The organism is Corynebacterium lujinxingii (assembly GCF_014490555.1).
GTDB classification, from domain to species: domain Bacteria; phylum Actinomycetota; class Actinomycetes; order Mycobacteriales; family Mycobacteriaceae; genus Corynebacterium; species Corynebacterium lujinxingii.
In genome coordinates this window covers 1,641,418-1,756,760 of sequence record NZ_CP061032.1, presented here as the reverse complement: position 1 = coordinate 1,756,760, position 115,343 = coordinate 1,641,418, and the positions used below count along the sequence as shown (strand labels likewise).

General features: G+C 61.4%; 102 protein-coding genes, 3 tRNA genes, 1 other RNA gene and 2 pseudogenes (1 of these 108 running past the window's edge). 66 read left to right on the top strand and 42 right to left on the bottom strand.

Annotated features, from left to right (window positions below; genetic code table 11):
- On the bottom strand, positions 1-181 hold the 5' portion of the coding sequence (locus tag IAU68_RS08675) for an ArsR/SmtB family transcription factor (protein WP_171192896.1). 275 nt of this gene lie to the left of the window's left edge; the window shows 181 of its 456 coding nt (coding positions 1-181); its start codon is at positions 179-181; the stop codon falls past the left edge of the window.
- A 167-nt stretch (positions 182-348) separates the two neighbouring features.
- On the opposite strand from IAU68_RS08675, the gene IAU68_RS08670 reads away from it, so the two are divergent.
- The 3 genes from IAU68_RS08670 to IAU68_RS08660 are packed head-to-tail and all read left to right on the top strand — an operon-like array spanning position 349 to position 2,638.
- The gene (locus IAU68_RS08670; RefSeq protein WP_171192895.1) at positions 349-1,731 is read left to right on the top strand and encodes a glycine--tRNA ligase; all 1,383 of its coding nucleotides are present in this window, start codon (positions 349-351) and stop codon (positions 1,729-1,731) included.
- On the top strand, positions 1,731-2,237 hold the full coding sequence (locus IAU68_RS08665; RefSeq protein WP_171192894.1) for a hypothetical protein: 507 nt from the start codon (positions 1,731-1,733) through the stop codon (positions 2,235-2,237). Before IAU68_RS08670 ends, IAU68_RS08665 begins: the two co-directional genes overlap by 1 nt.
- Complete coding sequence (locus IAU68_RS08660) at positions 2,234-2,638, top strand: hypothetical protein (protein ID WP_171192893.1); 405 nt, start codon at positions 2,234-2,236, stop codon at positions 2,636-2,638. Before IAU68_RS08665 ends, IAU68_RS08660 begins: the two co-directional genes overlap by 4 nt.
- On the opposite strand, the gene IAU68_RS08655 is transcribed toward IAU68_RS08660, so the two are convergent.
- Entirely contained in the window at positions 2,635-4,617 is a 1,983-nt protein-coding gene (locus tag IAU68_RS08655; RefSeq protein WP_171192892.1) for a TPM domain-containing protein, read from the bottom strand. The genes IAU68_RS08660 and IAU68_RS08655 overlap by 4 nt on opposite strands.
- Before the next feature lie 19 nt (positions 4,618-4,636).
- Between IAU68_RS08655 and IAU68_RS08650 the strand changes: the two genes are divergently transcribed.
- Entirely contained in the window at positions 4,637-5,923 is a 1,287-nt protein-coding gene (locus IAU68_RS08650) for a deoxyguanosinetriphosphate triphosphohydrolase (RefSeq protein WP_171192891.1), read from the top strand.
- Positions 5,924-6,074: 151 nt separating this feature from the next.
- Positions 6,075-7,121, top strand: a complete 1,047-nt coding sequence (locus IAU68_RS08645) for an endonuclease domain-containing protein (protein ID WP_171192890.1) — start codon at positions 6,075-6,077, stop codon at positions 7,119-7,121.
- A 21-nt stretch (positions 7,122-7,142) separates the two neighbouring features.
- On the opposite strand, the gene IAU68_RS08640 is transcribed toward IAU68_RS08645, so the two are convergent.
- Both IAU68_RS08640 and IAU68_RS08635 read right to left on the bottom strand, forming a co-directional pair.
- Entirely contained in the window at positions 7,143-7,385 is a 243-nt protein-coding gene (locus IAU68_RS08640; RefSeq protein ID WP_171192889.1) for a hypothetical protein, read from the bottom strand.
- Entirely contained in the window at positions 7,385-7,741 is a 357-nt protein-coding gene (locus tag IAU68_RS08635; protein WP_171192888.1) for a ribonuclease domain-containing protein, read from the bottom strand. The genes IAU68_RS08640 and IAU68_RS08635 overlap by 1 nt, the downstream gene beginning before the upstream one ends.
- 35 nt (positions 7,742-7,776) lie before the next feature.
- Between IAU68_RS08635 and dnaG the strand changes: the two genes are divergently transcribed.
- The 3 genes from dnaG (at position 7,777) to IAU68_RS08620 (ending at position 11,550) form a co-directional block, all read left to right on the top strand.
- On the top strand, positions 7,777-9,687 hold the full coding sequence (dnaG, locus tag IAU68_RS08630; protein WP_171192887.1) for a DNA primase: 1,911 nt from the start codon (positions 7,777-7,779) through the stop codon (positions 9,685-9,687).
- A 225-nt stretch (positions 9,688-9,912) separates the two neighbouring features.
- Positions 9,913-11,061 (top strand): ImmA/IrrE family metallo-endopeptidase, encoded by a 1,149-nt coding sequence (locus IAU68_RS08625; protein ID WP_171192886.1) that lies wholly within the window; start codon positions 9,913-9,915, stop codon positions 11,059-11,061.
- A gap of 3 nt (positions 11,062-11,064) precedes the next feature.
- Positions 11,065-11,550, top strand: coding sequence for a DUF4411 family protein (locus IAU68_RS08620; protein ID WP_171192885.1), 486 nt, complete (start codon positions 11,065-11,067; stop codon positions 11,548-11,550).
- Positions 11,551-11,839: 289 nt separating this feature from the next.
- Here the strand turns inward: IAU68_RS08620 and IAU68_RS08615 are convergent, their stop codons facing one another.
- From IAU68_RS08615 to IAU68_RS08605, 3 genes are all read right to left on the bottom strand, one after another.
- A complete protein-coding gene (locus IAU68_RS08615) occupies positions 11,840-12,229 on the bottom strand; it encodes a hypothetical protein (protein WP_171192884.1) in 390 nt (129 codons plus the stop codon).
- Positions 12,230-12,231: 2 nt separating this feature from the next.
- Complete coding sequence (locus IAU68_RS08610; protein WP_171192883.1) at positions 12,232-12,423, bottom strand: toxin HicA; 192 nt, start codon at positions 12,421-12,423, stop codon at positions 12,232-12,234.
- Between the two features lie 129 nt (positions 12,424-12,552).
- Positions 12,553-13,197, bottom strand: a complete 645-nt coding sequence (locus IAU68_RS08605; RefSeq protein WP_171192882.1) for an 8-oxoguanine DNA glycosylase OGG fold protein — start codon at positions 13,195-13,197, stop codon at positions 12,553-12,555.
- A gap of 34 nt (positions 13,198-13,231) precedes the next feature.
- Here IAU68_RS08605 and IAU68_RS08600 point away from each other — a divergent pair, with 34 nt between their 5' ends.
- The gene (locus IAU68_RS08600; protein WP_231699009.1) at positions 13,232-13,825 is read left to right on the top strand and encodes a MazG nucleotide pyrophosphohydrolase domain-containing protein; all 594 of its coding nucleotides are present in this window, start codon (positions 13,232-13,234) and stop codon (positions 13,823-13,825) included.
- On the opposite strand, the gene IAU68_RS08595 is transcribed toward IAU68_RS08600, so the two are convergent.
- Positions 13,815-14,237 (bottom strand): hypothetical protein, encoded by a 423-nt coding sequence (locus IAU68_RS08595; RefSeq protein ID WP_171192881.1) that lies wholly within the window; start codon positions 14,235-14,237, stop codon positions 13,815-13,817. The genes IAU68_RS08600 and IAU68_RS08595 overlap by 11 nt on opposite strands.
- Before the next feature lie 132 nt (positions 14,238-14,369).
- Between IAU68_RS08595 and IAU68_RS08590 the strand changes: the two genes are divergently transcribed.
- From IAU68_RS08590 to IAU68_RS08530, 14 genes and pseudogenes are all read left to right on the top strand, one after another.
- Positions 14,370-15,173, top strand: a complete 804-nt coding sequence (locus tag IAU68_RS08590; protein WP_171192880.1) for a lytic transglycosylase domain-containing protein — start codon at positions 14,370-14,372, stop codon at positions 15,171-15,173.
- A 51-nt stretch (positions 15,174-15,224) separates the two neighbouring features.
- On the top strand, positions 15,225-16,502 hold the full coding sequence (gene eno / locus IAU68_RS08585; protein ID WP_171192879.1) for a phosphopyruvate hydratase: 1,278 nt from the start codon (positions 15,225-15,227) through the stop codon (positions 16,500-16,502).
- Positions 16,503-16,662: 160 nt separating this feature from the next.
- On the top strand, positions 16,663-17,415 hold the full coding sequence (locus IAU68_RS08580) for a type IV toxin-antitoxin system AbiEi family antitoxin domain-containing protein (protein WP_171192878.1): 753 nt from the start codon (positions 16,663-16,665) through the stop codon (positions 17,413-17,415).
- An 18-nt stretch (positions 17,416-17,433) separates the two neighbouring features.
- Positions 17,434-19,134, top strand: a complete 1,701-nt coding sequence (locus IAU68_RS08575; RefSeq protein ID WP_171192877.1) for an SWIM zinc finger family protein — start codon at positions 17,434-17,436, stop codon at positions 19,132-19,134.
- An 11-nt stretch (positions 19,135-19,145) separates the two neighbouring features.
- On the top strand, positions 19,146-19,670 hold the full coding sequence (locus IAU68_RS08570; protein ID WP_171192876.1) for a septum formation initiator family protein: 525 nt from the start codon (positions 19,146-19,148) through the stop codon (positions 19,668-19,670).
- A 5-nt stretch (positions 19,671-19,675) separates the two neighbouring features.
- The gene (locus tag IAU68_RS08565; RefSeq protein ID WP_171192875.1) at positions 19,676-20,239 is read left to right on the top strand and encodes a DUF501 domain-containing protein; all 564 of its coding nucleotides are present in this window, start codon (positions 19,676-19,678) and stop codon (positions 20,237-20,239) included.
- Complete coding sequence (locus tag IAU68_RS08560) at positions 20,236-21,171, top strand: Ppx/GppA phosphatase family protein (RefSeq protein ID WP_171192874.1); 936 nt, start codon at positions 20,236-20,238, stop codon at positions 21,169-21,171. The genes IAU68_RS08565 and IAU68_RS08560 overlap by 4 nt, the downstream gene beginning before the upstream one ends.
- A gap of 118 nt (positions 21,172-21,289) precedes the next feature.
- Positions 21,290-22,453, top strand: coding sequence for a non-hydrolyzing UDP-N-acetylglucosamine 2-epimerase (wecB, locus tag IAU68_RS08555; RefSeq protein WP_171192873.1), 1,164 nt, complete (start codon positions 21,290-21,292; stop codon positions 22,451-22,453).
- A gap of 106 nt (positions 22,454-22,559) precedes the next feature.
- The gene (wecC, locus tag IAU68_RS08550; RefSeq protein WP_231699008.1) at positions 22,560-23,825 is read left to right on the top strand and encodes a UDP-N-acetyl-D-mannosamine dehydrogenase; all 1,266 of its coding nucleotides are present in this window, start codon (positions 22,560-22,562) and stop codon (positions 23,823-23,825) included.
- Positions 23,826-23,887: 62 nt separating this feature from the next.
- Positions 23,888-23,961, top strand: a tRNA-Ile gene (locus IAU68_RS08545).
- Positions 23,962-24,000: 39 nt separating this feature from the next.
- Positions 24,001-24,603, top strand: a pseudogene (locus tag IAU68_RS11615) (glycosyltransferase); the annotation flags it as partial.
- Entirely contained in the window at positions 24,604-25,302 is a 699-nt protein-coding gene (locus IAU68_RS11610; protein ID WP_231699155.1) for a glycosyltransferase, read from the top strand.
- Between the two features lie 283 nt (positions 25,303-25,585).
- Complete coding sequence (locus IAU68_RS08535; protein WP_171192870.1) at positions 25,586-26,716, top strand: glycosyltransferase family 4 protein; 1,131 nt, start codon at positions 25,586-25,588, stop codon at positions 26,714-26,716.
- 45 nt (positions 26,717-26,761) lie between these two features.
- Complete coding sequence (locus IAU68_RS08530; RefSeq protein ID WP_202880076.1) at positions 26,762-28,660, top strand: glycosyltransferase family protein; 1,899 nt, start codon at positions 26,762-26,764, stop codon at positions 28,658-28,660.
- Here IAU68_RS08530 and IAU68_RS08525 read toward each other — a convergent pair.
- Both IAU68_RS08525 and IAU68_RS08520 read right to left on the bottom strand, forming a co-directional pair.
- The gene (locus IAU68_RS08525) at positions 28,657-29,364 is read right to left on the bottom strand and encodes an ABC transporter ATP-binding protein (RefSeq protein WP_171192869.1); all 708 of its coding nucleotides are present in this window, start codon (positions 29,362-29,364) and stop codon (positions 28,657-28,659) included. The genes IAU68_RS08530 and IAU68_RS08525 overlap by 4 nt on opposite strands.
- Positions 29,365-29,461: 97 nt before the next feature.
- Positions 29,462-30,325 carry an ABC transporter permease gene (locus IAU68_RS08520; protein WP_231699007.1) on the bottom strand — a complete coding sequence of 288 codons (864 nt, stop codon included), beginning with the start codon at positions 30,323-30,325 and terminating at the stop codon, positions 29,462-29,464.
- 163 nt (positions 30,326-30,488) lie between these two features.
- Between IAU68_RS08520 and IAU68_RS08515 the strand changes: the two genes are divergently transcribed.
- From IAU68_RS08515 to IAU68_RS08465, 11 genes are all read left to right on the top strand, one after another.
- Positions 30,489-31,217, top strand: coding sequence for a DUF6270 domain-containing protein (locus IAU68_RS08515; RefSeq protein WP_171192868.1), 729 nt, complete (start codon positions 30,489-30,491; stop codon positions 31,215-31,217).
- Positions 31,218-31,435: 218 nt separating this feature from the next.
- The gene (locus tag IAU68_RS08510) at positions 31,436-32,794 is read left to right on the top strand and encodes a hypothetical protein (protein WP_171192867.1); all 1,359 of its coding nucleotides are present in this window, start codon (positions 31,436-31,438) and stop codon (positions 32,792-32,794) included.
- 47 nt (positions 32,795-32,841) lie between these two features.
- Positions 32,842-33,189: a hypothetical protein gene (locus IAU68_RS08505; protein ID WP_171192866.1), complete on the top strand. Its 348-nt coding sequence runs from the start codon at positions 32,842-32,844 to the stop codon at positions 33,187-33,189.
- Positions 33,186-35,861 (top strand): glycosyltransferase family 2 protein, encoded by a 2,676-nt coding sequence (locus IAU68_RS08500; protein WP_171192865.1) that lies wholly within the window; start codon positions 33,186-33,188, stop codon positions 35,859-35,861. Before IAU68_RS08505 ends, IAU68_RS08500 begins: the two co-directional genes overlap by 4 nt.
- Positions 35,858-37,822, top strand: coding sequence for a hypothetical protein (locus IAU68_RS08495; RefSeq protein WP_171192864.1), 1,965 nt, complete (start codon positions 35,858-35,860; stop codon positions 37,820-37,822). Before IAU68_RS08500 ends, IAU68_RS08495 begins: the two co-directional genes overlap by 4 nt.
- Positions 37,823-37,860: 38 nt before the next feature.
- Positions 37,861-39,048: a glycosyltransferase gene (locus IAU68_RS08490; protein ID WP_171192863.1), complete on the top strand. Its 1,188-nt coding sequence runs from the start codon at positions 37,861-37,863 to the stop codon at positions 39,046-39,048.
- Between the two features lie 375 nt (positions 39,049-39,423).
- Positions 39,424-43,779: a glycosyltransferase gene (locus IAU68_RS08485; protein WP_171192862.1), complete on the top strand. Its 4,356-nt coding sequence runs from the start codon at positions 39,424-39,426 to the stop codon at positions 43,777-43,779.
- Positions 43,780-43,968: 189 nt separating this feature from the next.
- The gene (locus tag IAU68_RS08480; RefSeq protein WP_171192861.1) at positions 43,969-45,684 is read left to right on the top strand and encodes an asparagine synthetase B family protein; all 1,716 of its coding nucleotides are present in this window, start codon (positions 43,969-43,971) and stop codon (positions 45,682-45,684) included.
- Positions 45,685-45,815: 131 nt separating this feature from the next.
- Complete coding sequence (locus IAU68_RS08475) at positions 45,816-47,408, top strand: heparinase II/III domain-containing protein (RefSeq protein ID WP_328700688.1); 1,593 nt, start codon at positions 45,816-45,818, stop codon at positions 47,406-47,408.
- A gap of 799 nt (positions 47,409-48,207) precedes the next feature.
- Complete coding sequence (gene istA, locus IAU68_RS08470; RefSeq protein WP_231699006.1) at positions 48,208-49,758, top strand: IS21 family transposase; 1,551 nt, start codon at positions 48,208-48,210, stop codon at positions 49,756-49,758.
- Positions 49,759-49,761: 3 nt separating this feature from the next.
- Positions 49,762-50,529 (top strand): ATP-binding protein, encoded by a 768-nt coding sequence (locus IAU68_RS08465; protein WP_202880075.1) that lies wholly within the window; start codon positions 49,762-49,764, stop codon positions 50,527-50,529.
- 573 nt (positions 50,530-51,102) lie between these two features.
- Here the strand turns inward: IAU68_RS08465 and IAU68_RS08460 are convergent.
- From IAU68_RS08460 to IAU68_RS08450, 3 genes are all read right to left on the bottom strand, one after another.
- Entirely contained in the window at positions 51,103-51,801 is a 699-nt protein-coding gene (locus IAU68_RS08460; protein ID WP_171192859.1) for a type 1 glutamine amidotransferase domain-containing protein, read from the bottom strand.
- A 9-nt stretch (positions 51,802-51,810) separates the two neighbouring features.
- The gene (locus IAU68_RS08455; protein WP_171192858.1) at positions 51,811-52,809 is read right to left on the bottom strand and encodes an NADP-dependent oxidoreductase; all 999 of its coding nucleotides are present in this window, start codon (positions 52,807-52,809) and stop codon (positions 51,811-51,813) included.
- Positions 52,810-52,985: 176 nt separating this feature from the next.
- Positions 52,986-53,058: transfer RNA gene (locus IAU68_RS08450), tRNA-Asn, on the bottom strand.
- A 110-nt stretch (positions 53,059-53,168) separates the two neighbouring features.
- On the opposite strand from IAU68_RS08450, the gene IAU68_RS08445 reads away from it, so the two are divergent.
- Together IAU68_RS08445 and IAU68_RS08440 are read left to right on the top strand one after the other, a co-directional pair.
- Positions 53,169-53,432 carry a hypothetical protein gene (locus IAU68_RS08445; RefSeq protein ID WP_171192857.1) on the top strand — a complete coding sequence of 88 codons (264 nt, stop codon included), beginning with the start codon at positions 53,169-53,171 and terminating at the stop codon, positions 53,430-53,432.
- 27 nt (positions 53,433-53,459) lie between these two features.
- Positions 53,460-54,125, top strand: coding sequence for a hypothetical protein (locus IAU68_RS08440; RefSeq protein WP_171192856.1), 666 nt, complete (start codon positions 53,460-53,462; stop codon positions 54,123-54,125).
- A gap of 81 nt (positions 54,126-54,206) precedes the next feature.
- Here IAU68_RS08440 and IAU68_RS08435 read toward each other — a convergent pair whose 3' ends face one another.
- Entirely contained in the window at positions 54,207-54,857 is a 651-nt protein-coding gene (locus IAU68_RS08435; RefSeq protein WP_171192855.1) for a hypothetical protein, read from the bottom strand.
- 167 nt (positions 54,858-55,024) lie between these two features.
- Positions 55,025-55,372 (bottom strand): annotated as a pseudogene (locus IAU68_RS08430) (AbgT family transporter); the annotation flags it as partial.
- Between the two features lie 442 nt (positions 55,373-55,814).
- On the opposite strand from IAU68_RS08430, the gene IAU68_RS08425 reads away from it, so the two are divergent.
- Together IAU68_RS08425 and IAU68_RS08420 are read left to right on the top strand one after the other, a co-directional pair.
- A complete protein-coding gene (locus IAU68_RS08425; protein WP_171192854.1) occupies positions 55,815-57,161 on the top strand; it encodes an AAA family ATPase in 1,347 nt (448 codons plus the stop codon).
- Positions 57,151-57,810, top strand: coding sequence for an RloB family protein (locus tag IAU68_RS08420; protein ID WP_171192853.1), 660 nt, complete (start codon positions 57,151-57,153; stop codon positions 57,808-57,810). Before IAU68_RS08425 ends, IAU68_RS08420 begins: the two co-directional genes overlap by 11 nt.
- Positions 57,811-57,854: 44 nt before the next feature.
- Here IAU68_RS08420 and IAU68_RS08415 read toward each other — a convergent pair whose 3' ends face one another.
- Entirely contained in the window at positions 57,855-59,495 is a 1,641-nt protein-coding gene (locus IAU68_RS08415; RefSeq protein ID WP_171192852.1) for an AbgT family transporter, read from the bottom strand.
- Between the two features lie 112 nt (positions 59,496-59,607).
- Here IAU68_RS08415 and IAU68_RS08410 point away from each other — a divergent pair, with 112 nt between their 5' ends.
- From IAU68_RS08410 to IAU68_RS08385, 6 genes are all read left to right on the top strand, one after another.
- On the top strand, positions 59,608-60,276 hold the full coding sequence (locus IAU68_RS08410; protein ID WP_231699005.1) for a DUF4230 domain-containing protein: 669 nt from the start codon (positions 59,608-59,610) through the stop codon (positions 60,274-60,276).
- A 139-nt stretch (positions 60,277-60,415) separates the two neighbouring features.
- A complete protein-coding gene (locus IAU68_RS08405) occupies positions 60,416-61,213 on the top strand; it encodes a serine hydrolase domain-containing protein (RefSeq protein WP_171192851.1) in 798 nt (265 codons plus the stop codon).
- 460 nt (positions 61,214-61,673) lie between these two features.
- Positions 61,674-63,116 carry a uridine transporter UriT gene (gene uriT / locus IAU68_RS08400; RefSeq protein ID WP_171192850.1) on the top strand — a complete coding sequence of 481 codons (1,443 nt, stop codon included), beginning with the start codon at positions 61,674-61,676 and terminating at the stop codon, positions 63,114-63,116.
- Positions 63,109-64,044: a uridine-preferring nucleoside hydrolase UriH gene (gene uriH / locus IAU68_RS08395; protein ID WP_171192849.1), complete on the top strand. Its 936-nt coding sequence runs from the start codon at positions 63,109-63,111 to the stop codon at positions 64,042-64,044. The genes uriT and uriH overlap by 8 nt, the downstream gene beginning before the upstream one ends.
- A 42-nt stretch (positions 64,045-64,086) precedes the next feature.
- Positions 64,087-64,902: a trimeric intracellular cation channel family protein gene (locus IAU68_RS08390; protein ID WP_171192848.1), complete on the top strand. Its 816-nt coding sequence runs from the start codon at positions 64,087-64,089 to the stop codon at positions 64,900-64,902.
- Positions 64,903-64,921: 19 nt separating this feature from the next.
- Positions 64,922-65,797, top strand: a complete 876-nt coding sequence (locus tag IAU68_RS08385; RefSeq protein ID WP_171192847.1) for a trimeric intracellular cation channel family protein — start codon at positions 64,922-64,924, stop codon at positions 65,795-65,797.
- Between the two features lie 170 nt (positions 65,798-65,967).
- On the opposite strand, the gene IAU68_RS08380 is transcribed toward IAU68_RS08385, so the two are convergent.
- A complete protein-coding gene (locus IAU68_RS08380) occupies positions 65,968-66,906 on the bottom strand; it encodes a DUF4352 domain-containing protein (protein ID WP_202880074.1) in 939 nt (312 codons plus the stop codon).
- Between the two features lie 139 nt (positions 66,907-67,045).
- On the opposite strand from IAU68_RS08380, the gene IAU68_RS08375 reads away from it, so the two are divergent.
- The gene (locus IAU68_RS08375) at positions 67,046-67,963 is read left to right on the top strand and encodes a DMT family transporter (protein WP_231699004.1); all 918 of its coding nucleotides are present in this window, start codon (positions 67,046-67,048) and stop codon (positions 67,961-67,963) included.
- Positions 67,964-68,276: 313 nt separating this feature from the next.
- Here IAU68_RS08375 and IAU68_RS08370 read toward each other — a convergent pair whose 3' ends face one another.
- The gene (locus IAU68_RS08370; protein ID WP_171192845.1) at positions 68,277-69,506 is read right to left on the bottom strand and encodes a hypothetical protein; all 1,230 of its coding nucleotides are present in this window, start codon (positions 69,504-69,506) and stop codon (positions 68,277-68,279) included.
- 317 nt (positions 69,507-69,823) lie between these two features.
- Here IAU68_RS08370 and IAU68_RS08365 point away from each other — a divergent pair, with 317 nt between their 5' ends.
- On the top strand, positions 69,824-70,144 hold the full coding sequence (locus IAU68_RS08365; protein ID WP_231699003.1) for a hypothetical protein: 321 nt from the start codon (positions 69,824-69,826) through the stop codon (positions 70,142-70,144).
- The gene (locus IAU68_RS08360) at positions 70,137-71,525 is read left to right on the top strand and encodes an NAD-dependent succinate-semialdehyde dehydrogenase (protein WP_171192844.1); all 1,389 of its coding nucleotides are present in this window, start codon (positions 70,137-70,139) and stop codon (positions 71,523-71,525) included. The genes IAU68_RS08365 and IAU68_RS08360 overlap by 8 nt, the downstream gene beginning before the upstream one ends.
- A gap of 21 nt (positions 71,526-71,546) precedes the next feature.
- Here the strand turns inward: IAU68_RS08360 and IAU68_RS08355 are convergent, their stop codons facing one another.
- Both IAU68_RS08355 and IAU68_RS08350 read right to left on the bottom strand, forming a co-directional pair.
- Positions 71,547-72,341 (bottom strand): HAD-IIA family hydrolase, encoded by a 795-nt coding sequence (locus tag IAU68_RS08355; RefSeq protein WP_171192843.1) that lies wholly within the window; start codon positions 72,339-72,341, stop codon positions 71,547-71,549.
- The gene (locus IAU68_RS08350; protein ID WP_171192842.1) at positions 72,338-72,613 is read right to left on the bottom strand and encodes an acyl carrier protein; all 276 of its coding nucleotides are present in this window, start codon (positions 72,611-72,613) and stop codon (positions 72,338-72,340) included. Before IAU68_RS08350 ends, IAU68_RS08355 begins: the two co-directional genes overlap by 4 nt.
- Positions 72,614-72,631: 18 nt before the next feature.
- Here IAU68_RS08350 and IAU68_RS08345 point away from each other — a divergent pair, with 18 nt between their 5' ends.
- Positions 72,632-73,468 carry a Rib/alpha-like domain-containing protein gene (locus tag IAU68_RS08345; protein WP_171192841.1) on the top strand — a complete coding sequence of 279 codons (837 nt, stop codon included), beginning with the start codon at positions 72,632-72,634 and terminating at the stop codon, positions 73,466-73,468.
- Positions 73,468-74,361 carry an alpha/beta fold hydrolase gene (locus IAU68_RS08340; protein ID WP_171192840.1) on the top strand — a complete coding sequence of 298 codons (894 nt, stop codon included), beginning with the start codon at positions 73,468-73,470 and terminating at the stop codon, positions 74,359-74,361. Before IAU68_RS08345 ends, IAU68_RS08340 begins: the two co-directional genes overlap by 1 nt.
- Positions 74,362-74,650: 289 nt before the next feature.
- Here the strand turns inward: IAU68_RS08340 and aceE are convergent, their stop codons facing one another.
- Positions 74,651-77,446 (bottom strand): pyruvate dehydrogenase (acetyl-transferring), homodimeric type, encoded by a 2,796-nt coding sequence (aceE, locus tag IAU68_RS08335; protein WP_171193010.1) that lies wholly within the window; start codon positions 77,444-77,446, stop codon positions 74,651-74,653.
- Between the two features lie 193 nt (positions 77,447-77,639).
- Between aceE and IAU68_RS08330 the strand changes: the two genes are divergently transcribed.
- On the top strand, positions 77,640-78,032 hold the full coding sequence (locus IAU68_RS08330; protein WP_202880073.1) for a DUF3052 domain-containing protein: 393 nt from the start codon (positions 77,640-77,642) through the stop codon (positions 78,030-78,032).
- Between the two features lie 44 nt (positions 78,033-78,076).
- Positions 78,077-78,149, top strand: a tRNA-Val gene (locus tag IAU68_RS08325).
- A gap of 328 nt (positions 78,150-78,477) precedes the next feature.
- Here IAU68_RS08325 and IAU68_RS08320 read toward each other — a convergent pair.
- From IAU68_RS08320 to IAU68_RS08305, 4 genes are read right to left on the bottom strand one after another with little or no spacing between them, the layout of a single operon-like run.
- Positions 78,478-78,873, bottom strand: a complete 396-nt coding sequence (locus IAU68_RS08320; RefSeq protein WP_171192839.1) for a hypothetical protein — start codon at positions 78,871-78,873, stop codon at positions 78,478-78,480.
- A gap of 24 nt (positions 78,874-78,897) precedes the next feature.
- A complete protein-coding gene (locus IAU68_RS08315) occupies positions 78,898-79,854 on the bottom strand; it encodes an SURF1 family cytochrome oxidase biogenesis protein (RefSeq protein WP_231699002.1) in 957 nt (318 codons plus the stop codon).
- A 6-nt stretch (positions 79,855-79,860) separates the two neighbouring features.
- On the bottom strand, positions 79,861-80,328 hold the full coding sequence (locus IAU68_RS08310) for a low molecular weight protein-tyrosine-phosphatase (RefSeq protein WP_171192838.1): 468 nt from the start codon (positions 80,326-80,328) through the stop codon (positions 79,861-79,863).
- Positions 80,315-80,950 (bottom strand): HAD hydrolase-like protein, encoded by a 636-nt coding sequence (locus IAU68_RS08305; protein ID WP_171192837.1) that lies wholly within the window; start codon positions 80,948-80,950, stop codon positions 80,315-80,317. Before IAU68_RS08305 ends, IAU68_RS08310 begins: the two co-directional genes overlap by 14 nt.
- A 36-nt stretch (positions 80,951-80,986) precedes the next feature.
- On the opposite strand from IAU68_RS08305, the gene IAU68_RS08300 reads away from it, so the two are divergent.
- The 5 genes from IAU68_RS08300 to IAU68_RS08280 all read left to right on the top strand — a co-directional run bounded on the left by IAU68_RS08300 (position 80,987) and on the right by IAU68_RS08280 (position 86,038).
- A complete protein-coding gene (locus IAU68_RS08300; protein WP_171192836.1) occupies positions 80,987-82,123 on the top strand; it encodes a Nif3-like dinuclear metal center hexameric protein in 1,137 nt (378 codons plus the stop codon).
- A 10-nt stretch (positions 82,124-82,133) separates the two neighbouring features.
- Positions 82,134-82,820, top strand: coding sequence for a zinc ribbon domain-containing protein (locus tag IAU68_RS08295; protein ID WP_171192835.1), 687 nt, complete (start codon positions 82,134-82,136; stop codon positions 82,818-82,820).
- Complete coding sequence (locus IAU68_RS08290) at positions 82,821-84,002, top strand: bifunctional RNase H/acid phosphatase (RefSeq protein WP_171192834.1); 1,182 nt, start codon at positions 82,821-82,823, stop codon at positions 84,000-84,002. It abuts the gene before it with no gap.
- Positions 84,003-84,225: 223 nt separating this feature from the next.
- Positions 84,226-84,626: RNase P RNA component class A (gene rnpB, locus IAU68_RS08285), an RNA gene on the top strand.
- A gap of 26 nt (positions 84,627-84,652) precedes the next feature.
- Positions 84,653-86,038, top strand: coding sequence for an RNB domain-containing ribonuclease (locus IAU68_RS08280; RefSeq protein WP_171192833.1), 1,386 nt, complete (start codon positions 84,653-84,655; stop codon positions 86,036-86,038).
- 45 nt (positions 86,039-86,083) lie between these two features.
- On the opposite strand, the gene IAU68_RS08275 is transcribed toward IAU68_RS08280, so the two are convergent.
- Positions 86,084-87,265 carry a galactokinase family protein gene (locus IAU68_RS08275; RefSeq protein WP_171192832.1) on the bottom strand — a complete coding sequence of 394 codons (1,182 nt, stop codon included), beginning with the start codon at positions 87,263-87,265 and terminating at the stop codon, positions 86,084-86,086.
- Positions 87,266-87,352: 87 nt separating this feature from the next.
- Here IAU68_RS08275 and IAU68_RS08270 point away from each other — a divergent pair, with 87 nt between their 5' ends.
- Positions 87,353-87,559, top strand: a complete 207-nt coding sequence (locus tag IAU68_RS08270; RefSeq protein ID WP_171192831.1) for a hypothetical protein — start codon at positions 87,353-87,355, stop codon at positions 87,557-87,559.
- Between the two features lie 31 nt (positions 87,560-87,590).
- On the opposite strand, the gene IAU68_RS08265 is transcribed toward IAU68_RS08270, so the two are convergent.
- Positions 87,591-89,168 (bottom strand): CYTH and CHAD domain-containing protein, encoded by a 1,578-nt coding sequence (locus IAU68_RS08265; RefSeq protein ID WP_171192830.1) that lies wholly within the window; start codon positions 89,166-89,168, stop codon positions 87,591-87,593.
- A 103-nt stretch (positions 89,169-89,271) separates the two neighbouring features.
- Between IAU68_RS08265 and IAU68_RS08260 the strand changes: the two genes are divergently transcribed.
- Entirely contained in the window at positions 89,272-90,606 is a 1,335-nt protein-coding gene (locus tag IAU68_RS08260; RefSeq protein WP_171192829.1) for a glutamine synthetase family protein, read from the top strand.
- Entirely contained in the window at positions 90,606-93,614 is a 3,009-nt protein-coding gene (locus IAU68_RS08255; protein WP_171192828.1) for a bifunctional [glutamine synthetase] adenylyltransferase/[glutamine synthetase]-adenylyl-L-tyrosine phosphorylase, read from the top strand. Before IAU68_RS08260 ends, IAU68_RS08255 begins: the two co-directional genes overlap by 1 nt.
- Here IAU68_RS08255 and IAU68_RS08250 read toward each other — a convergent pair.
- Positions 93,611-94,348 (bottom strand): hypothetical protein, encoded by a 738-nt coding sequence (locus tag IAU68_RS08250; RefSeq protein WP_171192827.1) that lies wholly within the window; start codon positions 94,346-94,348, stop codon positions 93,611-93,613. The two genes, IAU68_RS08255 and IAU68_RS08250, sit on opposite strands and share 4 nt — an antisense overlap.
- 110 nt (positions 94,349-94,458) lie before the next feature.
- On the opposite strand from IAU68_RS08250, the gene IAU68_RS08245 reads away from it, so the two are divergent.
- The 4 genes from IAU68_RS08245 to IAU68_RS08235 all read left to right on the top strand — a co-directional run bounded on the left by IAU68_RS08245 (position 94,459) and on the right by IAU68_RS08235 (position 97,441).
- Positions 94,459-94,728, top strand: a complete 270-nt coding sequence (locus IAU68_RS08245; protein WP_231699001.1) for a hypothetical protein — start codon at positions 94,459-94,461, stop codon at positions 94,726-94,728.
- An 82-nt stretch (positions 94,729-94,810) separates the two neighbouring features.
- Entirely contained in the window at positions 94,811-96,250 is a 1,440-nt protein-coding gene (gene thrC / locus IAU68_RS08240) for a threonine synthase (protein ID WP_171192826.1), read from the top strand.
- A 15-nt stretch (positions 96,251-96,265) separates the two neighbouring features.
- Entirely contained in the window at positions 96,266-96,394 is a 129-nt protein-coding gene (locus IAU68_RS11545) for a hypothetical protein (RefSeq protein ID WP_268908679.1), read from the top strand.
- Positions 96,395-96,403: 9 nt separating this feature from the next.
- Positions 96,404-97,441 carry a S1 family peptidase gene (locus IAU68_RS08235; protein WP_231699000.1) on the top strand — a complete coding sequence of 346 codons (1,038 nt, stop codon included), beginning with the start codon at positions 96,404-96,406 and terminating at the stop codon, positions 97,439-97,441.
- On the opposite strand, the gene IAU68_RS08230 is transcribed toward IAU68_RS08235, so the two are convergent.
- Positions 97,442-98,128, bottom strand: coding sequence for a hypothetical protein (locus tag IAU68_RS08230; RefSeq protein ID WP_171192825.1), 687 nt, complete (start codon positions 98,126-98,128; stop codon positions 97,442-97,444).
- Between the two features lie 105 nt (positions 98,129-98,233).
- Between IAU68_RS08230 and IAU68_RS08225 the strand changes: the two genes are divergently transcribed.
- Positions 98,234-98,755: an NUDIX hydrolase gene (locus IAU68_RS08225; RefSeq protein WP_171192824.1), complete on the top strand. Its 522-nt coding sequence runs from the start codon at positions 98,234-98,236 to the stop codon at positions 98,753-98,755.
- Positions 98,752-99,315 carry a glycoside hydrolase family 25 protein gene (locus IAU68_RS08220; protein ID WP_171192823.1) on the top strand — a complete coding sequence of 188 codons (564 nt, stop codon included), beginning with the start codon at positions 98,752-98,754 and terminating at the stop codon, positions 99,313-99,315. The genes IAU68_RS08225 and IAU68_RS08220 overlap by 4 nt, the downstream gene beginning before the upstream one ends.
- A 15-nt stretch (positions 99,316-99,330) precedes the next feature.
- Here IAU68_RS08220 and IAU68_RS08215 read toward each other — a convergent pair whose 3' ends face one another.
- From IAU68_RS08215 to glnA, 5 genes are all read right to left on the bottom strand, one after another.
- Complete coding sequence (locus IAU68_RS08215) at positions 99,331-100,275, bottom strand: TDT family transporter (protein ID WP_171192822.1); 945 nt, start codon at positions 100,273-100,275, stop codon at positions 99,331-99,333.
- Positions 100,268-101,479 carry an AAA family ATPase gene (locus IAU68_RS08210; protein ID WP_171192821.1) on the bottom strand — a complete coding sequence of 404 codons (1,212 nt, stop codon included), beginning with the start codon at positions 101,477-101,479 and terminating at the stop codon, positions 100,268-100,270. The genes IAU68_RS08215 and IAU68_RS08210 overlap by 8 nt, the downstream gene beginning before the upstream one ends.
- A gap of 82 nt (positions 101,480-101,561) precedes the next feature.
- A complete protein-coding gene (locus IAU68_RS08205; RefSeq protein ID WP_171192820.1) occupies positions 101,562-102,146 on the bottom strand; it encodes a VIT1/CCC1 transporter family protein in 585 nt (194 codons plus the stop codon).
- A gap of 111 nt (positions 102,147-102,257) precedes the next feature.
- Positions 102,258-103,133, bottom strand: coding sequence for a hypothetical protein (locus IAU68_RS08200; protein WP_171192573.1), 876 nt, complete (start codon positions 103,131-103,133; stop codon positions 102,258-102,260).
- 81 nt (positions 103,134-103,214) lie between these two features.
- Positions 103,215-104,681, bottom strand: coding sequence for a type I glutamate--ammonia ligase (gene glnA, locus IAU68_RS08195; protein ID WP_187767823.1), 1,467 nt, complete (start codon positions 104,679-104,681; stop codon positions 103,215-103,217).
- Between the two features lie 45 nt (positions 104,682-104,726).
- Here glnA and IAU68_RS08190 point away from each other — a divergent pair, with 45 nt between their 5' ends.
- Positions 104,727-105,203, top strand: a complete 477-nt coding sequence (locus IAU68_RS08190) for an RDD family protein (RefSeq protein ID WP_171192818.1) — start codon at positions 104,727-104,729, stop codon at positions 105,201-105,203.
- Here the strand turns inward: IAU68_RS08190 and IAU68_RS08185 are convergent.
- The 8 genes from IAU68_RS08185 to IAU68_RS08150 all read right to left on the bottom strand — a co-directional run bounded on the left by IAU68_RS08185 (position 105,200) and on the right by IAU68_RS08150 (position 115,314).
- Complete coding sequence (locus tag IAU68_RS08185) at positions 105,200-106,498, bottom strand: threonine/serine exporter family protein (RefSeq protein WP_171192817.1); 1,299 nt, start codon at positions 106,496-106,498, stop codon at positions 105,200-105,202. The genes IAU68_RS08190 and IAU68_RS08185 overlap by 4 nt on opposite strands.
- A 21-nt stretch (positions 106,499-106,519) precedes the next feature.
- Entirely contained in the window at positions 106,520-107,311 is a 792-nt protein-coding gene (locus tag IAU68_RS08180; protein WP_171192816.1) for a DUF4191 domain-containing protein, read from the bottom strand.
- Positions 107,312-107,354: 43 nt separating this feature from the next.
- Positions 107,355-108,398 (bottom strand): lipoyl synthase, encoded by a 1,044-nt coding sequence (lipA, locus tag IAU68_RS08175; protein WP_171192815.1) that lies wholly within the window; start codon positions 108,396-108,398, stop codon positions 107,355-107,357.
- Positions 108,399-108,403: 5 nt separating this feature from the next.
- Positions 108,404-109,189 (bottom strand): lipoyl(octanoyl) transferase LipB, encoded by a 786-nt coding sequence (gene lipB / locus IAU68_RS08170; RefSeq protein ID WP_171192814.1) that lies wholly within the window; start codon positions 109,187-109,189, stop codon positions 108,404-108,406.
- A 33-nt stretch (positions 109,190-109,222) separates the two neighbouring features.
- A complete protein-coding gene (gene gcvH, locus IAU68_RS08165) occupies positions 109,223-109,609 on the bottom strand; it encodes a glycine cleavage system protein GcvH (RefSeq protein WP_171192813.1) in 387 nt (128 codons plus the stop codon).
- Positions 109,610-109,611: 2 nt separating this feature from the next.
- Positions 109,612-110,697: a glycine cleavage system aminomethyltransferase GcvT gene (gene gcvT, locus IAU68_RS08160; RefSeq protein WP_171192812.1), complete on the bottom strand. Its 1,086-nt coding sequence runs from the start codon at positions 110,695-110,697 to the stop codon at positions 109,612-109,614.
- Between the two features lie 12 nt (positions 110,698-110,709).
- Positions 110,710-113,541 carry an aminomethyl-transferring glycine dehydrogenase gene (gcvP, locus tag IAU68_RS08155; RefSeq protein ID WP_171192811.1) on the bottom strand — a complete coding sequence of 944 codons (2,832 nt, stop codon included), beginning with the start codon at positions 113,539-113,541 and terminating at the stop codon, positions 110,710-110,712.
- 75 nt (positions 113,542-113,616) lie between these two features.
- Positions 113,617-115,314, bottom strand: a complete 1,698-nt coding sequence (locus IAU68_RS08150) for a dihydroxyacetone kinase family protein (protein WP_171192810.1) — start codon at positions 115,312-115,314, stop codon at positions 113,617-113,619.
- Positions 115,315-115,343: the final 29 nt, after the last annotated feature.

Sequence of the window (115,343 nt, the reverse complement as noted above, 5' to 3'; positions counted from 1 at the left end):
CCCGCAAATGCTGCGAGATGAGCGGCTGCGATTTTTCCAGTTCGGTGACGAGTTCGTGGACGACGCGCTCGGCGTCGTCGAGAAGCAACAGTATTTGCAGCCTGGTCTTCGAGTCGAGCACTTTGACCAGCGCAGCAGTGCGGTCCAACTCCTCCGGCGAATACTGAAGGTTGTCGCGCATTGGCGTCCCCTTTCCTCGCCGTGGCGTTCACAGTGTTTCCCCACAGAGTACTAAAGTTTCCGAAATTGTGGGACTTACGTCCAAACGGGTCCTCGTGTCTCGCGCGTCGAGTCAGCGACTACACTGAGCCGGGTATTTGGCAACCGTTTAACACGCAGGAGATTGTGATGCCCGCATCCAAGATCGAAACCGTCGTCAACCTCTGCAAACGCCGTGGTCTGGTGTATCCGGCAGGTGAGATCTACGGCGGTACGCGCTCCGCGTGGGACTACGGCCCGCTCGGCGTTGAGCTGAAAGAAAACCTGAAGCGCCAGTGGTGGAAGCACATGGTGCAATCCCGCCGCGACACCGTCGGCGTGGACACGTCCGTGATCTTGCCGACGAAGGTGTGGGAGGCCTCCGGCCACGTCGACGTGTTCACCGATCCGCTCGTGGAATCCCTTTACACCCACAAGCGCTACCGCGCCGACCACCTGCTCGAAGCCTACGAGGAAAAGCACGGCCACCCGCCGGCAAACGGCCTGGCCGACATCAACGACCCGGAGACCGGCCAGCCGGGCAACTGGACCGAGCCGAAGGCGTTCTCCGGCCTGATGAAGACCTACCTCGGTCCCGTCGACGACAAGGAAGGCCTGCACTACCTGCGCCCGGAGACCGCGCAGGGCATCTTTGTGAACTTCAAAAACGTGATGACGTCCGCGCGTCTCAAGCCGCCGTTCGGCATCGCGAATACCGGCAAGTCGTTCCGCAACGAGATCACCCCGGGCAACTTCATCTTCCGCACCCGCGAGTTCGAGCAGATGGAGATGGAGTTCTTCGTCAAGCCCGGCGAGGACGAGAAGTGGCACGAGTACTGGATTGAAAACCGCTTCAACTGGTACGTCGACCTAGGCATCAACCCGGACAACCTGCGCCTGTACGAGCACCCGCAGGAGAAGCTCTCCCACTACTCCAAGCGCACCGTGGACATCGAATACGCCTTCGGTTTCACCGGCTCCAAGTGGGGCGAGCTTGAGGGTGTGGCCAACCGCACCGACTACGACCTGAAGACCCACGCCGAGGCCTCCGGCGAGGACCTGTCGTACTTCGACCAGGAGGCCGGCGAGCGCTGGATCCCGTACTGCATCGAGCCGGCCGCAGGTCTCGGACGCGCCATGATGGCCTTCCTTATCGACGCCTACGACGAGGAAGAAGCCCCCAACGCCAAGGGCGGCACCGACACCCGCGTTGTGCTGCGCCTGGACCGCCGCCTCGCCCCGGTGAAGGTTGCGGTGCTGCCGCTGTCGAAGAAGCCGGAACTGTCCGGCCCGGCCGAGGAGCTCGCAGCGAAGCTGCGCCAGCACTGGAACGTCGACTTCGACACCTCCGGCGCGATCGGCCGCCGCTACCGCCGCCAGGACGAGACCGGCACCCCCTTCTGCGTCACCTACGACTTTGACACCCTCGAGGACAACGCCGTGACCGTGCGCGAGCGCGACACGATGGAGCAGGAGCGCGTTCCGCTTGACGAGCTCGAGGCGTACCTGGCCGCCCGCCTGATCGGCTGCTAATGCACTTCGTCAGCTGGGATCGCACCGACCGCGACGCGCCGAAGCTGCTCGCCGAGGCAGGCCCTGAGGTCCTCGGCGTGTTCTCTCACGACAGCGCGATTGTCGACGGCGAAAAGTGGCAGTTAGTTGCCCACCCCGAGTCGGGCGCGGTAGCCACCCGCGGCGGCGAGGAGATCGTGCGCACCCGCGACAGCCTGAAACGGGCCAAGCGCATCGACCTCACCATCGAGGGCAGCGCCTACGCGTTCATCCCGGAGACGTCGAAAAACTGGGTGGTGGAAAACGCGCGCGGCGAGAAGGTCGCGCAGTTCACCCAGGACCACAACGGTGTGCGTAAGGCGATTCTCGAGTTCGAGGGCGAGACCGACCTGCCGGCGACCCACATCGCGGGCCTGGCGTGGCTTTCGCGCGCGGTGCTCGAGTCGCGCAAGATGGTCAATTCGACCGCGCTGATCGGCACGCTGGTGTTCCTGTCGGTGTTTATCGTGCTGGTGGCGTTGCTGTGATCTGGCAAGGGGCTTTGCTTTACGACGACACCACCTCCCTCGCCGAAGCCACCCCCACCACCATCACCATCGGGGAGCGCACCCTGCGCATCACCTCCGACAACCCGGCGCGGTTCATCGCGCTTGACTGCGAGACCCGCGAGCAGTTCACCCTCCGCAAAGCCGGTCTCACGGTGTCGCGGTACGTCGCCGAGTGCGCGGGGCGCCACTACACGCTGCGCCGCCGTGGGCTGACCCGCGAGATCCGCGACGGCGCCGGCGCGCTCGTGGCCACCACCCGCGGTCGCGCGAACGGCGACCTCCAGGTGGACAAGTTTGCCGAGGCGCCGCTGGTCGATGTGGTGTTTATGACGTGGGCGCTGACGTTTATCGATACGCCAGCGCGCCGCACGTTGTACTAGAACGTTCCCCCGCGGTTGGAGGGGCGGCCGCCGGAGAAGCCTCCGCCGCCGCCACCGCCGAAACCGCCCCCGCCGCCGCCGAAGCCGCCGCCTCCGGACAGCAGCGTGCCCCACAGCACGGCGCGCGCCATGGAGTCGGCGGTTTGCCGGTTGCGGGCGGCCTGGTAGCGGCGGATGTCGTCGTTGGCGGCCTGTTCGGCGCGGCGCGCGGTGTCGGTGGCGGCGCGTGCGTTGTCGATCGCCGCGCGCGTGTCGCGCACCCGCAACTGGTGCGCCTGGGCATAGAGGCGCTTCGCCTCCGCGAGCAGGGAACGCGCATGTGAGCCGATGATGCGCCCGCGCGAGCGGATGACGTCCTCGGCGCGCTGGATCTGCGCGGTGGCGACCTGCATCTGCTGGTCGAACAGTTGCAGCGCACGTGCCTGGTTGCCGGCGGCGCCCTTCGCGCGGTCGAGTGCTTCGTCGATCTCGGTGTCCATGCTGGTCAGGTCGGCGTAGAGCGCCAGCGGGTCGGTCTCGGCGCGGTTGCCCATGGAATCCAGCATGCGCTGCGCCTTCGCGGCGACCGCATCCAACGCGTCGACGTCGATGCGCGCGCCTTGAGAGCGCGCCGCCTTGACTTGGTCGATTTCGCGCAGTTCGGAGCGGATTTCGTCGATAAGCGAGGGCAAGTTGGTTTGCGCCGCGCGGATGTTGTCTTCGGCGTGTTCGATGGCGTTGAGGTTGGTGTCGGAGACCTCGACGGCGTGGTTGGCGGCGGCGAGCATGTCCAACAGTGCGCCTTGGCGGCCGGCGGGTTGGGAGGCGATCTCGCGGGCGTCGTTAAGCGCTTTCTCCGCCTCGTCGAGGGAGGCGGCGGCCAAGTCGACGTTGTCCACGATGGATTCGAGCATCTCCGCCGGGTATTCGGCGCGCAGGCGCTCGAGTTGCTCACGCGCAGGCTCGAGGCGCGCGCGGATGTCCACGGTGCGGGCAAGCACCTTGTCCACCTCGTCGGGCGCGCGCATGAGCACGCCGCGCATGTCGTTGAACTCGGCCGTTTTGTCGCGCAGCGCCTGCTCCGCCTGGCCTGACGACGAGATGATGTCGACCAGCATGGCGCGTTTTTCGGGTTCGGTTTCGGGGATGGCGTCGTAAAGCTTCTGGTGCGTGGAAAACGCGCGCTGCAAGGTGGTGGTCGCCTCGTTCATCGCGGAGGTGAATGGGCGCACGCGCTCCGCGCCGAACTCGGAGGTGGCCAGCTGCAGTTCTTCCTTGCCCTGGGTGATGGACTCGTCGGCCGACACCAGCGCGTCGCGGGCGACCTCCTCCAACGTGGGCGTGGGCAAGCGTCCCAGCGAGTCGGTGTCGGCCGGGTCGAGCGCCTTGGCCGATTCGATCTGCTTCGCCCTGGTCTTCTTCGAGTTCTTGCGCGTCGCCGCGTACACACCGCCGCCCGCCAGGGCCACGGCGCCGAGCCCGCCTGCGAGCCAGCCTGCGCCATCGCTTGACGACGACCCACTCACCGATTCAACCGCATTCAACGCCGCCTGAGACCAGTTCAGTTCCGTTAACTGCGCGTAGGCCGCGTTGTTCATCCGGTCGATCTGATCCTGGGACCACTCCTCCCCGCCGCCGACGTTGTAGGCGCGCTCGTCCGGTGAGATGGCCAACACGGCGGTGTTCGAGCCGTTGGCTGCCACAGCCTGGTCAATCCAATCCGACGGGGTCATATCGCCGAACGAGCGCAGAAACACCACGCGCACTGACTTGCCCTGCGACTGGCTGACCTGCTTGATCGCATCTTCGATCTCGCTGCGCTCGGCGGGGGACAGCACGTTGGCGTCGTCGGTGACGGGTTGGGTGAGCAACCCCGGTTCGACGGTGGGTGCGGTTGCGACGCCTTGCGCAACAGCTGGTGTGTCGGCAAGGCCGAAGGCGGGGCCGGCGGCGAAAAGCAGACCGCTGACGGCGAGGACGCGGAGGTAACGGCTAGTCATGCGACTAGGGTAGCGCTTCGTGTACGCCTACAACGCCGACGATACGAAACGCCGCGCCCCGGAAGGGGCGAAGGGCGCGCAACTCGCGCCGGATTCCCGCGATGCGTTCGGGCGCGACCGGGCGCGTGTGCTGCACTCGGCGGCGCTTCGTCGATTAGCGGACAAGACCCAGGTGGTTGGCCCGCGCGACGGCGACACCCCGCGCACGCGCCTGACGCACTCGCTCGAGGTCGCGCAGATCTCGCGCGGCATCGGCGAGGGACTGGGCCTCAACCCCGACCTATGCGAGATGGCGGGACTGACCCACGACATCGGCCACCCGCCCTACGGCCACAACGGCGAAGTCGCCCTCAACGAGGTCGCGCCCCACGGCTTCGAGGGCAACGCTCAAACCCTGCGGATCCTGTCGCGCCTCGAGCCCAAAGTGCTTATCGACGACCACTCCTTCGGCCTCAACCTCACCCGCGCCTCACTAGACGCCGCGGTGAAATACCCGGTCACGCGCACCAACACCGACGGGTCGTTGAATCGCAAGTACTCGGCCTACGACGAGGACGCCGCGATCTTGCAGTGGGCGCGCGAAGGCCATGCCGACGACACCCCGCCGATGGAGGCGCAGGTGATGGATTTCTCCGACGACATCGCCTACTCCGTCCACGACGTCGAAGACGGCATCGTTTCAGGGCGCGTGTCCCTGCAGGTGCTGTGGGACTTCGTCGAGTTGGCCGCCCTCGCCGACAAGGGCGCGGCGGCATTCGGCGGCTCTGCGGACTCGCTTATCGACGCCGCCGACCGCCTCCGCGCCATCCCCGCCCTCGCCGCCGCGGCCGACTTCGACTTCACCTTGTCCGCTTGGGCCGGCCTGAAGGGACTGACGTCGCAGTTGGTGGGCCGCTACGTCGGCGCCGTCACCCAGGCCACCCGTGACGGCAACGCCGCGCTGCTCGCGCCGGGCGCGCCAGGGTTGGCTGCGCCGGGTTTGGGCCGCCAGCACGGCCGGTTGGTGGTCCCGCCCGACGTCGAGGCCGAGGTCCGCCTGCTCAAAACCGTCGCGGTGCTCTACGTCATGGACCAGCCGGCGCACCAGGCGCGCCAGGACCGCCAGCGCGACCGCATCTACCGCGTCCACGAGTACCTGCGCGCGGGTGCCCCAGGCACACTGGACACGATCTTCCGCGCCTGGTTCAACGCTGCGGAGACCGACGCCGAGCGCGAGCGCGTGATCGTCGACCAGATCGCCTCCATGACGGAGTCGCGCCTCGAGCGCACAGCGAAGAAGGCCGCCGCGTTCGAGGGGTACTACTAGCGGCTAGTTGCGCCTCCACAGAACAAAACCTCGACGAGCAGACCCCAACTAAGCCTCATTTTTGCTCATAGTAGGGGTCTGCCCCTCGAGGTTTGCCACGCCGCGTGCTCTGCACGAGATTGCGGTACTTTGAATCGGGGAGGGGGACCACATGAATGACGCACGCAGAACGCAGCTGCGGGAAACAATCGTCGATGTCAGACGAATTTCGTCCACCGACACTGCGACGCACGACCGGATCAACAACGGCGAACTCGTGCAGCTGACCAAGTCGATCTACTACGACAAAGCCGCATGGCAGCAGCTTAAGGAGCACGAGCAGGCATTCCTGAGGTGTTACGCGGCGGGGTGCCAGAGCAGGAAGGCGGTCCTCATCGGGTGCTCGGCTGCACGCTTAAACGGCGTGTGGACCTTTGCGCGGGATGAGCCGGTCACGCTTGCGGTGCCGAACGGTCGCCCGCGTTCGATCAACAAGGAATGGACTGGGTACGAGTACCGCCACCGGCGTCTCGCGGAACGCGACATCGTCCACGACGGGGCCGTGCGATATACCGATGCGATCTGCACGGCGGTCGACATTGCGCGCGAGCGCGGCGTCCGGGAGGGCGTTGTCGCTATCGACAGCGTCCTGTCCGGCCACGGTGACCATCTCTACCAGGAGATACTCAACCGGTTCGAGGCCACCATCACGCGCATGGCTGGCACGAAGGGCATCGCGCAAGCGCGGGAGGCGGTGCCCTTGACCACTCGGCTTTCGGAGTCGCCGTACGAGTCCCTGTTGCGGCTCATCTTCGACGCCCACAACGTCCCGTACCGCCCGCAGGTGGTCATCGGGCGGTATCGGGTGGATTTTCTTGTCGGCGAGAACATTGTCGTTGAGGTCGACGGCTGGCTCAAGTACGAGGAAGTCCCGCACGAGGTGCTCCGCAGGCAGCGCGAGCGCGAGGATTGGCTCACCGAGAACGGGTATAAGGTCTTGCGTTTCTACACCAAGCATTTCTGGGGCGACGAGGGCGAGTTGATTCGCCGGGTTGGCAACGCTTGGCCTGCCGCGGAGCGTTTGCTTCCGGTGCGTGTACAACCGCGGCTCTGGGCGCCGAAGGGTCCGGGTCGCAGCGTGGCATTGCCGGCGGATCTGCAGGACGTCGTCAAATTTCTCTACGAGCAAACCCCTACTATGCCCAATAACTGGCCATAGTAGGGGTTTGCTGGTGGGGGTCTAGCGGACCAGCTCTACACCTTCCCCCTCAAACACCGCGCGCAGCTTGCTTGACGACGACCCCTCCACCCGCCAGTCCACAACCACCACGCGAGACACGCGCGCCTCGCGAAGCAAATCTGCCAGGGCGTCCAGGTTCGTCGGCACGGGGCGGTCGTCGGAAGGCCCGTATGCGGCGGCCAACACGGCGCGGCCGAGGTCCTCAACCGAGCGCACGGTGCGGGTGACAAAGATCGGGTTCATCAGTTGACCTCCATTTCGCAGAAGGATTCGTAGTGGTCGTCGGTGTAGAACCAGGCCTCGACACCGGAAGCGTCGCCGCCGGTGACGATGCGCCTCGCCCCGCGGTGGTTCAGCCCCGGGGTGTCCACGGTGTACTCCCGGTAGTAGTCGCGCGGCTTATCGGGAAGCACCTGTTCGTAGTTGCCGAAGCGCGTGTCGTCGTTAGCGGGGTAGGGGTACGGCCCGCCGGCTTCGATGCGTTCGACGGTGTCCCAGGCCTCGTCGGGAAGCGAGCCGCACGCGGGGAGGCCGGAGGGGGTCGTCGATACGCAACTGCTTAAAAGCAAGCAGGTCAGCGGGACAATGAGGCGCTTCATAGGTCTATATCTTCGCACGCGCTACGATGAGCGCCATGGCAAGGGGCAGAATTCCGGATAGCGATATTGAGGCTATCCGTCAGCGCGCGCCGCTCGACGAGATCGTTGGCGAGTACGTGCAGTTGAAACCTGCCGGCCACGATTCGCTGAAGGGTCTAAGTCCGTTCAAGGACGAGAAGACGCCGAGTTTCCACGTCCGTCCCGCGCACGGCTACTACCACTGCTTTTCCACGGGCAAGGGCGGCGACGTGTTCTCCTTCATGATGGAGATGGAGCAGCTCACCTTCCCGGAGGCGGTGGAGGCGGTCGCGGATCAGATCGGCTACCGCATCAACTACCAGGGCGGTTCCACGGGCGCGCGCGATGTGAAGCCAGGCACGCGTCAGCGGCTGCTCGCGGCGAATAAGGCGGCGCACGAGTTCTACATCGAGCAGCTCGAGAAACCCGAGGCGCAGGCGGGCCGCGAATTTCTGCTCAACCGCGGGTTTTCGCGCGAGTTGATCCACGATTTCGAGTGCGGCTACGCCCCCGACGGCTGGGACACGCTGACGAAGCACCTGCTGCGCAAGGGGTTTGAGGTGCAGGAACTTATCGACGCCGGCCTGTCGTCGCAGGGCAAACGCGGCCCCATCGACAAGTTTCGCCGCCGCCTGATCTGGCCGATTAAGGACGCCGCCTCGAACACGATCGGTTTCGGCGCGCGCAAGCTTTTCGACGACGACCCCATGGGCAAGTACATGAACACCTCCGACACGCTGCTGTATCACAAGTCGAAGGTGCTCTTTGGCATCGATAAGGCGAAGAAGAATATCGCCACGCAGCACCAGACGGTGGTGGTGGAGGGCTACACCGACGTGATGGCCATGCACGCCGCCGGCGTGACCACGGCCGTGGCCACCTGCGGCACCGCGTTCGGCTCCGAACACATGAGCCTGATCCGTCGCCTCATGTTGGACGACAATTTCTTCCGCGGCGAGCTCATCTACACCTTCGACGGCGACGAGGCCGGACAAAAGGCTGCGATGCGCGCCTACAACACTGACGCGGAGTTCGGCGGTCAGTCGTTTGTCGCCGTCGCACCGGACGGCATGGACCCTTGCGACCTGCGCCTGGAGAAGGGGGACTCCGCCCTTCGCGACCTCGTCGCTTCCCGCGTTCCCGTCTACGAGTTCGTCATCGAGTCCCTGCTGAAAAATTTCTCCCTCGATTCGGCCGAGGGGCGCGTCCAAGCTTTACGACGAACCGTTCCCGTCGTCGCCTCCATCGACGACAAAGTTCTCCAGCAGGAATACGCCCGCCGCCTTGCCGGCTGGGTCGGCTGGCCGAACCCCGACGAGGTGTTGGAGCAGGTCCGCGCCGAGGCGAAGAAGCCGAAGAAGGAAAACCGCAAACGCGTATCGCTCGCCACCCGGCAGGCCGCCGCCGGCCCCGACTCCTCCGGACGCCAGGTGGAACTACTCATCCCGCCGCGTGCCGACGACCCGATGCTGTGGCCGCAGCGCGAAGCCCTAAAGATTGCGCTGCAGCACCCGTTGAAGGCCGGCAACTACTTCGACGGCATCAACCCGGATGCCTTCACCAACGACGCCTACCGCCAGGTCCGCGAGGCCGTCACCGCCGCCGGTGGCTGCTCCCGCGTGACCGACGGGGGCGCCGGCTGGCTCGCTGCCGTCGCCGGTGAGATGCGCGATTTGTCCGGCCGCAACTTCGTCTCCGAACTCGCCGTGGAGCCCATCCACGCCGACGACCTCGACGAATATGCCGACTCCGTCCTCTCCCGCCTGCAGGAGACCCGCGTCGGCGACCAGATCGCGCAGTTGAAATCCCAACTCCAGCGCATGCGCCCCTCCGACGACGAAGAGGCCTACAACGCCCTGTTTTCTGACCTGGTCGCCCTCGAGCAGGCGCGCCGAGATCTCAACGACCGCGCCTTCCGTGGCCGGTAGGTGTTCGGCGGTTCCTTGGCCGCTTAACGCGCCAGAGTAGGAGCGCCATTCTGCTCTCCGAACAAATGTCGCGTGCGGCAACGTAGGGGAAAACCTGAATTCGCCGCGCCAGTCGCATTAACTTCGGTTCACGTGTCAACCCTGGGTGACATACTGAGCCCTTACGCATTATCGTCTTGGACATAGTTTGGGTTCCGGCTTATGGAGGACATGGAGGTGAGGCCGATGAGCACTCCGCGAGTTTCGGTCACGCCTTCTGTTTTGCAGTGGGCTGCTCGTCGCACGGGATTAGACGACGATGAGTTGCTCAAGCGCTTTCCCAAGTTCGATTCCTGGTTAGCAGGGGACGAAAAACCCACGCTGCGTCAGGCGCAAGACCTTGCGCAACGCGCCAAAATTCCGTTCGGGAGGCTGCTGCTTAAGGAGCCTTCTGGGGAAGACACCGGTGTTCCGGATTTCCGAACCGTGAGAAGCTCAGCGTTGGAGTCGATGAGTCCAGACCTTCAGGAGGTTGTTCTCAAATCGCAGCAACGCCTGGCTTGGTACTCCGCGTATGCAAACGATGAGGGGATAGAACCGCCGGCCTTTTTCGCGTCCGCTATGAGTTCCCAGAATCCCCGAGACGTTGCGTCGTCTATGCGCGAATTTCTCGGATTCGGAGACGAAGCGCCAATTCACGGTCCGGACAAAGTACGCACACTGGTGCTTTCGATGGAAGAAGCTGGAGTGTTGGTAGCGCGAAATTCGGTCGTTGAAAGTTCGACCAAGCGTCGTTTGGATGTCGAAGAGTTTCGCGGTTTCACCATTGAAGACGATGGCTTCTGCCTTGTGTTCGTCAACACTCGCGATGCGAAGACTGCGCAGTTGTTCAGCCTTGCGCACGAGCTCGGACACGTTGTGCTTGGAAAACCTGGTGTTTCCGATCATGCGCACGGCGTCCAATTGGAACGGTGGTGCAACCAATTCGCCTCCGAGTTCATCGCACCAGCATCTTTGGTGCAAAAGCTTTTCGACGACACCGTGCCTATCAGAGACGAAGTCGAAGGACTTGCTCGGCGCTTCGGCCTGAGCAGGGAAGCCATGCTCTGGCGGCTTCGTGAACTGGAGCTTATTGATCAGGAAGAAGCACTTCGTATGTTGCCTCTGGTCAAACACAACAGTGAGCCAACAGAAAAGGCCGGTGAGGGGGCACCGCCGCATCACGTGCTCGTTCGTTCTCGTGTGGGCGGCAGGTTTTTTGACACGATTACGCAAGCCGCGGTGAACGGCCAGATTTCGCAACGAGAGGCTGCCCAGTACCTGGGGGCCAATTCAAACGAGTCGTTTGTGAAGCTAGTCAATGCACGTCAGATGCGGGGCAGGGAAGCGGTGTAGTCGATGTATCTTGTGGACACCAACTTCCTGGGGACCTTAGCCAACGTCTATCCGCGGGATGTGTTCCCGTCGCTTTGGGGCGAGCTCGAAGTTGCGTTGTTCGCCGACGGCGTTTTCTTCCATGGTCAAGTTGATAAAGAGCTTGCTGCTTGGGGTGCTCCCGAATATGACTGGTACAAGCAGCATGTGCGCCAAGATCAGATAATTCCCCCTGATCAAGAGGAGCTTGATCTGTACCAGCAAGTCGTGGAATGGGTTGTGTTGGAGAGACAACCTAAATACCGCGAGGCAGCGGCCACGGAGTTTCTCAACGTGGCTGACTCTTGGCTAGTGGCGTCGGCACGTCGCTACGGCGCGACCATCGTGACTAACGAGGTACCTGCGCCTGACAGTGTCAAGAAGGTGAAGATCCCGGACGTGGCTGCGCAGTTCTCGGTGCCCTGTATTAATGCGCTTGAATTCCTTCGCCGCCTGAATATCCAGATCTAGGCCTCAAACCTGAATTCGCTGAGCCACGTTTCTGTGACAAATCATGCCTCCAGTCGAGGCAACATTTGTCATTTTCCCCAGGTCGCCGATTGCGCCGATAAGCGATCTGTCACAACCACGGCGGGACTCACCCTGGATCCTCGTCAAATGTGAGGTGCAGGCTGCGGCCCCACCCTGGATGTGAGGGGCTAGATGTGAGGGCTTCGCCATCAGCCGAAAACGGGTCAGGCTGGTTACTCGACCCCCTCACACCCTGCCCCTCACAACTAGGCAGTGCCAATCGCTGGCCTTACGCTGCGGAGTGCTGTTTGAGAATCTGCCCGACTCTGCCGTAGCTGATGCCCAGAAGGTAGGCGATGTCGCGGTAGTTGTAACCACGCTCAGAGAGTTCTTTAGCGTGCTGGGCGATTTTCCCCAGTTGATCGTGTTCTCGCCGACGCAACTCTTCGAGCTCGTCTCGCGCCGAAAGCGCCGCCTTTTCCGCTTCGCCACCGATGGCGAGTTCGATCTGGGCGGACTCCGCATCGTCGGTCAGCTCGGGGAAAAGACCAAGGGCATCTTTGAATTCGTCCTCAATCTGATCGAGGCGACGCGCTTGGACAATGACACCAGGGTCTTGATCGAGTTGGCCTACCCACCAGCCGGAGTCGCGTTCGACAGTCGCGGTAAAACAGTTCATCGCTACTTCAGTCCAATCTGCTTGTAAATCTTTTGGGCGGCGAGATCGGGAATTTCTCGATGCCTGGGAACAGTTGTGTAGCGGTCACCGACCCATATACGTGTGTGGTTTCCGCCTTCTTTGATGGTGAGTTCCTGGTCGGTTGACTTTGCGTAGTGGGAAATCGCTTTGAGGATGTCCTTGCGTTTTGTCACGATGCTAGTTTAGCGCGATTGACATTATCAAGTGTAGACCGCTAAACACGAAAGGCGCGTGGTGTGGTGCCCAAAAAGGCCCGGCCAGCTCGGGTTTACCCCTAGCTCGCCGGACCGCACACATACTCCCTACTCGGAACGGCGCGCGAACTCCCGCAGCGCCCACTCCACCGCGTCCAACGGCAGCGAGGAATCGTAAGCGTCGCGCGCCGACGAAAGCGCAGCAAGGTACGCCGCGTAATCCTCCGGCGACCAATCCGCCTCCGCAGACAGCCCCGCCAAACGAGCCCGGTTGGAGCAAATAATCACCGGCGCCTCAGACGACGCGTCTTGCTCGCCCGCCAGGAAATACGCAACGGCAGAGGCGTACTTCGGCGCCAGCCCGGTGGCAACCAGCGACGCGTACGCATCCACCGGCGCCGCACCGTCCAACTTCCGAATCGCACCCAAAAGGCGAGAAGCATTCCCCTTGTTGCGCAAAAACGCCTGCATCTGCATCACCTGGTTGGACTGCCCGGCGACGTACGCGAAGCAGGCGCCCAAGAAGTCGATGATCTGCTCGCGGGCGAAATCGGCTGAACGCACGTCGGCGGCGAAGGAGAAGACTTCGGCGCGGGTGATGGTGGCGGTGGCGTCGTCGCGAAACGGCGGCACGCGGCGCAGGTGGTGCGGCCAGCCGGTTTTCCAGCGGATGGGGGAGAAGGTCACGGAATCCTGCAGCACGTCCTGCGCGCTGGGTTTGATGGCTTCAAGTGCTTCGGCGATCTGAGTCATGCGCACCATCATAGAGGCCCTACACTTGCCCACCATGACCGCGACCGTGCTGCTTCTCGACGCCCGTTGGCCCGACATGATCCCACTCCACCTCGCCGGCCAGATCCGCGGCCGTGTGGAGTTTTCGCCGGAGGTGCCGGTGTCGGTGCGTTGGGCGCTGGATGTCGCAGACGGCGACGGGCATTGGATCATCACCACGGATCCCAAGTTCGCGGATCGTGTGCTTGACGACGACCACGTGCTCGTCAAAGTCCCCTCCCTCGACGATCCCGTCGCAGAGGCTGTGCGCACGATGCATGAGGCCCGCCGCCGGGGCGAGTGGGAGCAGGAGATGACGCACGAAAGCCTCCTGCCTTACTTGGAGGAGGAGGCTGAGGAGGTCGCCGAGGCGATCCGCACCAACGCGCCGGATTCCGAACTGCAGAAGGAACTCTCAGACCTGTTGTTGCAGGTGCTGTTCCACGCGGAGATCGCCGACGAGCGGGGTGCGTTTGGGTTTGGTGATGTGGCGGGGGCGTTCGTCGCAAAGATGCGCGTTCGCGCGCCCTACCTGTTCGACGGCTCGGACGGCCTGGTGGACAAGGCCACGCAGGACCGGTTGTGGGCCGAGGGGAAGGCTAGCGAGTAGCCGGCAGCGCCGGGAGGAAGTTGCGGATATCCGGCAGGCCCGCGCGCGACGACAGCTGCGAGGAGCCGGCGATGATCTGATCCAGCGGGGTGGCCGGGTCCGGCTTGACGATGCCGCACTCCAGCGCGCGGTCCGCAACCGAACCAACAGTGCCTGCGGAGACGAGACGCAGCGCAGCATCATTGCCGACGACGGCGTTGAGGTTCGAGACCAGCTGAGCGCGCGTGGTGTCCTTGTTCACCATGCGGGTGGCGGTCAGGCCGGTGCGCAGGGCGTCGCAGTTGGTGGTGGCGATGTTGCCGTTGAGCAGGCGGATCAGTTCGAGGCTCTGGGCCTGGGCAGGGGCGGCGGTGCCGGCGAAGGCGGAGACGGCGATAAGCCCGGCGGCAAGGGCGGAGGTGAGGCGACGCATGGGGGTCCTTTCGGGAGAGAGTGGATGGTCGACAAGCATCATAACCGTTACACGTGTTGCGCATGTGACGAATGAGACAATTGTTGCTTGCCGACGAATTCAGGTTTTTCCCTACCGGTAGAATTCGCCCCCATGATCCTTCCGCGACGCGTTGCCCGCGGCTGCGGCTGCGTCGGCGTGCTCGCCGCGGCCACGGCCGTCGTAGCCGTCGTCGCACTCGTTGCCTGGGTGCTCTCCGCGTTCAACGTCGAAAGCATCCAGCCGAAGCCGCCCGCGCCGCACACCGTCCCGCCGGCAGCTGCGGAAGCGCCGCCGGCAATCGACGTCCACGCGCCGGGCCGCACCGCAGACCAGCTCTTCGACTGGTCCCAGGACATCGGCAACGCCACCAACATGTCCGGCCAAGCTGTGCGCGCCTACGCCAACGCGGCGCTGATCGCGCAGGAGGCGTGGCCGGAGTGCCACATCACGTGGAACACCCTCGCCGGCGTCGGCTGGGTGGAAACGCGCCACGGCACGTACTCGGGCCGCTTCGACACCTCGCGCCTGGACCAGAACGGCTACCCGCAGCCGCCGATCGTGGGCCCGGCGCTGGACGGCGAGGGCTTCGCTAAGGTCCACGACACGGACAACGGCGAGATGGACAACGACAAAGAGTTCGACCGCGCCGTGGGCCCCATGCAGTTCATCCCGGAGTCCTGGCGCCGCTACGGCCGCGACGCCGACGGCGACGGGCATGCGAACCCGCAGCAGATCGACGACGCCGCCCTCGGTGCTGCGAACCTGTTGTGCAACTCCGGCGGCCGCACGCGCGATATGGCAACGGAGGAGGGCTGGACGAGCGCGATCTTCGCGTACAATCAGTCCAGCGACTACGTGGCGCGCGTGCGGGACGCGGCGGCCAATTACGCGATGAACCAGCCCGCGCATAGGTAGTGACGCGGTAGAGTGGTCGTCGGCAAGCAACGTCCACGTGAAGGAGACACTATGTCCGACATCATGCACATCTTCGCCCGTGAGATCCTCGATTCGCGCGGTAATCCGACCGTCGAGGTGGAGGTGCTGCTCTCGGACGATTCCGTTGGTGTCGCGGCGGTGCCGTCCGGCGCGTCCACGGGTGAGCACGAGGCGCATGAGCTTCGCGACGGCGACGAGCGCTACGGCGGCAAGGGCGTGCTCAAGGCTGTCAAGAACGTCAACGAGGCCATCGCGGACCGCCTGGACGCCTACGAGGCCGACGACCAGCGCCTGATCGATAACACCATGATCGAGCTGGACGGCACGGACAACAAGAAGAACCTGGGCGCGAACGCGATGCTCGGCGCGTCGATGGCTGTGGCGAAGGCCGCGGCGAAGTCGGCGAACCTGCCGCTGTTCCGCTACATCGGCGGCCCGAACGCGCACATCCTGCCGGTGCCGATGATGAACATCCTCAACGGCGGCGCGCATGCGGATTCCGGTGTGGACGTCCAGGAGTTCATGATCGCCCCGATCGGCGCGGAAACCTTCTCCGAGGCGCTGCGCATGGGTACCGAGGTCTACCACGCGCTGAAGTCCGTGATCTCCTCGAAGGGCCTGTCCACCGGTCTTGGCGACGAGGGCGGCTTCGCCCCGTCCGTCGACTCCACCAAGGCCGCGCTGGATCTCATCGTCGAGGCGATTGAGAAGGCGGGCTACAAGCTTGGCGACGACGTCGCGCTCGCCCTCGACGTCGCCTCCTCCGAGTTCTACAAAAACGGCACCTACAACTTCGAGGGCGGAAGCCACTCCGCGGAGGAGATGATCAAGGTCTACGCGGACCTGGTCGAGCAGTACCCGATCGTCTCCATCGAGGACCCGCTGGACGAGAACGACTGGGACGGCTACGTCGCGATGACCGAGCAGCTGGGCGACAAGGTGCAGATCGTCGGCGACGACCTGTTTGTCACCAACCCGAAGCGCCTGCAGGAGGGCATCGACAAGGGTGCCGCCAACGCGCTTCTGGTCAAGGTCAACCAGATCGGCACCCTGACCGAGACTCTCGACGCCGTCGAGCTCGCGCACCGCAACGGCTACCGCACGATGATGTCCCACCGCTCCGGCGAGACCGAGGACACCACCATCGCGGATCTCGCCGTCGCGCTGTCCTGCGGCCAGATCAAGACCGGTGCGCCGGCGCGTTCCGAGCGTGTGGCGAAGTACAACCAGCTGCTGCGCATCGAGCAGTTGCTTCACGACGCCGCCGTCTACGCCGGCCGCGACGCCTTCCCGCGCTTCAAAAAGTAGGCAGTAGCTCACCGCTACGGCCCGGCCCCGCCCGTGATCGGTGCGGGGCCACTTCTTTACCCTCGTGGTTGACATTTGTATCGAAATAGGCGGACGATTGTATCTCTATGAGTGATACAATCGTCCGCAATCGCGGATACAAACGCAAAAGGAGGGGTCGGTGAAGCGTGCAGACGTCCTGGCGACTTTAGAGATGGTCGCCTCGGACCAGTGGGGCATCGTCACCACTGGTCAAGCGGGACGGGAGGGGATTGAACGCCTGCAGCTGTCCCGCCTCGCGGAGCGTGGTGATCTTGACCGAGCGCGGCATGGCGTCTACCTGCTGCCGTCCCATCAGGGTGGGCCCCACGATGAGATTCGGGCGGCGTGGCTATCTCTCGAGCCGAAGAAGTTCATCGACGAGCGCTGGGAGGACGAGCAGCCCGTGGTGGTCTCACACGAGTCGGCTGCTCTCATCCACGGGATCGGCCGCCTCATCCCACCGAACCTGACCTTCTCCACTGAAGGTACGAAGCAAACGCGGCAGCAAGGAGTCCGAATCCTCACCCGTCGTGATCTTCCTGAGGAAGACATCGTGTCTGTGGACGGGCTGCCGGTGACGAGTGTCGCACGCACCGTTGGTGATTTGGCCGAGGCCAAGATTGAGCGCGGGTACCTAGCAGACCTTGTCGCGGACGCTCTCCGGAAGGAGGGCGTGCGTATCGACGACCTCGCGAACAGGCTTGCTCCATCAGCCCGCTACTACGAGGCGAAGTCCGGAAAACAGTTGGTCGCCGAGTTGAGCGCTGAAGCGTCTTCGGTGGAGGACAGAACCGAGTGGATTAATCGTTTGGCGCTCGTCCCGGGCATCATCGACGCTCGAGCCGAAGAGCAACTGAAACGATGGGATCCAGATATACAAAGTTGGCGTTAAACCCGTACACTCTCGCGGGTGACTGTACGAAACCAGCTTTGGCCCGCAGGGTCGGGGCGCGACCGTAAGGTGGGCACCATGTTCGCCAACCTCACCGTCGACACCATCGCGGATCTGACCGATCACGCGAGTTTCGACAGAGGCCAGAAAATCGAGCCGTCGCGCGTGGAGATCACGCAGCGTAGCGACGAGCACATCCGCGCGACCGTCACTGCGCCGCACGAGTACCACGTGCGCCTCGACATCGAGGGCACGGACATCGTCGCGCTGTGCGATTGCGCGATCGAGCACGAGTGGTGCCGTCACTGCGTTGCCACCGCACTGAAGGCCATTAACAGCGACGGCGACGTGTTTACCGCCGACACCCGCGAGGCAGCCGCAAGCGCCGCGGTGCTCGACGACCCGATCGATTCCTACATCACCGGGCTGAACCGCGAGCAGTTGGTGGATTTGGTCCGCGACCTAAGAGTTGCCAAGCCTGGTGTGGACCTCGCGCTGGAGGTTGGTGCGGCGGAGCATGTGGGCGGTGCGGGGGCCGTCGGCAAGCGAATCGCGGAGCGTGTGGACCGCCTGAAGCGCAAGAACCCGGGTTGGTCCGCGCGTTTGACCGCGGAGGTGGCGCAGGAGTGGTTCGAGTTGCTCGACGTCTGCTCGTCGTGCATCGACCGCGGCTGGGGCGCGGAGTTGATCCGCCCGCTCGAGGACGCCACCGAGGGCATCGGCCAGATGCTGTTGCGTTCCGACGACACCTACGGCACGCTCGCGGACGCCTACCGCACCGCGATCATCCTGCACCTGGCCGCCTACCGCCAGAAGCCGCCGACACCGGGCGAGGTGGTGGAGTGGATCTCCACCTTGGTCTTTGACGAGTCCGGCTTCGGCGAGCCCGACTTGGCCGACTACGCCAACTGGCTGGACATCCAGGCCATCGACGAGATTGAGCGCCGCCTGGATAAGGCCGTCACCCATGTGCTTTATGACGACTCCCTGGAGTACCTGCGCGAAGGCATCGCCCGTCTGTGCGGCGACGACATCGCGCTCGAGCAGATGCTCTCCGGCGACGAGTTGCTCGAGTTCTACGAGGAGCGCGGGCGTGATAGCGATGCCCGCGACCTGCTCGAGGAAGCCGCCAAGGAGCGCGTGAGTAAGAAGCGCCTGGGCCTGGGCGGCACCGGTGTCTCGCTCGAGGCGCTCACCTCCCGCCTGGACCGCTACTGGGGTACCGGCGCGCTGCTGCGCTTCCGCAAGGACTTCGCCAAAGCCCACCCGGGCCAGGGCCTTCGCGACCTGCTCGCCGAGGACGGCGTGACCCGCGAGATGGCCGAAGAGGTCGTCGCCGCGGCACCGTCGTGGCTGCGCGCCAACCTGCAGCTGCAGATGGCGATGCGTTTCGACGACTTCGACCTCGGCTACCGCATCGCCACCGAGCACCCCCGCCCCGACGAGTTAGACCCGGAGCTGGTCTTCGAGATGGGTACCGCGATCGGCGTGAACGTCAACCGCGCCAAGGGCACCGAGTTGATGTTCCACTTGCCGGAGCACTTCGCCGACGCCGGCGACCTGCCGTCGTACAAGCGCCTCGAGGCGGAGCTGCGCGACATCCGCAAGTTCGTCGCCGACGACGCCGCGGCCACCGAGCTTTTCAACAAGCGTATCGACGACCTCCGCGACCGCTATGCCTGCCGCGCCGCAGTCCGCGAAATCCTCGAGCGCATCTAGACTGCTTACCTATGAAGAAGCGCCCGCCACGTCCCCGCAAGTCGCACACGGTGCCCGTCGCCAGCCGCGACGCGGAGCGTGCCGAGCGCGCCCGCGAGCGCAAACAACGCTCCCGCACCATGCGCGCGCGGGCCTTTCCGAAACAGGACATGGCGAGCGTGGCCATCCTTATCGGCGTGATCCTGCTCGTCCTGCTGGCGATTGCTGCACCCCTGCGCAACTACTACGAGGGCCGTGCCGAGATCGCGCGCGCCGAGGAATCCATCGCGCGTCTCGAGGCCCAGAAGCAGGCCCTGGAGAGCGACATCGCCATGTACGAGGACGACGCATTCATCCGCCAGGAGGCTCGTCGTCGCCTCGGCGTGGTAGAGGAGGGCGAAACCGTCTGGCGCATCATCGACCCCCGCATGTCCGCCCCCGACAACATCACCACCGCCGCCGACGACACCCCCGACGAGCGCGAGTGGTCCGAGGTGCTGTGGGATTCCCTGCGCGCGGTGCCGGCAGCGGTAGAGGAGGAGCATGTGGGAGAATAGCCCGCATGCACACCCCTCCAACTGACGCACAACTGGCCACCGTTGCCGAGCAGCTCGGCCGCACCCCGCGCGGTGTTCTGGAAATCGCCTACACCACGCCCGACGATCAGCCAGCGGTAGTGAGAACGGCGCCAAAGCTTGACGACGGCACCCCGTTTCCCACCCTCTACTACCTCACCGATCCGCGCCTGACCGCCGAGGCGTCCCGCCTCGAGGTCGCACAAGTGATGAAGTGGATGGAATCCCGCCTCAACGCCGACACTGAGGAAGGGGAGGCTTTGCGCCGCGACTACCAGGCCGCGCACGAGCATTACCTCGCTGAGCGCAACGCTATCGATGACTTGGGCACCGACTTCTCCGGCGGCGGCATGCCGGAGCGTGTGAAATGCCTCCACGTGCTTATTGCCTACGCGCTTGCCGAAGGCCCGGAGCGCCTTCGCTTCGGCACCGAGGCAGTTGCTCTGGCCGCCGAGCACGCCAACCTGCGCGGCACCGCGATCCCAGCCGACTGGCCCACACTCGACGATCTCGGGATCACGCTCGAGGAAGCGGGGGAGGGGCTGGTATGACCCGTGTCGCCGCCGTGGACTGTGGCACCAACTCCATTCGTCTGCTGATCCACGACACCGAGACCGGCGAGGTTTCCCGCTGCAACACCATCGTCCGCCTTGGCCAAGGCGTCGACGAGACGGGCCAGTTCGCGCCCGAGGCTATCGAACGCACCCGCGTGGCACTTGCGGACTACGTCGACGAAATGCAGAGTGAGAACGTCACCCGCGTGCGCATGGTGGCCACCTCCGCCACCCGCGACGCCGCCAACCGCGAGGACTTTTTCGCCATGACCCGGGAGCTGCTCGGCCAGATTCAATCGGGTGCGGTTGCCGAGGTGATCTCCGGTGAAGAAGAGGCAGCGTTGTCCTTCGCTGGCGCCACAGCCGATCTCGATCCCGCCCGCGGCCCGTTCTGCGTGATCGACCTCGGCGGCGGCTCTACTGAGTTCGTGATGGAAACCGACGAAGGCATCCGCGCAATGTCCACCCAGATGGGCTGCGTGCGTATCACTGAGCGCTTCATGCGGTCAGATCCGCCGACCGAGGATGAAACGGCTGCGGCCCGTGCCTACATCGACGAACGGATCGATGAAGCAGCCAAGGTTGTGCCGTTCGCGGAGGCGAAAACGATTGTGGGGTGTGCTGGCACGTTTACGACGCTTTCCGCTATCGCGCAGAACCTGGACTCCTATGATCCAGAGCGGATTCACACGTCCGAGATACCGTTTGATCGTCTGCGAGAAGTGACTGCGGACTTGCGTTCCAAGACCGCCGATCAGCGACGAGAGAATCCGGTGGTACACCCCGGCCGCGCGGACGTGATTGGTTCAGGCTCCACAGTGGCTGAGCAGCTCATGGACGCCTTTGGACGTGAGGCTGGTGCTACCAGCCTCATCATCAGCGAAAAAGACATCCTGGACGGGATTGTTGCCGACTTGGTGGGGCGCTAATGACTACCTAAGCCTTTAGCTCACGCAAAGTGGCAGCTACGCCCTCAGACGACTTAATTGGAATGCCTGTACTAAGTTGTAGAGAGTATCCCTGTGTCGAACAACCCTTAAGGAACCCATGTCGGTTAAGCCGAAAATTATGACCGTTTATGGCACCCGCCCGGAAGCGATCAAGGTCGCGCCGGTCGTGAGTGCGCTTCAAAACGATGGACGTTTTGAATCGGTGGTGGTGTCCACCGGTCAACACAAGGAAATGCTGGAGCAGGTGAATAAACGCTTCGGCATCACCCCGAATCATGACATGGCGTTGATGAAGCCGGGCCAAAGTCTCAACGAGTTGGTTTCCAGGGCGATTCAAGGGCTCGATCCGATTATTGACGAAGAAAAGCCTGACGTAATTATTTCACAGGGTGATACGTCTACAGCGATGGTGGCAGCATTGGCAGGTTTTCACAAGGGGGTGCAGGTGGTCCACCTTGAAGCTGGCCTTCGCACTGGGGACATCCTCTCGCCATTCCCTGAGGAGGCAAACCGTAAGATCATTGGACAGCTTGCCTCCCTCCATTTGGCTCCCACGAACGAATCGCGCGAGAATCTTCGCCGAGAGAATTTCCGCTCTAAGGATATTGTCGTCACGGGTAACACCGTCATTGATGCGCTGTTGACGGCGTCGGAATGGGACGTTCATTTTGAAGATCCGCGACTGGAAGAGCTTCGAAACTCCAACGAGAAACTCGTCCTAGTCACTACCCACCGTCGCGAGAACCTCGACGCGATGAAGGAAATCGGTGGCGCTGTCCAGGACCTTGCAAAGTCCTACCCAGACCACATTTTCGCGTTGCCCCTACACCTCAACCCTAAGGTTCGCGAAGCGGTTCTCCCAGAGGTTGAAGACCTTCCGAACGTCATCATCACGGACCCGTTGCCGTATGACCAGTTCACAGCACTAATGAGCCGCGCATACCTAGTGCTCACCGATTCCGGCGGAGTGCAGGAGGAAGCTCCGTCGCTTGGCAAGCCTGTCCTCGTGATGCGCGAGAACACCGAGCGCCCTGAAGCTGTGGTGGCTGGAACTGTGAAGCTCGTCGGTACCGACCGCGATCGAATTGTCGCGGAGGCGAGGAACCTTCTCGACCAAGATGCTGCTTACCAAGCAATGGCAAACGCAGTGAATCCGTATGGCGACGGCAAGGCTGCCGCGCGTGCGGTTGCCGCCATCGCAGAATTGTTGGGCGTTGGAGAGCGAATCGGCGAGTTCGAACCGGAACTCGACGGCAAATAGCCGGGATCCGATACACGGACACAGTGGGCGAGGGTACGCTCTAATGGAACGATCTGAGCCGCAGAGACAACGGGTCCATAGAGGATCCATGCGAAAGGAAAAGAAAGTGGCGAACACCGCGGTGCAAAATACGTTTAAAGATGTATGCGTCGTTGGCCTTGGATACATCGGTCTTCCTACGGCAGCGTTTATCGCCTCCAAGGGAATCAAGGTAACCGGTGTTGATGTCAACCCGACCTTTGTCGAGTCCATCAATAGAGGCGAAGTGCCGTTCGTTGAACCGGGTTTTGACGAGCTGCTCAAGGACGTCGTGGAACGCGGTCTGCTGACCGCGCGCTTCGACCAGGTCGAGGCGGATGCCTACATCGTCTGCGTGCCAACCCCGTTCAAGGGTGACAATCACGAGGTAGACACCAAATACATCAACTCAGCGGTCGATGCGATGGCTCCGCGCCTGCGCCCAGGTGCCCTTGTGGTGTTGGAGTCCACCTCTCCTCCGGGAACGACTCGCAACATGGCGGAGTACATCATCGAGAAGCGGCCTGACCTCTCGCTGAACGAAGAAGACGAGAATGCCATCTTCGTTGCTCACTGTCCTGAGCGCGTCCTGCCGGGGCAGATCATGGAAGAGATGGAGAACAATGACCGCGTCATCGGTGGTTTGACTCCAAAGGGCACGGAGCTTGCTCGTGATTTGTATGCGACGTTCTGCACCGCTGAATTGCTGACGACAGATGCGACGACCGCGGAGATGGCGAAGCTTACCGAGAACTCGTTCCGAGACGTAAATATCGCTTTCGCAAACGAGCTTTCCCTAATTAGCGACCGTCTTGGAATCGACGTCTGGGAGCTGATTGAGCTCGCCAACCACCACCCACGTGTCAACATCCTCAAGCCCGGCCCCGGCGTCGGTGGACACTGCATCGCTGTCGATCCGTGGTTCATCGTTTCCGCAGTACCGGAGGAAGCCAAGATTGTTCGCCAGGCACGGGAGATCAACGATGGCAAGCCGTCGTTCGTCCTGGACAAGGTAGAGAAGGCGCTCAGCAAGTCTGACAATAAGAGGGTTGCAGCTCTTGGTATCGCATTCAAGGCGGATATCGACGATCTTCGAGAGTCGCCGGCGCTGGGTATCGTTGAGCAGTTGGCTGAACGAAATCCCGAAACCACGGTTTCTGTTGTGGAACCGAACGTAGATTCCCTGCCCGATCGTCTCGCCGCGCACAAGAACATTGAATTGGCCGATTTCACCACAGCCATCGAAAGCGCAGGCGTTGTAGTCCTCCTCGTTGACCACCGGGAGTTCGTTGGCATCGACCAGAATTTGCTCAACGGAAAGACTGTGATTGATACTAGAGGTATTTGGCGCTAAGGCACCCGTGCTTTACGCCTAAGTATTGCGACTCTAGGAAGAAGAGTTCCGGAGCCGCATTAGGGGCTATAGCTCAGTCGGTTAGAGCCGCGGACTCATAATCCGCTGGTCGCGGGTTCGAGCCCCGCTGGCCCCACAATCATTCAGCCCATAGTCAATCGGAGGTGGCGAGGACATGCGTATTCTTCTCGTCACCCAGTATTGGTACCCAGAAAACGGAGTACCGCAACGTCGATGGTCTTGGCTTGCGAAAATACTTATCGACGCTGGTCACGAAGTCTGTGTAGTTGCACCTCCACCACGTAATAGCCGGTCGATTGACGACACTACAGGTGACAGTAGTCTGACGCGGAAGGTCCCATATAAGGGAGCCGAAGGCGAGACTATTTTCCGCACTTCCGCTTACCGGGTAGGCGATTCGATTACGTCGAAGGCTGCTAGCCAGCTGCGGATAGCACTCTCGCAAGTTCGAACGCTCATTAGGAACAGGAAACAGATTGAGCCGGACCTTGTAATAGGGACGGTGCCTGCTCTGCCAACAGCAGGGGTAACGTGGCTGGCCGCTAAAATTTTCGGTCGGCCGTACGTCATCGATCTCCGGGATGCTTGGCCAGATCTGATGGGACAAGCGGCGTCTTGGAATGCCGGTGTCGGGGATCCGTCGATCCGAGAGAAGCTCGCTAAAAACGGCCCTCTCCAACTGGTCACTCGTGTGTCCACGAAAGTACTGAATTCTTCTCTGAGGGGTGCGAGGGCAATCTTGGTCACCTCCAGCACCTTGAAAGCATCTCTGGAGTCGCGCCGTGAATTGTCCACGCGAGGAAACAGTCCAGAAGTCGTAGTAATCCGAAATGTGTTTCCAGTAGCTAGTCAGCCAACGAAAGATAGGGGGAATCATCGAAAAGACGGCCACTTAAACGTGCTGTACGCCGGCACCATAGGCCGCGCACAAAACCTGCAAAACGCATTGGAAGCTGCCAAGCTGGCCAAGCTACAGGGGCTTCACGTTCATATGATATTCGTTGGTGCGGGTGCAGCCCGTGAGCTGCTCCAGGAGAAGGCTCAGGAGTATGGAGTCGACGCTCGTTTTATTCGCCTTAAGCCGGCAGAACTTTTGAACGCGTATTACGACTGGGCTGACACAGCGCTGGTGCACTTGGCTGAATGGGAACCGCTGCGACGCACGGTCCCGTCCAAGACATATGAGTTACTCTTTAACCGGATTCATATTTCGGGGGTTGTGGAGGGGGAGGCCGCTGATCTGATCTCAAGCCTGGGCGGCGGAGACGTTGTGCCACCGCAGGATCCATTGGCGCTCGCAAAGTTATGGGTGTCGCTCGGCAATAACCCGCAGCGCCTCAGAGTCGGAACCACCGGCCGTGATTGGGTGATTCGGGAGCGTGAAGAAATGACACCTGTGCGATTGCTGCAGATAATGGAGCAGATCGAAGCATCGGATGGTAATGCGCCCAGCTAGGTACTTCCCGCTTTTTCTATCTGCGATGGTGGCGGACTTCCTGTCGGGGCCGATGCCGTTTCTACAGAAAGTCTCCGTAAGAATTGGCCGAAAACTCCAGGGAAGTGGCTTCAGACTCCCTGTTCCCTTGGAACGCATGTCTCGTGCGGGAGTTCCGGACACTACTTCGTGGCAAGACTTAGGCGATCCCATTCTTCCATCAGTTAATCGGCAGCCTAGTGACGAAGCTCGGGTCCTGTATTTTATAAATAGTGCGCAGCCATACACAGTGAGTGGATACACGGTGCGTACTCAAAAAATTCTCCAAGAAATTAGGCAGCAAGATGTAGCTGTCTACCCAGCTACAAGAATGGGATATCCGGCGACAATCGGCGTAATTCCCGCACAGAATTCCGTATCAGTTGACGGCATCGATTACTTCTTGTTGCTACCCAGCCGGATGTCTTTGCGGAGAGGCAAGAATCGACGTGAGGCCATTAATTTGCTTGCCGAGATAGCACGGCAGCTCGATATCACCCTGTTGCACACGACGACAGACTTTAGAAATGCGAGCTTGATCAGCGAGGTCGCACAGATCCTTGGGATCCCATGGGTTTACGAAGTGCGCGGGGAGCGCGATAAGACACTGGAGTTAGAGAGCTCGGAGCAAAGAAGTAGGGATTTTCTCGCAGAGTTCAGAAGACGCGAAACCCTAGCTATGCAAGCGGCTTCTGCAGTCCTTGTGCTCAGCGACGTGTCACGGCGTCGCGTTGAAGAACGCGGAGTTCCGAAAGACAACATTTACGTTGTTCCGAATGGATTCGATCGTGATGAGGCTATAGAAGCCCCTACCAAGGATTTCGCAAGGAAAAATATCGGGATCCCGTCGAGCACAAAGCTGATTGGGACAATCACCTCGGTTGTTGACTATGAGGGGCTCGATTCGCTTATCTTAGCCTTGGAATTCCTTGATGAACACACCAAAGCATTGATAGTCGGTAACGGCTCTGAGCTTCCCGCCCTACAACATTTAGTAGAGGAGAGGGGTTTAACAGATCGAGTTGTCTTTGCAGGCAAGCAAGACCCCCAAGCTATTCCTGAGTGGTGTGCTGCATTAGACGTGTTTGTGTTGCCACGAAGAGACTATGAAGTATGCAGGGCAGTCACCCCGCTAAAACCGATGCTTGCGATGGGAATGAATATCCCAGTGGTTGCCTCCGACCTTCCTGCGGTTAGAGAAGCTACTGGTGAGTTGGCTCTGTATGTTCCACCCGATGATCCTGAAGCATTGAGCGAAGCGATCCGGAAGGTACTCGCGGATCCAGACCACTTTTATGGTCATCAGCTGGAGGCGTTCTTGGCTACACGGACATGGCAGGCTAGTGCTCAACGACTAATCGAAGCTTACGAAGAAATTGTCTCGCCCGAAGCGTAGTTCTGAGCCAGACGATAGACGCCCAAACGTAAAGGAGAAATCGCGATGGTCAATTTTCGAGAACAAGCTCGTTCGATGAGCGACGACGTGTCCCGCTTCGTGAATGTGATGCGAAGGCAGGGGGCACGGAAAGCAGCAGAAAAAGCTGCTTTCGCACTGTCACGACGCATCGCGCCGAGACCCCTGGGTGAGTGGTCTGACGTTGAAGAGATCACTCCTGCGCCCAACCCGAGAAAACCCTTTCAAAGAATAACGGTCGGATCGATTCTCGATGAGTTTTCCGAGCGAGCGTGGGGGTACGAGTTTGACCTGCGCCCAGTGAATCCCGGCGAGACCTTTGTACCCAATGCACAAAGCGGCGAGCGGCCATTCGAGCTCCTATTCGTCGAATCTGCGTGGAATGGCAACGGAGGCAAGTGGCAGTATCAGCTGACTGGAGAAAACGCGCCGTCTCTAGCTCTAAAAGAATTGGTGGATTGGTGCAAAGCTAGTGGCATTCCGACGGTGTTCTGGAATAAAGAAGATCCGGCTCACTTCGACGACTTCATCGAAACGGCGAAACTCTTCGATTTCGTGTTCACGACAGACGCGAACTTGGTCCCGCAGTATGAGGCCGCTTTGCCAAGTGCAAAAGTGGGCGTCCTACCGTTCGCTGCTCAGCCGGTTCTTCATAATCCGATTTTGAAAGCAGGGGAGGAACGCCGGGGCGATATTGCATTCGCCGGCACGTATTTTGCACATAAATTTGAATCGCGCCAACAGCAGATCGCACTTGTTTTAGATGCTGCGGTGCGAGCATCTCGAAGCCTTAAGGACGGTTTAGTAGTCTTTTCCCGCTTTGCAGGAAAAGAAGATAAATACCAGTTTCCCTCAGAATACGAGCGCTATGTAGAAGGTGCGTTGCCGTACAACAAAATGTTGTCGGCTTTCAAAAGGTTCAAAGTTGTTCTAAACGTCAACACGATCACACAAAGCCCTACGATGTGCAGCCGTCGTATTTTCGAAGCAGGTGCGTCCGGTGCGGTGGTCGTTTCAACTGACAGTGTCGCTTTACATGAAATGTTCAGGGAGGATGAGGTCCCAATCATCCGCGATGTGGAGGGGGGCAGCTATTTGCTTCGAAGCATCGTCAATTCCCCAGAAGTTCGAGATCGAATCAGCCACAGGGCACAACGGAAAATTTGGGAGAATCACACCTATACCGATCGCGCCTTCACTCTTCTTCGTGCGATTGGATTGGCTGAGGAGCAAAGCGATGCACGACCGAAGGTGTCGATTCTGGCCTCGACAAACCGCCCGCAACAGTTGAGTCATCTCTTCTCACAGGTTGCGCGGCAACGTAATGTCGAGGTTGAGCTCATGATGATGCTTCATGGAATCGACGAACAACCGCAGGCGGTCAGGGCGCAGTTTCCTGAAGGGGTTACAGGACAGGTCTTCCAGGCACCGAAGTCTTGGTCCCTCGGTAAATGTATGAATCACCTGGTGGGCAAAGCAACCGGCGACTTTATGGCCAAGTTTGATGACGATGACCTCTACTTTGAAAACTACCTGCGGGATCAGATAAATGCACTTGAGTACTCCGGCGCCGACATCGTAGGTAAGCGGGCATCGTACTTGCACCATGGGCAGTCTGACAGCTTCTTGCTCAGGAATCCAGCCCACGAAATGTGTTTTACGGATTTTGTGGCAGGTCCGACACTAGTCTGGCGCCGCCAGGTGACTGAAGGGTTGGCGTTTCCGGATCGCACCAAGGGCGAAGACACGGCGTTTCTCAACGGTGCGGTCAAGAGCGGATACACCATCTATTCCGCGGACCGCTTTAACTTCGTTCAGATGCGGTCGCCTTCAGTAGCACACACTTGGGAAGTCGACGACGAAGTTATCTTTGCGAATGCCCGGGTAATTGCGATCGGATCGGGCATACTCAACGTCGGGTGTTAGCGGGATGCAGTTTCGCTTGAAAGACGGATTGTGGGAGGGGTATAGGAAGCCGCTGTTTCGCGAATGATCTTCTCAGCCTCGTCGTCCTTGCCGGTGGCTGCTCGGTTACTCCACACTCTGTATCGCTTCGTAAGCGACTCGGCGGGGCCGTCTGCGATGATTTCTCCCTCGTGAAGCCACAGCGCACGTGAGCAATTGTCCTGAATCGTCTTTGCTCCGTGCGACACAAGGAAAACAGTGCCAGATTTATCGAGGAATGAATCCATTCGCTTCTTAGCTTTTGAGGTGAAAGTGGAATCTCCTGTGGACAGAGCTTCATCCACGAGCAAGATTTCGGCACGCACTGATGTTGCGATGGAGAACTTCAGACGGGCAGACATACCAGAGGAATAAGTACGCAGTGGCCGATCGATGGAATCCGTTAAGTCGGCCCATTCGATTACGGAGTCTTCCAGTTGCGCAACTTCGTCAGGATGTAGTCCCATGGCAAGCAAGCCAAGTCTTACGTTTTCCCTTCCAGTCAAAGCCCCTTGAAGTGCGGCTGACACGCCCAGGAGCCGTGGTTCAGCAGATACTCGTACGAGTCCAGAGGTAGGAGACTCGTTTCCGGCGATGATCCGCAGCAGGGTAGATTTGCCTGAGCCGTTCTTGCCTAAAATGCCGACGGATTCGCCTCGGTAGGAGACGAACGAAACGGACTTCAAGGCGTCGACAGTGGTGGTCTTCCTTCCGAGTCCACGGATCGAGCCCGAAGACGTCAGTCGGTAGGTTTTCGACAAATCTCGTACAACAACGGTTGGTTTACCTGACACGCGCGTACCTCTCTTCAGCTTCCCAGAAGAAGATCAAACCGATAATGAGTAGACCAAATGTCCAAGCAGCGAGATAGAGCCATCGGCCGAGGGGAGGAACGGTTTGATAAATGGTTGCCTCACGTACCGCTGTTAAGAACTGGTAGGCGGGATTTGCGAGCATGATGGACTGAATGGTCTCATTCGAATCGAATCGGTGGATGTCGAAGAACACGCCTGAAACGAAGAACAAACCGCGAGTAAAAGTAGATACAAGGGCCTTCAGATCGGGAATGAACGCCGTAATTCTTGCGACGATCAACATTGCTCCTAGAGAGAACAAATGGATCATCAGGAAAAAGACGGGCACCGTGAGGATCGCAGGGCTAGGCGTCAGCCCGTGGTACAAAAACGCAATGAGAAGACCGACTATCGCTGGCGCGACATTGTCAAGCAGCTGCTTGACAGTCAGTGAGATGGGGAGCGCCGCCTTCGGGAATGAGAATGACGAGATCATTCCTTTCGAGCTTTGAATCAATCCAGCACCAGAATTCAGACCTCTAGTGATGAAGTTGAAGAAAATAACACCGATAACCAGATAGCCAATGAAATAGTCAATATTCTTTGAGATGTTGAGGACAACACCAAAGACAAGGATGTAAACGGCGGTATCAAGAATCGGTTGAAGCACAATCCACGCTCGCCCGAGGTACATGTCCCTACCTCGTGAAAAAGCCTTGTTCCTAGCCTCAGCCCAAATAAAATGGCGGCGTTGCCAAAGTTGTGCGAGATATCTGCCTAGGCCTGGCCTGGCGCTAAGTCTCCTCAAAAAGGTGTCATCGACCTCGATGAGTTTTTGTTGCACCGTACTCACGTTCTTTCCTCAGCTAGCAATTCGCGTCGGGCTTGTAATTCACGACCATAATCTAGACTTCTTTCGCCGATCGTCCTAAAAGAGGGAAATGAATTGGGTGGCTAGTAGGATTATTAAAACTTTTTCGAGTTCAACCAGTTTGCTCTAGTGCGTGAGGAGAGAAGTGACATCACCGAAATACAGTCTGCTCATTGTTGGCGGCTGCGTTAGTCGCGACACGGTCGACCCTCTTCTGGGAAAGTCCCTTGAGCTCAAGCGGTACGTAGCACGTCAATCCTTCATCTCTGCCGGCACTGATGCAACGAAACTGGTTCCCAAAGTCGACCTGCGCAGTCAATTTCAGCGTCGAATGCTCGAAGCCGATCTGGCGGGCTCGCTATTTCGTGATGTCGAAGAGAATTCGGAAGTCGACTTAGTGCTGTGGGATTTGAATATTGAACGACTCGGCGCTTGGCAGTTCGATGTCGACTCGTTTGCTACAGACAGTGGTGAGTTTAGGCGGTTGGAGAACTACAGCAGCATCACCACCGGTGTCCCCCATATCGACTTCGGCGAAGAGGATCACTTCCGAATATGGAAGGAGCGATTCTTCCAGTTTAAGGACCTGCTCCAAAGGAACGAACTAGTTGAAAAGACGCTACTGTTAGCTCCTGACTGGGCATTGGTTGATGAGACTGGTGAGACTGTCGGATTGTTTGAGGCGGTCAAGGCTGGTGCGTATAACGCGATCTACCGGCGGTACTGGGACTTCGCAGAGGCAAACGGATTTGAGGTTCTGCGGATGCAAGATACAGTCGCTGATTCCCATCACAAGTGGGGGCCTGCGCCGTTTCACTACACTGAAGACGTTTATGATGTCTTCCGGGAAACCATAATGGGGAAATTGGCATAATGCCCATTCGCATCATTTTGAAGCGGGTCGCCACTCGGTGGCCGTTTGAGCCGTTATACCGACGTGTGAGACCGGTGAAAACGAAGGTCTCGGCGTACCGGCAACGTGGTAGATCGTCTCGAGGCGCTGCGTTGTTTACACGATCTCGCAGAATCGATGATGAGGTGGCGCCGTTTGGTAGGGGATACCTCATTGCTAGGGGTGAGGAGCCACATTTTGTGCCTAGCGGGTGGGAAGCGCTTTCCATCTGTGGCCTCGAACTCTGGCATGACGAGCGGTTGCCTGTAGAAATCTGTGCATCAGACGATTTCGATAGGGCTGCGATCCTCATTGGTAAAGCAATTGATTCAGATTTGCATTCGAGCGACCAGTCAGAGATTTGTCGCAGTCTCATGGAGGCGGCGAGCCGCGGCTCGGACTTTCGAGCATTGGACGAGTACGTCACATGGCTCGGGGGCAGGTTTGTCATTCTCGTAGTCAACGGGGAGACCATGAGACTCTACGGAGATGCGACTGCAAGTCGGTCATGTTTCTGGGCCGTGACGAAGCGTGGTTTTGTCGCATCGTCACATTCGACTTTGACAGCACGCGCTATCGATGTGGTGGCTACAGACAGGTCGCGTTTGTTTCTAAATCACCCTGACTACAAGAGCCCCGCTGGAAAGTGGCTGCCCGGAGCAATGGCGCCGCACGATGCGGTCTCAATGCTCACGGCGAACTGTGTCTTGACGGTGAACAAGAACGAGGCAAAGCATTCTCGGTTCTTCCCTTCGGAAGGCTACTCACCAAGAAAGTGCGATGCGATCGAAACAGCACGTCAGGTGGAAGATGAACTCAACCGTCAACTCGAGCTCGGAATAGACAAGAGGAAGCCTTTCTACTTCGGGCTAACAGCGGGCTGGGATTCGAGAGTGTTTCTCAAAGCGACCCTTGAGCGACTGCGTGCGCTGAATGCGATTGCATTCACCTACCATTCCTTCGATAAGAACCCATCGCACTCCAGAAATGACCTGATAGCGGCTAGCCGCCTAGCTGTGGACTCTGACTTGCGGTTTTTGGTAATGGATTTGAAGCCGTCCGATAAGTCCAGTCGCTTCAGAAAGGCTTATGCAAAGACGTTCACAGGGTGGGCACGATTCCCAGCATTGGCGGAGAACTTCTATAACGAACTCGATCATGACGGCCAGGTGGCGATTTTGCTTGGGCCGGAGGTTGGCACTGTCTTTTATCGTGAAAGGGACCCATCGCTTCTGAATGCACGTGGCCTCGCTGCGAAATTCACGCAGTCGCCCTTTGCGGAGAACACCGAATTGGTTCGCTACCTGGACTCATACATTAATTACACCCAGCTTGATATGAGTGAGCGCGCGACTTTCCACCCATTTGATCTCTTCTATTGGGAAAGCCGATTGAGTTCGTGGGCCGCCGGAGGTTACGCGGAGTATGAAATGGCGGCCGATGTAATATTGCCTTTTAATACGAGGAGGATTCTCGTGCCGATGCTGGAGCAATCGTTCGATGAGCGTCTGAGTAAGCGTGTCTATAAGATCATTTTGGATAAAATTGACCAGCAATAACGTTGAGAGCGTCCAATCCCGATAGTCAAAGAGAAAGTATTAGCGGCGTGGCAGAACAAGTACGACCGGTCGAAGATTTCGAATCGTCTCAAGACGTAGCTGATCAGGTTCGGCGATTGACCGTCGAACTAGAGGAGACCTGCGATGCTCTGCTCTTCGAAATTGATCGGGATAGAAAACTTGTTGCCGGAATTCAAAAGCGAGATCGCAAGATTGCGGAGTTAAAACAGCGAGTCCGCGTCCTCGAAAAAAAGCTCGGCATCCCCGATGAAGAGCGCGCTGGCTTGCCATTTCTACCGAATTCTTTGCGTGGCAAGGATGTACCGCGGGGGGTTTTGCAGATTAAAAAGAAGTATTGGGCAATGAGAAGCACTTTTAGGAAGGCAATGAAGTGAAGGACGCGGCCGTACAAAAGCAGTTAGATCGCCTAACTGAGCTGGAAGCTAAAGCCGAAGCAACCAAATCGGCGTCCCGGGACCTTCGTTCGTACACTCGCACACTGGCATACCACGATGCTCTGTCGGGCAAGCACGCTTTTTTTGACCCCACTAATTCTCGCGACGCCTACGAACAGCGCGTGGACTTTTATGACAGCGAGTTTTCGCAACGACTAGACGAGATGTTGGCAGAGGCTGATTCCCTGCCATCTATAAGCCGCCAGCGCTGGGACAAGCGTAGGAACGTTCGAATTGGCATCATCGCCGATAAATTTCTTTACGAATCACTTCGAGTTGCGGCAGATTTCGTGCCTTTGACCCCGGAGAATTTAGAAGAAGAGATTCCGACGTTGGACCTCCTGCTCGTGGTTTCCGCTTGGAGAGGGCTGGAGGACGAATGGCATGGGTTCGGTGGGGTGAATTCTGAAGGGCGTCGGCTTTTTTCCGAAAACGCTGCGCCGCTTGCTCGGTCGCTTGACATCCCGATCGTTTTTTATTCGAAGGAAGACCCGCCAAACTTTGCGAAGTTCCTTGGTCTTGCGAAGGAAGCGGACTTCATCTTCACGTCCGCTGAAGAAATGGTGCCCAAGTACCAGGAAGCCGTGGGCGATGGAACGCCGGTCGAGGCCTTGCCCTTCGCGGTCAACTTCGAGCGAACCAATCCCGTTGGAAGTGAGCGATTTGACGGTAACGATGTAGTTTTTGCGGGATCGTGGCTCGCACACAAATACAAAACTCGCGCACAAGCGGCAAAGAAAATCTTTAAGGGGGTCCAGGATTCCCACCTCGACCTGTCGATCTTCGACCGCAATGCGGATTTGGACCAGAGCGATTTCAAAAGCGATCTATCCCGTTATAATTTCCCAGATGACTTTCTTCCGCATCTGCGGAGACCGATCTCGCACGAAGACGTTCATCGCATTCAACGGCTTCTCCCCTTTGGGGTAAACCTGAATTCAGTTACGGCGAGCTCCACCATGTTCGCTAATCGCGTTGTGGAGCTGTTGGCGACCGGTACGACCGTTTTGTCTAATTACAGCAACGGAGTGAATTCCCTTTACCCGTATGTTGCAATCGTCGATTCTGAAATAGACGCCCAGCAGTTCGTTGACAACTTGAGCACGGAGTATTTCCGCTACGGTCGAGCAAGCGGCATCCGAGACGTATTCCTCAACGACACTGCCTTTGAACGTGTCGATCAGATCCTCGATGTGGTTGGAGTGCCTTACACCAGAACCGATCACCGCATTCTCGTAGTCGCCGATGACGAGCAAGACTTCGCAGATTTCGTGGCTTCTCAGGACGGAGACTTCGACTTTGAATGGGTCACTCGAGACGAGCTTGCAAAAACACAGGGCAGCAAGAATGGCGATGTCGTTGTCTTCGCCAACAACCTATCGCTCAATTCTCCTTTTTTGGTTGCAGACGCGGTTGCCGCTTTCCGCTACAGCGACGCCGACGCAGTAGAGCTTTGTTCAGTTGATGACCCGCGGACTTGCTATGAATTCGTGGAGCCGGGGCCGAGGTCGACCCTGCAAGTTGTTTGGCTGGAGCCGGGGAAGACCTTTAACACCACCCCCATTGAGCGGAAAATTTTGGCGAGGACCGCTGCGGTTGCAAATACAGTAGTTTCTTCGCCGGAGGCAAAGGATCTGACAGTAATTGTGCCGGTCTACAACAACGGCCGATTCCTCATTCACAAGTGCTTCCAATCCCTGCGGAGGAGTTCGGTATTCTCAACGGCAGAGATTCTTCTGGTTGACGACGGGTCGACAGACAAGGAAACGCTTCATGCATTAGCCGTGCTTGAGCAGGTTTACGAGAATGTCTCAGTTTTCCGGTTCCCACCAGGGGGATCGGGTAGCGCTTCTCGCCCTCGGAACAAAGGCCTTGAGCTCGCGCGCACAAAGTTCGTTACTTACCTAGATCCGGACAACGAACAAGTAGAAGATGCTTATATCCAGCTTCTTGAGCTAATGCGCTCTGAGCCACTCTCATTCGCACTTGGAAACATGGTGAAGTTCAAAGGGACCCGAAGTGTCATCAACAATTCGTGGCACCTCAAGAAGTCTCTCAAATCTGCTGGGATCGAACGAATCGGAGAGGGAGTGTACCACCTGGGCGGCAATAACCGGGACTTGCTGGCTACAGCCGAGTATCAGCCGATGAGCATTCAAGCGCTCATTGCTGATACCGCTTGGCTCCGCAGCACTGGTATTGAGCAGCCGGAGGGTGCTGTAGGACAGGATTCCTACTTCTTCCAGCAAATGCTTTACTACGCCGAAACCATCGCAGTCGTACCGAATCCGGTTCACGTCTACTATGCGGAGGTTGCCAACTCGACAGTGAACTCTATTTCGGCGAAGTTCTATAGAAAGTATTTGCCGTTAGAGGAGTCTCGATCTTCCTGGCTGAAAGAGATCGGCCTCATCGACCATTACTCCGATACGCGATTCTTGGCGTTCCTTCAAAAATGGTACTTGGTGAAGCTGAGAAATGTTGTTGGCGAAGATCGCGCAGAGAGTATTTCATGTATTTATGAGATTGCTTCAATGTACGGTCCGCGGGTTACGGAAAACCCACAGTTCCAAAGCTTAATGGCTGAAGCAGAAGAGGAAGTTCGCCAGTGAGCAGTGAGAAAGATGATCTGAACTATCGAACAGCTTCTTCGGCCTCAAAGGAACAGTCACGTTCGATTTCACGGCACCACGATCCGTATGTAGGCGGGTTCCTTATGTCGGAAAACGACCTAGGAACGATTGGAAGGTTCACTAAACAGGAGCTTCCGAACGGGCTCTATTGGTGGAGTGACAATATCGTCGCAGAAGAGCTGGTGGAAGGTCTTGACCGAAGTTTCCTTCTGATCCGAGGTCACTGGGCTCTGACCTCACCCGGATGCGAGGATGGCCCTGCTGCCCGGTGCCTGCTTGAAGCGGCCCAGTCCTCCATGGATGAGTTCCACGAGCAGTTGGAATACCTCAGTGGCAGATACATTATTGTTCTGCACCTAGCAGGGCGCACATACGTGTATAACGACACCCTCGGAGCGCGCACGGTCTTTTACTGCGAGAAAGATCGATTGGTGGCTTCGCACCTGCATCTCATAGAGGAAGTTGGTGCATATGAAAAGTACGATTTTAGTGGGGACATCCGCGAAGTTCAGTGGGCTGCGGATTTCACGCCCCTAAAAGGGGTTTTCAATCTTCTTCCCAATTTCTTCCTTCAGATACCAGAGTTCAAAGTTGGTCGGTTCTATCCGCGAGAAGAGAACAGATTCTGGGGCGCTGAAAGAGAAGAAAAGTACCGCGAGATTGAACGCATCTGGCGGAGCTCTCAAAAGACCTACTTCGAGGCATTCCCAAACATTGCGTTTTCGATCAGCGGTGGAATAGATAGCCGACTAGTCCTCGCTATGGCCAAGCCATTTTGGCACAAGATGAATGGCTATACCTACGGGCTGCCATCGCGTGGAAATAGCCGCACTGGAGGTACCTTTTACCGGCGCACAATGCTTGCGGACGATCGCATTGTCCGGAGCATCCTTGAATCGGTGCGATTCAAGGAACACACCTTTTTCGATGTAGCGAAACGAGCAGAGGTCGGCAGTGAATTAGCTGGTCTGCTTGGAAAAAACACCTACGGTGAGCATGGGCAGCACCTGGTTGCTGCCTACCGCGAAAAGTTTTCGAATGGAAGGTGGCTGAACATTAGAGGAAATGCCATCGAGCTTGCGCGTATTGTGCATCTCGGTGCAGGGTTTGACCGGCGTCTTTCCAAAGTTCAGAGTGAATTTCCGGATGATGTTGAAGAACGAATGAAAGTCCTGGGGTATAGCTCTAATCTTCATGGCTACGGCAAGCGGCGCATGATGTACTGGGAGCTGAGACACGGCAAGTGGCTCGGAGAGATCAACAATGAGCTCGATGCCGCGTTCGATACGTGGATTCCTGCCTCTAATCGACGGATCCTTGATTTGATGAGCTCTTTCGCTGAAGAGGAGCTCACCGAGGGGCTCGTTATCCGCGATCTAATCGACAGGAATGCGCCCGAGCTAAATTGGCCCCCGGTTAATTCATCGCAGACGCTCTACCGGGATTGGCGCGATTTGCGTTTTCCAGCATCCCGGATGCTCGACACAATTACTACTTTCGACGGTAACGGTAATCAGCAGGAAATCCAGCCCCTGGGAGAGTGCAGGCTATCGCAGTCCCAGGTAGGCCCAGGTGCGGGGATGCAGATTAAGTTTGCGCCCGTAAAAGAGACTGGGACTCTACTCTTTCGGGTTTTGGTGCCCTATGGCAGCGCCTCTGGCAAAGGCTATTTCAACTGGGGCGTCAAGATAAATGGGGAACAGCGTTTCACCATTGATGGAGCGGAAAAAGGTGTCCCGGTTAGCTTTTCGATCGACAATATTTCGCCAGAAGACGAGGTGCTTGTAGAGCTGAGCTTTCTGAAAAAGGTCCAGGGGGCGGAATCCTGGTCGAGGGCAACTCGACTTCGGATTGAAGACTGTAAGCTGTACCCCCGCCCAATTGGAGATGCCAGTCCGGCACTCCGAACGGATTGGCCCAGCACGGAAATCCAACCGTGACAATGGTCAGAATAAAGTCGTTCAGAGAAGGGTTTAGCATGCAGAAAACGGTTCCCGTAATCGCGCTTACCAAGTGTGGAATTGGAATTTTCGATCTTGACTGGTGGGTTCCTCGACTCGGTCTTTTCAAGTCGGTAACTCTGCCGAGCGTGCTCCAAGCATCCGAAGGGTATGAATTTCACTGGTTCATACTTCTCGACGAAGATATGCCGCCTGAGGCGCTGGAATCTTTGCGTACTGCGATTGACGAAACGGGAGGCACTGAGAAAGTTCACCTGCAATTCGTGCGCACCTCAATCGAAGCGAACCGTGCGGGCTTGAATGCGATGCGGTCGATAGTCGGTGATCATCAGAGGGCACTAGTTATCCGGATCGACGATGACGATGCGGTGTCCCGCGAAGCGTTTACGACTGCGCTGGACGCTATTGATGATCGTGGACGGCCTGCGGTGGTCTCGCTGGCTGAGGGCTACATTTTCGATGCCCCTGGAATTGTGTATGGCGAGTGGGCGTCCCCAAATCAGACCAGTAACACTTACTACTACGGCAACCTCGCAGAAGTCCGACGGGTCATTTGGCACAACCACACGAAGGCGCTTTTTAACGCAAAACGTTTTGGGTATCAGTCGAAGTCGGTGCTTGGGAAGGGGAGGAACTTCCTTTATACGGTTCATCGCCAAGCCGACGGCTCCTATGAGGAACGTCAACAGAGGATTCAGGAATGGTCGGACGTTGATGACCAGCTCGCTGACGAGTTTGCGCTAGATGTTGAAGGGTTGGCCGAGTGGCAGAATTATCAGCGTACTGCTAAGCGTACGTTGGGATTGACGTGGCGCAGAGCCATGCCCGAAGTCACTCGGATTCGGGAGCTTTATGCTGAAATCGATAAGCTGAAACGCGAAATCGTTAAGACCAATAGCACCCTGTTTGATCCTAAGACTCCGTTCCTGTACTTGCTGGATCCGGCAATCCCCCCTGCATCGGTCAAGAAGGGCAAGGTGCGTTTCAGGGGAGTCGCCACACCTGGTTCGCGTCTGGACCTGTCGCTAGCTGGTAAAAGCTCGAACTACAAGTTGTTCAGGACGGTGGACGTAGATGACCGCACTGGAGAATTTGATTTTCACTGCGGCTTTAACGCAGCGACATGGAAGGTGCGGTTAGATGTGGTCGATAGGGAGACCGAAAAGGTGCTGAAGACGTGGGAGTTTAAACTCACTGTGCGTTAACGGAGCGGGCCTAGATTCCCGGGGCCAACGAAGAAGAATCTCTGATTGGTTCCGGGAATGTCTTTGCCTGCTCGTCTAAGTCCTACCTTTTCAGGCAATTATTGTTCTTGTTGCTGAATTCATGTCCAGCACTGAAAATGTCTGGTTGCAGTCATTCGCATAAATGGCCGTTAAACCGTGCTCTAGTGCAAGTCGGGCATGATGCGGGATTAGGCATTTGATGGGGCTCGGGTAACGCCTCGATCGTTTCAGGGGTTCGGAGGGGGTACTCGATCAGTCGCATGATGGTGCTTTCGAGTGTCATGATTTCGGCATTGGGGGGGGGGCAGTTTAAAGCGTCCTAGGTCTAACTCCGGCCATTCCAAAAATTACGCCATGGCAACTCCAACCAACGAGGTACTCGCCGCGTACAAGACAGGGGGGCTGCACTCTTATCAGGCTCTGTTCATGATGCCGGGTAAAGTACCGAAGACACAGGTGTTTCACACGGAGGTTAAAGTGAGTCGTTCCGTAATAAAGATGTGTTTGTCGGTAGCTGCGGTGGCTTGGGTCGTGGCATGGGTGCTAATCATAAGTCACAGCACAGAACTCGGGCCAGTAGTATTGACTGGGCAACTGATACTAGCGGTTGTGCCAGGTATTTTGCTCTTTGCGGTGGCTGGTGTTCTGCGACGGCGGAATGCCGCAGTAAAATTGCGTGTAGAAGCTTCCAACAAGAATGCGAGCGATATTCAGCGTCTCGCCGAAGATACGTCCAAGACAGCCAAGCGGTTGACGAGGGTGGAACGGGCTACCGCCAACAATTCGAATAAACATATAGAGGTTGCTGACAATCTGGGCGTAGAGGTTTCGCACCGAAAAGATACACAAGCCAGACATCGTTCGCTGCTAGATCAGCACTCCGCAGCTCTGGATCAATTGGAGCGGCATTTTCGAACGGCTGACCAGCATCTCAGTGGTACCCGCAGCGCAATAGATGCGGCAATTGCCGATTTGTCGGCTGAAACAGCTCGACGACAGGCTGCTCAGGCTAGGCACCGCAAACTTCTAGATCAGCACACTACATCGGTCAAAAAGTTCGAGCGGCAGCTAGCGTCAGTTGAAGAACGCCTCAATAGAGCCGAACAGCGGCATTCTGCCGTTGTCGCCGGGATTATGAAGCTGGCTGCCGCCGATGGCGTGGAAGCAGCCCAGTACGTCACTCCCTCTGTGGGGAGTCGGGTTCTCATTGACGCACTCGAGACGGATGATAACTTTGCGATGCTCCTTCTAGTTAGAGCGAGCGAAAGTGCACCGGAGGATGCCACTCTAACGCAGTTGCGAAAAATCGTTCAGCGTCTTCGCCGCATGGGATACCTTAGGGAATCAGCCAAGGCAATGTCGTGGGTATCTGCGAAGTCGGGAAAGCAACTCGACACGAACCGCGAGGCCGTTTTGGACTCAGAAGCGGCTATGTACGAAGGGGTGATGCCTAGTCCAGCCGATCTGCCGGACTTCCGTCCCGATCGAAACTCGGCTGTAATTTTGCACATGGTTGGGAAGAGTTTGCCAACCACTCAGACTGGGTACACACTTCGTACGCATTACACCGTTATGGCTCAGAAGCGACTGGGGCTCGAGCCCGTCGTGGCCGTGCAAGCCGGAGGAGATGGAGTCGCCTTTGAGCATGCTCAGACGCATATCGTAGACGATATCCGGTACGTAACTCTTGGCGGCCAAGCACGCAACTCGATTCCGTGGGACGAATGGCTGGAACTAAATATTCGTGAGTTTGCAGAAGTTGTTTGCCGTGAGCGGCCGGCGATTATTCACGTGCATTCTGATTTTGTAAACGCAGTGATTGCTCAAATTGTGGGTGAGCGTTACAACATCCCAGTTGTTAACGAAACGAGAGGATTCTGGGAGGAAAGTTGGCGTTCACGCACTGCGAAAAGCGAGAAGTGGGATGATATCTCGGTTGTCGAGCGTGTGGCCGGACTGCCACTCGCGTATTTGGGTCGGCAGGAGAGGGAAGCCGAGTTCCGTAGCCGTGCGACTGCAGTGGTGACTCTTGCGGGCGTGATGGACGAACACATCCACTCCTTGGCCGACAAGCTGGAGTTGCCGGTCAATGATGTCCGGGTAATACCCAATGCAGTGGAGGCAAAGTCGTTTCCGATAGTTTCGCGGCCGCTCAAGTTAGCGAGCGACCTACAGATCGACGAAGAGGAAGTCGTTATCGGCTACATTTCCTCGATTGTTGAATATGAAGGCATAGATACCCTCATCAAGGCATTCGCTCTATTACTAGCGGCGGCAAGAAAACTTGACCAATCTAGAGACCTGCGTCCCGACGAATCCGAGATGGGCGGTGGGGCGTTGGACGGGGGTGCGACTGTTACACCTCAGGGTCTCAGAGGCACGGAGTTGAGCGCAGCTTTGGCTGATACTCTCGAAGAGTTCGAGCGTGGAACTGGGCTTGATTTCGGGCAAAGCAGCGCGCACGCGCTCAGCGATGAGCTTCTGGCGCACGGGGCAAACCCGAACATTCGTCTACTAATCGTGGGCGATGGTGGTGAGAAAGCCAACCTGGAATCGCTTGTCCGTGATCTGCAATTGGAAGACCGCGTCATCTTCACCGGACGGGTTCCTCACGAAGATGTGTTGTCCTACTATGGTCTGATTGACATCTTTGTCGTTCCTCGAAAACCGTCTGAGGTTACTGACCTTGTCACGCCGCTCAAGCCCTTCGAGGCTATGTCGACAGGGCGGGCCTGTATTTTCTCCGATGTGCGGGCGTTGCGTGAAATTGCTGAGGAGGCGGGAAGTGTTCCCACCTTCGAGGCGGGAGATAGCCGCAGCCTAGCGACTCAACTCGCACGGTTGTCGGGGGATTCGGAACTTCGGGAGCAGATTGCTTCTGAGAGCGCGGAATGGGTTCGTAATGCCCGCTCGTGGGACGTTAATGCCATCAAATACTTCGAACTTTACCAGGACCTGGGTCTTGGGCGGGAGCTACCAGAGTTTGCTAGGGCGTTTAAGGAGCTCACCCAAAAGGGGCACAATCCGGGCCAGTTGGTGGAGATTCTCGAGAGCGCAGAGTGGCCGTCACCGGATGGTTGGTTTGTAATGTCCCCCTCAGATCAAACAGCCGACGAGATTATCTCTGATGGGTGGCGGTTTGAAGGTTACGACCCAGTAAGGCTAGAAATTGGTTTTGACTGGGGCGCACCGGGATCTAAAAATCGATCATGGGGCTTCCATCTCCACACATGGGAATTTATGGACCCGGCCCTTCAGGAATTCGATGAAACCGGCTCGTCTTCCTGGCTCGATTGGTTACTCGACACCGCGACCGATTGGGCCCGATTTGAGAGGAGGGAAGCGCAGACCGACCAGCACGAAGAATCAATGACCTGGTATGATATGGCCCTGAGTTTGCGAATGCCAAGGTTGGCGCGGCTGCTGGTCTATGCGGCAAAGTCGGGGCGGCAAGAATCTGTGATCGAGCTCTTGCCAGTAGCGATCAAACATTGCCACGAGATTCTGAAGACTAAAGCATTCAACATTAAGAACAACCACGGATTCTTTGCTGGTGCTGCGTGTCTCGACTGGGTGCGCGTTCTCCCAGGGTTTCCCTATGGGGAAAAGCTGCAGGAAAGTGGCGAGCGCAGAATTAACGCTATGATCGAGCGCCAGTTTGCTCCTGATGGTGGGCACCTAGAGCATTCTCCCGCCTACCACTTCATGCTCCTGGAAAGTTTCTCCGACGCAATGGCGGATGGGTTGTTCGAAGATACGGATTTGGAAGCGATCCTAAAACGCGCATCTTACGCAGCAGGATGGATGATTCAACCGGATGGCAACCTTGTACAGCTTGGAGACACCGACGACAAGGTGGTGAACAGCGACGAGACGTCGATAGTAGATCCCCACACACAATTTATTGTCAGTGATGGCGAGCAGGGAGTTGCTGACGAGCGAGAGCTGGCAATGCTGCCTGAATCAGGCTTCGCTTTCGTTCGGTCGCCTCAACCTACTAAGCGTGGTGAGCGTATTGATAGCGCCTACCTAGCCTTTCAAGCTGGCTTTCACTCCCGAGCTCACAAACATGCAGACGATCTTTCGTTCACGTGGTTCGATCGTCGTCAAAGTATTTTGGTTGATTCAGGGCGATTTGGTTACCGAGACCTCTTGCCGAAGGACTCTCCCGAGCGCTTGAAAGGCTTCTATTACGGTGCACCAGAGCGTCAGTATGTAGAGTCGACTAGGGCTCATAACACCTTGGCGCCAATGGGGGAGGATCAAGAGCGAAGAGAACGAGAACCGTATGGCTCCGCACTTCGGCGCTGCATGCAGGACGGAAAAGACTTCCTGTTGGAAGGAGTCGTTAAACACGGAACTTTTGAGCACAAGCGAGTGATTAAGCTTCGTCCACATGACAGTTTGTTCGTGGAGGATCAGATTCTGTCACAGTCAAACTGCGAGTTCGTTTCGTGGTTCAACGTTGATGGAGCGGCGACGCTTGAGGTCGACGGAGACACTTTACTGTTTAGGTTCCCGGGTGAAGATTGGACGTTGGCAGTTTCGGGCTCCGGTACGCTGGTTGGTCCGGTACGTGGGGGAGAGAGCCCACTCACCGGATGGCGGTCGAGACTAGAAGGGCTAGTCGAGCCTGTATGGAATTTCGGGTTCAGTAAAATATTTTCTTCAGGAACCTTCCATACGCGATTCCACTTCATAGACGATTAAATAAAGCCGGTAACTTCGCAAGGGCTACCCCTTGCGTTGGTCTGGTATAGCATCCAAAGATCGGTAATCCGTGCTAAATATCTCTAGAAATCTAAACGATTGATTTGGTCACGTACTCTTGACATTCGTCGGATGCGGTGCCTACTGGCTTGCGAACATGAATAACCTTTCGGCATTGAGGAGCTTGTGATGAACATCAATTTTGTTTGCGTGAGATTAAAAGACAACGTAGAAAGTTTCGAAAGGCGGCGGGACGCGGCCATAGACTTGGTCCGGCAGGTTGCACCCTCCGAAAACCCGTTTTACTATTCTGACAGTCGGGTAGCCATATATAACAGCAATGTCACAGATTCGGCTTGGAGTGAGAGTCCTGTATACCGTGCTGGTGCGACGATAATTTCATTCTCACAGCCACCAATCCCGATCGATATTGAGCTGCATAATTCCCGAGCCTACTGGGACGAAATTTCAAACGTGGTTGCCAGTGAACAATATCACCGCCTACTAGCTGGAAGCTTCGGTATTTCGCTGCAGCAAGGAAATGTCAGGGTCTGGACAGATTACCTTGGACTAGGCAGATGCTTTTACCTTCAGAATGAAGAGTTTTTTGCGGCGTCCAATCATTTGGGAGCTCTTACCAAGTTCGCGACCAGTAAACTTCAGGTAGATGAAGAGGCGCTCGGAGGGTTCGCCGCAGTTGGTTTTTACTTTAACGATCTCTCCCCAGTGAAGGGCATCCGCCATCTAGGAAAATCCCAACTGATTAGCGTTGATCGTGACGGAAGTATCACTAAGCGCAACTACTTCGACCTAACTACATTAGTGTCTCCAGATCCGGAAGGAGTATCAATTGACGAAACGCTGGCAGAGTTGCAGACTGTCGCAAGAAATACCGATTTATTAAGCAAGGAGACATGTACCGTTGCGTTGAGCGGTGGACGAGATTCACGCATGACAGCCGCAATTTGGCTATCAGCCGGCTGTGACGCAGACGTCCGAACTATCGGTACGTTGGAAGGCGAAGCCACTATCGCAAAAGAACTAATGCTTCGTTATCCCGAGGCGTCACGGTCAAATTCCGTAACTCACCGCATTTCTTACCCAGATCTTAAACCGGTCTCAATGCCATTTGGCGACAGAATAGAAAACGCATTCTCTTTATGGGATGGCGACGCCAATCCAAAGGTTCTGGATTCAGCTGTGAGGTTTACCCGCCCGAAGCGTGTGTCCATCGGTGGTATGGGCGGTGAAATTTGCCATGGCTACTACTACCTCCGCCCTGGTCAACTTGAGAAACTTGCCAAAAACGTGGATCCGTTAAGTGAAATCGAACGGCGCTTTACCAAGCGCGCTATCTCGGACAAAAGCCGAGAAGCCGTCTCCCTCGCCGTGCGACAAACCGCAGGGGAAGCTACAGCACACGGCATCCACGGTGTAGAAAGAACCGATTACTTCTATCTCGTCCAAAAGTTTATTAGGTGGCCCCGACAGAAAACAAACTTTGCGAGTGCAGTGTTTTTGTCGTCACCGAGTTTCATTCGCGCTTCTTTCAGAATAAAACCGAAAGAGCGTGTTGAAAAAAAGCTTGTGACCGACCTCGTAGCTGCAGCAATCCCTGCATGGGTGGATGTGCCAACGTACAAGGCTTCATCTGAGGATTTGAAAGTGTATGGATCCGCGAAAGCTCTATCCTTCCAAAAAGACCCAGAAGACTTTTGGAGAATTTTCAATAATGCGGATCGCTGGCAGCCGTACTTCGATACAAGCCGATTTGAGGAATTTATCGAATTGGCTCTAGCCGATCAGGGGCTGCCAATTCACCAATCTTGGTTCCATACCGCCATTTGGATTGATGAGACTCAACGACATATCGAACGCCTGGAACGGGATCGTCGTAAGCTTTAGTCACCCAGTCACGAGCTGAAGGAAATCAATTGCAATCGTTTATAACGCCCGAGGAACTGAATAAACTTCCGTGGCCAGATCCAACAGGTTGGTTCACGATCGCGCAACCCAAAAGGTCTGCAGATGACGTGATGCTGAGGGGCTGGGTAATTGGAAACAAAGCTCCAATCCATTTCAGGAAGGGAATGGACTGGGCGAGCCCTGGCGAGAGAGACCGGAGTTGGGGATTCCATCTTCATTCATGGGAAGCGCTAGATGCTGCGTTACTGGGAATCGGCAAGCATCGAGATCGGGATAAGCTGAGATGGGTTTTGGATATTGCCTCAGATTGGGCGGCCTTCGCATTGCACCGTGACACCCCGAGTTCAATGTCTTGGTACGACATGTCCCTCAGTTTGCGGATGCCTAGACTTGCGAGAATTATGATATACGCGGCGCACTTAGGGTTTGATGATGATGTTCTCAAACTATCTGAGATTGCGCAGCTTCACGGTTCAAAAATTCTCGAGCCCGCCGCATTTAATCCAAGAAATAATCATGGGTTTTATGCAGCCGCGGCAACGCTCGACTGGGCAAATCTTCTGCCTTTCAGTGAGGGGCAAAAACAACTCAAATTACTTGGGCATGAGCGAATGAGTACAATCACTGCCACTCAGTTCGCCTCGGATGGGGGCCACCGCGAACACTCCCCTCAGTACCATCGGATGTTGCTAAAATCTTTTGAAGATGGATTCAACGGTGGAATTGTTGCGGATAGCGACATCGCCTCTACCATTTTGAAAGCCTCGAACGTTCTTGGTTGGTGGGTGCAGCCCGATGGCTATTTCGTCCAGTTTGGTGATTCGGATCATCAAACCGTTGACCGCATGAAGCTTAGCGCCATCGACGAACACACACAGTTCATCATTTCCAATGGTGCAGAAGGCGTGCCGGCCGATTCGGAGATGCTCGTCCTTCCCGATTCTGGTTACGCGATCGTCAGATCTCCGCAGCCGAAAGCTCCTGGGGAACGAATTCTGTCAAGCTATTTGGCATTTCAGGCTGCCTTTCACTCGAGGGCTCACAAGCATGCTGACGATTTGACTTTCGTCTGGTTCGAAAAAGGGCAAGAAATCTTATGTGATTCGGGTCGATACGGGTACGTGGATTTGCTGCCTCCAGAATCAGAGGATCGGCTCGATGGATTTTACTATGGTGCGCCCGAGCGCCAACTTATGGAGTCCACATACGCGCACAACACCGTATCGGTTAATGGGCGGAATTTGGACCGTAGAGTCCGCAAACCTTACGGCTCTGCGCTGGGTAAGTGTTACGAGCTCGACGAGCGATTTGTGCTATCGGGCTCCGTCACGCATAAAGATTTTATTCACGAACGCTATCTTGATCTTTGTCCTGGCAAGAAACTGGTTGTGTCGGATACTGTAGTGCCTCTAAGCGCCCCGTCTAACGCAGTAGCGTGGTTCAACTTGAACGGAGATGCAGAGCTGGTAAATAAAGAATCCGATTCGCTGGTTTTTGAATTGCCGAATGGTGCCGGGCTGCTGCGCGTCAAACATAATGGTCGGCTTGTTGAACCTGTGAAAGGTCAAACCTCCCCCCTCCGAGGTTGGCGTTCTTATCGCGAACGGGAATTGGTACCGCAGTGGAATTTTGGAATTCGAAGAACTCTCGGTGAGGTAGGAACTATCACTACTGAGTTCCATCTAGATGAGGAGGGCTCGTAACTGGTTGAGTGCGATCAATTTGGCTCAATTGATTGTCATGAAGATTGCGCCTGGAGTTTGAGCTCTCGAAACTGCTGGTTATGCACTCGGTACAGGTGAGTGATCGGATAGCGATTGGAGAGAACGTGCGGAGTCGTTGAGTCAATCGTTTGTGAACGGTTTTGTAGGTTGATTCGAACGAGCACGTCTAGAGTTGTCAAAATCGCAGTTGTGCGGGGTCGTACGCAAGATCGACCGTATACTCTACCTCATCTTCGACGTGATTCTGTCCGCAATCGAGCCACATACGGCAGTTGAACCATTGCGGCAGGTCCTGAAGGTCGGGTTCGATCCCGTTGGGGACCCACACCGACAGAAGGTGGCTCTTCTGCACGGGGAAATGCATTGCTGCCGTCGACGTTTGATGGCGCGGTCGGGGTGGATGTGCTGGGGATTCAGGCGACGGGCTCGACTGTAGACGTCTTCTATGTCTAACGGCCCTACCTGCTCATGGTCGGCGAGGTGCTAACACCCGACGTCGTGATGGATGCCGCAACGCTGACGGGGGTCCGCACGCCGGCGGTTGCGGTGGCGGGTGTTGCGCGGTCGTATCTAGTAACACCGTGGTGAGTATCGAGTAACGCGTTGGTGAGCATCCAGTAACAGTCCGGGGGAGGATTCTGGTGACCGCGTGACTTCAGGGCACGCGGCGTTACCAGAGGAGTCTGATTGTGACTGACTACCGGGCGGTAATGGACCACCTACATCAGATCAGACACACCGCCAAATCTGTTCGAGTTCGCGGTGCTCGCACACCACCGTGCAAAAAGCCCGCGATGCACTGGTGGAACACAACATCGCAACCCGTAAGCAACTTCGTGGGGTTGCGGATCATGAGCTGGCGGACTGGTTCGTCGACGGGCGCAGCCATGCTCAGGGGGATTTTGTCCCGATCGATTTCGACGCTGTCGCCAAAGCGCGCACCGGGCGCAACAAGGTGACCCTGCAGGTGCTGTGGGGCCGCTACACCGCACAGCCTACGGGCACAGGCCAGCGGTATTACAGCTACGAGCGGTTTCGCCAACTTGTGGCTCAACACGTCGATGCAGCCGGGCTGACCGCCAGGATCACCCACGCTCCGGGCCATACGATGCAGGTGGACTGGGCAGGCACGAAGATGCGGCTGTTTGACCCCACCGGCGGGCAAGGCTCGAAGGTCAGTATCTTTGTCGCCTCACTGCCGTATTCGGGGATGGTGTTCGCTTGCGCGTGCGCGGATGAGCGCCAGGACGCGTGGCTTGCAGCTCATATCCGCGCGTTCGAGTACTTCGGCGGGGTCGCCGAGGTCACCGTGCCGGATAATGCCTCGACGGCTTCGAATGCGATCAGTGCCGCGGACAAAAATCGCCGGGTCAACTCCACCTACGAGGAGTTTTTGGAGCACTACAACACCGCCGCGTTGCCGGCTCGGGCGAAACGACCCAAGGACAAGGCCAGCGTTGAAGCTGCAGTCAAGATCGTCACCCAGCACGTCATCCACGCACTCGATGGCCACCAGTGCGTTGGGATAGACGAGCTCAACGCAAAAATCACCGCCCTGGTCGATGGGATCAACGCTGCCGAACCGTTTCGCGGCAATGCGACGAGCAGACGCGCATTGTTCGATCAGTTCGAACGCGACGTGCTCACCGCGCTGCCTGAAACACCGTGGCAGCGTACCGAATGGAAACGCGCCAAAGTCGCGCCCAATTTCCACATCAGAGTGCACAACGCGCACTACTCGGTGCCGCACCGACTGGTGGGCCGCACCGTGGATGTGCGTATCACCGGTGACAGCCTCGCCGTCTTCGACGCCGGGCAGCGTGTGGCCACCCACCAACTCGCACGTGCCCGCGGCGTGTATGTCACCGACACCGACCACATCCCGGCGAACATGGGTGGCACCCGTGGGTTGTGGACAAGCGAGTACTTCCTGCGCGAAGCCGCCAAAATCGGGCCGGCCACCCGCCAGGTGATTGCCGAGCTCATCGAAGCCAAAGCGATCCCTGCCCAAGCGTACCAAGCGTGCCGCAACGTGCTCAACATGGGCAAACACGCCAACAAGCCAATCCTCGAAGAAGCCTGCCGGCGTCTGGTGTCCACCGACGGTGCTAGGCGTGCCGTGTCGTATACCGCGGTGAAAAACATGATGGCCGCCGTGCGCAAAGACACCTCCACACGACCCACCGGCACTGACCTTTCAACCAATCTGCCAACACGCAGACCCACCCAAGACGTACCTGCGCCGACAGCGCGTGACACACGCGGCGCCTACCTCGGTGGTGCTGGGCAGTTCAGCCTCGAAAACCTCACCAAGAAGGGATCTGCATAACCCATGCCCCACCCACAGCCAGCATCAGCATCCGCCCGCTTCCTCGATGAATCAGTCCTTCCGATCTTTACCGACCTGCGCATGACCGCCTTCGGACAAAGCGTCATCGACATCGCCGCCGATCCCGCCTTCGACGATTGGAGCTTTTCCGACAAGGTGCTCTACGCACTCGATAAAGAGGTAGCGGCCAAGCGTGAGAGGCGAATCAACAAACTGCTCAAAGCATCCCGATCGCCAAATCCCGATGCTTGCATCGAAGACATCACCTACACGCCCGGCCGCACCATCAACAAAGAGCAAATCACCCGACTCGCTTACTGCCAATGGTGCCAAAGCGCACAAAACATTGTCATCCTGGGCAAATCCTCCGTCGGCAAAACCTACCTCGCCCAAGCACTGCTCACCGCGGCGTGCAGAAACGACTACTCCGCACGCTTCTTCCGCACCGACACACTCGCCAACCACCTCGCCGTACTCAAACACGACGACCCGGCCCGCATCACATTCCTCGAAGACCTCCACCACACAGACGTGTTAGTCCTCGATGATTTCCTCACCACCCCAATCGATGCCGCCACCGCACACCAACTACTCAACATCCTCGCAGAACGCGAACCCCACGGATCCACCATCGTGACATCCCAGTTCACACCCGACGAGTGGTACAAATCCATCCCCGACGCCGTCATCGCCGAATCAATCCTCAACCGACTCGTCGCCGGCGCCGAAATCATCACACTCGAAGGCACCAACATGCGACTGACCCAATAACCCCACCGAAATCCCAAAACGCCCGGGTGTTACTCGATACTCACCCGGGCGTTACCCGATACTCACCACACCGTTACTAAACACGTGGTCTAAACAGGCGGGGGTGCTGGCCCGGGTGCGCACGACAAGTGAGCCGTTGGAGTGCGTCATCGTCGGCACGGGTATACAGGGGCGAGCGCGCAGGGTTGTGTACGTGATTGAGGGGGTGCGGGACGTGTCAGTGATGTTCGTGTCGAGAAGTAAGCCGCGGATTTGCCGCACCCGTGGGTTGTGTCGGGCACTGCCCAGGCCGATGAGGCGTTGGGGCGTGCCGGGTTGGTTGTGGTGGCGACTTCTGCGGGGAACCTGTGGTCGTCGATAGGCAATTAAGGGCTGATTCGACGGTGCTTGCTGGGGGCGCACACCGTGGACACGCGGGAGTTGCGTGAGGATATGCTGCGGGGCGCGCAGGTGATTTTAGAGGATGTTGTGGCTGCGCGGCGGGAGATGTTCAAGACCAGCGGTGTGACCTGAGAGGACCTGGCGGTGGCGCGGATGGTTGCCGGCCAGGTCTCAGCAGCGTCTAGGTGAGGCTTAGGCGAGGTCCTTGACCAGGCGCTCCGCGAGATCTTGCGACGAGGACGGGTTCTGCCCGGTGTAGAGGCTGCCGTCGACGATGACGAAAGATGCCCACGGCTCCGGTGCCTTGTCGTACACGGCACCGAGGGCGACAAGCCGGTCCTCGAGCAACCACGGCGCCTTTTCGGCGAGCCCACCTGCGCGCTCCTCGTCGTTGGAGAAGCCCGTCATCTTCCGCCCGGCAAACGGGGAGCCGCCGGGGGCGTTCTCCGTTGCGAGGACCGCGGCCGGGGCGTGGCAGAGTAGGGCCACGGGCGTGTTGTCCGCCATGCGCTCGGCGAGGATGCGCCCGGAAGTCTCGTCCACCGCGAGGTCTTCCATCGGGCCGTGCCCGCCGGGGTAGAAGACAAGGTCGTAGTCCGCGGCGTTGACGTCGGCAAGATTGAGCGGCTCGGCTAAAACCGGCGCGAGCTCATCGAGCTTCGTCTTCACCTCAGCCAGAGTGTCGGCATCGCCTGCGCTCCCGTCGAGGCTCGCCTTATCGACGACTGGTGCCTTGCCGCCGGGTGTCGCCACGTCGACGCCCCAGCCAGCGTCGGTGAAGACCGAGTACGGAGTCACCAGTTCTTCGGCCCAGAATCCGGTGGGGTGGAGTGTGCCGTCGTTAAGCGTCCAGTGGTCCGCTGCCGAAACGATCATGAGTACCTTGGTCATTGTGTCCTCCTAAAACTTGACGATCATCTTGCCGGTGTTGCCGCCTTCGAACAGTTCGAGGAATGCGGCCGGCATGTTGTCGATGCCTTCGCGCACCGTCGACCCGTACGTGATTGAGCCATCGACGACGAGCGGTGCGATTTTCTCCTGGAACTCTTTGGCCAGGTGCGAGTACTGGCCCATCACGAATCCGCGGAGCGTGAGGCACTTGCCAATGGATAGCCCCAGATTCCGCGGCCCGGGTGCCGGCTCAGTGTCGTTGTACTGGGCGATCGCACCGCACATGGCAATGCGGCCGAACGTGTTCGCGTTCTGGATCGCTGCCTCGAGGTGGTCCCCGCCGACGTTGTCGAAGTAGACGTCGATGCCCTCCGGGGCAGCCTTGGCGAGTTGACCGCTCACGTCGCCGTCCTTGTAGTTGAACGCTTCGTCGAATCCAATGCGCTTGAGGTATTCGATCTTCTCCGCCGAGCCTGCGGACCCGATCACCTTCGCCGCGCCGAGGTGCTTCGCGATCTGCCCTGCGGCCGAGCCCACAGCACCTGCCGCGCCCGAGATGAACACGACGTCGCCCTCTTTCATCTCGCCGACGGCGGTCAACCCGACGTAGGCGGTCAGCCCCGTCAGCCCGAGAATGCCCAGGTACGCCTCTGCGGGGGCGATGGTGGTGTCGATCTGATCCACCTGGTCCTCGTTCAGGACGGCGTGTGTGCGCCACCCGGCGAAGTGCCGGACCGTGTCGCCGACCTTGAACTTGTCCGAGCGGGACTCCGTGACGGTGCCGATCGCAGCGCCGTTGAGCGGTTCATCGATCTGGAACGGTTCGACGTAGGACTCCACGTCGTTCATCCGCCCGCGCATGTAGGGGTCGACGCTGGCGAAGGTGTTCTCGACCAGGATCTGGCCATCGGAAAGTTCGGGCAGGTCTACTTGCTCAAGACGGAAGTTCTCGGTGGTCGGTGCGCCCTCCGGGCGCGAGGCAAGGACCCATTGCTTAGCTGTGGTCAACGCATTACTCCTTAATCGTCGTTCTCTGGGCACGGCCTCCCGTTTTGTGGGCTAGGCCGTAGCACCTGAACAACCTTAGGAACGTCGGAATGGGCTCTCACTATTCCTGCCGCGTGGCAGCGAAAGCAAAACGCCCCGCGACCAGCTTCTGCGCTAGTGGCGGGGTATGTAGTAGGCTCCTCCAACTGGGCTCGAACCAGTGGCCCTTCGATTAACAGTCGAATGCTCTGCCAACTGAGCTATGGAGGAATATTGTTGCGTTGCTGTTCGCTGTGCAACGAGAAGTAACATTAGCTTGTGCTTCCGAACATGCAAAATCGCCTGGTTGATTGCTGTTTTTATGCGTTAGTGTTGAGGTCATGATTCTTCCGATTGGTGGTGTCCGTCCGCACGCGCTTGCAGCTGGGCTGATCGGGTTCGGTGTGGTGTGCATGATTACGGCGCCGAACCTGGACGACTGGCGGGCGTTGACGTTCCTCGGGTTAGCGTTGGCCATCCCGTCGGTGGTGTGGTTGGTCGCAGACCGCTGGTTCGGCCGGCCCAGGGGAGTGCTGTGGTGGGTGCTCATAGCCGCGTCCGTCGCGCTTGGAGTGTGGGGAATTGCGCTATTTCCCGCGAAATGACGTGCCTTTCGCACTAGGGTGGGCGCTATGAAGAAACCGATGCTTGCTCTCGGCGTCGCTGCCGCCGTCTCCACGTCCGCTGTTGTTGCCCCTGCTGCTTTCGCTGAGCCCGCTGACTCGGCTGAGCAGGTTGCTGTTCAGGAGGATCAGGGATCCTCGGGGGAGAGCTCGTTGGGGTCTTCGGGGGAGGAGGGGTCGTCGTTAAGCGCGGGCGCCATTGTGGGCATCTCGCTGGGTGTGCTGGCGGCTGTCGGCATCGGTGGGGTAGTTGGGGTGCAGCAGGGCTGGCTCGAGCTGCCGGAGCCGCTCAACGCGCAGGTGCTCGGCGGGCTTGCGGCAATCGCGTCGGCGCTATCGGTGCCGGCGCTCGCGCCGAAGCAGGAGAAGAAGGTGGCGAAGGGGTCGTGCTCGCCAAGCGCGTTCGACGCTGTGGTCCCGGAATGGCCGGCGGGGTTCGGCACCACCGTGCGTTTCTGCGACGGCAAGTGGGCCGTTGCGGGCGCGAAGGGGACCGACTGGATCCTGTTTTTCAAGAACACCAACGGCAAATGGGCGCGGATTCAGTCCGATGGCACGACGCGCCGCGGGATGACGCAGGCGTGCTACAACGGCATCAAACTGCGCGAGCAGGGCGCGCCGGAGGCGTTCATGCGCGAGGTGCCGGTGTGCACGCCCGCGGAGATTGGGCGCTAGGGGCCAACGCTAACAACAGGTGAAGGCGCGTCCGGCATTCGCCGGGCGCGCCTTCAATTGTTGGTCGTGGTTTCGGGGTAGTTACCGCGAGATTACCGGGTTGAGAATCGCGAGACCGTTGGGTGCCACGCTCTGGTTCTTCTTCGCGTCGGTGAAGACACTGAAGTAAATTCGCACGGTGCCACCGCCGGCGATGTTTACTCGGACTGGGGTGGCCTGGCCCGGGATAACGTCGACAGTTTTGCGCTCGCCGCCGTCCAGTGTCACGTTGATCTGACCGACGCCTGCCTCGTTTGGAATGTCAGTTGCAAACGCTGCATCGAACTCGAGGGTGTTGTACTCACGCGGCACGTTAAAATCAACGCGTGAGGTAGACCAGTCGTTGCCAACGGTCGAAATGACGGAGCGATCGTAGGACTTGCCGTTGAAGTTGACGGGCACATCTGCGTTAACGCCTGGGGCATAATTGGTACCCACGGTGAAGATCGAAGTGCGGACAGGTTTCACCGGCGCGGAATCGACACCAGGGCGGTCGGTCGTACCTGGGGTCTGGTTTTCGGTAACGCCCGGGAGGTCAGAGGACTTATCATTGCCGCCGATACCAGCATCGTTCAGAAGGCCAACAATCACGGCGATAGCGGAGACGACGGCCACAATGGAGCCGACGATCTGTGGCAGCAGGTTCTGGAAGTCGCGGAGCATGCGCTCAGCGTCTTTGAAATTAGTGGGCACGAGAACTCCTTGTCAGGAAAAGTCGGGAATAATGACATCTGAAGCTAAGCACGCTCACAAAATTTTTGCAGGTATTCATTCGGAGGGGGGCAGTGCCGGATACGCCCTCGTCGGCAAGCGAAAAGGCGCTGGGAAATCCCAGCGCCTTTCGTGTCGTGCAGGTTCGACTATACCTCGTAGCCCATTGGGGAGCCGGGTCCGAGCGGGATGCCGAGGAAGTACCAGATCATGAAGAAGATGAACCAGCCGATCAGCATGGAAACCGCGTACGGCAGCGACAGCGACATCAGGGTGCCCACGCCGGCCTTCTTGTAGTACTTCTGCAGGAAGGTCAGCGCAAGGGCGAAGTAGGGCGACATCGGGGTGATGATGTTCGACGGAGAGTCGCCGATGCGGTAGAGCATCTGGGTGACCTCAGGCGAGATGCCGACGTACATCATCATCGGCACAACCACCGGCGCCATCAGCGCCCACTGGGCGGAGCCGGAGGTGATGAACAGGTTGATCAGTGTGACCGCGAATCGATCATCGAGCTGGTTGGCGCGGTTCTTACCGGGTAGCACAACGGATGGATTCAACAGTAATGCTGCATGTCGCTGTCAGCTCTCGAACAGGCCAAACATTTCATGCGCCCGCCCGAGCCTCCGCGCTGGAGATGACTGTGGCGACCGACACCGGCTAACCGCTTAGTCAAAACCCCGAACTCCATACCGAGCCGAAAGCACAAACGGCGAAAACCACTGCACGAGACGGGACCAGGCGAGAAATCGTAATCCGGGACGGCGAGATGCGCGCGGGGTTACTTTCCGCTCGCTCGTGAGATTATGAAGTCAATTTATGATCCTTGGTCTCGAAAAGGTCTGGGCACGGGAAGGGAAGGTGGTCCACGATAGTTCGAAATTTCACTTATGATGCTAGAAGCTTGAGTCATAGGCGAAGTTTTTGAAAGGGGCGCTTATGCTGCTGGACCTCACGATTGCGAACTATCGCTCGGTGTATGAGCCTGCGTCGATAAACATGGTCGCAACAAGGGAGCAGGTGCACCGTGAGCGGTGCCCCGAGCTTTCTCGGCGTTACAAAAAGCGGATTAATCCCGTAGCGGCGCTGTTTGGTGCGAACGCGGCGGGCAAGTCCACGTTCGTCAAGGCGCTGACTGCACTTCAGCGAATGCTGATAGACCCACCTCGCCCAGCAGATCCGATGCCGTTTGATCCGTTTGCTCTCCGCCCAGAGGCATCGTTTGAGCCGACGAACTTTGAGGTGCTGTTCTCCGTCGATGACATCGTTTACGAGTATGTGCTGGCTTTCGACGCCAAGCGCGTGGTGGAGGAGCGGCTGACGAAGTACCTGTCCAAAGATGAAATTGACGTGTTTGAGCGATTAGGTGATTCGTTCAGCTTTCCGCTCTTGGACGAGAAGGCGGAGCGTTTCCCTACCGAAGTTGCGCAAGCGCGGGTTCTGCTCGAATCGGTTCCGCCCAAGGTTCCTCTTGCCTCTTTTGCTAGCGAGACGAACCTTTCGCGGTTCCCTGATTCGCTCAAGCTGGATGCGTTCGGAGTCGTCCGCGCTTTCATCGAAACGGTTCTTGTGATCCCAGCAGGACTTCTGGATCTCGGGCAGTTGCAGTCCCAGCCCGACGGATGGGAGAACTTGATTTCCCAAATCGACGCTGGAATTACCGGTATCGAAACCGAGCATGTGGAGCTGTCTGCTCTGGGGCTGGGTGCCGAGGAAGCACTGGAGATGGAGCAAGAGCTGCGAAGCAACCCGAATTATCCAATGGATGTGGAATTACCGTCGGGGCGCTTCACACTGCGGCTCGAGGACGGTGAGATTGAAGCGGAACGAATTACCCTCCTCCACTCCGCTGATGGAGGTGAGAGCTATGGCCTGCGCTGGTGGGACGAGTCAGACGGCACTCGTTCCGCAACGAGGCTGCTCGGCCTGTTCTCCCGGCTGGCAACCCCGGGTTTTGAAGCGGTTTTAGTCGTTGACGAGTTCGACCGCAGCTTCCATACGGAACTCTCTCGCGCTCTAATTGGAGGGTTCTTGGAGAATTCCTCTGCAGAATCGCGGGCGCAACTGATCTTTACCACGCACGATCTTTTGCTCATGGACCCTGAGACGCTGCGGAGAGATGAGATCTGGGTGATAGAGAAGGACCGATCGGGACAAACCCAAACACGCGCCCTTTCGGATTTCGAGGGGCCGCGGAAGACGACGGACCTTCGAAAGAGCTACCTGCGCGGCCGGTTCGGTGGCGTGCCCTCGATTGAGCCGCTGGAGTTCAGCAATGTCGGATAAGCGGGTGCGGTCTTCTCGTGAGAAGAAGTTCGGGGGTAAGAACAAAAGGGCCAAAACCCGCCCGGTGAAAGATGTGTTCCTCATCGTTACCGAAGGCACCACTGAGAAGCACTACTTCGAAATGGCATGTTTTCGGGACAAATCCGTGAAAGTGGAAGCTCGTAGAGGCGTGCACCCACACCCGCCGGCATTGCTCAAGACTGCAGACGATTGGCTAGCAACCCTGAAACGTGAGGGCGACCTGCGATCCGGCGATCAGGCTTGGGTGGTCCTCGATGAGGACGATGCGACGGACCAGCAACTCCAGTCTGTTTTTGAGTGGGCCGCAGAACGCAAGGACCGCGGAGTAGGTTTTAGCGTTCCGCAGTTCGAGTATTGGCTACTGCTGCATTTCGCCGATGTTAAGGGCGCAAGCTCGCAGAAGGAAGTCCTCGACAGCTTGATGCAACATTGGCCGGCATACACAAAAACCGCCCATCCAAACTTCACTGTGGAAGATGTCCGGCAGGCCATTGTCCGCGCCCGGGGGAAGGTGAGCGAGCAGCCGGATTCGTTGGATGATTTTAGCGAGCACATAGGGCGACACACTGCCTCGACCACCGTGCACTTGCTTGCCGAGCGCATCCTCACGTCGCTTTATGGGGCGTGACGGGGCTGGCCTAAGGTGCGCAGCCCCAAACCCCGGTAAAATCGCTATACCTCGTAGCCCATCGGGGAGCCGGGGCCGAGCGGGATGCCGAGGAAGTACCAGATGATGAAGAAGACGAACCAGCCGATCAGCATGGACACCGCGTATGGCAGGGAGAGCGACATCAGGGTGCCCACGCCGGCTTTCTTGTAGTACTTCTGCAGGAAGGTCAGGGCGAGTGCGAAGTAGGGCGACATCGGGGTGATGATGTTGGAGGGGGAGTCGCCGATGCGGTAGAGCATCTGGGTGACCTCAGGCGAGATACCGATGTACATCATCATCGGCACGACAATCGGCGCCATCAGCGCCCACTGGGCGGAGCCGGAGGTGATGAACAGGTTGATCGTGGTCACCATCAGCACGAATGCGGCGAAGAGGACCATGTTCGGCAGGTCCCAGGACTGCAGCAGTTCCGAGCCCTTAATCGCGGTCCACGGGCCCAGATTGGACCACTGGAACCACGCCAGGAACTGGGAGACGGCGAAGAACAGCACCAGAATCGGCAGCAGCGATTCGAGACCTTTGGCCATGAACTTGGGGATGTCCGCGGCCTCATTGATCGTGCCCACCACCAGGCCGTAGACCAGACCGGTGGCGAAGAAGATCAGGGTGATCGGAATCGCGATCGCCTGGATCAGCGGGGACTCCATGAAGCCCTCCTCCGGCCGCGCGAACGGCGAGGCCGGGATGAGCAGCAGGGCGAAAAACGCCGCTAGCGTGACGACGAGCGTCACACCCGCCCATGCCAGACCCTTGCGCTCGAGCGGGGTCAGGGAGATGTCATCGTCATCGGTGAGGTGGGCGTCGTCAGGCTGGTTGGTCTCGTCGAGTTGGAGTTCGTCTTCGTCGATGTGGTCGTCGTCGACAAGCGCTTGCGCCTTCTTGTCCACGTAGAACTCGGTGACGGCGGTGATGACCAGCGACAGCACAATCGCCGACGGGATGACGAAGAAGATGTTGGCGAGGGGGGAGACGTCGTAGGCGTCGTCGACAAGCTGTGCCGCCGAGGTGGAGATGCCGGCGAGCAGCAAGTCCGTGATGTTGAGGATCAGCGAGGAGTTGAAGCCTGCCGACGACGCCGCGAACGCCACCATCGCACCCACGACAGGGGAGCGGCCGATCGCGTGGAAGGCCATCGCGCCCAGCGGGATGATGATCACGTAAATCGCATCCGACGCCACGGAGCCCGTCACGCCCGCGAGCGCGAGCATGAACGTGAGCATCTTCGGGCTGACCTTGTCCACCATGGAGCGCACCATGGCGGCCAGCAGGCCGGTTTGTTCGGCGACGGCGACGCCGAGCATCGTCGCTAAGATCACGCCCAGCGGCGGAAACGCGATGAAGTTCTCCACCGCGTCGGTGACCATGCGGGAAATGTTCTCGCCGGTGAGCAGGCTTTCCACATGGATTTCTTCGCCCGAAGCCGGGTCCGTTGCTTTCAATCCTGCCCGGCTCGCGAGCCAGGAGGACACGGCGACCACGCCGCTTAAGATCACGAACAGCCAGAACGGGTCGGGCAGTTTGTTGCCGACCTTTTCAATCCAGCCCAAAAAGCCGGGCATGCCGTCTTGGTTGTTGTCTTGTTTCTCTTGGGGTTTTTCGCGCTTTGCGTTGTCTTTTTCTTTGATACGCGTTGAACCGGTCATCGTTATCTCTTTTCATCCGGTGGCCAGGTACACCTTTCAAGCGCGAACGCCCAAAGGCGGGAACTAGTGTACAAACTCCACCGATGTCGGGTGACTCGGTAAAGTGCGCTAAGTGAGTACAGCGCACGATCAATTGCACCTCTCCCCGCGTCGCACCCGCCGTGCCCCGGCGTTTTGGGTGGCACTGCTTTCCGCCCTGATTGCGGTGCTGGCCGTCCTGGGGCTTTTGGCGGTGTTTTTCCGACCCACCCTGATTGGGGCAGGGGAGACCACAGTGGACTCGACGACGATTGGCGCGTCGTTTGAGGACATCGCCGAGCTCTCCGTCGAGGAATACCGCTTTTCGGACGTGGGCAAGTTTGACCAGGAAGGCCTCGAGGTCCTCGGCGCGCACGTGCCGTTTACCGGTCGCAACTTCCTGGTCACTTACGACGGTCGCGTGACCGCCGGGCTTCGCGATACCTCCGCCATTGCCGTCTCCGTCGGCGACTCCTCCATCGACGCGGTGCTGCCGCCGGTCGAGGTTATCGAGTCCCACATCAACGCCGACAGCGTGCAGGTCTACGACCAGACCATGAACCCCATCAACCAGATCCGGGTCGCCGACGTCACCTCGTTCATCGCCGGTCAAGAGGACGCCGCGCGTGAGAAGGCGGTATCGCAGGGGCTGCTGGACCGCGCGGGGGAGCGTGCCGAGCACCTCGTGCGCAGCCACGTCGAGGCGCTGGTTTCCGGGACGGCGCAGGAAGATTACACGGTGAGCATCGAGTGGGCCGAGTAGTTGAGCGGGTTCGCGCGCCCAACCCCCAACAAGAAAACCCCAACTATGGCCGTGTTCTGGGCATAGTCGGGGTTTGTTTGTCGGGGTTTCGCACATCCACCCCGCGCTGCTCCATACGTGCAGCACGTAGGGTGGGGCCATGCAGCTCGAGAAGTTTTTTGCGGATTGGCCGGTTGACAACGTGGCGGGGGCGCTCGTCGGCAAGCGAGACGCGTCGTTCGGCGACACCGCCCGCGTCTTCGAACTCGCCAGCGTGACTAAACTTCTCTCCGCGTACGCCGTGCTCCTCGCCGTGGAAGAAGGGGCTTTTTCGCTTGACGACGACGCCCGCCTCGAAGGCGCCACCATCCGCCACCTCCTCGCGCACGCCGGCGGCGTCGGCTTCGACTCGCGCGAGCCGCAAAAGGCGCCGGGGGAGCGCCGCATCTACTCCTCCGCGGGCTACGAAATCCTCGCCGAGATCGTCGGGGAATCCACCGGCATCCCGTTTGCCGACTACGCCCGCGAAGGCGTTTTCGAGCCCCTCGGTATGGACTCCACCGAGATCTACGGCTCGGCCGGCCACGGCGGGCGCTCCACCGTTTCTGATCTTTCTGCCTTCGCCGCTGAGCTCCTCTCGCCGCAACTTTTGGACCCGTCGACGCTTGACGAGGCCTTTTCCAATCAATTCGGCGACCTACGCGGCGTCGTCCCCGGCTACGGCATGCAAAAGCCCTGCCCGTGGGGCCTCGGCTTCGAGATCAAGGCCGATAAATCCCCGCACTGGACCGGCGACTCCATGCCCACCGACACCGTCGGCCACTTCGGCATGGCCGGCACGTACCTGTGGGTCGCCGGCGACCAGGCCTGCGTAGTGCTCACGGACCGCGAGTTCGGCGACTGGGCAAAGCCACTCTGGCAGGAGACCAACACCGCCCTCTGGGACGCGCTGTCCTAGGCGCCGTATACACACTGATCCGGCGCCGTAAGTGAAAACCTGAAATCGCGACGGCACAACGCTGGGTTTGACCTGCTCGTGAGCGTTCCGTTGCCGAGGTTGCGCTTCCGAATTCAGGTTTTTGCTTACGCTGCTGAATCGCACACATAGTCAACCTTGGCGCGGCTGGGCGGACGGGGGCGCGGGGCAGCAAGAGGTTCCAGATCCGTTCAAATGCAGGTCTCGATATGCGTAACTGCAGGTCAGAGGATTTTCTGAAAATCCGGCGAAATTTGGGCAAAACGCCGTGACCAGGGATTACGCATATCGAGACCTGCATATGAACGGAATGCGGCGACGCAGGACCCGAATTCAGGTTTGTCCCGGCGCTGCGCAACCGGTGTATAGGTTGGTGTTGAGGAGTGCCCCCGGATGGTCTCGTCGTTACGCGTGATACTTATAGCTGTCTTAAACTGCACGCATGACTACGACGAACACTCCGTTACCAGCAGCGGGGCAGAAGTTGCCGACCAGCCAGGTCGTGCCCCTGATGACGGCGCTGCTGGTGGCCGTCTTCGCCTTCCAGCTCAACGCGTCGATGCTGTCGCCGGCGCTGGCCACGATGGAGACCGAACTCGAGGCCACGACGGCGCAGATCGGCATGACGCAGACCGCGTTTTTCACCGCCGCCGCCCTGTTCGCTCTGTTCATGCCGCGCTGGGGTGACCTGATCGGGCGTCGCAAGGTGCTCGTCGGGATGATGGTGGTCACGGTGATCGGCTCGGTTGTCGCGGCGCTTGCGACGAACGTGACCATGCTGTTCATCGGCCGCGTGATCCAGGGCGTGTCCGGCCCGACCGTCGCGCTGACGTCCGTGATGCTGCGCCAGGCGGTGCGCGAGGAAAAGCAGTTCGCGTTCCTCGTCGGCATTTTGACGTCGGTCAACGGCGGCATCGCGGGTATCGACGCCCTGCTCGGCGGCTGGCTCACCGACGCCTTCGGTTTCCGCTCCCTGTTCTGGGTCATCGGTGCCGCCGCGCTCGTGGCCGTGTTCGCGGTGCGCTTCGGCGTGCCGGAGACCAAGTCCGACCAGCTGCAGCCGATGGACTGGAAGGGCGTTGTCGGCCTGGTCATCGGCGCGGCCGCGATCCTCACGGCACTCAACGAGGCCGGCCTGCTCGGTGCTGCCAACTGGTTCATGGTCATCCTCCTGCTGGTCATCGGCGCCGTGTCGCTGGTGTGGTTCTGGCGTACCGAGAAGTCCAGCTCGCACCCGCTGATGTCCACCGACCTGCTCTCGCAGCGCCGCACCTGGGCGCTGCTGCTCACCACCACGCTGACCATGACTGGCGTGTTCGCTGTCATGAACGGTCTGGTGCCGAACCTCGCGCAGGACGCCGAGGTGGGCCCGGGCATGTCCGCCGGCGTCGTGTCCTGGTGGACGCTTACCCCCTACGCCCTCGCCGGCCTGCTCATGGGCCCCGTCTCCGGCTGGCTCGCGGGTCGCGTGGGCTACAAGATCATTCTGCAGATCGGTATTGCGGGTGCGGCGCTTGCGGTGCTGTTTGGTGTGGTAGTCGTCGGCAAGCCGACGCACGGCATGCTGCTCGCGGTGTCCATCCTCGCCGGCATCACGTACGCGGGCATGGCAAACATCATGCTCGGCTCGCTGGGCGTGGTGCTCGCGCCGAAGCACAACCAGGGCTACCTGCCGGGCCTCAACGGCGGCGCGTTCAACCTGGGCGCGGGCCTGTCGTTCACGGTCATTTTCGCTGTGTTCACCGCCACCAACGGCAGCTACCGCGCGGGCATGATCGCCGGCGCGATCCTGCTGGGCTGCGCGTTCGCTGCGTCCTTCCTCATTCCGAAGCCGGCGAGCGTGCCGGATACGCTCGCCGCGGAGGACCTCGCTGCCCGTGCGTAAGATCATCCTCGACTGCGACCCGGGCCACGACGACGCCGTCGCCATCCTGCTCGCCGCCGGCAACCCCTACATCGAGCTGCTTGGCTTGACGACGATCGGCGGCAACCACACCATCGACAAAGTCACCCACAACGCGCGCCAGGTCCTCACCATCGCCGGTGCCCTCGACGTGCCGGTGTACCGGGGCGCCTCGCGCCCACTGATCAACGACGTCGTCACCGCCGAGGACATCCACGGCGATTCCGGCATGGAAGTCCACGGCTACAACCTGCCCGAGCCTGCGGTTGGGGTGGAAGATGGGCATGCGGTGCGGTGGATCGTCGATACGCTCATGCGCGAAGAACCCGGGACCGTGACGCTTGTGCCGACCGGGCCGCTGACCAACATCGCACTGGCTGTGCGCATGGAGCCGCGGATCGTCTCGCGTGTGCGCGAAGTCGTGCTCATGGGCGGCGCGTACGGCACCGGCAACATCACGGCGTCCGCTGAGTTCAACACGTTCGTCGATCCGGAGGCCGCCGCGATCGTGTTCGGCGAGGACTGGCCGGTGGTCATGGTCGGGCTGGATCTGACCCACCAGGCGCTGGCGACCCCGGAGGTGGAGTCGCGATTCGCCGCGTTGGGGACGTCCGCGGGCGACTTCGTCGTCGCGCTTGTCGACGCCTTCCGCCACAACTACAAAGACGCCCAGGACTTCGACAACCCGCCGGTCCACGACCCGTGCGCGGTGGCCTACGTCATCGACCCCTCGCTGGTCGAGACCGTGCCCGCGCCGCTGTCTGTGGAACTCGCGGGGACGTTGACGCGCGGGCGCACGGTGGCGGACTTCCGCGCTTCGGACGCCCCGTGCAACTCCTCCGTGGCCACGCGCCTGGACGTGGAGCGGTTCTGGGACCTCGTCGTCGACGCGGTGCAGCGCCTGGGGTAGGCGCAGGAGACAGCGCGCGGGCGCGGAAGTAGCCTTGCGCGCATGGAACTTTCGGACTTTGCGGGCGATCTCTACTTCGTCCTGGAATACACCGGTGTGCTGTTGGCGGCGACGGTTGGCGGAACTGTCGCCAAGCGTATGAACTTTGACATTGTTGGGTTCGCGTTCATTGCGCTGATTTCGTCGTTAAGCGGGGGCTTTATTCGCGACGCCATCCTGAACGACGGCCCCGCCGCCGCACTGACCAACCCCGGCTACCTGATCACCGCGACGATTGGTGGCGCGATCGCGTACACGGTCACGCTCAAGGGCCGGCTGTGGGAGAATTTTCGGTTTTATGCGGACATCGTCACCATCGGCGTGTGGGCCGTCGCCGGCACACTCAAGGGGCTGGTGGCGGACCTGAATTGGGTGCCGTGCATCCTGCTCGCGGTGATCACGGCGACCGGCGGTACCGCCATGCGCGACATCGTGCTGCGGCAGGTGCCCGCGCTGTTTACGTCGCAGAAGATGACGGTGTTCCCGGCGATTATTTCGTCGGCAATCATGCTCGGCTTCAACCACTTCGACCTGGTGTGGCAAGGCATGCTCGCCGCTGCGGTGGCCGCGCCGATTTTCGCGGTCGCGGTGTACTTCGGCGGTGACCGCTTCTCGTTCTTCGCCACCAAGGAGATCGAACGCCCGTTGGAGGAGAAGCTCGGCTATGCCCTCGGCGTGAAGACGGACATCCGCCACCCGGTCGAGTCCGGTGAACACGTCACGCAAGCGCTTGAGGAAGCCACCGACGACCAACTGCTGGGCGCGATCCGCCTGTACCTGCAAAACGAGGTCCGGGAGCGCTCGAAGGCGAAGGCTTAAACCCCCTACGATGGCGCGCATGTACTTCGACAACGTGTTCACCGCCGTCGGTTTCTCATTCGCCGTGATGGACCTGCTCGGCGTGTTCCTCAACGCGCTCATGGGCGGGCTCGTCGCTAGGCGTATGCGTTTCGACGCCGTCGGGTTCATGCTCATCTCCATCATCTCCGGCATGGCCGGCGGCATGATCCGCGACGCGCTTATCGACGCCACCCCCGCCTCCGCCCTCCAAAACCCCTGGTACATCGGCACCGCACTCGTGGGATCTCTGGTGGCGTTCACGTTGCCGCTCGAAGGCTTCACCTGGGAGATGTTCCGCTTCCACGGCGACATGGTCATCGTCGGCGTGTGGTCCGTCACCGGCACCGTGACCGCGATGCGTGCCGACGTCACCTGGTTCGGCTGCATCCTCATGGGCGTACTCACCGCCACCGGCGGCATGGTGATCCGCGAGATGATGATCGGGCAGATCCCGTCGATCCTGGTGGATAGGCAGTGGTATGTGGTGCCGGGGATTGTGTCGTCGATAAGCGTGCAGCTCTTTTATGATCTGGGCTTGGAGTCCATCGGCCTCGCCGTCTCCGCGCTGGTGGGGATCGGGCTGGGGGTGGCGGCGTACTGGTTCGGCTGGTCCGTGCCGGGGATTGAGGCGCTCGCGCCTGTCGACGAATTCTTCAACCGCATGAAACACCGCGTCGGCGACCGCCTGCCGCAAACCCCCGGTTCCTGGCGCGAGCGCACGCAGCGCCCAACGATGATGGTCTCCGCTCCAACCCGCAAAGACGTGCGCGACGAGTTGGATCGGCTGGGGGTGTCGGGGTCTATGACGCGGGATGAGTTCGTGGAGGCGCTCTACCGCGTATATGTGGACGACCGGGGGAGCGGGCTGCGGTAGTTCTGTCGGTGCTGGGCTCGGCCCCGGCCCGCACCTTCCGCGCGCCCTCCGCCCTCCGACCGCAAATGTGAGGGGCAAGATGTGAGGGCCTCGAGTAACTGGGCTCGCCGGGGTCGGCGGCTACTCGAGGCCCTCACATCCTGCCCCTCGCAAGTAGGGGAGAGGTTTGGTTACTTCACAGCGACAAAGCGATTCTGGGCGAACATGTCCGGCGAGACGGCCAGTACGCTGTCGGCAGCAGTAGCTTCATCAACGAGGAACGCGAAGTTTCCAGTTTCTTCAGCGTCCTTGTATAGCGTGGTCGACTGGTCGAAGTAGTCCGGAGCGATCACTATCGAGTCGTAGCTGTTGATCGTATTGCCCTCAGGGGTCACAAAAGCGAAACCGATGGTCGGCATCGATCCCTGCGGGTCGTCGCCCTTGTATTTCGCGGTGACGTTTGCCATCACATAAGTCTGGCCATCGGCGGGGGCGTCGTTGACCGGGTTCTCGGCCGTAACCGCATCCGTTGCGTTGAGGTCGACACTGTTGACGGTCACGTCCCACTCATCGGTAGAGACCGTCGCCCCAATCGGAAGCGGGTTCTCGCGAGTCGCTCCGTCGGCTGCACCGTCAGCAGAATCTTCCGAGTTACCTTCAGCGGAATCGCCATCGCCGACAGCATTGGCCCCGCCGTTGTTGCTGACAGTAGTTTCCTCGTTGAACGCATCGTTGAAAGCACTGTCAATCACGAACATGAACGCCACCGCAGCGACAACCGCGCCGACAATCGAGGTGATGACCGCCGCGATTGCGGTGCCCTTCTTCTTGTCCTTAGGGAACAAGCCCACCAGGCCGAGGATGAATGAAATCGGCAGGAGGATCCAGCCAAGAATCAAAAAGCCCGGGATGCAAGAGAAGATTACGCCGAGGATCGCGCAGACCAGGGCAATGATGCCGATCGTGTTGCGCTCCTTGACCGGCGCCTGCGGGACGCCGTTTTGGTACATCGTGTTCCCGTAAGCCGGGTACGCCTGGCCCTGCTGGTCTGCAGGGAAAGCCTGGCCTTCGGTCGGGGTGTTGTCACGGTTGTTCTGGCCACCGTGAGGGCCGGGGTAAGCAGTCGACATGGTGTTCCTTAAAAGACGAATGAAGATTCCTGTGGAATCACTGCGTGAACAGAATAGATGATTCGTCGACGACTGTCTTAATTGTGTATGCGATCTTTCGTCCGCGATGCTTCGTCAGCCGGTGTGCGACCATAGGCCCGTGCTAGTTCTCATCGCGCTCGCCGTCGGCGGGCTCATTCCGATCCAAACTGCGGCAAACTCGCGCCTGCGCCTGAGCGTGGGCAATCGCCCGGTCGTCTCCGCGCTGATTTCGTTTTCGGTGGCGCTACTTGTCGCGATCGCAGTCACGACCGCTATGCAGGGCAACCCGCTGCCGCAGTTCGCGCCGGGTACGTCGTTGCCGTGGTGGCTGTGGCTCGGCGGCGTGATGGGTGTGTGCTTCGTCCTCGGCAACATCCTCCTGTTCCCACGCCTCGGCGCCGTGCAAACGGTGGTGCTGCCGATCCTCGGTCAAGTGGTGATGGGGCTGCTCATCGACCGGTTCGGTCTCTTCGGGGCACCGCTTATCGACGTCACCCTGCCCCGCATCACCGGCGCCCTCGTCGTCTTTATCGGCATCGTCGTGGTGCTGCGCGCCGGCAAGGCGGCGAAGGTGGAGGGCGACGCTTCGGGTCTCGAGCTGTGGCTGTTCCGCTTGCTGGGCGTGGCCGTCGGCGTCGGTTCCTCAATCCAGACTGCGGTGAACGGCTACCTGGGCACGATCGCCGGGTCCTCGTTGCACGCCTCTGAGATCAACCTGTTCGTTGGCGTGTGCTTGCTGTTCGTTGCCGCCTTGCTGACCTCGCCACGCCAGCTTGTTCGCCGACCGACGCCGGGCCCGTGGTGGATGTGGCTCGGCGGCGTCGTCGGTGCGGTCTTCGTTATCGCCGGTGCCACACTATCGCCGCTGATCGGCACCGCTACTACCGTCATCGCCTTCAACGCCGGCACCATCGCCGCCGGCCAGGTGCTCGAGGCCCGCGGCGCCTTCGGAGCCCGCAAGAACCCGCTCACCGTAACCCGGCTCGTCGGTCTCGTCGTGATTTTCCTCGGCGTGCTCGCGGTGCGGCTGCTGTAGACTCAAAGTTTCACTTTGCTTGCACTCGTGGCAGCGTTCTGAAGTCTCTTGAAACTTCCTCAAATTGGCTAGTTGGTTTTGTTGCCACTCCAGATCTGATTCGAAGCGTTCCAACATATCGAGAACTGATGTCTTCGTCGAGAGATCTTTACGAGCCATTAAGCGATTAAGCCATGATGCTTTTTTTGATTTTTTCTCGCATTGGTGCTGCGCGGTCTGCGGTGCTTGGTTAGTAACGGTGATTCCAATAAGCACCGTGGTGTCGCCGCTCTGAATCTCTTCTTTGATTTTCTTCTCGGTCACGGGTTACTCCTTACAGGTTGTTGCTGGGAAGATTCTTTAGAAATGAGATCATCTTAATCTGGGAGTAGTGGCGTAAAACTCTAAAGATTAGTACCGCGCCTATGGCAATAGTGGCCGTCCACCGAAGACTCAGTCCTATGAACAAGTACACACCCGCGATTAACAAGAGCAGAGAGCAAGCCATGATTGCTTCAGCCTTTGAAATCAGGTACCCATTTGATACCGCATAGCGCTTGTGCAGATGTGCGCATGTGTCCAGGAGGAAAGCGGCGGGGATTAGGGAGGTAAAAAGCCAGGAATATTCCGTTTCGGTAGCGCCAGCTGGATACCAATCGAAAACGCCAGGGAGAATCCTGGGAAGCTGCACCAGCAGGAAAAAGAGGGCCCCGGCAGCCGAGGGGAAGAGCAAAGAACGGCCCACAAGTCTGATGCGGAGCAGTATTGGACGACGTTTCCGGAGTTTTGGAAGAAAATCAAGATCACTAAGGTGGTGGTATCGGGCAGCGCGCGCGTACCCACCGTGTATTTCTTTTTGCTCCCCGATTCTTTTCGTCAGAAATTTCATCTGCCTGTCAAATCCCCGTGCTGTTAAGGCAAGGCTTGCTCTCGCGACCATACAGATCGCAAAGACTAAAACGGTGGCAACTAGCGAAATTAGAACTGTCGGGTGAAAGAGGACTCTAAACAAGTCGAGCAGTGGAGGGGTAACGTCAAGGGAGTAGGTTTTTGGGGTTTCGTCGGGCCAATGCGCGAGAAATTCCCATTCCACGTTTAGTAACCCGACGATCAGGATGAGACCAGTCAGAAGTCTCTGAACTGCTTCTCCAGATGGACCTTCGAAACGCGTTCCATAATCGATCTCGATTAAATAGTAGAGGCCGACTAGGGCAACAACACCGGTTAGGAAAGCACCGTAGGAGATCGGATTTGATTCAGCGTCATCGATCGTGAATCCATTGCCGAAAAGTAAAAACGGTATCGGTAACGCGGTGACCAAGAAAGAAGCCGAGACCAAACATCCAACGAACGTAAAGAAGAACTCTGCAACAGCCTCACTATGTGAAAGCGTCCATACTCTGCTCTCGTCGTATTCAGGTGTAGCCCCACGAGAAGACTCAGGGGCTGATGGTTTCGGAGAATCTATGTTGTGCTGCGAACTGGCGATTTCTCCTGGAGTTTCTTCGTCACTGCAGTGGGGTAGTCCGTTGGTTTGGCGTTTCTCTTTGTCCATGAATCGCATCCGGTGGGTTATAACTGTACGTTTGCTAATAGTAAACTAAGGTAAGCGTAAGGTCGGTTTAAAGCGTTATCTAAACCTCAACCGGAGGTCGAATAAACAGGGGGATCAAGCGACGGTTGAGGGTTGCCCAGGTCAACGCGTGTGACGCAAGATCGTTCGCGAGCAACCAGAGGCCGTTGGGGAAGACGAACCTCTCGTCTCACACTCCGCCGCCAAGGCTCGGCTAGTCACCGGGCGGGCGGAACTTAAGTCCCGCTTAGTCACCGGGGCAGGAGTGTGCCGAACAAGTAGTGCAACGCACAGAAGGGTCCCCACCAATGACGACAACACTGGCCGCGCCCCGCACGTGCCGGCCCACACGCAACCGCCTCACGTGGACGCTCGAAATTGAGGGAATGCCGGGCAGGGTGCGTGGGGTCGTCGAGAAGCAAATGCTCTTGCTCCCCGAAGGCGAGCCCGGCGAAATCTGGTTCACGCGCTGGCAGCGTCGGCCGGACCGTACATATTCGTGCCGGGAGCAGATCCGCGCGACTGACGCCGAGATCGACGCATTTGCGCAGGCCATCGAGCAGCTCGCGGCGGAGGAGAATTTCGTGGCACGGATCACGGCACGCTCGTACTATGGGCTGCATGGCTAAATACCGAGTACAAAATCCGAAGACCAACGAGATTGAGAAGACTTACGAAAACATCACGTCCGACGAGCTTGAGCAGGCGCTGAGCACCGCGGACGAGACGTTTAAGCAGTGGCGCGAGAAGTCCTACGAGGAGCGCGCGGAGGTGCTGCGCAAGGTCGCGAAGCTTTTCGACGACAAACGCGACGAACTCGCCCGCATCATCGCCAACGAAATGGGTAAGGCGGTCGACCAGGGCGATGGCGAGGTCGACGACGTCGTCGAGATTTTCAACTACTACGCCGACAACGGCGCGAAGTTCGGTGCCGACGAGGAGATCCCGAACGAGCGCGGCGGCACATCGATTATGCGCAAAATCCCGCTCGGCGTGATCGTCGGCGTCATGCCGTGGAACTTCCCGTACTACCAGGTCGCACGCTTCGCCGCGCCCGCGCTCATGGCCGGCAACGTGGTTATGGTCAAGCACGCGAATATCTGCCCGGAGTCGGCGGAGGCGATCGAGAAGATCTTCGACGAGGCCGGCGCCCCGAAGGGCCTGTACACCAACATCTTCGCTGGTCACTCGCAAATCTCGAAGCTTATTAACGACGACCGCGTCCAGGGCGTTTCCCTCACCGGCTCCGAAGGCGCTGGCCGTTCCATCGCCTCCCAGGCCGGTCAGGCTTTGAAGAAGTGCGTGCTCGAGTTGGGCGGCACTGACGCTTACATCGTGCTCGACTCCACCGACATCCCGGCCGCTGCGAAGACCGCGTGGGACAAGCGCATCGGCAATACCGGCCAGGCCTGCACCTCCAACAAGCGCATGATCGTGATGGAGGACATTTACGACGAGTTCGTCGACGAACTGGTCAAGATCGCCTCCTCCTACACCGAGGGTGACCCGCTGAACCCGGAGGAGGGCAAGTTCTACCCGATGTCCTCACGCGACGCCGCGGAGAACCTGGTCCAGCAGCTGAAGATCGCCGTCGAGGAGGGCGCGAAGATCCACGTTGGCGGTGAGGTCACCGGCAAGGGCGCCTACTTCACCCCAGCCGTGATCACCGACATCCCGGTCGGCTCCGACTCCTACTACGAGGAGTTCTTCGGCCCCGTCGCCGAGGTGTACAAGGTCTCCTCCGAGGAAGAGGCCATCGAGGTGGCCAACGATTCCCGCTACGGCCTCGGCGGTGCCGTCATGTCCGAGGACGCCGAGCGCGCCAAGCGTGTCGCCGACAAGGTGGACACCGGCATGATCCACGTCAACATCCCGCAGGCCCGCGGCGCCGAGCTGCCGTTCGGTGGCGTGAAGGCCTCCGGCCTCGGCCGCGAGTTGGGTCCGCTGGGTATGGACGAGTTCGTCAACAAGCAGCGTTTCTACATCGCTGGCTCCGACTCGGCGGTGTAGCGCGCGCCGGCGCGCCAGCGCCTACTCCTCGTACCACCCGTCGCCGAAGGGGTCGTGGATGCGCTCCACTAGGTCCGCCACCGAGTTCATCACGGCGGTGGGGCGGTAGGGGTAGCGGGCGATTTCGGCGTCGTCGCTAATGCCGCTGCGCACGAGCACGGTCCGCATGCCGGCTTCGAGGCCGGATTTCACGTCGGTGTCCATGCGGTCGCCGATCATGACGGTGTGCTCGGAGTGCGCGCCGATGTTGTTCAGCGCGGAGCGCATCATCACCGGGTTGGGTTTGCCCACGTAGTAGGGACTCATGCCGGTCACGGCGGTGATCATGGAGGCGACCGACCCCGTCGCCGGCACAACACCATTTGGACCCGGCCCGGTGAGGTCCGGGTTTGTCGCGATGAACCGCGAGCCGCCCCGAATCAGGTTCGAGGCGGTGGTGAGGGCCTCGAAGGAGTAGGTGCGGGTTTCGCCAAGTACGACGAAGTCGGGGTCGGCGTCGGTGAGAATCCAGCCGATCTCGTGTAGCGCGGTGGTCAGACCGGCCTCGCCGATGACGTACGCGGACGCCTGCCCGGCCTGCTGCGAGAGGAACTTCGCCGTCGCGGTTGCGGACGTCCAGATCCGCTCCGGTTCGATGTCGAGCCCCATGCGCCGCAGCTTCGCGGACAGGTCGCGCGGGGTTTGCATCGAGTTGTTCGTCAGCACCATAAACGCGATGTCTTCGTCGCGCAGCGTGGAGATGAACTCCTTCGCGCCCGGGATGATCTCGCCCTCTTTGTGCAGGACGCCGTCCATGTCGGTCAGGTACGAAATCATTGCTTCTCCTCCAGGTAGTCGGCGAGTTCGCCGGCGGTGGGGTGCTCGGTGAGCACGGTGTCGTCGATACGCACGCCGAACGCTTCCTCGATCCGTACCGCCATTTCGATGCGGTCGAGGGAGGCGATCGCGGTGTCGTCGAAACGCGAGCTTTGCTTAACGACGACCCCAGCAACCTCCTCAACAATCCCCGCGAGACGGGAGAACGTATCCGCGGGCGTGTCGTCCTCGAGTTCCAGACCGCCGAGATCCAAGCGTTGCGAAAGTTCCATACCGCCTATGATAGGCCCATGCAACGCCTCGCACTCCCGACCGCAGCCGTCGTGATCACCAGCCTCATCGCCCCCGCCGCCCACGCCGCGACGATGGCGGAGCAGTACGAGCCACATTTCGGAACCGAAGCGAAGCACGTCTATGCGGTGAAGGGCGACGGGTACAGCACGACTGCCGAGTTCGACCTTCAAGGCGCGCCGGAAGGTACGACGTGGAAACTGACGGGGGAGACCACAGACCGTCAGCTGTTCCGGTTGTTTGATGGGGAGCGGCTCGGTGCGCAACTCAACCACAGTGGCGAGCAGGTACCGCACCGTGGCGAAAACACGGGGTCGATCGACGTCCGCGTCTTCTACCCGGACAACACGACCGAGTTGGTCTACCCGGAGATTTCCCTCATCCCGGACGACGCCTTCCTCTTCCGCCCCGAATACGACAATTACACCCCGGCCGACCCAGGGGAGACGGTGACTATCGAGCCGTCCAACCACTGGAAGAGGATCCCGCTTCCCGACGACGCCACCTGGTCCCTTAAAGGCGGCGCGGATTTCAATGCGCGCATTGATGAGAAGACAGGCGTCATCACCGCAACCGTTCCGAAAGACAGCTACTCCGGGGCTGGCTTCGAGGTGAGAACAGATTTCGCTGACGGTTCCTTCCGCACTGCGTACACGGAGATTCGAAACACCGGGGTCGGGGTCGTCGCTAAGCAAACGCCCACGCCCGCGCCCGCGCCGGAGCCCACGCCTGAACCGGCCGGGTCGACGCCGCTGCAGAAGGTGGCGCTCGTGGTCGGCATCCTCGCTGTGATCGCCGGCATCGGCGCGCTCGCCATGCCGTACCTGCCGCTGTAATGCGCACCGGCACGATCGACCGCGACGGCATCGACGTTTACTACTACGACGTCGGCCCCCGCGACGCCGGCCTGACCGTCGTGTACGCGCACGGTTTCAACATCGCCTCCGACGAGTTCAAACTGCAGGTCGCGGAGATTTCCGGCGTGCGCCAAGTGCTTGTCGACGTCCGCGGCCACGGCAAAACCGGCTTCGTCGCCTCCGAACGCCTCACCGTCGACGCCGCCGCCGACGACATTGCCGCCGTTTTGCGCCATCTGCGTATCAGCGACCCCATCATCACCGTCGGTCACTCCCTCGGCGGACCGATCTCGCTGTCGCTGATGCGCCGCCACAACTTCAACTGGGTTGGCTCGGTGCAGATTTCCTCCACCGTCGACCCGTTCACCGCACGTGGCATCCCGCGCCTTCTGGGTGGTGGGTTTGGCCATGGGTTGGAGTGGTTCGTCGATAAGCTGCCGCACGCTGCAGAGGGGATAAGGCGCCTGGTCACCGACATGATCGCGCCGATCCTCGCGCGCTGGTTCTACTTCCGGCCCGTGCCGTGGGACCTGATCAAATTCCACGCGCGGATGATCAAGGCGACGCCGCTGGCGACCTACCGCGGCTACTTCGACGACCTGAAAACCCACTCCGAGCGCGGCGCCGCGGGCATCCTATCGACGATCCCCGGCTACATCCTCGTCGGCGACCGCGACAACGTCACGCCGGTGAGCCAATCCGCCGAACTGGCCGCCATCTGGGCGGGGGCTTACTTCCAGGTGCTGCCAGATTCGGGCCACATGCCGCCTCTCGACGACCCGGCTGCCGTCACCGCCGCCATCGAGCGCGTCATCGCCCTGGTGCGGGGCTCCGGTCCGGGTGGTTCGGCTGGTTTCGGCGGCCGTTGCTGACACATCCCGCCGGAATCTGTCAACGGGGGTGTAAAAACCCAGGACCCTGACACATTCCGCCGTTACTTGTCAGCGTGGCGGAAAATAGTTCCACCGCATTGGGGAGGTGGTGGAACTTTCTTGGTGCGGTGATGCGGCGACCTGGGGAAACGCCGCCGGAAAAGTGGTCGAAACCGAAGAAAGTTCCCGGGCGGGGAACTTTTTGGCGGGGGAAGGGCCCAGAAGGGAACACAAACGCCGAAGCCCCGGCCGGGGAGGCCGGGGCGTGGGGTCGTCGAGAAGCGAAGTGCTACTCTGCGGCGTTCTCCGGACCCTCGTCGTCGGAGTCGAGGTTCGGCTGGGCAGCGGCCGGGTCGTCGAGCTTCAGGTCCTTAGCGGCCTGCGCAGCGACGGAGCGGTCGATCTTGCCCTCCTTGGCCAGCGCCAGCAGGGCGGCGACGGCCATGGACTCGGCGTCGATGTTGAAGAAGCGGCGGGCGGCCTCGCGGGTGTCGGCGAAACCGAAGCCGTCGGCACCGAGCACAACGTACTGGCCCGGGACGTAGGCGCGGATCTGCTCCTGCAGGTCGGAAGCGAAGTCGGAGGTCGCAATGTACGGACCCTCGGTCTGCTTCAGCTGCTTGGTGGCAAATGCCTCCTCAACCTCGGCGTCCGGGTTGAGCAGTTGCTCGTTGTCCTTGCGCTGACCCTCGCGTGCGAGCTCCGTCCAGGAGGTCACGGAGTAGATCGCAGCGCCGACGTTGTACTTCTCCTGCAGGATCTTCTGTGCGACGAGCGCCTGCTGCATGCCAACACCGGAAGCCAGGAGGGAGACCTTGTTGTCCAGGTCCTCGCCCTTGTCGTAGAGGTAGATGCCCTTGTGCAGGCCCTCGACGTCCAGGTTTTCCGGGCGTGCCGGCTGGTGGTGCGGCTGGTTGTAGACGGTGATGTAGTACATCACGTTCTCGTCCTCGCCGGCACCGTTGCCGTACATGCGCTCGATGCCCTTGGAGATGATGTACGGCATCTCGTAGGCGAACGCCGGGTCGTACGGGATGACGGCCGGGTTGGTGGAGGCCAGGATCGGGGAGTGGCCGTCCATGTGCTGCAGGCCCTCACCGAACAGAGTGGTGCGGCCGGCGGTTGCGCCGACGATGAAGCCACGGCCCATCTGGTCGCCGGCGGCCCAGAAGTTGTCGCCGGTGCGCTGGAAGCCGAACATCGAGTAGAAGATGTACATCGGGATCATCGGCTCACCGTGGGTGGCGTACGAGGTCGATGCCGCGACGAAGGATGCGGAGGAGCCGTCCTCGTTGATGCCCTCGTGCAGGATCTGGCCTTCCGGCGCCTCACGGTAGGACAGCTGCAGATCGTGGTCGACCGGCACGTAGTTCTGGCCGTTCGGGTTGTAAATCTTCAGGGTCGGGAACCAAGAGTCCAGGCCGAAGGTGCGGGCCTCGTCCGGAATGATCGGGACGACGCGCTTGCCCAGCTCCTTGTCGCGCATGAGCGCCTTGAAGGTGCGCACGAGCGCCATGGTGGAGGCGACTTTCTGCTTGCCGGAGTCCTTGAACAGTGCCTTGAAGGTCTTCTCGAAATCCGGCTGGGACAGCGGGGTGTACTGCTCGCGACGCTGCGGCAGGTAACCACCGAGCTCTTCGCGACGCTTCTGCAGGTACTTAATCTCCTCTGCGTCCGCACCCGGGTGGTAGTACGGCGGCATGTACGGATCCTTCTCCAGCTCTTCGTCGGAGATCGGGATCTGCTGGTTGTCGCGGAAGAGCTTCAGATCGTCCAGGGTCAGCTTCTTCATCTGGTGGGTCGAGTTGCGGCCCTCGAAGCTGTGGCCCAGGCCGTAGCCCTTGACGGTGTGGGCGAGGATGACGGTCGGCTTGCCCTTGGTCTCCAGCGCACGCTTGTAGGCGGCGTACACCTTGCGGTAGTCGTGGCCACCGCGACGCAGGTTGAACAGGTCCTCATCGGACATATCCTCAACGAGCTTCTTGGTGCGCTCGTCGCGGCCGAAGAAGTGCTCGCGCACGTACGCGCCGTCGTTGGCCTTGAAGGTCTGGAAGTCGCCGTCCGGGGTGGTGTTCATGATGTGGACGAGTGCGCCGTCCTCATCCTTCTCCAGCAGCTCATCCCATTCGCGACCCCAAACGACCTTGATCACGTTCCAGCCGGCGCCGACGAAGAAGCTCTCCAGCTCCTGGATGATCTGGCCATTGCCGCGCACCGGGCCGTCGAGACGCTGCAGGTTGCAGTTGATCACGAAGGTCAGGTTGTCTAGGCCGTACAGGGAGGCCATGTGGATCAGGCCGCGGGATTCCGGCTCGTCCATTTCGCCGTCGCCAAGGAATGCCCAGACGTGCTGCTTGTCGGTGTCCTTGATGCCGCGGTCCTGCAGGTACTTGTTAAAGCGTGCCTGGTAGATCGCGTTCATCGGGCCAAGGCCCATGGACACGGTCGGGAACTCCCAGAACTCCGGCATGCCGTGCGGGTGCGGGTAGGACGGCATACCGCCGCCCGGGTGGGACTTCTCCTGGCGGAAGCCGTCCATGTCCTCTTCGCTGAGGCGGCCTTCCATGAAGGCACGGGCGTACATGCCCGGAGAGGCGTGGCCCTGGAAGAAGATCTGGTCACCGCCCTGCTCGGCGTCCTTGCCGTGGAAGAAGTGGTTGAAGCCCACCTCGTAGAGCGCAGCTGCGGAAGCGTAAGTGGAGATGTGGCCGCCGACGGAGATGCCGGGGCGCTGAGCGCGGTGCACCATGATCGCGGCGTTCCAGCGGATCCAGCGACGGTAGCGCTTCTCGATCTTCTCGTCGCCCGGGAATTCCGGCTCGAGCTTCGTCGGGATGGTGTTGACGAAGTCAGTCGACGACAGCGCCGGCAGCGGCACGCGCTTCGCGTTGGCGCGCTCGATCAGGCGCAGCATGAGGTAGCGTGCGCGCTCCGGGTCGGACTCCTCGAGCAGACCGTCGAGGGAATCCATCCACTCCTGAGTCTCTTCCGGATCTGCGTCGTGCAGGTAGGACGCAACACCCTCGCGCAGCGAGAGAATGTTCGTGTCGACGTCGGACGCGTTCTTCACGCGAGCATCTTCCATATTGGTTTCTTTCTCGGCCACTTCAACCTCCTGGGTCCATCTGGGCAGTACGACAACAAGGATACGTCCTTTTGCTTTGCACTTCTCATAGAGGACCCAATTGGTGAGACTAATCACGCAACTGCCAGCGCTCGCCGAGTTTCGGCGCTAAGATGTCGGCATTCATATTTCGACAACTGGAGGATCAAGACACTTGAGTGCCACCTACGCGGACCGTTTCGGGGTCGGACCCGACGACGTCGTGCAGGAGATCGGCTGGGATGACGACGCCGATTCGACCATCTCAGAGGCCATCGAAGATGCCATTGGGGCATTGCTTCTCGACGACGACACCACCGACCCCTGCGACGTCGTCCTCCTCTGGTACCGCGACGGCGATGGGGATCTTGTCGACGAACTCGTGGACGCCTCCAGAAACTTAAGCCCAGGCGGCCGGGTGTGGCTGCTCACCCCCGGCGCTGGCTCCCCGGGCGTGGTGCCTGCCGGTGTGATCGCCGAGTCCGCCCAGTTGGCCGGCTTTATTTCGACCAAGGCGGACCGCTTCGGCGACTGGCAGGGCTCGTGTCTTGCCGCCCCCAAGCGGTAGTTTTCGTTGCTGCCGACCGGTTTGCTACAGTGATGCAGCAACGCGCGCCGTTAGCTCAGCTGGAAGAGCAACTGGTTTACACCCAGTAGGTCGGCGGTTCGAGCCCGTCATGGCGCACTAGGTCAAGGCCCCTCCCCAGAGGGGCCTTTTTCGTGTCGGTGGGGCCTAGATGCTTACTCCAGGGTGCTTACCCGCCGAGGAGGACGCTTACTCATCGTGAGGCGGCGTGGGATTTTCCGCAGCGCACTCGAGCAATAAGCGTTTACGAGTAAGCATCCTCGGCTGGCGAGCCCAAATGTGAGGGGCAGGATGTGAGGGGTTCGCCGTCGTCGAAACCGGGGTGGGTGGAATTACTCGACCCCCTCACATCCTGCCCCTCACATCTAGGGTGGAAGGGGGCCGGTGAGAGGCGGCCGGTGAAAGACGGGGGGCCGGCGGCTGGAAACTACAGCGCGCGGTTTTCGATCGCGGCGAGGATGCCCAACTCGAAGATGGGGGAGTCGCCGTCGAATTCCACATCGGCGACGTCCCATTCCGAGAACTGGACTCGGGCGGAGCCGGTGGGGGCACCGGGGGTGTCGGGGACGGCGGACAGGTCAACGAGAGAGGCACCGAGGGCGGCGCAGGCTAGGCCGGCCCGGGACGATAACAAGCGAGGGGAGGACAGGGCGAAGAGGGGATCGCCGTCGGGGCCGGCCAGGAAAGAGAGAGTCGCAAACGGGCGGGTGCGAAAGAGGGTGGCGTGGTCGAAGACGGCGTCGTCGATATCGGCGGTTTCAACCCCAGGTGCCAGCACGACACCGGCGGATTCGAGTGTGTCGAGGGCGGACTTCAACTGCATCGGTACCCCTTTACCGGTAAAGGCCTAGCGTTCTTGTTCCTTATCGTATGCCTTGGCCCACGGGTTGGTGCGGGACGAGCCGTAGCGCTGGCGCGACCGGGACGGCGCAGCAGAAGACGGGGCAGCAGAAGACGGGGCAGCGGAACCGGAACCGGCAGCGGGAGAGGGGCCGGGGGTGGGAGGGGCGGACACGGGGTCGTCGTCAAGCAATTGCTCCTGCTCCTCGGCGAAGCGGCGGCGCTCGCGGGACTCGGCGACCAGGAAGTACAGCAGTGCGCCGGGGGCGGCGATGCCGAAGAGGATCCACTGCAGGCCGTAGGAGAGGTGGTTGCCGGTTTCGAGTTGGGGGATGGGGATCGGGTTGATTACCCCGGGTTGGTCGGAGAGCAACTGCAGGTACGGCGAGACGAGGTCGGTGTCGGTCAGCGACCCGATTTGGCCGGAGTTGATGGAGTAGACCATCTGGTAGCCCTGTTCGTGGACGGGGGCTGTGGGGTGGGTGGGTTCGTCGGCACGCAAGAGCGCTGTGAGGGTGACGTCGCCGGTGGGGGCGGGGTCGATCGAGGGGACCTGGGTGGATTCTTCGGCGGGGACCCAGCCGCGGTTGATCATGATGTTGCGGCCGTCGTCGAGTTTGAACGGGGTGAGCACCTGGAATGCGGGGGTGCGGTCGACGGGGCGCAGGCGCAACAACACGTCGGGGCCGGCGTACTGGCCGGTGGCGATCACGCGCGACCACTCGTTGTCGGGGTCGAGCGACGAGCCCGGCAGGCGTTCCGAAATGGGCTCCGGGTCACGCTCGAAGGCGGCGGCGATGTGCTCGTTGCGCTCGACCAACTGCTCGTTTTTGCCCAACTGCCAGGGTGCGAGGAACGTGAAGGCGAAATACGAGAAGATGCCGACAACGATCGCCGCGATGATCCAGCCGGGGTTGAGCAGTTGGCGCCACCACGGCTTTGACGAGGATGTACTGGCGTTCACGCCCGGTTAGTCTAGCTGCTCGCGCACCCAGCGGATAATGCCGTCGGCGGCGGCTTCGATCTGTTCGCGCACCACGGTAAAGCCCTCGGGCCCGCCGTAGTAGGGGTCCGCAACGCCAGCGCCAGCGGGGGCGTCCGGGTCGAAGGAGCGCAGCAGCCGCACCTTTTCTTCGGGCACGCCGCGCACGACCAACTCGGACACGTGGTTGGTATCCAGCGCGACGATGAGGTCGGCCTGCTCCTGCTCGTAACCAAGCTGCTGGGCGCGGTGGGCTTCGCCGTTGTAGCCGTGGTCGGCAAGTTCGCGCCGGGCGCGCTCGTCGGCTTTGTGTCCGACGTGCCAGTCGCCGATGCCTGACGACGATACGCGCACCGCATCACCCAGCCCCGCGTCCTCCAACTTGGAGCGCACGATGACCTCCGCCATCGGGGAGCGGCAGATGTTGCCGGTGCAGACGAAATCAATATGCAGCACGAATGATCCTTTCTAACTCGGTCGCATCCGATGCTATGTAGTCCGCCTCGTCCCACTCCTCTGAGGCGCCGTAGCCCCAGGTCACGGCAACACTCGGGATGTCAAACGCGGCGGCGCCGGTGTAATCGTGGGTGCGGTCGCCGATCATCAGCGGCCGCTTGGGCGCCACATTGTCCAGCACATAGCGGATCACGTCGGCTTTCTTGGCGCGCACGCCGTCGTTGGACGCAGCACCCAGGAAATCGATGTGCCCGAGCATCCCCGCCCGCTCGAGCGCCGCGCGTGCGAAGCGTTCGCTTTTCGACGTCGCCGTCACCACCCCAAACCCTTCCCGGTGCAGACGCTCCACGAGGTCCGCCATACCGGGGTAGACCTCGAAGCGCTGCCACCCCTCGGTGGACATGTACTCGGAATACGCGCGCATGGCCTGGTCCACGGTCTCAGGTTCCATCCCGAGCGCGCGCATGGACTCCGGCATCGGCGGGCCGGGGATGCGTTTGATGAATTCCTCGTCCGGTTTCTCCCAGCCCACAGCATCCAGGCCAACCAGGAAGCCGTGGCGGATGCCGGGGAAGGAATCGATGAGGGTGCCGTCGACGTCGAAAAGCAATGTGGTGGTCACGCTTGCCCACTGTTCCAAATTTGTAGGCTGGCTGCCATGACTGCTGTGACTGTGCAAGATGTTGTCGGCGCGCTCGAGGCCGCCTACCCGCCCGCGCTGGCTGAAAGCTGGGATCAGGTAGGGCTGATCTGCGGCGATCCTGCCGACGAGGTGACCAAGGTCGCCTTCGCGCTCGACTGCACCCAGGAGGTGGCCGAGCGCGCCGTTGCCGCCGGGGCGCAGCTACTGGTTGTGCACCACCCGCTGCTGCTGCGCGGCGTGCACTCCGTGGCGGCGAGCACGCCGAAGGGCAAGGTCATCCACACGCTGCTGAAAGGCGACTGTGCGCTGTTCGCCGCGCACACCAACGCTGATTCGGCGCGCCCAGGTGTGTCCGACAAACTGGCCGAGCTGGTCGGCATCGAACCCGGCCGCCCGATCAAGCCGGTGCTTCTGGGCGCCACCGATCGCTGGGGCGTCCACGTCCCGCCGTCTGACGCCGCGGCGTTGAAGCAGGCGCTTTTCGACGCCGGCGCGGGCGCGATCGGCAACTATCGCGAGTGCGCGTTTTCGTACGCGGGCACCGGCGAGTTCACCCCGGTCGAGGGCGCCGACCCGACCGACGGCACCGTCGGCGAGCACTTCACCGCCGACGAGGTGCGCGTGGAGTTCGTGGCGCCGGCGAGGCTGCGGCGTGGGCTCGTCGATACGCTTCGCGCGAATCACCCCTATGAGGAGCCGGCGTTCGACATCGTGCAGGTGGAGCACGCCGCGGACCTGGACAACGCGACAGGCCTCGGCCGCATCGGCACGCTCCCGGAGCCGATGACGCTGCGCGAATTCACTCAGCAGGTCGCCAACGCGCTGCCGGAAACCGCGTGGGGTGTGCGCGCCGCCGGTGACCCGGACCAGAAGGTGCGAAAGGTCGCGGTCTCCTCCGGCTCCGGCGACTCCTTCCTTGCCGATGTCGCCAAACTCGGCGTGGACGTCTACGTCACCTCCGACCTGCGCCACCACCCCGTCGACGAGCACCTGCGCGCGGGAGGCCCGGCCGTGATCGACACCGCGCACTGGGCCAGCGAGTTTCCGTGGACCGAGCAGGCGGAGGGTATCGTGGCGCCTCTAGGCGTGGACACCGAGATCCTGCACATCCGCACGGATCCCTGGACCGTGTCCGCCCACCCAGCGAACTAAAGGAGTACTGATGCAATTAGCCAAAGACCTGCAACCCGTCCTCCTGGAGCTTGCGCTTGCCGACGCCTCCAAGTCGCAGCCCCGCGTCCGCCCCGAAGTCCAGGAGCTGCAGAAGCTTCTCGACGAGCGCACCCGCCTCACCGAGGCCTCCGCCTCCGCCCAACTCGCCGTGGACGACATGGAGCTGGAGATCCTGCGCATCCAGGAAGACGAACGCAAACTGAAAAAGCGCGAACTGGACGACAAGCGCCAACTGGGTGCGGAGACCGACCCGGAGCGCCGCAAGGATCTCGAGCACGACCGCTACGCCGCAAAATCGCGCATCGCCGATCTGCTCTCTGAGTTGAAGGAGGCGCACAACGAGATCGCCGCGCTTCGCAACAACCGCGACGTGCACGCCGCGCGTGTCGACGACATCAACCGCAAAGTCGACGCCGCCCAACGCACCGTCGACGCGCTGCCGGAAGAAGAGGTCGTGGACACCGATGCCCTGCGCGCCAAGTTGCCGGCCGACGTGCTCGATGCCTACGACGACATCGGCGCCGCAAAATTCAACGGCCGCGCCTGCGGGGGCTGCTTCATCCAGCTGCCGCCCGCCGAGCGCGCCGAGGTAATGGCCGAGCCGGAGGACTCCCTGCCTCACTGCCCGAACTGCGGCACCCTGCTGGTGCGCGTCACGCCGTCCGACGAGGCGTAAATGCAGGTCAAGATGTACTGCGACGGCGGCTCCCGAGGCAACCCGGGCGTCGCTGGCTCCGGCGCGGTGGTCTACGACGCTTCCGGCGAGACGCTCGGCGAAATCGCCTACGTGGTGGGCAAGAAATCCTCCAACAATGTCGCCGAGTACCACGGGCTGATCCAGGGACTTGAGGCGTCCCGGTCCGTGGGTGCGACGCGTGTCGACGTCTTCATGGACTCCAAACTCGTCGTCGAGCAAATGACCGGTCGCTGGAAAATCAAGCACCCGGACATGCAAAAACTCGCCCGTCAGGCCCGCGACATCGCCTCCGGGTTTGAAAAGGTCACCTACACCTGGGTCCCGCGCGCGAAGAACAAAAAGGCCGACGAACTGTCCAACGTGGCTATGGACGCCGCCGCCCGCGGCGACAAGCCGGGGATTGTGAAGGGCACCGGGGTGTGGGCTGGGGCTTCTGCGCCGGCTGCGTCGGGTGCGTCGGCCTCGGGTGCGTCGGCCTCGGATGCGTCGGCCTCGGTGGGGCCGGCCGTCGACAAGCGCGATGCTGCCGCGCATTGGGCTGGCCACGAAAGCCCGCGCACCCGGTTCATCCTGCTTCGCCACGGGCAGACGCATCATTCGGCCGAGCGTCGCTTTTCCGGCACGTCCAACCCGGACCTCACCGACACCGGCCGCGAACAGGCAAAACGTGCTGCATCGGCGCTGCAGGGCTTCGGGCGTATCGACACCATCGTGGCCTCCCCTCAAGCCCGCGCCCAACAAACCGCCGAGTACGCCGCCGAAGCGCTGGGGCTGTCTATTGCGACCGATGACGGCCTACGCGAATTGGACTTCGGCGACTTCGAAGGCCTGACCCGTGACGAGGTGATCGCCAAGGATGCCGAGGCCTTCGCGACCTGGCAGTCCTCGCCGAACAACGCGCCCCCGTCGGGGGAGTCGCTGACCGCCTTCCATCGCCGCGTCACCCGCGCGCGACTGAAGTTGCAGGAGCGTTACGAGGGGCAAACGGTGCTGCTGGTGACCCACATGACGCCGGTGAAGTCCATCGTCCGCCAGGCGTTGGGGGCGAATGCGGATCTGTTCAAGCACGTGTTTTTGGACCTCGCCAGCATTTCAGTGGTCGATTTCTACGGCGACTACGGCGTGGTCCGCTGCGTCAACGACGTCGCCCACCACCGGTAGGTTCCGATAGGTTCCGCCGCTAGATGTGAGGGGCAGGGTGTGAACCCTGGCTAGATGTGAGGGGAAGGATGTGAGGGGGTCGCCGTCGTCGAAATCGGGGAGAGAGCTTTTACTCGAACCCCTCACACCCTGCCCCTCACTTTTTGTGTTGGGGCCGCATCTGCCGCAACCTGCCCGGCAGTTCCGTTCCAACCGGCTGAAAGCGTATGCTTTAACCCGCGAATGAGCCGGCCGGGCGGCCGCGGCGGCGCGAACCATCCCAACCATGGGGCAGGCGCGCGTCGAGGAAAGTCCGGACTCCACACGGCACGGTGGTTGTTAACAGCAACCCGGAGCGATCCGCGGGAAAGTGCAACAGAGAGTAGACCGCCCCGGCAACGGGGTAAGGGTGAAAGGGTGCGGTAAGAGCGCACCGGCGTGCGTGGCAACACGTGCGGCCAGGTAAACCCCACCGGGAGCAAGGCAAGAGCCCCCGCCCGAAACGGCGGAGGTCGTCGGACGCGATGAGGCTGCCCGCCCAGTCCGAAGGTAGCTGCTCGAGGCGCCCAGCGATGGGTGGCCCAGATGGATGGTCGCCGCCCCGCTTGCGGGGTACAGAATCCGGCTCATAGGCCGACTCATTCGCCCACTTCGTGGCACGATGGCGTTTTATGAAGCTTTACGCCGCTCCTTTAAATTTCCGCCCGATCGCGCGCGAGTTCGACGTGCGCACCGATTTCGCGTCGTCGCTGCATAAGGAGGCGGCAGGCCTCGAGGACCGCTTCGCGGGTTCGCGTATCGACGCCCGCGCCATCCCCTTCGTCACCATCGACCCGGAAGGTTCGAAGGATTTAGACCAGGCGGTGCACGTCGAGAAGCGCGACGCCGGGGGATACACGGTGCGCTATGCGATCGCGGATGTCGCGGCGTTCGTCCCCGCCGATTCCGAGGTCCACGCCGAGTCGCTCAAGCGCGGCCAGACCATTTACCTCCCCGACGAGCCGGCGCGCCTGCACCCCGAGGAGTTGTCGGAGGGCTCCGCGTCGTTGCTGCCGGACGTCGACCGGCCCGCGGTCCTTTGGACATTTTCGCTTGACGACGACGGCGAGGTCGACAACGCCCACGTCGAACGCGCCCTCGTGCACTCGGTTGCCCGCCTGGATTACGAGAGCGTGCACGCCTCGCTCGCTGAAGGCACCGTGCACCCCTCCATCGAGTTATTGCCGGAGGTGGGCAGGCTGCGGCAGAAGTCGTCGTTACGCAGGCGCGCGATCAACCTGCGTGTGCCGTCGGTGCGTGTGGTCGGCGATGGGGAGAACTACGAGCTGGTCATCGAGCCGCGCCACCCGATCATGGACTACAACTCGGAGATTTCGCTGCTCACCGGCATGGTCGCCGGGCGCATGATGGTCGACGCTGGCGTGGGATTCCTGCGGACTCTGGGGCCGGCGTCGGCGGAGGGTGAAGCCGAGTTCCGTCGCGAGGCGCGCAATTTAGGCTTCGACGTCACCGGCGATATCGGGGAGTTCCTCGCCGGTATCGACGCGGACACCCCGCGCGGGATGGCGGTGATGCGTGAGGCCCAGAAACTGCTGCGCGGTGCAGGCTACGTCGACCTGTCGGAGGACGCACCCGAGGTACACGCCGGCATCGGCGGCCACTATGCGCACGTCACCGCGCCGCTGCGCAGGCTTGTCGACCGCTTCGCCACCGAAGTCTGCCTCGCCATCTGCGCCGACGAGCCGGTGCCGGAGTGGGTTGAACGCGACGCGGCGCGGATGCTCAAGACGATGGGGCGGTCGTCGCAACTGGCCAACACGGTGGAGAAGGCCTGCCTGCACCTGACGGAGGCGACGGTGCTCGAGCCGTGGGTGGGCCACAACTTCGACGGGGTGGTGCTCAAACGCGGGGAAGACGCCGCGCGCGTGTTCATCGTCGACCCGCCGGTGCTCGCCCCGTCGGCAGGCGCGCCCGAGGAAGGTGCGGAGACGAAGTTCTCCCTCGTCCGGGCAGACCCAGACGCGCGCGAGGTCGGCTTTGCCTGGCCCGCGGACTAGGACCCGCGGACTAGGACCCGCGGACTAGGACCCGCGGACTAGCCCCTACGCCTCGAGGCGGGCGACTTCGCCCGGGGTGACTTCCACGACCTCGAAGTCTTTGTCCATGGCGGCCGTGAAGGTGTCGGCCTCCTGCACCGGCACGAACGCGATCACGGCGTTCGACGTGCCGGTCGCGGCGGGACGGGCGGCCACGGCGCCGCGCTCGCGGGCTAGGGCCACCACGGCTTCGGGGGTTGCCAGGTTGTGGGGCTCCGACGGGGAATTCAGCAGGGTAAACAGGTCGTTGGCGCGCCGGGAACGCAACGCCTTGGCCGCGGCGAGCGAGCGCAGCGTCTCAGATTCGCAGAAGTGCACCCAGCGCCGCGCGGTGTCCGGGTCGGGGGCGGTCTCGTCGCCGACGGAGCGGCGGGCCTCGACCCATTGGACGACGCGGCTCACGGCGTCGGGAAGCTGCCGCAGCGATTCGACACCGAAGTTGGCGCAGGCGGCGTCGATGAACGCGCGGTGCTCTGCAATCGCCTGGTTTTCCTTGCTGTACGGCGTACCCAACTCTGCGACCAGGGAGAAGATACGGACGCCGTGGCGGGCCGGATGCGGGGCCTGGGTCAGTGAGCCGTCGGCGTAGTCGATAACGCTCACGCCGTCACCGCCGCCGCGCAGGGCCACCGAGTGGCGGGCGCGCACCACCGCAAGGCTCGAGTAGGTGGCCACGGCGTGCGAGCAGACTTCGGCGAGTCGGGTGCGAAACGGGGCGGTGTCGATATCGTCGTGGCCGCCTGCAAGCGCCAGGGCGATCGCGGCGTCGGCGGCGTACATCGCGCCAAGACCCGCGCCGAGGGGGACATCCGATTCGACCGTGATGTTTAGGCCTGCGGTGTCGCGCGAGAGCACCTGGCGCTGGATCAGGGTTTGCACCAGGCCGGTCCAGCGGCGGGCGAGGGGGTCGGTGATGTCGTCGTCGTGAAGCTGCGTGAGTGTCGTCTCGGACGTAACCCTGTTGTGGGGGCTGCTGGCCGCGATGGCGATGGTGTCGTCGTCACGCGGGCTCGCCGCGGCAGCCACCCGTAGCGACGCCGTGCCGACGAGCGTCACGCCGCCGAAGTGGTCGACGTTTTCACCGATGAGCACCCACGTTCCAGGCGCCGACGCAACGTGTCCACCACCCGGGTGAGCAGCGCGGGCGCGCTCGACAGGTGACTTTTTGGGGGTCTGAAAAACTGCCATGTACACGCTCCTTAACCGCAACCACACTACCAAGCGGGCCGGTAGGGTAGAGGCCGGTTATAACCCCAACGAATAAGGAGCTTGGTCATGGCTGACGAGCAGTTCTACTACAACCCGTCCACCGGCGAGGTCACCCAGGGCAAGGAAGCGTCCTGGGACAACCGCATGGGCCCGTACGCCACCCGCGAGGAGGCGGAAAACGCCATCCAGATCGCGACGCAACGTAACAAGACCGCCGACAACCAGGACGAGGCCGACGACAACTGGGGCGAGACCCCGTCCTGGGAGAAGTAGGGCCGGGAGAAGTAGACCCGGGAAGAAAAACCTACGGCTTGACTTTCTTAAACGCCTTGCGCACCTCGCGCACGGTGTCGTCGTAGCCGCGAAGCGCCTCCTCGCCGCGGGCGAGTTCTCGCTGGTAGAGCATGCCGTAGGCGAAGGTGTCCTCGCCGCGCTCGCGGGCCTCGTTGGCAAGCCGCTCGATGCGATCGCGCGAGGTCACCGCGTCCTGGAAGTCGCCTAACTGGCTCTGCAACCGCTTGCAGGCCTTCGCCAGGCGCCCCGCCTTCAGTCCCGCGTCCTGGGCGGCGACGGCGGAGTAGCGCAACTTCTTCGCCGCCTTGCGCACGTCGTGGACGTAATCCTCGCGCTCGTGCAGCGGCAAGTCGGTGTCGTAGTAGTGCTCGCCGACCTTTTCGTGGCGCTTGCGCAGTTTCTTGTAGCCGCGCTTGAGGTGGTCGTAGAGGACCTCCTTCGACTGCTTCTTTTCCTCCTTCTTGGACTCGTCGCCGGCAGCGATCGGCGGGTCGGCCAGCAGCGCGTCGATCGAATCCAACAGATCCATGAACCGGTCGGAGTCCAGCATCGCGATGATCTCCGCGTGGGCGTCGTTGTAGTCGCGGCGCATGTCGCCGGCGATATGGGCGCGTGCGGCGTCGTCGATCAGTCCGGACTCGTCGGAGTCGAGCAGCTCCGCGAAGCGCTCCTCCACAACTTCCGCGTCGCGCGCCACGCCGAGCACACCGGCGGCGTGCTTCAACTCGTCTTCCAGCCGGCCCAGTTCCTCGCCCTCGAGAATGCCCTCGAACGTCTCCAGCAGCGAGCGCATCTCGCGGGTGGACACGCGCAGCTGGTGCACCGAATCCCACTCGTCGGCGCGCACGCGCGGTTCCCAATCCACAATCGCGTCGCGCTGTTTGCTTAGCGACGACACCACGGCCGCCGCCGGGGAGTCGTCGTCAAGCGAGCCCTGCATATGTGGCGGAAGCGGCGCGGTTTTGACCGCATCGCCCAGCGCGGTGGCGAGTTTCGACGGGGAAGATGATTTGCGCGCGCCCGCTGCGATGAGGAACGACGACGCCTGCTCGATCAGGGTGTTGCCTTCCTCAGTGCCGGCGAGCGCGTCGGTCAGCTCGATTTCCCATTCGCGCCAGTTGGTGCGCTCGCCGCCGGGCAGCAGGGACCAGGCTGTGACGTGGTCGTCGCAAAACTCCGCAACAGGTCCGTCCTCGCCGGCGAGGGTGATCTCCACGCGGCGGTTATCCACCTGCGCGACCGGGGTGAGTTCCTCGGTGCGGACGATGGCGCGGACCTGGGCGCGGAGTGCTTCGGGGACCTGCGCCGGGTCGTCGAGAGGCATGCGCACCTCCTTGCGCGCGCTGCCCTGCGGCAGTTTCATGTGCCAGCCGTCGTCCGCGCCACCCGTGCGGCGGCGCAGCGTGATCTTGGAGCGCGTGAGACGCAGATCTTTCGTGTCGTAGTACACCGCGGAAAGGTTGTGTTCGCGTGTGCCCGCGATCTCCTCCACGCCGGGGAGTTGGGTGAGATCGGGCATGCCCGTGCTCTCGTCGACGGCCAACTTCACCTCGACCTCGAGGAAATTCTGTGGTTGCTGCTCAGCCATGGTGTGGTGACCTCCTTTAATCGATAGCTCCACAGTCTAGCGTGGTCGCCGACACGGACTTCGGCGAAAAGTTGATGTCGTCACGCCCGCTACAGTTGTTGCCATGAGTGCCCAAACCGACAACGTGCTGCGCTTGGTCGAGCAGCAAGACATCGCCTTTCTCCGCCTCTGGTTCACCGACATCTTCGGATCGCTGAAAACCGTGATGATGTCGCCGTCCGAATTGGAGTCTGCCTTTGAGGAGGGCGTGGGCTTCGACGGCTCCTCCATCGAGGGCTTTTCGCGCATCTCCGAGTCTGACACCCTGTTGCGGCCGGACCCGTCGACGTTCCAGCCGCTGCCGTTCGACGAGGATGCCGGGCTGCAGACCGCGCGCATGTTCTGCGACATCACCATGCCCGACGGCGGGCCGCTGTTCGCCGACCCGCGACACGTGCTGCGCCGACAGATCCAAAACGCCCGCGACATGGGCTTCGAGTTCCAGGCCAGCCCCGAAATCGAGTTCTATGTGGTCAAACCCGGCGCGGACGGGGAGGCGCCGAAACCGGCGGACAAGGGCGGCTATTTCGACCAAGCCAAGCGCAACGAGGCGCCGCGCCTGCGCCGTATGGCAGTCTCCGCGCTGGAGTACATGGGGATTACCACCGAGTTCTCCCACCACGAGGGCTCGCCCGGCCAGCAGGAGATCGACCTGCGCCACACGGATGCGCTGACCATGGCGGATAACATCTTGACCTTCCGCTACCTGGTGAAAACGGTCGCGGAGATCAACGGCGTGCACGCGACCTTCATGCCCAAGCCCTTCGGCGACCTCGAAGGCTCCGCGATGCACACGCACTTCTCGCTTTTCGAGGGCGATTCCAACGCCTTCCACGACCCGGACGACGAAATCAGTTTGTCCAAAACCGGCCGCCAGTTCGTCGCCGGCATCATCGAGCACGCTGGCGAGATCTCCGCGGTGACCAACCAGTGGGTCAATTCCTATAAGCGTCTCCAGTTCGGCTCCGAGGCACCCACCGCCGCGACCTGGGGCATTTCCAACCGCTCGGCGATGGTGCGCGTGCCCACCTACCGCCTGCACAAGGCGGAGTCGCGCCGGGTGGAGGTTCGTTCGCTGGATTCCGCTTGCAACCCGTACCTCGCGTTCGCCGCGGTCCTCGCCGCGGGACTCAAAGGCATTGAAGAGGGCTACGAGCTCGACGAACCGGCCCGCGACGACGTGTTCGCGCTCACGCGCCGGGAGCGACGAGCGATGGGGTACCGGGACCTGCCGAACTCGCTGGACCAGGCGCTACGCAACCTCGAGCGCTCCGAGTTCATGGCGGAGGTGCTCGGCGAGCAGGTTTTCGAATTCTTCCTGCGCGCCAAGTGGCAGGAGTGGCACGACTACACCGCCCAGATCACCCCCTGGGAAGTCGACACCGGGATTGACCTGTAGTGAAACCCGCAAAACTTGGCCTGACCAGCCCACGCGCCGCCGACGATCTGGCCGAGCTCGGCTTCGACACTGAGGAGCTCGCCTACACGCTCGCGGGCGCCGCTGACCCGGATTTGGCGCTGAACAACGCCTACCGCCTCCACGACGCGCTGGATTCCTGGGCGCCGCTGCTCGACGAACTGACAGCAAACCCCGTCTTCCGCACCCGTTTCTTCGCGCTGCTCGGCGGCTCCACGGCACTTTCCGACCACCTCATCGCCAACCCCGAGCAGTGGCGGTTGCTTTGCGACGACATCCCCGATCGGCCCGCTATGTTTCGCACCATGCTCGCCGCAGTCGGCGTCGACGCGGACGAGCCGGGGCTGTATCGGGCGAGCGAGGGTGAGGTGGTCGTCTCCAAGCAAGCGCTTCGCACCGCGCACCGCAACCTGGTGATGCAGGTCGCCGCCGCGGATCTTGCCGGCACCTTCGCCGCCGTGAAAGGCTTCGGCGAGGGCGAGCCGATGACGTACGCGTACACCACGGATAGGCTCACCGACCTGGCCGACGCCGCACTGACCGCAGCGCTTGCCGTAGCCATGCGCGACGTTTACGGTGACGACGAATTCGACGCCGAGTTGGCCGTCATCGCGATGGGCAAGTGTGGCGCGGGGGAGTTGAACTACATCTCGGACGTGGATGTCGTCTTCGTCGCCGAGCCCGCCACCGCCAAGATCACCCGCGCCGCCAGCGAGATGATGCGCATCGGCTCGGCCTGCTTCTTCGACGTCGATGCGAACCTGCGCCCCGAGGGCACCTCCGGCGCGCTGGTGCGCACCCTGGATTCGCACGTGACCTACTACAACAAGTGGGCCGAGACCTGGGAGTTCCAGGCGCTGCTCAAGGCCCGGCCGATGACCGGGACGATGGAGCTGGGGCGTGCGTATTCGGAGAAACTCGCACCGATGGTGTGGGAGGCCTCGCAACGCGATTCCTTTGTCGAGGACGTCCAGGCCATGCGCCGGCGCGTGCTGGAAAACGTGCCCGCTGACGTGCGCGACCGCGAACTCAAACTCGGCCCCGGTGGGCTTCGGGACGTCGAATTCGCAGTCCAGCTCCTCCAACTCGTGCACGGGCGTATCGACGACACCCTGCGCGCCCAAAACACCCTCGAAGCCCTCGCGGTACTTGCGAAGGGCGGCTACGTCGGCCGCGAGGACGCCAAGGTGCTCACCGGCGCCTATGAGTTTTTGCGCCTGCTGGAGCACCGCCTGCAACTGCAGCGCTTCAAGCGCACCCACCAATTGCCCGAGGCGGACGACGAGCCACGCAACCGCTGGCTCGCCCGCGCCGCTGGGTTTTCCGCAGGCCCGCGCGGCACCGCACCCGAGGCGCTGCACCGCGAACTCAAACGCGTGCGCCGCGACGTCGCCGACCTGCACGAGCGCCTGTTCTACCGGCCGCTGCTCGACGCGGTTGCAGACCTCACCGTGGGTGAGGCGAACCTGTCCGCCGACGCCGTCAAAGCGCAGCTCGCTGCGCTTGGCTACCGCCACCCGGCGCGCGCCTTCGACCACCTGTCCGCCATGGTCAAAGGCACCTCACGCAAGGCGAAACTGCAGGCAATCATGCTGCCGAGCCTTATGCACTGGCTCGCCGACACCGCCGATCCCGACCAGGGGCTGCTCAACTACCGCAAACTCTCAGACGCGGCGGTGGACCGCAGCTGGTTTTTGCGCATGCTTCGCGACGAAGGCGTGGCCTCCCAGCGCCTCATGCATATCCTGGGCACCTCGCCGTACGCCTCCGACCTCATCATTTCTGCCCCCGAAGTGGTGAAACTGCTTGGCGACGGCTCCAGCGGGCCGCGCCTGCTGGAGGCTGCGCCGGACCAGGTACACAAGGCGATCGTCGCGTCGGCGAAGCGCCACCAGTCCGACCCCGACAAGGCTGTGTCTGTGGCGCGTTCGTTGCGACGAGCCGAACTCGCCCGCATCGCCGCCGCCGATCTTCTCGGCCTGATGGACGTGCGTGAAGTCTGCCTGGAATTGACGTACGTCTGGGAGGCGGTGCTCGAGGCGGCGCTTCGGGCGGAGGTGGTTGCGGACCTGGAGTCGTCGGCAAGCGATACGCCCCCGGCGCGCATCGCCGTGATCGGGATGGGCCGGCTCGGGGGAGCGGAGTTGGGCTACGGCTCGGACGCGGACGTGATGATCGTCGCTGAGCCTGCTGACGGTACCGACGAGGCCGAAGCCATCGCGTGGGCCGCGAAGATCATCGACCAGATGCGCCGGCGTCTGTCCAAACCGTCGGGCGATCCGCCGCTGGAAGTCGACCTCGGCCTGCGTCCCGAAGGCCGCTCCGGGCCAGTGGTGAGAAGCGTGGCCTCCTACGAGCGTTATTACCGCGAGTGGGGCGAAGTGTGGGAGCGCCAGGCGCTGCTGCGCGCCACCGTCGTCGCCGGCGACCGCGGGGTAGGCGAGGCATTCTTGGAGGCGATCGACGAGTTCCGCTACCCGGCCGGCGGCGCGAAACCCGCAGATATCCGCGAAATCCGCCGCATCAAAGCCCGCGTGGACAACGAGCGCCTACCCCGCGGCGCCGACCGTGCTACGCATACGAAACTCGGGCGCGGCGCGCTTGCCGACGTCGAATGGACCGTCCAACTCATCACCATGGCGTACGCCCACCACCACGAGGAACTGCGCACCCCGTCGGCGCTCGACGCGCTCGATTTCCTCATCGACCTCGACGACCCGGCACTCGTATCCGCATCTCAGGCGAAGGAGCTGCGCACTGCCTGGCTCACCGCCACCCGCGCCCGCAACGCCATCGTGCTGGTCACCGGCAAACGCGAAGACCAACTCCCCGCGCCGGGACCCCAACTCGCGCAGGTCGCAGGCTCCGCCGGATACGACCCCGACGACCAGCAGGACTTCCTCGAGGACTACCTGCGCATCACCCGGCGAGCCCACCGCGTGGTGGAGCAGGTGTTCTGGGGCGAGGAGCAGTCGCTGGAGTTCGACTAGTTCCCCGGCTGGCCCCACTGGTAGCCCGGCTGTCCCCAGTTATTGGGCTGGTTCGGCTGCGGCGCCTGCGGGCCGCCCCAGGTCTGTGGGGGCTGCTGGTTTCCGTTGCGCTTGGATAGCATCCGGATCGACATAACGAGGCCCACCACCGCGATGATGATCCACAGCCAGAGGCCGGCACCGGGGGAGATCCGCGCGCCCGGCACAGCGGTGTTGAACATTGCTACCAGGACTGCCACTGAGTAGAGCAACTGCAGCAGGAAAATGACGATGCCGATGATCGCGCCAGTCCTTTGCTTCTCTTTGTACGCAAAGAATGTGGCCAAGGCCTGCAACGCGATGACGAAGACGGTGGCAGCGATGACGACGGTGCGGAAATCGTAGTACTCGCCCGGCATTTCCTCTTCCAGCAGCGCGTCCAGCAGATCGCTTCCGACAGGGGCGGAGACGCTCATCTGGCCCCACCAATTGAAACTCGTTGACAGCAGCCCGAAGCCTTCGCTGCTGCTGCCAACTACAACGGGTAGGAAAGCGGTCACAAACGTCGCGACAGTCGCAGCCAGGAACACCCAGAAGTTCCTGTTTACCCGGCTAAGCGAAGCACCAAGGGATTGCTGCGGCGCCGGCTGCCCCCACTGACCAGCGGGCGGCTGCCAGTTCGGCTGCTGCTGAGCAGGGCCGTTCGTGTTGCCGGTCCATGTTGACGAGCCGGAGTGCGGATTGGGTTGTGTCATGTCATGCCCCTGAAGTTGATTGACGCCTGGACGAATCCTGAATGGTACAAGTCGCGGTGGGGTGGGGGGGGGGCGGCGTGGGGTCGTCGATAAGCAATATGCTCGTGCACATGGCTGTGAACATGACTATCGACCTCAACGACGCAACGTTTGCGGATCTGGTTGCACTTGTCGACGCCGCCCGCGTCGCCGGCGTCGACCCCTCGACGAAGCTCGATCTGGACGACGCGACGCTCGGCATTAGCGTCGAGCCGACCACTCCGCGCCGGGCGAGTGCGCCTGAGCAGCAGAAGGAGCGCACGGTGCCGCCGCTTGGCGACGCCGCGATCCGCTCCGTGGTGGATATCCTCACCGGTCGCCAGGAACCGCCGCGGCGCTAGGGGCTCGAAACGGTGATATGCATACGAATGGATTCTGCGCGATCCGGCCGGGTCGCGGAGGCGATGACGTAGACTTCACGGGGTGGATTACATCTCGACGCGCGACGCAACGGCGAAGGCACGCTCCTTCACAGACATCCTGCTCACCGGCCTAAGCCCGGACGGCGGCCTGTTCATGCCGGCGGTGTACCCGTCGATTACGCCGGAGCTTCTCAACGAGTGGCGCACCCTATTAGCCAACGACGGTTACGCCGCCCTTGCCGCCGAGGTGTTGAAACTGTTCGTTGACGACATCCCGGAAAGGGACCTCGAGGAGATCGCCAAGCGGGCTTACCGTACCCCGGTGTTCGCGAGCGAGGAGATCGTCCCGGTCACCCGGTTGAACGACGACCTACACATCGGGCACCTCTCCGAGGGCCCAACCGCCGCGTTCAAGGACATGGCGATGCAGTTGCTCGGCGAGCTGTTTGAATACGAGCTCGGTCGCCGCGGCGAGGAGATCAACATCTTGGGCGCCACCTCCGGCGATACCGGGTCGTCGGCGGAGTACGCGATGCGTGGTCGCGACAACATCCGCGTGTTCATGCTCACCCCGGCCGGGCGCATGACCCCATTCCAGCAGGCGCAGATGTTTGGCCTGGATGACCCGAACATTTTCAACATTGCGCTCGACGGCGTGTTCGACGACTGCCAGGACGTGGTCAAGGAGGTCAGCGCGGACGCAGCGTTCAAGTCGAAGTACTCGATTGGTGCGGTCAACTCCATCAACTTCGCGCGCCTGCTCGCGCAGGTGGTGTACTACGTCGCCACCTACCTCAAGGTCACCGAAACGAACGACCAGCGTATTTCGTTCTGCGTGCCCACCGGCAATTTCGGCAACGTGTGCGCAGGGCACATCGCGAAGCAGATGGGACTGCCGATCGACCGCCTCATCGTGGCGACGAACGAGAACGATGTCCTCCACGAGTTCTTCACCACCGGCGACTACCGCCCGCGCGGGGCCGCCGACACGCACGCGACGTCGTCGCCGTCGATGGACATTTCCAAGGCGTCCAACTTCGAGCGCATGATTTTCGACGCGTTAGGCCGCGATGCCGACCGCACCCGTGACCTGTTCGGCACCCAGGTCAAACACGGGGGCTTTTCGCTTGACGACGACACGCTGCACCACATCACCCACGACTTCGGTTTCGCCTCCGGCACCTCCACCCACGCTGACCGAGTGGACACGATCAAGCAGATCGACGACGAGTACGGCGTGCTGGTGGATCCGCATACGGCGGATGGGGTGTTCGTCGCTCAGCAATTCGCGGACGAGGTGGACACGCCGATCGTGGTGCTGGAAACCGCGCTGCCGGTGAAGTTCGCAGAGACGATCAGGGAGGCCACGGGCCGCGAGCCGGAGGTGCCGGAGCGCTTTGCAACGATTATGGATGCCGAGCGCCACGTTGTGGATCTGCCCAACGATGCCGATACAGTCAAAGCATTCATCGCCGATGCGATCGACCGCACCGACGTGTAGGAAAGGACACCCCCGATGGCACAAGAGCAGTTCGCAGGCCCGGAGCACTACACCGAGTTCGACCCGGAGAAGTTCCTGCGCGACTTAAAGATCCAGGCTGAGGAACAAGCCAAAGACGACGACGCCGACGAAACCGCCGAGTAAGGTCCCCGCTTGACCTTTCCCGACTACAGCGGTGGCGATTCCGCGCGCCGCTACCAGCCGGTGGACGGCCAACAGTGGCAGTTCCCGGAGATGCAGCCGGTGCCCCAACCGCAGCCCGCGCCGCGCAAGCGCACGGGGTTGCAAACAGGTGGCTGGATTACGGTCATCGTCGCCACGCTTGCGCTCGTCGCTGTTGTGGTGTGGCTAGGGCTTAACGCCAGCCAGGTGCCGACAGCGACGGTGGAGGAGCGCGAGGCACTCGAGCAGGTGCAAACCCCGAAGGACGCCCCACCCGCGGCGGAGGGCGAATCGAACGTGCTCGTGCCCGCGTTCGCACCGTGGGCGCCGGGGACGAAGATCCAGTCCACGGACCACTACCCGTCGCCGGGCGAGCACTTCACCGCCCAGTCGTGCACGTCGGCGTTTTCGTTTACCGGCGCCAACGGCCGCGCCTACGCCGTGACCGCCGGCCACTGCGGACGCACGGGCGATCTGGTGTGGCCCACGAATGCTGCGACCGCCTACGACTACACCCGTGAGGTGGGTAAATTCATCTACTCAGGCATGTACGGCGACGCAGACGAGGCCACTAAAGGCATCGATATTGGCATCGTTGAGATCACGGACCGCGAGCGCACCATGGATGTCATCGGCAAGCCGATCCCGACCGGCATTGCCAACCATCCGCACGACTTGGAGCGCGTGTGCAAAACAGGTGCGACGACGGGGTACACGTGTGGGGAGTTTGTCGCCACGCAACGCGTGCAGATTGTGAACCTTGACGGCGACGCCGAGGCGCAGACCGAGGGCGACATCGCGTCCGTCTGCGCCGCCTCGGGCGACTCCGGCGGGCCCGTGTTCACGGAGATCAACGGCCGCGCCACCGTCGTCGGCGTGGTCTCCGGCACCGAAGCGGGCCGCGCGGGGGAGGAGTGCTTCGAGGGGATGGACGACCCGCTCCTGATGAGCTACTCCAACATCGAGCAGGTCATGACCGTGATCAACCGCGTCGTGCCGGACGCCGACCTGGTGCCGCAGCGCTGGTAGTTAGCGCTTAAGGCCCCACTTCTCGTTGAACGCCTCGCCGGCGGGGGAGGACTCGGTTTTCTTGCCGTCTACCGCGTCGTTGGTCATGGCGACGACCTCGTCGGGGTAGTAGCCGTAGAACGTCAGCCGGTCGATCTCCTCCGGGCGCTGCAGACGGTTCCACGTCCGCTTCAGTGCCCTCGGGTCCTTGCCGGTGCTGTCGGCGTCCATCCAGGTGAGTTTGGCGTACTGCACACCCTTCTGCGCCGGGAACTTGGCAAAGGACACCGCATCCGCCTCCTCTGTGGCGGCGAAACGGACGAAGTCGTAGATGGTCTGCTCGGGGATCGTCGCAAAGCAAAAGCCCCAGAAGTTCAGGCGCATGCCGTCCGGGGTGGTCAGGGTGAGCGTGTCCAGGCAGTTTTGCTCCAGCAGGCGGGAGACGTGGCCCGCGAACTCGGTCGGGTCCGCCACCGCCTGCTCCGTGATGTCGCCTCGGGCCATCACGCCCGTTTTGGTCGTGCCAACCTGGAGATTTTCGATCAGGTGCGGGCGCACACTCGCCGCCACATTTGCAGGGTCCGCCGGCGCCGGGTTAAAGGGGCGCGCCGGCTGCGGAAGTTCCTCGGGCGTGCTTTCCGCGTCCGCCGTGTAGCGGACGGCGAACACCGCGCCCACCACCGTGAGGACCAGGAGCGTCCCGTACACCGCAACGAATAATGGTCTGGGCACACGCTGTACAAAGGTGTGTGTGTCCTGCGGTGATTCGGTTGCCACGGTGCTCATAACGAATCGGATTGTACACTCGCTGCCATGCCTATCCCCGAGTTCATCGTGGAAACCCGCAAGAAGATCGGCACCGACCTAATGTGGGTGCCGGCCGTGTGCGCCGTGGTGCTGCGCGACTCCGCAGACACCTCCGATTGGGCAGTGCCGGAGGTGCTGCTCGTGCGCCGCGCCGACAACGGCGAGTGGACGCCCGTGACCGGAATCGCGGATCCGGGAGAGGACCCGCACGTCGCCGCGGTGCGCGAGGTGCACGAGGAGACCGGCCTGCGTACCGAGCCCGCGGCGCTGCTTGGCGTCGGCTCCCACGGCCCGGTCATGCACGACAACGGCGATCAAGCCTCCTACATGACGGTGCAGATCCGCTGCGAGCTCATCGACGACACCGAGCCCTCGCTTGGCGACGACGAAAACACCGACGTCGGCTGGTTTCCCATCTCGCAGATGCCCGTGACCGACCCGAAGTGGCGCCTCGCGATCGCCGACGCCGCCGCCCAGCGCCGCCACCCGGCAAGTTTCACCCCGCGGCTTGGGCTGACTAAGCGGTGAGGCTCGGCGTCGACGTCTCCGAGCACCAGCGCGGCTTCGACTTTTCCGGCTTCGACTTCGCCATCATCCGCACCACCGACGGCACCTACCGCGACCCGTGCTTTGCGCAATTGCTTGCCGACGCCACCGCCGCCGGCTGCGACATCGCCACCTACCATTTCCTGCGCGCCCCCTCGGAGGGCACGACGGTTCAGCAGCAGGTTGAGGTGGCGTCTAAAGGCGTCGTCGACAAGCGTTTGCCCATGTGGATCGACGTGGAATCGCCCGCAGGGCTGTCGCTTGACGACGTCCACGTGGCCGCCTCGTCATTTCAACAAGCCGGCGTCGAGGTGGCCGGCGTGTACACAAACGCCTGGTACTGGCGCCGGCACATGGGATTGGCCAGCCCCGCACAGTTCGGGGCGTTGTGGCTCGCGCAGTGGGGCAACAACACCGTCACGTCACCCGAGCAGTTGGGCCCGTGGCCGCGCCCCATCGGATTTCCGGAGCCTGAAATATGGCAGTTCACATCCCGCGGGCGCGTCGGCGGGATCGAAGTGGATTTGAACCTCGCGCGCTAAAACGTCACTGCAACGTTACTGCAGCGTCACCGAACCGCGGCGACCCTCCAGCACCCAGCCGATGAACCGGGTCGAACACAGCGTCCAGTGCGCGAGCAGCAGCAACGGGATGGTCAACGCGATGACGTCGAGCCAGTGGGAGCCGTTAACCAACGCTACCTGGTGGCCGCCCATGCTCACCGTGCCCGGCGGGAAGGTGCACGCCCACCATGCAGGGGAGTAGTCCACCCACCGTGCGACGTTGGGGTAGAAGGTGCGCATAGCGAACAGTGCCAGCGGGATCGCGATGATGAGCGCGACGTAGCCGTAGTACACCGAGAACTTGCCCGGGTAGAGGATCTGCATCGCGGTGGTGGATTGGCCGATGACACCCAGCGGCACCCACGCGGTGGCCGAGTTCGCGCCGGAAAGGTCCACTTTGCCGTGGAACGCCGCCCAGTACACGCCGATGAACACCGGTACCGCGGTGAGGATCGACATGACGAAAAAGACCGTGCCCATGGTGTGGTACATGTTGCCGTAGTCGCGCGCCAGCCAGCCGGCCACCGACGCGGAAATGGACGGGCCGACCAAAGGCAAGCCCCAGGTGAAGCGAGGGTTGCCGTCGAAACGCGTGAGCTGGATTGCCCACGTGATCACAGTGACCGGCGCGCCGATCCAGAAGCCGATGAGGCGGTAGACGCCGGAGCCCGTCAGGCCCGACAGCGCCGCACCCAGGGCGAGGATGCCGATGAAAAACATCGACCATTCCGCCATCGTGGTGCGTCGAAACTGAGGGTGGCGGTAGCGCGCGAACCCGACGACGAGCGCGACGAAGATCCCCGAGGCGATCGCGGCGAAAATGCCGGCGCCGACAAGGAGGTCCTTCTCCACGAGAAGTCGCGAAACAATCGATGTGCCCATGAGACTGCCACCCCACGCAGGGCCGGGTGGGGGCAGTTGGCGAAACTTTTCAGTCACTCAGCGCATGGTAATCCCTTAGTCGCCGGGGTGCCGAGTTGGGTCGGTTCTGGGGCTCGTCTACCGGGACACGCAGAATGTCTGAGACGACATGGTCACGGAGGTACTCGCGGAGATATGGCAAAGCGAAGTCCGCAGTTCCCCGTTCGTTGGTGATCATGTCCGCTTCGTACAGCCGTCGACGGTAGTTGTACGCCTGCTGATGGCTAACCTCGAGTCGCTGGGCGACGTCTGTGATTTTTGAGGGGCCCTCGTCCAGCGACATTGCAGCGAGGAATCTGCGGTCCTCAGCGGAGAGGTCATTGAGTGCGGGCTCGTGGACGAGTTGGCCCAACTTCTTCCGGGCGCGGGTGATGGCTTTGTCAGTGGATGCCTCGCCAATCTGCTCGCCGCGCTCGAATCTCCATGCGGCGTTTCCGATAAGCTGAATCATGAAGGGATAACCGCCGGTAGCATGCACTGCCTTTTCGAGAGCTGCCTCATCCCAGTTGCGTCCGGCTTGGGTTACCGGAACCGCAAGACCTTCTCTCACCTCACTGTCGGTGAGCCGCCCAAGGTCTACCCGGTTGGCTCGTCGCAGAAACGTAATCGGATTGCGCCCTCCGTCACTTGCGAGTAGAGGGCGAATTGAACTCGGGATGCCCGCGAGCACGACAGCCACGTCGAGATTCTCGCGAACGAGATGTTGGATCGCGGTGGCAAACTCGACGATTTCGTCGTGGTGAACGAAATGGAGCTCATCGACGGTAATGAGCACCCCGCTGCCCGATCGGTTGAACCGCTCCGTGTCGGAGAGTTTGTCGAGCACTGCGGTAAGCATCGCGCGCAGCGACGTCGACTGCCGGGACTGACTTTGTTCTTCGTGCTTTACACGCAAGAACCCAGGGCCCAGCTGCCACGAGGTCCGACCTGACTTGTCCTGCTGCAGGAAATCCGAAAGCTGATCTTTCAGGCTGCTGACGAACCCTTCAGTCGCTGTCTCGGAGAAGGTGAGCCACCCTGCATCGCGTGCCACGTCTTCCATTTCGTTGAGGAGGGCGGTCTTTCCGATACCTCGCGCACCGACGAGCAGGGAGATCCGTTCGTGCGCCCCAGGTCCTTCTTCCAGCGCAAGGCGGAAGTCGTCGAGGATCTCGTCGCGACCGACGAGCAACGGCGGACTTGTGCCGAGTGACGCGCGGAAAGGATTGGTAGGGACGTTCATGGCACAAACTGTACCCACGTTGTGTGGAGATGTGTGGTTTGTGTGGAGTTGTGTACTTTGTGTGGACTTGTGTATTTACCCCTTACACCGCGGTCGCGCCGAAGAGCGAGCCGACCGCGAACGTCACCGCGAGCGCCAACGAACCGCCGATAACGATGCGGGCGACGGATCGGCCCACCGGCGCGTCGCCAAGCTTCGCCGACAGCGCACCGGTCAGTGCCAGAGCCACCAGCGTGACCAAAAAGATGGACACGATGCGCGCAGCCTCCGGCGCGACCAGCGCGGTAATAAACGGCAGTGCCGCGCCGAGCAGGAATGCGAAGAACGAAGCGATGCCTGCCGTCCACGGGTTGACCTGATGCCGCTCGGCCATGCCCATGGCGCGCTCCGAGTCGCGTTGCGACGACACCGACACGTATTCGCCCAGCGCCATCGACACCGCGCCACCAACCACGGCGGCGAGACCCGACATCGCGATCGTCGTCTGATTCGCTGTCGCGCCAGCGACACCGACGACTACTGAGGCGGTGGAGACGATGCCGTCGTTCGCGCCGAGAACGGCGGCGCGAAGGCGGTTCAGGCGCTCGCCGGCGCCGGGTTCCACAGCGGCCCCGGCTGCAGGGCAGTCGTTGGAGCAAGAGTCGGGGCGGTTCAATGTGTCGGTCATGGAGGCCATCGTGACCGGAATGTTTTCCCTGCGCAAGCAAGTAAAGCCTGACCTTTCGCAGGTCAGGCTATACAAAGTTAGTTCAGGCTAAGCAACCACAAATCCGTTTGGCTAGTTGGAAGCCGGCGGATTGGACGGGCCGTCTTGGCCCGGGTTCTGCCACTGGGTCCAGTTCTGCTGCTGCGGCTGCTGGCCCTGCTGCGGGTTCTGTTGCTGCGGCTGCTGCGACTGGGGCTGCTGCGGCTGCGGTGCCCATGTATTCGGCTGGCCCTGCTGCGGCTGCTGCGGCTGCTGCGGAGCCTGCTGGCCCCAGGAGTTCTGCTGCTGGTTCTGCTGCTGCTTGTTCTGGGCAGCCGCGCGTGCGGAATTAAACTTCTGCTCCACGCCAGCGCGGCCGGTCTTGAACATCTGCAGGGAAACGAAAAGGGTGGCTAGGGAGATCAGCAGCCACAACCACCAGCCGGCGCCGGTGTGGAAGAAGCTCTCGCCGAGAATCTGGAAAAGCTTGACCACGACGGCCAGCAGCTGCAGGCCGGCGGCGACAAGGCCGAGGATGCCGGTGAGCTTGTCGTTGCGAACGAAGGCGAAGTACGTCGCCGCCGCCAGCAGCGCCAAGATGAGCAGACTGAACACGACGTAGTCGGCGCCGCCGAAATCGTAGCTGCCGCCGGTGTCGTAACGCCCGAAGGCGGACGCGGAAGCGGAGACCTTGCCCCACCAGTTCACGCCCATCTCTGCGGAACCAATGCCATAGTCCATCTTGGCCGAGATGACTTTCAGGAAGCTGGTCAAAAGCGTCAGCAGGAAGGCGCCGAGGTAGCACCAAACCGGCCAACCGATGGATTTCGCGGACTTCGGCGCACCGCCTGGCCGCTGGCCGCCCGGCTGACCGCCGGCCGGCTGCGCGGACCACGCCTGCTGCGCGTTCCACTGATTTTGCGGATTGTTTTGGGGCTGGTTGTTGCCCCACTGGTTCGGGGTGGACATGGGAATCCTTACAAGTTTCGACAAATACGAACGCTGTCAGCCTACTGGGGATTCCATGTCACCGCCGGGTGAGGGGACCGTCTAGCAGTCGAAGTACATCTCGAACTCCTGCGGCGTCGGACGCAGGCGCACCGGGGTGATTTCGTTGTCGTACTTCAACTTGATGTAGGTCTCGATCAGATCCTCCGTGAACACGTCACCTTCGGTGAGGAAGTAGTGGTCCTTCTCCAGCGCTGTCAGCGATGCCTCGAGCGAGGTCGGCGCCTGTGGGATGTCCTTGGCTTCCTCCGGCGGCAGTTCGTAGAGGTCCTTGTCCACCGGGGCGTGCGGCTCGATGCGGTTTTTGATGCCGTCGATGCCCGCCATGAGCATGGCCGCGAAGCCGAGGTAGGGGTTGCCCGACGGGTCCGGGGCGCGGAACTCGACTCGCTTGGCCTTCGGGTTCGCGCCGGTGATCGGGATGCGGATCGCGGCGGAGCGGTTGCGCTGGGAGTACACGAGGTTGATCGGGGCCTCGAAGCCCGGCACTAGGCGGTGGTACGAGTTCAGCGTCGGGTTGGTAAACGCCAGCACCGCGCCGGCGTGCTCCAGCAGGCCGCCGATGTACCAGCGGGCGATGTCGGACAGTCCGCCGTAGCCGGACTCGTCGTAAAACAGCGGCTCGCCGCCCTTCCACAGGGACATATGCGCGTGCATGCCGGAGCCGTTGTCGCCAGCCAGCGGCTTCGGCATAAATGTTGCGGTCTTGCCGAACTGGGTGGCGGTGTTTTTGATGATGTACTTGAAGTCCTGCAGGTCATCTGCCGCGTGGAGCAGGGTGTTGAAGCGGTAGTTGATCTCCTGCTGGCCGCCGTTGCCCACCTCGCGGTGGAAGCGCTCGATCTCGAAACCGGCGGCATCCAGGTTGCGCACCATCGCGTCGCGCGCCTCGACGGTCTTGTCGTGCGGCGGGACGGGGAAGTAGCCGCCCTTCCAGCGGTTCTTGTAGCCCAGGTTTGGGCCGCCGTCGACGTCGGTCTCGTTGCCGCGGTTCCACCAGCCTTCTTCCGCGTCGATCTCGAAGAAGGACTTGTGGCCGTCCACCTCGTAGCGGATGGAGTCGAACAGGTAGAACTCCGCCTCGGCGCCGATGGAGCAGGAGTCCGCGATGCCGGTGGACTGCAGGTACTCCTCGGCCTTCTTGGCCACGTTGCGCGGGTCGCGGGAGAACGGCTCGTGGGTGAACGGGTCGTTGACAAAGAACTTCACGTTCAGCGTCTTCGTGCCGCGGAACAGGTCGAGGCGGGCGGTGGCGAGGTCCGGCATGAGGGTCATGTCGGATTCTTCGATCGTCGTGAAGCCGCGAATCGACGAGCCGTCGAACGCGAGACCTTCTTCCATGACCTCCTCGTCGAACATCGACGCCGGGATGGAGAAGTGGTGTTCGATGCCGGGCACGTCGGTGAAGCGCACGTCAACGAATTCCACCCCCTCGTCGGCAATGAATTTCTTAACGTCTTCGATGTTGTCGAAGGCCACGGGTGGTACTCCTCGTCGATTGGCTGTCATAAGCAGTTACAAGTGTAGACCCGTCCACGGCTAGGCTCGTGAAGCATGGCTGCTAATCGACGACCTGACTGGCGAAACGGCCCTGAAATCCCGAATCAATTCACCGGGGAGGACAACCTGCCGTCGTATCCCGGCGAATTCCTCGGCATGCCGGAGAACGGCCCCGGCTCGCAGGCGTCGGTAATGCGCCGCATGGGTGGGGTGTTTATCGACTGGGCGATCTGCGCGGTCGCGGCATCGCTCATCGTGGCCAACACCGACGCCCTCGGCGACCGCTACACCCTGACCTACCTGCTGTGGATCGTGCTCGGCATCCTGTGCGGGTGGCTGTTCGCCCGCACCCCGGGCATGGCGGTGTTGGGCATGGGCGTGGCGCGTGTCGACGAAGAGGCGCCGGTCGGCTTCTGGCGCGCCGCGGTGCGCACCATCCTGACCGGGTTCGTGCTGCCGGCAGCGCTTGTCGACGCCGACGGCCGCGGCATGCACGACCGCGCCACCACCACGACCGTGATCCGTTCCTAGTCGTTAATCGGCATTTCTTTGCCTTCGAGTTCGTAGTCGAAGTCGATATAGCGGAAGAATGCCCACGTCGGGTCGGTGAGCATGCGGGCGACTGCAAGTCCGCCGCCGATGAAGATGACCACGAACGACACCTCGGTAAAGCGCGACAATGCGTTGGCGATGTCGCCGACGGCGAAGTTGTGCGCGGCCGCGTAGATCGTGGTGCCCGGGATCATCACCACGGAAGCGGGGATGGTCACCGTCACGCGCGGTATGTTCGCCCACGAGCCGATCAAGCCTCCCGCGAGCCCGATGAGCAGCGCCGCCACAAACGCCGCGATGAACGGCACCAACCCAGCGCCCATCATCACCAGCCGGGCAAGATTGGCCACCGCACCAAGGCCTGCGGCCATCAGCGCCATGCGTCGCGACGAATTAAACAGCAGCGCGAAGCAGCCCACACTGACAAAGCTGGCCGCGGCACCCGCGGCGAGGAACTCGAATGTCAACGGCACCGGTAGAGCAACCGCTTCGGGCGTATCCGAGATCATCGCGACCACTGAGACGGTCAGCATGATCACCACGATGACCTCAAGAGAGAAGAACAATCTGGGGATGCCGGAGGTGAAGTCGAAGCGGGCTAAATCCACAAACGAGCTAAACATCGGAAAGCCCGGAATGAGGAACAGCACCGCGGCGATAAAGCCTGGCGAGAGTTGCTCGCCCGACGGCATCAGTTCCGTGAGCATTAGGAAGGTCGTGGAGGCCACGAGGGCTGCCGCCATCGTCACACCGAGCATGTTGAAGTGGACGCGGTGCAGCTTCACGCGGGCGAGTTGGCCGAGCGCCGCGGCAACGAACACGAAGGCGGCTGCGAGGTAGCCGAACTGGTTGAGGACGGCGAAGCCGGCGCAGGCGAGGCCGGCTGCGATCGTCGATATGCCCAAGCCCCAGCGGGGAGTGGGGATCTGCACAATCTCGTCCAGCGCCGCGTTGACCTCGGCCGGGGTGCGGTAACTCTGCAGCATCGAGTGGCTTAAGGTCTCCAGCGCCTCAATGCGAGAGGCGTTGACGCCGGGTAGCGGGACGTCGGAGACCGCAGTGCGGAAGTCGCCGCGGTAGTGGAACGTGCAACTGATGGTGTTGAAACCGACGAGGACGTCGGCGCGGTCAAAACCGAGGGAGCGGGCGCAGCGTTTCACGGCCCGGATGACGCGGTAGCCGGCCGCACCGGAGGACAACAGTAAAACGCCGAGGCGAAGACACGCGTTCGCCCCGGCGGCAAGGTCCGGATTGGGCTGAGAATTGGTGTTCACAGCCTTTAAGTATAGGACGTGCTACTTACCGCCCTTGCGTTCCTGCATGCGGCGCATTTTGCGGTTCATGCCCGACATGTTTTGCGCCTGCTTTGGCAGCGGACCGCCCGGAAGGCCGGCCATCTGGCCCGGACGCTGGCGCGAATCCATTGCATCCAACTTCGCGGAGAGGTTGTACACCTCGTTCTTCTGGTAGTTCTTCGGCAGCTTCAACAGGTGCTTTTGCAGGTCGCGGTTGCGCACTTGGCCCTCGCCCTCGCCGGCGTAGACTTCGTAGATCGGCACACCGGCCAGCAGGCGGTCGACGCGCTTGTGCTCCTTGGCCATGAGCGACTTCAGGCGGTTCTGATCGCCCTCGCCGACGAGCACCACACCGGGGTTGCCCACGACGCGGTGGACGGTGTCCATGTGGGTATTCGCTTGCACGCCGGTCTTGGTCAGCCACACGATCCCCATCGTGTTGCGCATGTTCTCCAGCGTCCAACCGGCCGCGCCCGGGGTGTCGCCGACTTCGTCGTACATCGACTTCTCCAGGCGACGGGAGAAGATGAACATCGCGAGCACAGCGCCAGCGATCAGGCCCATGACAAGCCAGAACCACTTCCAGCCCCACCACATGCCGAGCAGGAAGAACAACAGGCCTCCGCCGAGCACGCAGGCGATCATGATCGGGATGAGCGCCTTATCGCGCTTGCGTTGGATGTCGAACGCCTGTTTGAGCTGCGAGCGCGTTGCCTTACCCTTGGCGCGCTTCGCGGCGCGCGTTTCCTTCTTCGCGGCCTTTGCCGTTGCCTTGTCCTGCGTCTTAGCCATGGCCCTAACTGTATGCCACGGCCAAGACACAGACCAAAGACGCCTACCGGGTCTCTACCGGGTGGTCCTGCGACGCGCCGTACTTCTGCAGCAGCGTCGACGCCTCCTGGGCGGTATCGCCCTGGGAGGTCTCCGCGAGGTGCTTCAGGTTCTCCGGCAGCTCGAGGCCGCGGTGCTTCATTGCCTCGACGTAGAGCTTGCCGGCACGGTACGACGAGCGCACCAGCGGGCCGGACATAACGGCGCCGAAGCCCATCTCGTATGCGGCGTCGCGGTACTCGATGAACTCTTCCGGCTTCACCCAGCGGTCGATCGGGTGGTAGGTCGGACCCGGGCGCAGGTACTGGGTGATGGTGATGATGTCGCAGCCGGCGTCCACCAAATCGCCCAGCGCTTCGAGGACTTCCTCACGGGTCTCGCCCATGCCAAGGATGAGGTTGGACTTGGTGATCAGACCGAAGTCGCGGGCCTGACGGATCACGTCCAGGGAGCGCTCGTACCGGAACGCCGGGCGGATGCGCTTGAAAATGCGCGGGACAGTCTCCACGTTGTGGGCGAAGACCTCCGGGCGGGCCTCGAATACCTGCTGGAGCAGATCCGGCTTGCCGGAGAAGTCCGGGGTGAGGTTTTCCACGCCGGTGTGCGGGTTCAGATCGTGGATCTTGCGCACGACCTCGGCGTAGAGCCAGGCGCCCTCGTCGTCTAGGTCGTCGCGGGTCACGCCGGTGATGGTGGAGTAGTTCAGCTTGAGGTTGCGGACCTCTTCCGCCACGCGGCGTGGCTCGTCGCGGTCCAGCGGATCCGGCTTGCCGGAGGCGATGTCGCAGAAGTCGCAGCGGCGCGAGCATCGCGAACCGCCGATGAGGAAGGTTGCCTCACGCGACTCCCAGCACTCGTGGATGTTCGGGCATCCGGCCTCCTGGCACACCGTGTGCAGGTCCGCGCCTTTGACCTTTTGCTTCATGTCCTCGTACTCGGGACCGGTCTTGACGGAGTTGCGGATCCAACGCGGTTTCTTCTCGATGGGTGTCTGCGAGTTGCGCGCCTCAACGCGCAGCAGCTTGCGGCCTTCTGGTGCTACAGTCACGCTTCCTACCGTACCTTCCGTGTCAAACCCTTCGACGGGTCCGGGCGGGTGGCAAACGTGTGGTCCGCCACCACCAATTCGCCCGCGAGCGCACGCTTCAATTCGTGCACGACGGGACCCGCCATCTCCCCGGGCGTGACGTCACGCCCGAGTTCCAGCGACAGGGTAGTCACATCCGCGTCGTCGATGCCGCAGGCGACAATGTGCTCGTAGTGGGAGAGCGTGTTGTCGCAGTTCAGGCTGAGTCCATGCATGGTCACTCCGCGGGTGATGCGGATACCCAACGCGGCGATTTTTCGCTCGCGTGTCGACGCCTCCGGAGACGCTGCTTTTGTCTCTGCCGGCACCCACACGCCCGAGCGGCCGTCGACACGCCCAGCGGTGGTGACGCCTGCGGCACGCACGGTCTGGATGAGCGCTTCTTCCAGGCGGCGCACATAATCGACGACATCCACCGGCTCGGCGAGTTTGATAATCGGATAGACCACGAGTTGGCCCTCGCCGTGCCACGTGATGCGCCCGCCGCGGTCCACCGTCACCACGGGGACCGGGTAGGACTCGTCCGGCATGTCCTCGGGCTGGGTGCGTTTGCCAGCGGTGAAGGTGGAGGGGTGCTCGAGCACCAAGATGGTGTCGCCGATCTTGTCCTTGGCGCGTTTCGCGGCGAGGTCGGCCTGCAGATCCCAAGCCTGTTGATAGTCCACGAGCCCCAGCTCGCGCACGTCGATGGGCGCAGCTGAGGCTCGGATGGATTGCTCGGCGGGGAAGAACGGGTCGCGAGGCGCAGTCATGCGCCTAACTCTAGTCCCGGTCGTAGTTGGGTCTTACACCCCGTTGGCGGAGGCGTACTCGTCGGCGGTGAGCAGCGGGCCGACCTCCTCGACCTCGACTTCAAAAAGCCAGCCCTCGCCGTACGGGTCGTTGTTGATGGCCTCGTACGCGCCGTCGATGTCCTCGTTGACGGCGGTGACGGTGCCGGTGACCGGGGAGTACAGGTCGGAGACCGACTTGGTGGACTCGATCTCGCCGCAGGTCTCGCCCGCGGTGACGGTGTCGCCGACCTGCGGCAGTTCCGCGAACACGACCTCGCCGAGGCGGTCAGCGGCGACGTGGGTGATGCCCACGCGCACGGTCTGACCTGCGGCGGTGTCGGGGGTGGCGTTGATCCACTCGTGGTCCTCGGAGTAGTAGAAGTCCTGCTTCAAAGCCATGGTTATGCGTCCTTCCGGGTGTAAAACGGGGTTGTTGCAATAGTAAACGGGTAGCGGCGTCCGCGGATGTCGATTTCAACTTCCGTGCCGGGCTCCGCGTGCGCCGGGTCCAGGTGCGCGAGCGCCACCGGGTGGCCGAGCGTCGGCGACGGCTGGCCGGAGGTGACCACGCCGATCTTGTCGTCCGAGCCCGCGAGGAACACCTCGGAGCCGGCACGTGCGGCGCGGCGCTGTTCGGAGACGAGCCCCGCGATGACCACGCTCGGCTCGCGCCCCGTGAGCGCTTGCTTGCCGACGAAATCCGCCTCCTTCTTCGCAAACGCCCTGCCCATCCCGGCCTCCACCGGGGTGATGTCTGCGGTGAGCTCCTGGCCGTACAACGGCATCGACGCCTCGAGGCGCAGCGAGTCGCGGGCAGCCAACCCGCAGGCGGTGCCGTGGTCGATCACGGCGTCCCACACATTCGCAGCGTCCTCGTTGGCGCAGAACAGTTCGAAGCCGTCCTCGCCGGTGTAGCCGGTGCGGGCGACAAACACGTCGACGTTGCCCTCGTCCGAGCGCAGCGTCATCCACTTGCCGGAGTAGTACTCGAGAGCGCTGGGGTCGTCGTCAAGCAATGGCTTCAGCACGTCCAACGCCTTCGGGCCCTGGACAGCGACGAGCGCGATGTTTTCGGAGTCATTGCGCAGCTCGACGTCGAAGTCGCCCTTGCGCGCCTCGAACGCGGCCCATACGGCGTTGGTATTGGCGGCGTTCGGCACGACCATGAAGTGGTCCTCGGCGAAGCGGTAGGTGATCAGGTCGTCGACGATGCCGCCGTTATCGTCCACGATCATCGAGTACTTCGCCTTGCCCACCTTGAGGATGGACATGTTGGAGATCAGCGCGTAGTCCAAAAACGCCGCGGCGTCCGGGCCCTTGACGTCGATTTCGCCCATGTGGGACAGGTCGAAGATGCCGGTGTCGTTGCGGACTGCGCGGTGCTCCTCCAGCTCGGAGGCGTACTTCAGCGGCATGGTCCAGCCGCCGAAGTCGGTAAACGACGCGTCGAGCGCTTCGTGCTTTGCATATAGGGGAGTCTGTGGCATGGGTGTGTCTCCTTAGGATTCGATGTCGAAGGCTTCCGGCGGCGGGCAAGCGCACTGGAGGTTGCGGTCGCCGAAGGCTTCGTCGATACGCCGCACCGGGGGGAAGTACTTGCGGTGCACCAGCGACGCGACCGGGTAGGCGGCCTTCTCGCGAGAGAACTCGTACGGCCACTCGGAGCGGATCACACTCTCGGCGGTGTACGGCGCGTTGTGGACAACAGACTTCTCGTACTCGATATCCCCGTCGATGATCTCCTGGATCTCCGCGCGGATGGCGCGCATCGCCTCGATGAAGCGGTCCAGCTCGGCCAAGTCCTCGGACTCGGTCGGCTCCACCATGAGCGTGCCTGCGACCGGGAACGCGAGGGTGGGGGCGTGGAAGCCGTAGTCGATCAGGCGCTTGGCCACATCGGCCGCGGTGACACCGGACTTGTCCGTCAGTTCACGCAGGTCCAGGATGCACTCGTGGCCGACGAGCCCGTCGTTGCCGGTGTAGAGCACCGGGAAGGAATCACCGAGTTCACGGGCGATGTAGTTCGCGTTGAGCACCGCATGCGCCGTGGCGCTGCGCAGCCCGTCCGCACCCGACATGGCGATGTAGGCCCACGAGATCGGCAGCACACCCGCGGATCCGTACAGCGTGGAAGCCACCGGCACGCCCGCCGCACCGTCGACCTCAGCCGCGGCCTGCTCCAGCGGCACGTCCGGGTTGGATGGCAGGAACGGGATGAGGTGCTCGGCCACACCGATCGGGCCGACACCTGGGCCACCGCCGCCGTGCGGGATGGTGAACGTCTTGTGCAGGTTCAGGTGGCTGACATCGCCGCCGAAATCGCCCGGGCGTGCGATGCCGGTCAGCGCGTTCATGTTGGCGCCGTCGATGTAGACCTGCCCGCCGGCCGCGTGCACCTTGTCGCACACCACGCGCACATCGGTCTCGTACACGCCGTGCGTGGACGGGTAGGTGAGCATGATCGCCGCGACGTGGCCCTCGTGCTTAGCCAGCTTCTCATCCAGATCAGCCAGGTCGATCGAACCGTCGTCGGCGGTCTTGACCACGACCACGCGCAGGTTCGCCAGTGTCGCCGACGCCGCGTTCGTGCCGTGCGCCGAGGCTGGGATAAGGCAAATGTCGCGCTCGGTGTCGCCGTTGGCCACGTGGTAGCGGCGGATTGCCAAGAGGCCGGCAAGCTCGCCGTTCGCGCCGGAGTTGGGCTGGACGGACACCTCGGCGTAGCCGGTGATTTCGACGAGCCAGGAGCGGATTTCGTCGATAAGCTCGCGCCAGCCTGCGGTGTATTCGTCCGGGGTGTAGGGGTGCACGTTGGCGAAGCCCGGCCAGGTGATCGCCTCCAAGCCGGCGGTGGGGTTGAGTTTCATCGTGCACGAACCCAGCGGGATCATTGTGCGGTCCAGCGCAAGGTCCTTATCGCCGAGTTCGCGAATGTAGCGCATCATCTGCGTCTCAGAGTGGATGCGGTTGAACGTCTCGTGCGTCAGGTACTCGGTGGTGCGCTTGAGTGCCTCCGGCAGGTGCGCCTCGCCCTCGGCCGGTTGCGCGCCGAAGCCCTGAAGCAGCGCCTGAACATCGGCGTCGGTGGTGTCCTCGCCGAACGAGACGCCCACGGTGGTCTCGTCGACCGCGCGAACGAGGTACCCCGCCTGCGCGAGTTTGTCGACGACCCCACGCGCCGCCTCAACCTCAACCGCGACAGTGTCGAAGAACTCGGCGTGCTTCACGCGCGCACCGGCCTTCTCCAGCGCGGCTGCGAAGTCTGCTGCGCGCTGGTGGATGTTTTGCGCGATCTCCTTGAGCCCGTCCGGGCCGTGGTAGACCGCGTACATCGACGCCGTGACGGCCAAAAGCGCCTGCGCGGTGCAGATGTTGGAGGTAGCGCGCTCGCGGCGGATGTGCTGCTCACGCGTCTGCAGCGCCAAGCGGTACGCCGGGTAGCCCTCCGCGTCCTTGGACACGCCCACCAGACGTCCCGGCATCTGGCGCTGTAGCTTCTGTCGCACCGCCATGTAGGCGGCGTGCGGGCCGCCGTAGAACAGCGGAACGCCCAAGCGCTGAGTGGTGCCGATCGCGATGTCTGCGCCGAACTCGCCCGGCGACTCCAGAAGCGTCAGCGCGAGGATGTCCGCGTCCACTGCGACGAGGCCGCCACGCTCGTGGATCGCCTCGATCACCGGGCGCGGGTCCGCGATGTCGCCTTCGGTGCCCGGGTAGGCGAACACCGCGCCGACCAGGTCCTCGCCGACGACACCCTCCGTGAGGTCGACCACCTCGACCTCCAGGTCGATCGCGCGGGCGCGCTCCGCGGCCACGTTGATCACCTGCGGGTGCAGGCGGGCATCCAGCAGCACGCGGCGGCCCTTCTTCACCACACGGGCCATCAGGCCCACGGCTTCGGCGGCGGCAGAGGCTTCGTCGAGAAGCGACGCGTTCGCGATGTCCAAACCGGTGAGATCCTGCACCATCGTCTGGAAATTCAGCAGGGCCTCAAGGCGGCCCTGCGAGATCTCCGCCTGGTACGGGGTGTATGCGGTGTACCAGCCCGCATCCTCCACCACGCCGCGGCGGATCACCGGCGGGGTGAGCGTCGAGTTGAAGCCCTGGCCGTAAAAAGCGCGCAGCACCTGGTTCTTGCCGGCGAGTTCGCGCAGGCGGTCCTGCGCTTCGTACTCCGAAAGCGCCACCGGCAAATCGAGCGGTTTGTCGGCCAGGATCCCGCCTGGCACCGCCGCCGCGATTAACGCGCCGATACTTTCGTAACCCAGCGCGTCCAGCAATACTTGCTGTTCGTCCTGGTTGGGGCCAACATGACGGGAGATGTAATCCAACTTCAACTCCTTATCCGGGGGGCGTTTCGACCACGGACAAGCATAGCGGTGGCGCACCCGGCACGGACCGAGTTATTAGAACTCGCTCACACCCGCTTCGCCGAACAGCCACGTCACCGCGATCGCGCCGGGATCCGGCACGTTCTTCGAGCTTTCGCCAAGGTAGGAGGCGCGGCCCTTCTTCGCCTGCATACCGCGTGTGGCCTTCGCGCCCTCGACGGCGGGGGTGAACACCGCCGCCAGCACTTCGTCGACCGTGCCGTGCTCGCTGAGGGCGTCGGCGGCCTTCGCGGCGGGGGCAAGCGCGTCGATCAGCGTGTTGTCGCCCTCCTTGGCGCCGCCGAGCTCGGTGATGGCATCCACGCCGCGGCGAAGACCGCCCGCGAGCGCGCCACCGAATGTGGCGCCGTCCGCCTCACGGGAATCCACCCCGTCCGCCTCGAACACGTCGGCCATCGCGCGGAAGAACGTGCCGAGCACCGCGCCCGAGGTGCCGCCGGCGCGCACGAGCATGCGGTGAGCGAAGTAGTTCAGCACGTCCGCGTCCGCCCCCTTGATCGGGGTGGTGATGTCGCCGAAGGCGGCCTCCATGTTCTGTCCGAAGTCGCCGTCGCCGGCCTCGCGATCAAGCGCGGTCAGGTCGTCGAAGGATTGCGAGAGCCTATCGACGAACGCGCTCAGCCACGCATTCTCCGCGCCCTCGTCCGGCTGCTTTTCGTCGTCCACCATCACCGCGTCCGCGTATTGCGGGTCGGCCACAATGCCGGGCCAGGCGGGGGCGGCGGTGTCGGCATCGATGAGTTCGGTCAGTTCGTCATCAAGTGCGGTGAGCGTGATGGAAACACCTGCCATGTTCAGCGACGTCACCAGCGTGCCGCGCATCCCACGGCGCACCGTCACGCCGCGCTGCTGCAACTGCTTGAGCGCCTCGCCGAACACGAGGTCGAGCTCCAGCTCGCTGGTGCCTCCCAGGCCGTTGACAAACAGCATCGCGTCAGTCAGCTCGACGCCTGCCTTGTTCAGCGACCCGAGGATGCCGCCGAGCAGCTCTTCGACGAGCGCGCTTGCCGACGTCTCCGTGTCCGTCAGATCCCGCCGTTCCACACCCGGCTCGCCGTGGATGCCTACGCCAACCTCGATTTGGTTGTCCTCCAAATCGAACGTCGCGCGGTCGTTAGTCGGGGAGTGGCCCGCCTGCAGCGCCACCGCCATGCTGCGCGAGCCGTCAGCGGCGCGCTGGGCGATGCGCGCCACCGTTTTCAGGTCGTCGCCGCGTGCTGCCGCTGCACCGGCGATCTTCTCGACGATCACCGTCGCCCCAGTGCCGCGCCGGCCCGGCGAATCGCCGCTGTCGATTTCGGTGGCGACGTCGTCGTCAACAAGCACCTGCTCCACATCTGCCTCGGCGTGGTTCGCCGCCACAGTGAAGTTCATGACGTCGCCGGTGTAGTTCTTCACCACATGCACCACGCCCTTGCCGCGGTCCGCCCACTTGGTGGCCGCGCCAATCTGCACCGCGTTCGGGGAGGTGAACACCAGGCCCGGGCAGGCAGCGTCGAGCATGCCTTCGCCGATGAACCCGGCGTGCATTGGCTCGTGGCCGGAGCCGCCGCCGGAGATGACGGCGACGCGCGGGGCGGGGGTGTCGTCGCTACGCGAAAGCCCCACGAACCCCTCGTCATGCCACTCGGCGCGTGGGTGGGCGGCGACGAGGCCGCCGAGTGCCTCGCGCATGAAACGGTCGGTGGTGTTGCGGAATGATTTGAAAGTCATACTGACAGTGTAAACGCAACAAAAACCCG

What these genes read in the sequence shown, in the direction of transcription:
- IAU68_RS08615 (WP_171192884.1), bottom strand. Translation starts at nt 12,229, where the DNA reads ATGAACTGTTTTACCGCGACTGTCGAACGCGACTCCGGCTGGTGGGTA.
- wecB (WP_171192873.1), top strand. Translation starts at nt 21,290, where the DNA reads ATGTCGGTTAAGCCGAAAATTATGACCGTTTATGGCACCCGCCCGGAA.
- IAU68_RS08350 (WP_171192842.1), bottom strand. Translation starts at nt 72,613, where the DNA reads ATGGAACTTTCGCAACGCTTGGATCTCGGCGGTCTGGAACTCGAGGAC.
- IAU68_RS08565 (WP_171192875.1), top strand. Translation starts at nt 19,676, where the DNA reads ATGCACACCCCTCCAACTGACGCACAACTGGCCACCGTTGCCGAGCAG.
- IAU68_RS08340 (WP_171192840.1), top strand. Translation starts at nt 73,468, where the DNA reads ATGCGCACCGGCACGATCGACCGCGACGGCATCGACGTTTACTACTAC.
- IAU68_RS08420 (WP_171192853.1), top strand. Translation starts at nt 57,151, where the DNA reads ATGTCGGATAAGCGGGTGCGGTCTTCTCGTGAGAAGAAGTTCGGGGGT.
- IAU68_RS08480 (WP_171192861.1), top strand. Translation starts at nt 43,969, where the DNA reads ATGAACATCAATTTTGTTTGCGTGAGATTAAAAGACAACGTAGAAAGT.
- IAU68_RS08570 (WP_171192876.1), top strand. Translation starts at nt 19,146, where the DNA reads ATGAAGAAGCGCCCGCCACGTCCCCGCAAGTCGCACACGGTGCCCGTC.
- IAU68_RS08365 (WP_231699003.1), top strand. Translation starts at nt 69,824, where the DNA reads ATGACGACAACACTGGCCGCGCCCCGCACGTGCCGGCCCACACGCAAC.
- IAU68_RS08605 (WP_171192882.1), bottom strand. Translation starts at nt 13,197, where the DNA reads ATGACTCAGATCGCCGAAGCACTTGAAGCCATCAAACCCAGCGCGCAG.
- IAU68_RS08665 (WP_171192894.1), top strand. Translation starts at nt 1,731, where the DNA reads ATGCACTTCGTCAGCTGGGATCGCACCGACCGCGACGCGCCGAAGCTG.
- IAU68_RS08280 (WP_171192833.1), top strand. Translation starts at nt 84,653, where the DNA reads ATGAAGCTTTACGCCGCTCCTTTAAATTTCCGCCCGATCGCGCGCGAG.
- IAU68_RS08465 (WP_202880075.1), top strand. Translation starts at nt 49,762, where the DNA reads ATGCCCCACCCACAGCCAGCATCAGCATCCGCCCGCTTCCTCGATGAA.
- IAU68_RS08655 (WP_171192892.1), bottom strand. Translation starts at nt 4,617, where the DNA reads ATGACTAGCCGTTACCTCCGCGTCCTCGCCGTCAGCGGTCTGCTTTTC.
- IAU68_RS08320 (WP_171192839.1), bottom strand. Translation starts at nt 78,873, where the DNA reads ATGCAGTTGAAGTCCGCCCTCGACACACTCGAATCCGCCGGTGTCGTG.
- IAU68_RS08445 (WP_171192857.1), top strand. Translation starts at nt 53,169, where the DNA reads ATGATTCTTCCGATTGGTGGTGTCCGTCCGCACGCGCTTGCAGCTGGG.
- IAU68_RS08250 (WP_171192827.1), bottom strand. Translation starts at nt 94,348, where the DNA reads ATGACACAACCCAATCCGCACTCCGGCTCGTCAACATGGACCGGCAAC.
- IAU68_RS08600 (WP_231699009.1), top strand. Translation starts at nt 13,232, where the DNA reads ATGACCGCGACCGTGCTGCTTCTCGACGCCCGTTGGCCCGACATGATC.
- IAU68_RS08180 (WP_171192816.1), bottom strand. Translation starts at nt 107,311, where the DNA reads ATGGCTAAGACGCAGGACAAGGCAACGGCAAAGGCCGCGAAGAAGGAA.
- IAU68_RS08640 (WP_171192889.1), bottom strand. Translation starts at nt 7,385, where the DNA reads ATGAACCCGATCTTTGTCACCCGCACCGTGCGCTCGGTTGAGGACCTC.
- IAU68_RS08245 (WP_231699001.1), top strand. Translation starts at nt 94,459, where the DNA reads ATGGCTGTGAACATGACTATCGACCTCAACGACGCAACGTTTGCGGAT.
- IAU68_RS08425 (WP_171192854.1), top strand. Translation starts at nt 55,815, where the DNA reads ATGCTGCTGGACCTCACGATTGCGAACTATCGCTCGGTGTATGAGCCT.
- IAU68_RS08385 (WP_171192847.1), top strand. Translation starts at nt 64,922, where the DNA reads ATGTACTTCGACAACGTGTTCACCGCCGTCGGTTTCTCATTCGCCGTG.
- IAU68_RS08415 (WP_171192852.1), bottom strand. Translation starts at nt 59,495, where the DNA reads ATGACCGGTTCAACGCGTATCAAAGAAAAAGACAACGCAAAGCGCGAA.
- IAU68_RS08625 (WP_171192886.1), top strand. Translation starts at nt 9,913, where the DNA reads ATGAGCACTCCGCGAGTTTCGGTCACGCCTTCTGTTTTGCAGTGGGCT.
- IAU68_RS08440 (WP_171192856.1), top strand. Translation starts at nt 53,460, where the DNA reads ATGAAGAAACCGATGCTTGCTCTCGGCGTCGCTGCCGCCGTCTCCACG.
- IAU68_RS08265 (WP_171192830.1), bottom strand. Translation starts at nt 89,168, where the DNA reads ATGGCTGAGCAGCAACCACAGAATTTCCTCGAGGTCGAGGTGAAGTTG.
- IAU68_RS08345 (WP_171192841.1), top strand. Translation starts at nt 72,632, where the DNA reads ATGCAACGCCTCGCACTCCCGACCGCAGCCGTCGTGATCACCAGCCTC.
- IAU68_RS08645 (WP_171192890.1), top strand. Translation starts at nt 6,075, where the DNA reads ATGAATGACGCACGCAGAACGCAGCTGCGGGAAACAATCGTCGATGTC.
- IAU68_RS08300 (WP_171192836.1), top strand. Translation starts at nt 80,987, where the DNA reads ATGACTGCTGTGACTGTGCAAGATGTTGTCGGCGCGCTCGAGGCCGCC.
- uriT (WP_171192850.1), top strand. Translation starts at nt 61,674, where the DNA reads ATGACTACGACGAACACTCCGTTACCAGCAGCGGGGCAGAAGTTGCCG.
- IAU68_RS08360 (WP_171192844.1), top strand. Translation starts at nt 70,137, where the DNA reads ATGGCTAAATACCGAGTACAAAATCCGAAGACCAACGAGATTGAGAAG.
- IAU68_RS08205 (WP_171192820.1), bottom strand. Translation starts at nt 102,146, where the DNA reads ATGACCGACACATTGAACCGCCCCGACTCTTGCTCCAACGACTGCCCT.
- aceE (WP_171193010.1), bottom strand. Translation starts at nt 77,446, where the DNA reads ATGGAAGATGCTCGCGTGAAGAACGCGTCCGACGTCGACACGAACATT.
- IAU68_RS08190 (WP_171192818.1), top strand. Translation starts at nt 104,727, where the DNA reads ATGGCTGCTAATCGACGACCTGACTGGCGAAACGGCCCTGAAATCCCG.
- gcvT (WP_171192812.1), bottom strand. Translation starts at nt 110,697, where the DNA reads ATGCCACAGACTCCCCTATATGCAAAGCACGAAGCGCTCGACGCGTCG.
- IAU68_RS08270 (WP_171192831.1), top strand. Translation starts at nt 87,353, where the DNA reads ATGGCTGACGAGCAGTTCTACTACAACCCGTCCACCGGCGAGGTCACC.
- IAU68_RS08370 (WP_171192845.1), bottom strand. Translation starts at nt 69,506, where the DNA reads ATGCGATTCATGGACAAAGAGAAACGCCAAACCAACGGACTACCCCAC.
- IAU68_RS08460 (WP_171192859.1), bottom strand. Translation starts at nt 51,801, where the DNA reads ATGACCAAGGTACTCATGATCGTTTCGGCAGCGGACCACTGGACGCTT.
- IAU68_RS08670 (WP_171192895.1), top strand. Translation starts at nt 349, where the DNA reads ATGCCCGCATCCAAGATCGAAACCGTCGTCAACCTCTGCAAACGCCGT.
- IAU68_RS08380 (WP_202880074.1), bottom strand. Translation starts at nt 66,906, where the DNA reads ATGTCGACTGCTTACCCCGGCCCTCACGGTGGCCAGAACAACCGTGAC.
- IAU68_RS08275 (WP_171192832.1), bottom strand. Translation starts at nt 87,265, where the DNA reads ATGGCAGTTTTTCAGACCCCCAAAAAGTCACCTGTCGAGCGCGCCCGC.
- IAU68_RS08260 (WP_171192829.1), top strand. Translation starts at nt 89,272, where the DNA reads ATGAGTGCCCAAACCGACAACGTGCTGCGCTTGGTCGAGCAGCAAGAC.
- IAU68_RS08490 (WP_171192863.1), top strand. Translation starts at nt 37,861, where the DNA reads ATGCAGAAAACGGTTCCCGTAATCGCGCTTACCAAGTGTGGAATTGGA.
- IAU68_RS08290 (WP_171192834.1), top strand. Translation starts at nt 82,821, where the DNA reads ATGCAGGTCAAGATGTACTGCGACGGCGGCTCCCGAGGCAACCCGGGC.
- lipB (WP_171192814.1), bottom strand. Translation starts at nt 109,189, where the DNA reads ATGACTGCGCCTCGCGACCCGTTCTTCCCCGCCGAGCAATCCATCCGA.
- IAU68_RS08150 (WP_171192810.1), bottom strand. Translation starts at nt 115,314, where the DNA reads ATGACTTTCAAATCATTCCGCAACACCACCGACCGTTTCATGCGCGAG.
- IAU68_RS08210 (WP_171192821.1), bottom strand. Translation starts at nt 101,479, where the DNA reads ATGAACGTCCCTACCAATCCTTTCCGCGCGTCACTCGGCACAAGTCCG.
- IAU68_RS08390 (WP_171192848.1), top strand. Translation starts at nt 64,087, where the DNA reads ATGGAACTTTCGGACTTTGCGGGCGATCTCTACTTCGTCCTGGAATAC.
- IAU68_RS08200 (WP_171192573.1), bottom strand. Translation starts at nt 103,133, where the DNA reads ATGTCCACCCCGAACCAGTGGGGCAACAACCAGCCCCAAAACAATCCG.
- dnaG (WP_171192887.1), top strand. Translation starts at nt 7,777, where the DNA reads ATGGCAAGGGGCAGAATTCCGGATAGCGATATTGAGGCTATCCGTCAG.
- eno (WP_171192879.1), top strand. Translation starts at nt 15,225, where the DNA reads ATGTCCGACATCATGCACATCTTCGCCCGTGAGATCCTCGATTCGCGC.
- IAU68_RS08405 (WP_171192851.1), top strand. Translation starts at nt 60,416, where the DNA reads ATGCAGCTCGAGAAGTTTTTTGCGGATTGGCCGGTTGACAACGTGGCG.
- glnA (WP_187767823.1), bottom strand. Translation starts at nt 104,681, where the DNA reads ATGACAGCCAATCGACGAGGAGTACCACCCGTGGCCTTCGACAACATC.
- IAU68_RS08295 (WP_171192835.1), top strand. Translation starts at nt 82,134, where the DNA reads ATGCAATTAGCCAAAGACCTGCAACCCGTCCTCCTGGAGCTTGCGCTT.
- IAU68_RS08620 (WP_171192885.1), top strand. Translation starts at nt 11,065, where the DNA reads ATGTATCTTGTGGACACCAACTTCCTGGGGACCTTAGCCAACGTCTAT.
- IAU68_RS08225 (WP_171192824.1), top strand. Translation starts at nt 98,234, where the DNA reads ATGCCTATCCCCGAGTTCATCGTGGAAACCCGCAAGAAGATCGGCACC.
- IAU68_RS08590 (WP_171192880.1), top strand. Translation starts at nt 14,370, where the DNA reads ATGATCCTTCCGCGACGCGTTGCCCGCGGCTGCGGCTGCGTCGGCGTG.
- IAU68_RS08635 (WP_171192888.1), bottom strand. Translation starts at nt 7,741, where the DNA reads ATGAAGCGCCTCATTGTCCCGCTGACCTGCTTGCTTTTAAGCAGTTGC.
- IAU68_RS08475 (WP_328700688.1), top strand. Translation starts at nt 45,816, where the DNA reads ATGCTGAGGGGCTGGGTAATTGGAAACAAAGCTCCAATCCATTTCAGG.
- IAU68_RS08595 (WP_171192881.1), bottom strand. Translation starts at nt 14,237, where the DNA reads ATGCGTCGCCTCACCTCCGCCCTTGCCGCCGGGCTTATCGCCGTCTCC.
- IAU68_RS08560 (WP_171192874.1), top strand. Translation starts at nt 20,236, where the DNA reads ATGACCCGTGTCGCCGCCGTGGACTGTGGCACCAACTCCATTCGTCTG.
- IAU68_RS08355 (WP_171192843.1), bottom strand. Translation starts at nt 72,341, where the DNA reads ATGATTTCGTACCTGACCGACATGGACGGCGTCCTGCACAAAGAGGGC.
- IAU68_RS08530 (WP_202880076.1), top strand. Translation starts at nt 26,762, where the DNA reads ATGGTCAATTTTCGAGAACAAGCTCGTTCGATGAGCGACGACGTGTCC.
- gcvH (WP_171192813.1), bottom strand. Translation starts at nt 109,609, where the DNA reads ATGGCTTTGAAGCAGGACTTCTACTACTCCGAGGACCACGAGTGGATC.
- IAU68_RS11545 (WP_268908679.1), top strand. Translation starts at nt 96,266, where the DNA reads ATGGCACAAGAGCAGTTCGCAGGCCCGGAGCACTACACCGAGTTCGAC.
- IAU68_RS08485 (WP_171192862.1), top strand. Translation starts at nt 39,424, where the DNA reads ATGGCAACTCCAACCAACGAGGTACTCGCCGCGTACAAGACAGGGGGG.